Genomic DNA, 114,915 nt, shown 5'->3' with positions numbered 1-114,915 from the left:
CGCCGGCGGCCAGTCGAATCCCACCTTCAAGCTCGTCACGCCCACGCGCAGCTACGTGATGCGCGCGAAGCCGGGGCCGAAGGCGAAGCTGCTGCCTTCGGCGCACGCCATCGAACGTGAATATCGCGTGATGGATGCGCTCGGCGCCACCGATGTGCCCGTCGCGAAGATGCTCGCGCTGTGCGAAGACGAAGCCGTGATCGGCCGCGCGTTCTATGTGATGGAGTTCGTCGAGGGCCGCGTGCTCTGGAATCAGGCGCTGCCCGGCATGACGCGCGAAGAACGCGGCGCGATCTACGAGGAAATGAACCGCGTGATCGCCGCGCTTCACAACGTGAAGCCCGACGCCATCGGTCTCGCGGACTTCGGCAAGCCCGGCAATTATTTCGCACGCCAGATCGATCGCTGGAGCCGTCAATATCAGGCCTCGGAAACCGAGTCGATCGACGCGATGAATCGCCTGATCGAATGGCTGCCGCAGCATATGCCCGACGATCAGGGCTCGCGCGTGTCGGTCGTGCACGGCGACTTCCGCCTCGACAACCTCATCTTCCATCCGACCGAGCCGCGCGTGCTCGCCGTGCTCGACTGGGAACTCTCGACGCTCGGCGATCCGCTCGCCGACTTCTCGTATCACTGCATGGCGTGGCACGTCGAGCCTGGCCAGTTCCGCGGCATCGGCGGACTCGACTGGCAGGCGCTCGGCATTCCCGACGAGCAGCATTACGTGCAGCGGTATTGCGAGCGCACCGGCCTCGAAATCCGCGGCGACTGGAACTTCTATCTCGCCTACAACATGTTCCGCATCGCGGCCATCCTGCAAGGGATCATGAAACGCGTGGTCGACGGCACCGCCGCCAGCGCCCAGGCCGCCGACGCCGGACGCCGCGCGCGGCCGATGGCCGAACTCGCGTGGCACTACGCGCAAAAGGTGCGCTAGCCGCGCGCCGGATTTCCTGACTCATCATCGGCAAACCGATCAGCAAACCCATCGCACTCGAAACATATTCGGTGCTCTTTAGCGAGGTCCCAGATGAATTTCGATTACACCCCGAAAGTGCAGGCGCTGCGCGAGAAGCTGCTCGCGTTCTTCGACGAACACATCTATCCGAACGAGTCCGTCTATCACGAGGAAGTCGAGCGCAACCGCGCCGCCGGCAACGCGTGGGTGCCCACCGAAATCGTCGAGAAACTCAAGGTCAAGGCGCGCGAAGCCGGACTGTGGAATCTGTTCCTGCCGGAGTCGCATCGCGGCGCGGGCCTGACGAACCTCGAATACGCGCCACTGTGCGAGATCATGGGCCGCGTGATCTGGGCGCCCGAAGTGTTCAATTGCAGCGCGCCCGACACCGGCAACATGGAAACCATCGAGCGCTACGGCACCGAGGAACACAAGCGCCAGTGGCTCGATCCGCTGCTGCAGGGGCAGATTCGCTCGGCCTTCCTGATGACGGAGCCGGAAGTCGCTTCGTCGGATGCGACCAACATCCAGACGCGCATCGAGCGTGACGGCGACGACTACGTGATCAACGGCACGAAGTGGTGGTCGTCGGGTGCGGGCGATCCGCGCTGCGCGGTGTACATCGTGATGGGCAAGACCGATCCCGATGGTCCGCGCCACGCGCAGCAGTCGATGATCCTCGTGCCGTCCGACGCGGCGGGCATCACGGTCAAGCGCCCGCTCACGGTGTTCGGCTACGACGACGCGCCGCACGGCCACATGGAGATCAAGCTGGAAAATGTGCGCGTGCCGGCGTCGAACATCCTGCTCGGCGAAGGGCGCGGCTTCGAGATAGCGCAAGGCCGTCTCGGGCCGGGCCGCATCCATCACTGCATGCGGCTGATCGGACTGGCGGAACGCGCGATCGAATTCATGGCGAAGCGCGCGCTCTCGCGCGTCGCGTTCGGCAAGACCATCGCGCAGCAGACAGTCACGCAGGAACGTCTCGCCGAAGCGCGCTGCATGATCGAACAGGCGCGCCTGCTCACGCTGAAGACCGCGTACATGATGGACACGGTCGGCAACAAGGGCGCGCGCGGCGAGATCGCGATGATCAAGGTGGTCGCGCCGAGCATGGCCTGCCAGGTACTCGACTGGGCGATTCAGGTGCATGGCGGCGGCGGCGTGAGCGGCGACTTCCCGCTCGCTTACGCGTATGCGCAGGCACGCACGCTGCGTTTCGCCGACGGCCCGGACGAAGTGCACCGCAACGCCATCGCCAAGCTCGAACTCGCGCGTCATCTGGAGCCGGGCGCGGCGTCGCGCGTGGAAATGCCGGTCACGCGCTCGTAAGTTCGGCGTAGCACTCAGCGCAGCATCGTGCGGATGGAACTCCGCTCGATGCGTGCGCTCAGTCAGATCTCAGTTTGCGCTCGCGCGCTGCGCCGCGAGCGATCTGGCCACCGACGCCAGCGTTCTGCGCCGGATCCAGCCGCTGGCCGCACGGATCGCGAGCCAGTACGGCGTCATCAACATCCGGGTGGACCACGACGGGCAATGCACGAACGTCTCGGTCACGAGCCGCGACGCGCGCTCGCCCTCCTCCACGCGAAACCGCAGCACCAGCTTCGCGATATCGGTGCGCGCAAGCGCGAGAAAGGCCGCCGCATCCGCGACATCGACGAGCCCGAAATCCGGACGCCAGAAGCGCCCCGCCAGCCCGAACGACAACTCGCGCTCACCGCGATCAAGCGGCATGAACGTACTCAGGCCGAACGGCGCGCGCGCCTCGCCATGCAGGCGCTGCACCAGACGCGTCGGCGCTTCGCGCACGCGCATCAGCGTATCGATGACCCAATCGTCGCGCATGTCGAGCGCCACGAGCGCGTCGAGAATGCGCGCCGGCGACGTCTCGTCCACGGACGCCGCGTGTCGCTCATAGAACTGGTGACTCGGCAAAAAGCGCGTGTGTGCGGCAGCGGATGCAGTCATCGTCGACGGGTGCGCATGCGGGGGCAAAGCGCGAAAGTGGAACACTGCTCACCATGATGCCACCGCATTGCACCGCGGCGATCCCACGCTGACATTGAGGTCACTTTGCGGGCTTCTGCGCGGCGCGGCGAACTATGCTAATTTGCGCCAGTTCAGGCGCCGACGCCCATACCGTGGCGCCATCGTCCCCAGGAGCCACGATGATCGACGTCTACAGCTGGGCCACGCCCAACGGCCACAAAGTCCACATCATGCTCGAGGAAACGGGCCTCGAGTACCGCGCGCATCCGATCGATATCGGCGCGGGCGACCAGTTCAAGCCCGAGTTTCTCGAGATCAGCCCCAACAACAAGATTCCGGCGATCGTCGATTCCGAAGGCCCGACGCGCGCCGACGGCAAGCCGTTCTCGCTGTTCGAATCGGGCGCGATTCTGATTTATCTCGCGGCGAAAACCGGCAAGTTCATGCCCGACGATCTCGCCGCGCGCTACGACGTGCTGCAGTGGGTGATGTTCCAGATGGGCGGCCTCGGCCCGATGCTCGGCCAGGCGCACCACTTCCGCATCTACGCGCCCGAGAAGATCGAGTACGCGGTCAACCGCTACACGAACGAAGCGAAGCGTCTCTACAACGTGATGGAAACAAAGCTCGAAAAAAGCGAGTATCTGGCCGGCGACGACTACACGATCGCCGATATCGCCGCGTTCCCGTGGACGCGTTCCTGGCAGAACCAGGGCATCGATCTCGACGCGCTGCCGAACGTGAAGCGCTGGCATGAAACCATCGCCGCGCGACCGGCGGTCAAGCGCGGCGTGGAAGTGCTCGCGAACGCGCGCAAGCCGCTGATGGACGACAAGGCGAAGGAAATGCTGTTCGGCGCGACGCAGTACGCGAAGCACGGCGCGAAGGCGGCATGATTCGCCCGCAGACTCCGCGCCCGCGCTAAAAGAAAAGCGGCGTCCGGTTTGCACCGGATGCCGCTTTTTTCATGGATCGAGCGCGTGGCGCCCAAAGGCTCAGAAGCACCTCAAAAGCGCCTCAAAAGTAATGCCGCGTGATGAATTCGGCCACGCAGGCCGGACGCTCGCTGCCTTCGCATTCGATCGTCACGTCCCACACGACCTGCGCGCCGCCGCGTTCGACCTCGCTCACTTTCTTCACGCCGAAGCGCCCGCGCACGCGCGCATCCACCGGCACCGGCGACGTGAAGCGCACGCGGTTCATCCCATAGTTCACGCCCATGCGCTGACGCAGCGAAATCGTCGACTCCAGCAGCACCGGCACGAGCGACAGCGTGAGAAAGCCATGTGCGATCGGACCGCCGAACGGCGACTCGCGGCGCGCGCGCTCGGCGTCGAGGTGAATCCACTGATGATCGCCGGTGGCGTCGGCGAAACCCTGCACGCTCGCCGCGCTCACGGTGCGCCAGCCGCTCACGAACGGCTCGGCGCCCACGCGTGCGCGCAAGGCGTCGAGATCGGCGATTTCGATAACGGATGCTTCGCTCATTTCGCCTCTCCAGAATGACGCGCGCCGGGGTGGCGCAAACCGAACAACGCCTTCGAACTGACCGTCACCACGACTTCACCGTGCTGATTGCGCCCTTCCCAGCGCGTTTCGACGATACCGCGATCCGGCTTGCTCTCCGACACGCGCTTGCTGACGATGCTGTTGACCATCGTGAGCGTGTCGCCGACTCGCACCGGCTTGATCCAGCGGATTTCGTCGATGCCCGGCGAGCCCATCGACGTCGAACCGTCGAGGAAATTGCGCACGAGCATGCCCATCATGACCGAGCAGGTGTGCCAGCCGCTCGCGACGAGGCCGCGGAACATCGACGCCTCGCCGCCCGCCTCGCTCACATGGAACGGCTGCGGATCGTATTGCTGCGCGAACTGCACGATCTCGTCGCGCCCGAACGTGTGCGAGCCGACTTCATACGACTTGCCCACTTCGAGGTCTTCGTAACTCACGCCCATCGCTAACTCTCCGTTTTATGATGCCGCCGACGCTGGCGACGCTATCGACGCCGGCATCGGCGCGCGGCTCAGGCGGCCGCTTGTGCGAAGCCCGGCAGCGAGGCGAAGCGTTCGAGGTGGTAATCGACGTCGCCGAGCGTGGTTTCGATAATCGCGAGACGCTTGAACAGATGCGCCGCCGCGACTTCGTTGGTCACGCCCATGCCGCCATGCAGTTGCACGGCCTGCTGACCGACGTAGCGCGCCGCCTGGCCCACCCGCGCCTTCGCCGCCGAAATCGCGCGACGACGCTCGTCGGGCGACTCGCTACTGTAACGCGCGGCCGCGAGGTAGGTCAGCGAGCGCGCCTGTTCGCCGTGGATCAGCATCTCGGCCATGCGGTGCTGGAGCGCCTGGAAGCGCGCGATCGGCACGCCGAACTGCTGACGCGTCTTCGTATATTCGACCGTTGCGTGATTGAGCGCGTCGATGGCGCCGACCGCTTCCGCGCACAGCAGGAAGGTGGCGTAATCGGCGATGCGCTCCCACATGGCCGCGCCCGTTTTCGCGTCGCCCAGACGGCGGCCCTGCACGGCGTCGAACCGGATCGTGGCGGCGCGCTGGCCGTCGATCGTGCGGTAGTCGCTGAGCGTCACGCCCTTCGCGTCGCGCGCGACCACGAACAACGCGACTTCGCCCGCGAGGCGCGCCGGCACGATCCAGAAGTCCGCTTGCGCGCCGTGCTGCACGACCGACTTCGCGCCGCTGAGCGCGAAACCGTTGCCGGTTTCCTTCGCCGTGGTGGCAAGCGAGAACAGGTCGTAGCGCGCTTCCGGTTCGTGGAACGCGGGCGCGAGCTTGACCTCGCCGCTCGCGACGCGTTCGAGCAATTGCGCGTTTTCAGCGTTGTCCGCGCCAGCGAGCTTGAGCGCCTCGACGCCCACGACCGTCGCCCAGTACGGCTCGATCACGAGCGCGCGGCCCAGTTCCTGCATGACCACGAGCATGTCGAACGGCGTGCCGTCGAAACCGCCCTGCGCTTGCGGCACCGGCAACGCCGTGAGGCCGAGTTCGACGAACGCATTCCAGTGATCGGCCGAGACGCCCTCGGGCGTCTTCACGATCGACTGACGCGCTTCGAAGCCGTAGTTCTTGTCGAGATAGCGACGCAGCGCGTCGGCGAGTTGCTGTTGCTCTTCGGTGAAATTGAAGTCCATTGCGCCGCTCCTCAAATCCCCAGGATCATCTGCGAGATGATGTTCTTCTGGATTTCGTTCGACCCGCCGTAAATCGACGTCTTGCGATAGTTGAAGTAGTACGCCGCGAGCGGGGCCGCGTCGTCGTCGCCGCCTGCTGCGTGCGCGTGCTCGCCTTCGAGGAACGCCGGATCGAACGGCGCGGCCAGCGGACCGACCGCATCGACCATCAACTCGGTGAGCGCCTGCTGGATTTCGGTGCCCTTGATCTTCAGCATCGACGCTTCGGGACCGGGACCGCGACCGTTGCTGGTGCTCGCGATCACGCGCTCGGCGGTGACTTCGAGCGCCATCAGTTCGATTTCGACGGCGGCCACGCGCGCGGCGAACACCGGATCGAGCAGCAGCGGCTTGCCGTTCTTCTTCTGGTTCAGCGCGACGGTCTTGAGGAACGCGAGTTCGCGGTTCGAGGCGCCCACGCGCGCGATGCCCGTGCGCTCATGGCCGAGCAGATATTTCGCGTAAGTCCAGCCGCGATTCTCCTCGCCGACGAGGTTCTCGACCGGCACCTTCACGTCCTCGAAGAACACTTCGTTGACCTCATGGTCTTCGTCGAGCGTGATGATCGGACGCACGGTAATGCCCGGCGTCTTCATGTCGATCAGCAGGAACGAAATGCCTTCCTGCTTCTTCGCGGCGGGGTCGGTGCGCACGAGGCAGAACATCATGTCGGCGTGCTGGCCGAGCGTGGTCCAGGTCTTCTGGCCATTCACGACGTAATGGTCGCCCGCCGCGTCCTGGACACGAACGGCGCGCGTGCGCAGCGAAGCGAGATCGGAACCGGAACCGGGTTCGGAATAGCCCTGACACCACCAGTCTTCGCCCGAGCGGATGCGCGGCAGATAGCGGCGCTTCTGCGCTTCGTTGCCGTACTTCATGATGACGGGCGCGACCATCGACACGCCGAACGGCAGCACCGGCGGCGCGCCGATGCGCCCGCATTCCGCGTCCCAGATATGGCGTTGCGCTTCGGTCCAGCCGGGGCCGCCGAATTCGACGGGCCATGCGGGCACGGACCAGCCCTTCTGGCCGAGCAGCGCGTGCCAGCTGGCGATGTCGTCGCGCGAGAGGCGCTTGTGATTCAGGACTTTGTCGCGCATGGCCTGAGGCAAATTGGCCTCGAGCCAGGTGCGGACTTCGGCGCGGAATGCGTCGTCGGTGGGGGAGTAATCGAGATCCATGCGGGTTGTCTCCTGGCCGCGGCTGGTTGGGGACGATCCCCCCAGCCTCGACGAAGACCCGCATGGCTATTGCAGCGGACCCTTCAGCGCGGCCGGCACCGGCAGCGGCATCACATCGATGCCTTCTTCGACGAGAGCTTGCGCATCCTCCACGGAAGCGACTCCGCGAATGTTGCGCGACGGCGCTTCGTTGTAGTGAATGCGCCGCGCCTCCTCGGCGAAACGGTCGCCTACGTTCTCCGTCTTCTCCAGGACCTCGCGCATCACGCGCATCACCTGCGCCTGCCACTGCGCCGCCTGCTCAGCGTGTTCGCCCTGAGCGCGGGGCGGCGTGTCGGACGCTGCGCGCGCGCCCGACAAATTCAGCCGGGGCGCGGACGGCAGGCGCGTGACTTCGTTCGCGCCGCACATCGGACATTCGACCAGCTTGCGCTCGCGCTGCGACTCGAAGTCGTCTGCGGAAGCGAACCAGCCTTCAAACCGATGGCCGTCTGGGCACTGTAGATCGAGGACCTTCATGGGGAATCAAGGCTTGCGTTGAAGTGTAGCGTAAATCGAAAATTTGTGAACGACCGTTCGTAAATTTTTGGGGTGGGGTATTCACTGCCCTGCCCGCTTCGGTTGTGGCATCGATGCGCCGGGAATGCCGGTGATGGATTGTAGCGCCGCCCGATTTTGCGCGCTGATGCAGCCGGGCCGACAACCGCGTGCCAGAATGCACACGGCGGCCTCGCGGGCCGCCGTGTTTGCTGTACACCTCATGCGTGGGTGCCGCGCGGATTCGGGATCAGCCCTGCTCCGCCTTGCCGAGCGGCCACTCGCCCGACAGCGCCTTTTCGAGCCAGAACGTGCCGATCACCGTCTTCACGTCGGTGATCTTGCCGTCACGCACCCATTCGAGCAGTTCGGGCAGCGTGGCCGTGAAGGTTTCGAGGAATTCGCCTTCGTCGAGCTTCGACTCGCCCGCCGTGAGGCCACGCGCGAGATAGATGTCGATGAACTCGGTCGAGTACGAAATGACCGGGTGAATCTTCGTCAGATAAATGTATTCGCGCGCCGTGTAGCCGGTCTCTTCCTTCAATTCGCGGATCGCGCATGCGAGCGCGCCTTCCTGCGGATCGAGCTTGCCTGCCGGAAACTCGGTCATCACGCGCGACAGCGGATAGCGATACTGGCGCTCCATCAGCACGCGCCCGTCGTCGAACAGCGGAATCACCATGACCGCGCCGGGATGCTGCACGTATTCGCGCGTGGCGTGCTTGCCGTCCGGCAGCGCGACCGTATCGCATTTGAGCGTGAGAAATTTGCCCGCGTGGAGCGTCGTGCTTTCGACGCACGTCTCGGCGAGCGCCGGGTCGTGTTTCTGATCTTCAGCAGCCATGTTGAAACCTCGGAAAGACGCGTGATCGGGAAGGCGCGGGAAAGCCGCGAGAAACTGACAACGCGCGCCTCGTGCGGGACGAGGCGCGCGCATCACGCCTGACGGCGTTTGACGAGATATTGCCAGGCGAAGCCGGGAAACGCGAACACGACAAAAAGACTGAACGTGATGGCGTAGAACTGCCAGCCCTGGTCAAAGCGGTTACCGGCGCGCGCTTCCAGCAGGAAGCCGAACGCACCGACCACGAAATACAGCACGATCAGTTCGGCGATGCGGATCCACGCGCTCTTCTTCTGCGCGCGCACCGGCACCAGGCCGAACAACCGTTGATTGAAGAACGGCAGGTTGGCGCCTGCAAGCGCCAACAACACAATAAACCAGCCAGCAGACGACATTACAGCGGCAGCGTATGCGAAACGGCTTGCAGGCAGACGGACATCAGCGGACCCGGGATGATACCCAGTGCCAGCACGGCCACGCCGTTGAGCGTGAGCAGCGCGCGATTGCAGCTATGGCTTTCGATCGGCGTGGTGTCGGTCGGCGCGTCGAAGTACATCAGCTTGACGATACGCAGGTAGTAGAACGCACCGAACAGCGACGTGACGACGGCAAGGATCGCGAGCCACGTCAGGCCGGCGTTCATCGTCGCTTCGAGCACGGCGAGCTTCGCATAGAAGCCGACCGTCGGCGGAATGCCGGCGAGCGAGAACATCATGACCATCATGACCGCCGCGAACATCGGGCTGCGGTGATTCAGGCCCTTGAAGTCGTCGAGCGTTTCGGCTTCGAAGTCGCGACGCGACAGCAGCATCACGATACCGAACGCGCCGAGCGTGGTGATCAGGTAGACGATGCTGTAGAACATGGCCGAGCTGTATGCGCTGGCCGCGCCCGTCGCCTTGTTGTCGACGATGCCGGCGAGCAGGCCGAGCAGCACGAAGCCCATGTTCGAGATGGCCGAGTACGCGAGCATGCGCTTGACGTTGCGCTGGACGATACCCGTGATGTTGCCGACGATCATCGACAGCGCCGCCAGGATGATCAGCATTTGCTGCCAGTCCACGGCCAGCGGCAGCAGACCCATGACCAGGAAACGCACCGCCCAGGCGAACGCCGCGACCTTCGGGCCGCCGCCGGTCAGCAGCGACATGGCCGTGGGCGCGCCTTGATAGACGTCGGGCACCCACATGTGGAACGGCACCGCGCCCATCTTGAACGCCACGCCCGCCACGATGAACACCACGCCGAACAGCAGCACGATGTCGTTGATGTGGCCTGACGCAACCGCCTTGAACACTTCGCCGAGTTCGAGCGAACCGGTCGCGCCGTACAGCATCGAGATGCCGTAGAGCAGGAAGCCCGATGCGAGCGCGCCCAGCACGTAGTACTTCATGGCCGCTTCGTTCGACTGCGTCGCGTCACGGCGCAGCGCGATGACCGCGTACAGCGACAGCGACATCAGCTCGAGGCCGAGGTACAGCGTGAGGAAGTTGTTGCCCGAGATCATCACGAGCTGGCCGAGCAGCGAGAACATGCCAAGCAGGAAGAACTCGCCCCGGAACATGTCGCGGTCTTCGAGATACTTGCGCGAATAGACAATCGACACGGCGTAGCCGAGCGTGACGACCGCCTTCATGGCACTGGCGAACGCATCCACCACGTACATGCGCGTGAAGTAGTAGTACACGTGCGGGTCGAACGCGTTCACCGCAAACCAGATACCGGCGATGACCGTGGTCAGCAGCGCGATAAAGTAGGTCGTGCGCCGGCCCGAAGGACCGGAGAACGTGTCGTTGAGCCACGCGACGATGAGGCCGGTCATCACCAGCGCGTCGGGTAGCAGAGCGTTCATAGGGGCGTTTGGCATGATCTTTTGTTCCTCCGCTCGGTATTACTGTGACAGCGGCAGTTTCGACACTGCGACGTGGGAGAGGAGGTTTTCCACGGAGACGTGCATCACATCGGTAAAGGGCTTCGGGTAGATGCCCATGAAAAGCGTGAACAGCGCGAGCACCGCAAGAATGAAGTATTCGCGACCGTTGATGTCCTTCAGCTCGCGAACATGATCGTTCGAGATGGCGCCGAAGTACACCCGCTTGTACATCCACAACGTATAGGCCGCGCCCAGGATCAGCGTGAACGCCGCCCCGAATGCGATCCAGAAGTTGAACTTCACAGCCGCCAGAATCACCATGAATTCGCCGACGAACCCGGAGGTGCCCGGCAGGCCGCAGTTGGCCATGGCGAACAGCATGGCCAGCGCCGCGAACTTCGGCATCGTGTTGACGACGCCGCCGTAATCGGCGATCTGACGCGTATGCATGCGGTCGTACAGCACCCCGATGCACAGGAACATGGCGCCCGAGACGAAGCCGTGCGAAATCATCTGGATGATCGCGCCTTCAATCGCAAGCTGGCTCGACGGGCCGAACATAAAGAAGCCGAGCGTGACGAAGCCCATGTGGGCGATCGACGAATACGCGACCAGCTTCTTCATATCCGCCTGCACCATCGCCACGAGACCGATGTAGATGACAGCGATCAGCGAGAGCGTGATGATGACCGGCGCCAGGTAATGACTCGCGTCCGGCGTGACCGGCAACGAGAAACGCAGGAAACCGTATGCACCGAGCTTCAGCATGATGGCGGCCAGCACCACCGAGCCGCCCGTGGGCGCCTCGACGTGCGCGTCCGGCAGCCACGTATGAACCGGCCACATCGGCACCTTCACGGCGAACGCGAAGAAGAACGCGATGAACAGCAGAATCTGCGGCGTCATGGCGAGCTTGGCGTCCTGCCAGGTGGCGAGGTCGAACGTGTGCGTCACACGGTACATGTACAGCAACGCGACCAGCATCAGCAGCGAGCCGGCCAGCGTGTACAGAAAAAACTTGAAGGCCGCATACACGCGATTCGGGCCGCCCCAGATACCGATGATGATGTACATCGGGATCAGCGTGGCTTCGAAGAACACGTAGAACAGCAGACCGTCAGCCGCGCAGAACACGCCGATCATCAGACCCGACAGGACAAGGAAGGCGGCGAAATACTGCGCGACGTCTTCCTTGATGACCTGCCAGCCCGCGATCACGACGATCACGGTAATGAGCGCCGTCAGCACCACGAACCACATCGCGATGCCGTCGACGCCCAGGTGATAGGCGATGTTGAACCGGTCGATCCAGACCGCCTTCTCCTCGAACTGCAGCGCAGCCGTGGTGGTGTCGAAGCCCGAAACGAGCGGAAGCGTGACGAGGAAACTAAGCACTGAACCGATAAGCGCGAGCCAGCGGGCTCGGCCCGGGTTCCGGTCGGAACCCACTACTAGAACGACGACGCCGAATAAAATCGGCATCCAGATCGCAATACTGAGAATCGGAGTTGCGTGCATGCGTTTCCTCGCCTTATTTGCCGCTGAGCGTTACAAACAGGGTAAGGAGGCCAAGCATGCCAATGATCATGGCAAATGCGTAGTGGTAGATATAGCCGGATTGCAGGAATCGAATAACAGTCGCAAACCAGCCGATAAACTTGGCGCTCCCATTTACGACGCCGTCGATCACGACGACATCGCCCTCCTTCCACAGACCGCGACCGATTGCGACCGCTCCGCGAGCGAAGACGATTTCGTTGATCTTGTCGAGGTAATACGCGTTAGCCAGCAGCTTGTAGACCGGTGCGAACGTACGCTGCACGACGGCCGGCAGATCCGGGCGCTTCATGTAGAAGAACCACGCCACCACCACACCCGCCAGCGCGAGCCAAACCGGCAGACCCGAGAACGCATGCGCGCCCATCGCGGCCCAGCCCTGGAATTCCGAAGCCATTTCCGTGAGTGCTTCGTGGTTCTGACCGATGAAGATCACCTTGTCGAACGCCACGCCGTTCTGGAAGAACGAGCCGAACAGCAGCGGCTGGATCGCGTACGCACCGGCGATCACCGACGGAATCGCGAGCAGCACCAGCGGCACCCAGATCACCCACGGCGACTCGTGCGGCACGTGCACGTGATGCTCGTCGTGACCATGATCGCCGTGACCGTGGCCTTGCGCCGCCTCGATCGCCATCGGCGATTCCGGATGCTTCGGACCGCGGAAACGCTCCGGACCGTGGAACACGAGGAAGTACATGCGGAACGAGTACAGCGCGGTCACGAACACGCTCGCCACGACCGCGAAGTACGCGAAGCCCGAACCCGGCAGGTGCGAGAGCTTCACGGCGTCGATGATCGAGTCCTTCGAATAGAAGCCCGAGAAGAACGGCGTGCCGATCAGCGCGAGCGAACCGACCAGCGAGGTGATCCACGTGATGGGCATGTACTTGCGCAGGCCGCCCATGTTGCGCATGTCCTGGTCGTGGTGCATGCCGATGATGACCGAACCCGCGCCGAGGAACAGCAGCGCCTTGAAGAACGCGTGCGTCATCAGGTGGAAGATCGCGACCGGATACGCCGACACGCCGAGCGCGACCGTCATGTAACCGAGCTGCGAGAGCGTCGAGTAAGCAACCACGCGTTTGATGTCGTTCTGCACGACGCCGAGGAAGCCCATGAACAGCGCGGTGATCGCACCGATCACGACGATGAACGACAGCGCCGCTTCGGAAAGTTCGAATAGCGGCGACATGCGCGCGACCATGAAGATACCGGCCGTGACCATGGTTGCCGCGTGGATCAGTGCGGAGATCGGCGTCGGGCCTTCCATCGAGTCGGGCAGCCAGACGTGCAGCGGGAACTGCGCCGACTTACCCATCGCGCCGATGAACAGGCAGATACACGCGACCGTGAGCAGATTCCACGAGGTGCCCGGGAACGTCAGCGCCGCGATTTCGTGGCCCTTCGCGAACACGTCGTTGTAGTTCAGCGAGCCGCCGTAGGCGAGCAGCAGACCAATGCCCAGCAGGAAGCCGAAATCGCCCACGCGGTTCACGAGGAACGCCTTCATGTTCGCGTAGATGGCGCTTTCACGCTTGAAGTAGAAGCCGATCAGCAGGTACGAGACGAGGCCCACCGCTTCCCAGCCGAAGAACAGCTGCAGGAAGTTGTTGCTCATCACGAGCATCAGCATCGAGAAGGTGAACAGCGCGATGTACGAGAAGAAGCGCTGGTAGCCCTCTTCCTCGGCCATGTAGCCGATCGTGTAGATGTGCACCATCAGCGACACGAAAGTCACGACGATCATCATGAGCGCCGTCAACGAGTCGATCAGGAAGCCGACCTCGAACTTCAGGCCGCCGACCGACATCCATTCGTACACCGTGGCGTTGAAGCTCGCGCCGTTCAGCACGTCCAGGAACGTGATGCACGAGAGCACGAACGCGATCGCCACGCCGAGAATGGTCACCGTATGCGCGCCCGCGCGCCCGACCGTCTTGCCGAACAGACCGGCAATGAGGGAACCGGCGAGAGGCGCAAGCGGAATCGCCAGCAATAAGGATTCGTTGAGTGTTGTTGCCATAGCAGCCTGCCTTAGCCTTTGAGCTGATCGAGGTCCTCGACGTTGATCGTGTCGAGGCTGCGGAACAGAGTCACAAGAATAGCCAGACCAATCGCGGCTTCCGCGGCCGCAACAGTTAGCACGAAGAACACGAAAATCTGTCCGTGAACGTCACCGAGGTAATGCGAGAACGCGACGAAGTTCGTGTTCACCGCCAACAGCATCAGCTCAATCGCCATCAGGATGATGATGACGTTGCGCCGATTAAGAAAGATTCCGACGATCGAGATCGCGAAGAGGATCGCGCCAAGCACGAGGTAATGGGCCAGAGTCAACATGTTTCGCTCCTTCGCGCTTAGCTCTTCGTTGCCGGTGCGGCCGGGGCAGCGGGCGCCGCGCCGGCGGCAGGCGCCGCAGCTGCCGCGTCTTCCGGCGCCGGTTCCGGCTCCGGCACTTCCACGACGGCCTGCATCTTCACGAGACGCACGCGGTCTTCGCGACGCACGGCCACCTGCTTCGAGACGTTCTGGCGCTTGCTGTCCTTCGGCTCGCGCACGGTCAGGCTGATCGCGGCGACGATCGCCACCAGCAGCACGAGGCCCGCGACTTCGAACGCGAAGATGTAATCGGTGTAGATGATCTTGCCGATCAGGTGCGTGTTCGACAACGACGCCGCAGCGGCCGCCGAGGTATCCGGCACCGGCGCGCTCGTCGCGCCGTAGCCGTGCCACAGGATCAGCGCGGTTTCGACCACGATGATCGCGCCGACGATGGTCGCCACCGGGATGAAGCGCTTGAAGTCGCGGCTCAGCACGTCGATGTTGATGTCCAGCATCATCACCACGAACAGGAACAGCACCATCACCGCGCCCACGTAGACGAGCACCAGCAGGATTGCGAGGAATTCGGCCTCGAGCAGCATCCAGACCGCCGCCGCGTTGAAGAACGCGAGCACGAGAAAGAGCGCCGACGAGACGGGATTGCGCGAGGTGATCACCTTCAGCCCTGATAGCGTGAGCAGCAGCGCGAAGATGTAAAACAGGACGGTCGTGAATTCCATGATTACTGGTTCATCGTTGAGGCCATCGTGAGGCGGATTGCGCGGCGCGGACTGGCGGCCAGACCAGAGTGCGCCGCGGCGGCGGTCAGACTGCGGCGCGCGGCGTTTTGCGGCACGCGCGTTCCCCGCAGCCGGCCCGAACCGCGGGCCGATGCAGCGTCAAGCTTAAGATCAACGGTACGGTGCATCTGCTGCCTTGTTCGCCGCGATCTGCGCTTCGTAGCGGTCGCCGACGGCCAGCAGCATGTCCTTCGTGAAATACAGATCGCCGCGCTTCTCGCCGTGATACTCGAGAATGTGCGTTTCGACGATCGAGTCGACCGGGCAGCTCTCTTCGCAGAAACCGCAGAAGATGCACTTGGTCAGGTCGATGTCGTAGCGCGTCGTGCGGCGCGTATTGTCCTCGCGCACTTCCGATTCGATCGTGATCGCCATCGCGGGGCACACGGCCTCGCACAGCTTGCACGCGATGCAGCGCTCTTCGCCATTTTCATAGCGACGCAGCGCGTGCAGGCCACGGAAACGCGGCGACATCGGGGTCTTCTCTTCCGGGAACTGCACGGTGACCTTGCGCTTGAACGTATAACGGCCCGTCAGCGCCAGACCTTTGAGCAGCTCGGTCAGGAAGAACGTCTTGAAGAAGTTTTGAATCGCGTTCATGTTTCGTTCGCCCCTTATTTCCAGATGCTCAGCGGCGACATATACCAGAAGCCGACCACGATCAGCCACACCACGCAGACCGGAATGAAGACCTTCCAGCCCAGACGCATGATCTGGTCATAGCGGTAACGCGGGAACGTGGCACGTGCCCAGATGAACACCGACAGCAGGCAGAAGACCTTCAGCACGAGCCAGAACACGCCCGGGATGAAGTCGAGGAAGCCGAACGGCGCGCTCCAGCCGCCGAGGAACAGCACCGAAGCCAGCGCCGAGATCACGATCATGTTGATGTACTCGGCGAGGAAGAACAGCGCGAAGCCCATCCCCGAGTAGTCGACCATGTGACCCGCGACGATTTCCGACTCCCCTTCCACCACGTCGAACGGGTGGCGGTTCGTTTCGGCGATGCCCGAGATGAAGTAGACGACGAACATCGGCAGCAGCGGCAGCCAGTTCCACGAGAGGAACGTGATGCCCCAGCTCGCGAACATGCCGCGCATCTGACCCTGGACGATGTCCGAGAGGTTCAGGCTGCCCGACACCATCAGCACCACGACGAGCGCGAAGCCCATCGCGATTTCGTACGACACCATCTGCGCCGCGGCGCGCATCGCGCCGAGGAACGCGTACTTCGAGTTCGAGGCCCAGCCCGCGAGAATCACGCCGTAGACGCCGATCGACGAGATCGCCATCACGTAGAGCAGACCCGCGTTGATGTTGCCGAGCACCGCGCCCGCCTGGAACGGAATCACCGCCCAGACCGCGAAGGCCGGCACCACCACCATGATCGGCGCGATCATGTAGACCCAGCGGCTCGCCTGCGCGGGCTGAATGACTTCCTTGAGCAGCAGCTTCAGCACGTCGGCGATCGGCTGCAGCAGGCCGCCGGGACCGACGCGGTTCGGGCCGAGACGCACGTGCATCCAGCCGATCAGCTTGCGCTCCCAGAGGATCAGGTACGCCACGCACAGCAGGATCACCACCGCGACGACGAGAATGCGCACCAGCGCCCAGACCGTGGGCCAGGCCACGCCGAGCAGCTGGCTGCCGCCTGCATTGATCGTATCGAACAAGCTCATTTACGCCTTCTCCACCAGCAGTTCACCGAACAGGCTGCCGAGCTGCGCGCCGGCCGGCGTGGCCGCCGACACGCGCACCGTCGTCGGCGCAAGATTCGCATCGCGCGTTGCCGGCGCGGTCACCGACAGCTCGCCCTGGCGCACGCGCACGGCGTCGCCTTCCTTCATGCCGAGCTGATCGAACAGCGCTGCCGGCAGGCCGACCGTGTTCGCGACGCGCGCCGCCATCGTGAGTTGCAGGGCTTCGCCACGGCGCACGATCGGGTCGGCGCTGTAGATGGGCACGTCGGCGACGCGCTCGAAGCGCCCTTCCGCCGCCTTGGCGACGCTGCCGCGCGCGACCTGCGCCACGGCCTTGTTCGACAGACGCGTGTCGAAGCTGCCGTCGCCGAGCGCCTTGCGGCGCACTTCGTCGGCCGTTTCGTATTCGAAGCCGGGCAGCTTCATGAGCGTGCCCAGCACACGCAGGACCTTCCAGGCCGGACGCGTGTCGCCGAGCGGACGCACCACGCCGTTGAAGGTCTGCACCGTGCCTTCGGCGTTCACGAACGTACCCGAGGTTTCCGTGAACGGCGCGACCGGCAGCAGCACGTCCGCGTAGTCGAGGCCCGTCTTGTACGGCGAGAACACCGCGACCATTTCGGCCTGCGCTAGCGCGGCGCGCGCGGCGGCCGGATTGGCCGTGTCGAATTCCGGTTCGACGTTGAACAGCAGATAGCCCTTGCGCGGCTGCTCGAACGCTTCGCGTGCGTTCAGGCCGTCGCGGCCCGGCAGTGCGCCCACGAGGTGCGCGCCGACCGTGTTGGCCGCTTCCGTGAGGAAGCCAAGCGTCGCGCCCGTGTGTTCGGCGATGAACTGCGCTGCTGCGTGCAGCAGCGCAAAATCGGGATGCTGCACGACGGCGTTGCCGATCAGCACGAAGCGGCGTTCGCCCGTCGAGAGCGAAGCGGCAACCTGCTTCGCCGCATCGTTCGACTGCGTGCCCGCGAAGGCTTCCGGCAGCGCCACGCCCTTCGCTTCCGACACCGCGGCCGCGATCGTGGCGAGTTCGTCGAGCCATGCCGACGGCGCGGCGACGATGCGTTGCGCGTTCGGGATCAGCGAGCCGTCGCCCGTTGCGTTGAGCAGCGTGATCTGCGCGCCGCCCTTGGCAGCCTGACGCAGACGCGCGGCGAACAGCGCGTGGTCGCGGCGCAGGAACGAGCCGATCACGAGCGCCGAGTCGGCGAGCGAGAGTTCGGCGATCTTCGTGCCGAGCCACGGCGCGCCCGAAAGCGGCGCCGAGAAGTCGCTCTGACGCAGACGGAAGTCGACGTTCGGCGTGCCGATCGCGTCGGCCAGCTGCTTGACCAGATAGAGTTCTTCAGCCGTGCTGTGCGGGCTCGCGAGCATGGCGAGATGGCTCTCGCCGTGTTCGTCGCTGATGCCCTTGATGCCCTTCACCACGTAGTCGAGCGCGGTCTGCCAGTCGGTTTCCACCCACTCGCCGCCTTGCTTGATCATGGGGTGCGTGAGGCGATCTTCGCTGTTCAGACCTTCGTACGCGAAACGGTCCTTGTCCGAGATCCAGCATTCGTTGATGGCTTCGTTCTCGAACGGCAGCACGCGCATCACGCGGTTGTTCTTGACCTGCACGACGAGGTTCGCGCCCGTGCCGTCGTGCGGACTCACCGACTTGCGGCGCGACAGTTCCCACGTACGCGCCGAGAAGCGGAACGGCTTGCTCGTGAGCGCGCCCACCGGGCACAGATCGATCATGTTGCCCGACAGTTCCGAGTCGACGGTCTTGCCGAGGAACGTGCTGATTTCCGAATGCTGGCCGCGGCCGAGCATGCCGAGTTCCATCACGCCGGCGATCTCGTCGCCGAAGCGCACGCAGCGCGTGCAGTGAATGCAGCGCGACATCTCTTCCATCGAGATGAGCGGGCCCACGTTCTTGTGGAACACCACGCGCTTTTCTTCGCTGTAACGCGATGCCGATTTGCCGTAGCCCACCGCCAGATCCTGCAGCTGGCATTCGCCGCCCTGATCGCAGATCGGGCAGTCGAGCGGGTGGTTGATCAGCAGGAATTCCATCACGGCTTGCTGACCCTGCACGGCCTTGTCGGACGTCGTGCGCACGATCATGCCTTGCGACACCGGCGTGGCGCACGCAGGCACGGCCTTCGGCATCTTCTCGACATCGACGAGACACATCCGGCAGTTGGCCGCGATCGACAGCTTCTTGTGATAGCAGAAGTGCGGGATGTACGTGTCCACCCGCTGCGCGGCCTGGATCACCATGCTGCCCTCGGGCACCTGCACCTTCTTGCCGTCTATTTCAAGTTCAACCATGATGGTTAATCGTCCCTAACCTGTTACCGCTCAATTTCACAGCGGTCTACCCCGTTGCGTCGAGCCACGCGGCCCGCGCACAACGCGCTAACGCTTACGTCTGCCCGTACCCTCAGGCGGCCACCGATTCCGAGGCCGCGTGCGAGCCGGCATGTCCGCCGACGAGACAGCGCTTGTTGTGCACGTGATATTCGAATTCGTCCCAGTAATGCTTGAGCATGCCGCGCACCGGCATGGCCGCTGCGTCGCCCAGCGCGCAGATCGTGCGGCCCATGATGTTGCCCGCGACCGAGTTCAGCAGATCCAGGTCTTCCTGACGGCCGAGGCCGTGCTCGATGCGGTTCACCACGCGGTACAGCCAGCCCGTGCCTTCGCGGCACGGCGTGCACTGGCCGCACGACTCTTCGTAGTAGAAGTACGAGAGACGCAGCAGCGAGCGCACCATGCAGCGCGTTTCGTCCATGACGATGACCGCGCCCGAGCCGAGCATCGAGCCCTGCTTGGCGATCGAGTCGTAGTCCATGTCGGTCTGCATCATCAGGTCGCCCGGAATGACCGGCGCCGACGAGCCGCCCGGAATCACGGCCTTCAGTTTCTTGCCGCCACGCACGCCGCCGGCGAGTTCCATGAGCGTCGCGAACGGCGTGCCGAGCGGAATCTCATAGTTGCCCGGACGCTCGACGTCGCCCGAGATCGAGAAGATCTTGGTGCCGCCGTTGTTCGGCTTGCCCAGTTCCATGTAGGTCTGCGGACCGACGGTCAGCAGGAAGGGCACCGCCGCGAACGTTTCGGTGTTGTTGATCGTGGTCGGCTTGCCGTACACGCCGAAGCTCGCCGGGAACGGCGGCTTGAAGCGCGGCTGGCCTTTCTTGCCTTCGAGCGATTCGAGCAGCGCCGTTTCCTCGCCGCAGACATACGCGCCGTAACCGTGGTGCGCGTGCAGCTGGAACGTGAAGTCGGTGCCCAGAATGTTGTCGCCGAGGTAGCCCGCCTGGCGCGCTTCTTCCAGCGCGGCCTCGAAGCGGCGATAGACCTCGAAGATCTCACCGTGGATGTAGTTGTAGCCGACCGTGATGCCCATCGCGTACGCGCCGATCGCCATGCCTTCGATCACGGCATGCGGATTCCAGCGCAGGATGTCGCGGTCCTTGAACGTGCCCGGCTCGCCTTCGTCCGAGTTGCAGACGAGGTACTTCTGCCCCGGGAACTGACGCGGCATGAAGCTCCACTTCAGACCGGTCGGGAAGCCCGCGCCGCCGCGGCCGCGCAGACCGCCTGCCTTGACGTCGGCGATCACCTGCTCGGGCGGAATTTTCTCTTCGAGAATACGGCGCAGCTGCTTGTAGCCGCCGCGCGCGACGTAGTCCTCGAGATGCCAGTTCTCGCCGTTGAGGCCCGCGAGAATCAGCGGTTTGATGTGACGGTCGTGCAACGAAGTCATTTCGAAAGCTCCTCGAGCAGCTGGTCGATTTTCTCGCGGCTCATGAAGCTGCACATGCGGTGGTTGTTCACAAGCATCACCGGTGCGTCGCCGCACGCGCCCATGCACTCACCTTCTTTCAAGGTGAACTTGCCGTCGGACGTGGTTTCGCCGAAGTCGATACCGAGCTTCTGCTTCAGGTAGTCGGCGGCGCTCTCCGAGCCGCCATCGGGGCCGAGCTGGCACGGCAGATTCGTGCAGAGCGTGATCTTGTGCTTGCCGACGGGCTTCGTCTCGAACATCGTGTAGAACGTGGCGACTTCCTCGACGGCCACCGGCGGCATGCCGATGTAGTCGGCCACGAACTGCATGAGTTCGGGGGACAGCCAGCCATGCTCTTCCTGAGCAACGGCCAAAGCCGCCATCACGGCGGACTGTCGCTGATCGGCGGGGTACTTCGACAACGCGCGATCGATTTCTTTCAGGCCTTCAGCTGAGATCATTTTCTGTCACGGCTCGTTAATTCATTTCACACCAGACACAACCCTGCCGCGCGTGTAGCGCACTGCTCGCTGCGACAGACGTGGTATTCCCGGTATTCTCGCGCGGCGCGCCTCCTCTTGCTTCGGGGGCGCACCGGCTGTTGCTGCCTTAGCGGTCGATTTCGCCGAACACGATGTCCTGCGTGCCGATGATCGTGACCGCGTCGGCAATCATATGACCGCGCGCCATCTCGTCCAGCGCGGCCAGGTGGGCGTAACCCGGGGCGCGGATCTTCAGACGATACGGCTTGTTCGCGCCATCCGACACCAGGTAGATGCCGAATTCACCCTTCGGATGTTCCACTGCTGCGTAGGCTTCGCCTTCGGGCACGTGGAAGCCTTCCGTGAAGAGCTTGAAGTGGTGAATCAGCTCTTCCATGTTCGACTTCATGTTCACGCGCGACGGGGGCGCAACCTTGTGATTGTCGACCATCACGGGACCCGGATTCTTGCGCAACCACTCAATGCACTGTTTCGCGATGCGGGTCGATTGACGCATCTCCTCCACACGGACGAGATAGCGGTCGTAACAGTCGCCGTTCACGCCGACCGGAATGTCGAAATCGAGCTGGTCGTAGACTTCGTACGGCTGCTTCTTGCGCAGATCCCACTCGATGCCCGAACCCCGCAGCATCGCGCCCGACAGACCAAGCTGCATCGCACGCTCGGGGCTCACCACGCCGATGCCCACGAGACGCTGCTTCCAGATGCGGTTGTCGGTGAGCAGCGTTTCGTACTCGTCGACACAACCCGGGAAGCGCGTGAAGAAGTCGTCGATGAAATCGAGCAGCGAGCCCTGGCGCGCCTCGTTCATCTTGGCGAGCGCCTTTTCGTTGTGGATTTTCGACGCCTTGTATTGCGGCATCGCGTCGGGCAGATCGCGATAGACGCCGCCCGGACGGTAGTAGGCCGCGTGCATGCGCGCGCCCGACACCGCCTCGTAGACGTCCATCAGGTCTTCCCGCTCGCGGAACGCGTAGAGGAACACCGCCATCGCGCCCACGTCGAGACCATGCGAGCCGATCCACATCAGGTGGTTCAGCACGCGCGTGATTTCGTCGAACAGCACGCGGATGTATTTGGCGCGGATCGGCACTTCGATGCCGAGCAGCTTTTCGATGGCCATCACGTAGCCGTGCTCGTTGACCATCATCGACACGTAGTCGAGACGGTCCATGTACGGCACGGACTGCAGGAAGGTCTTGCTTTCGGCGAGCTTCTCGGTCGCGCGGTGCAGCAGACCGATGTGCGGATCGGCGCGCTGGATCACTTCGCCGTCGAGCTCGAGCACGAGGCGCAGCACACCGTGCGCTGCCGGATGCTGCGGGCCGAAGTTGAGCGTGTAGTTCTTGATCTCTGACATGCGACCCTCTTAGTGTTTCCTCAGACCGCCGTAACGATCCTCGCGGATCACGCGCGGCGTGATTTCGCGCGGCTCGATGGTGACCGGCTGGTAGACCACGCGCTTCTGCTCCGGGTCGTAACGCATTTCGACGTAGCCGGAGACGGGGAAGTCCTTGCGGAACGGATGGCCGATGAAACCGTAGTCGGTCAGGATGCGGCGCAGGTCGGGGTGGCCTTCGAAGACGATGCCGAACAGGTCGAACGCTTCACGTTCGTACCAGTTGGCCGAACTCCAGATTTCGACGAGCGAAGGCACGATGGGCACGTCGTCGTCCGGCGCGTAGACGCGCAGACGCAGACGCCAGTTGTTCGTGACGGAGAGCAGATGCGACACGGCCGCGAAGCGCGGGCCTTCCCACGCGCCGTCGCCGTAGGTTTGGTAGTCGACGCCGCACAGGTCCATCAACTGCTCGAAGCGGAGCGACGCATTGTCGCGGAGTTCCTGCGCTACGTTCAGGTAATCTACCGCCTTTATGACCAAGGTCAACTCACCGAGCTTTTCAGTGAGAGTGACGATGCGCGCACCAAGGGCCGCTTCGAGGTTCGCTTTCAGGGTCTCGAGTTTGCTTGCCATATTGTGGGGAGGCGCTTGGCCTTTATTGACGGGCGATGGTGCTGGTGCGGCGAATCTTCGCCTGCAACTGGATCACCCCGTAGACCAGAGCTTCCGCGGTGGGCGGGCAGCCTGGCACATAGACATCGACCGGCACGATGCGGTCACAACCGCGCACGACCGAATACGAATAATGATAGTAGCCGCCGCCGTTGGCGCACGACCCCATCGAGATCACCCAGCGCGGTTCGGCCATCTGGTCGTAGACCTTGCGCAGCGCGGGCGCCATCTTGTTGCAGAGCGTGCCGGCCACGATCATGACGTCGGACTGCCGCGGGCTCGGACGGAACACCACGCCGAAGCGGTCGAGGTCGTAGCGGGCCGCGCCCGCGTGCATCATCTCGACCGCGCAACACGCAAGCCCGAACGTCATCGGCCACAGGGAGCCGGTGCGCGTCCAGTTGATCAGCTTGTCAGCCGTGGTGGTGACAAACCCTTCCTTCAAGACCCCTTCGATACTCATGTGCTTTCCACTCCAGCGGACGGCCTGCAGTTGTCCCTACAGTGCCGCCCATGCTAACCGGCGATTAACCCCTCATTCCCAGTCGAGACCACCTTTCTTCCAGATGTAGGCAAAGCCCAGCAGGAATTCGAGCAGAAACACCATCATCGACAGAAAGCCCGGCCAGCCGATATCGCGCAGGGCTACGCCCCACGGAAACAGGAATGCCGTTTCGAGATCGAAGATGATGAAGAGAATGGCCACGAGGTAATACCGTACATCGAACTTCATGCGCGCGTCTTCGAACGCTTCGAAGCCGCACTCGTACGGAGAATTCTTTTCGCTGTCGGGCCGGTTGGGACCGAGGATCTTGCCGATTGATACCAGCGCTACGCCCAGACCAAGACCTACGAGAAGGAACAACAGGACGGGGTAATAGGTAGCGAGGTTCAAGGCTATCCTCTATCGGTTGGTTCTGAGGTTCCGCAGGAACACATCATGTCGCACTGCGGGAATCACTTTACGTACTTCGCGCTGCGAACGAAACAAACACGACGTATAAAGCAAAAATGCCAGCCGAAGCTGAAGCAAGCGGCTGGCATTTTGTAGATACATTTGGTGCCGACGGCGAGACTCGAACTCGCACAGCTTTCGCCACTACCCCCTCAAGATAGCGTGTCTACCAATTTCACCACGTCGGCACTGCATGCAATCCGGGACAACAATTTATTGAAACCCGCGAATCGCTTCAAGACTTAAATTCTAACTTGTTCCTGACGTTTGTTCAATGCACAAAAACAAGTTTTTTGAATTTATTTCGGTACGTCGTTGCCGCTGCTCGCTGCTGCCGAAGCCGCCGCCGGAGCGCTTGCGACAGGCGCTGCGGTAAGGCTTGCAGCGACCGGAGCCGAGGCCACGATCGGGGCAGGAGCCGAAGCACCCAACACACCCGCCGAAGGCTTCGCATGATACGACCCCAAGTAGGTTAGCGCAAGCGTCGACAGGAAAAAAACTGTTGCGAGAACTGCAGTAGTCCGCGACAGGAAGTTGGCCGAACCGCTCGCGCCGAACAGGCTGCCCGACGCGCCGCTGCCGAATGCCGCACCCATGTCCGCGCCCTTGCCATGCTGCAGCAAAACGAGGCCGATCACCCCGAGCGCCGACAGAAGCTGAACGACGATAATCAACGTTTTCAAATACAGCATCACACTCACCTGAGTCCTTGTTGAGCGCCTGCCTCCCCTGAGACACGCGCATATGCTGCCCGCGCCCGGCGCCCGCTAGAGCGCCGCACACCGGCCTGGCTTTACCTTCAGCCCGCGACGCTCGCGCCCGCCGCAGCGGCCGCGCAGATCGCGAGAAAATCCTGCGCCTTCAGCGCTGCGCCGCCGATCAGGCCGCCGTCGATGTCGGCCTGACGGAACAGCTCCGCGGCGTTGTCCGGCTTCACGCTGCCGCCGTAGAGCAGCGGCACGTCGGCCACTTGCGCGCCCTTCGCCGCGAGCTTCGCGCGCAGGAACGCGTGCACCTGCTGCGCCTGCTCCGAGCTTGCGCTCTTGCCCGTGCCAATGGCCCAGACCGGCTCGTACGCGACGACGATGCGCGCCGCCTCTTCCACCGACAACACCGCCAGCACCGCATCGAGCTGCGCGCCGACGACCTGCTCGGTCGCACCGCTCTCGCGCTGTTCCAGCGTTTCGCCCACGCAGACGATCGGCGTGATGCCGACCGCCAGCGCGCGCTGCGTCTTGACCGCGACGAGCTCCGAGCTTTCGCCGTGATAAGCGCGACGCTCCGAGTGACCAACGATCGCGAAACCCGCCTCGAAGTCGGCAATCATGCCGGCCGCGACTTCGCCCGTGTAGGCGCCCTGTTCGTGCGCCGACACGTCCTGCGCGCCCCACACGACCCGGCTGCCGCCGAGCAACGCCTGAGCCTGCGCAAGATAAGGGAACGGCACGCACACGCCGACGCGCACGTCGGCGGCCAGCGCCTGCGCGCCTTGCGCGACGCCTTCGAGCAGTGCCGCATTGGCCGCCAGGCGGCCATGCATCTTCCAGTTACCGACTACGAGCTTCGATCGTTGATTCGTCATTGTTTCGGTTGCTGTTAAAAGCGGACGCAAAACACACTATTTTACTGTGCGTAATCCGGACGGGTCAAACCGGCAGACACCCGATCGGCGAAAAAACGCGCCGAAAAAGCCTCGAAAAATCAAGCTCGAACCGGTTCGGGCGCTTTGACGACGGCGGTTTCAGCCGCATTCGCACTCCGCGCCGGCCGATTGTGCCGATCAAGACCAGTCGAGCACGATTTTGCCGATGTGCTCGCTGCTCTCCATGAGCGCATGGGCTTCGGCGGCCTGCGCGGCCGGAAACACCTTGAACACGACCGGCTTGATGCGACCCTCTTCAATCAGCGGCCACACATTCGCCTTCAGTTCCTGCGCGATCTGCGCCTTGAAATCGACCGAGCGCGCGCGCAACGTGGAGCCCGTGACCGTCAGACGGCGGCGCAGGATCTCGCCCATGTTGAGTTCGGACTTCGAGCCGCCGAGCGTCGCGATCAGCACGATACGGCCGCCGGTCGCGAGCGCCGACAGTTCGCGCGGCACGTAGCCGCCCGCCACCATGTCGAGAATCACGTCCACGCCGCGATCGTGCGTGAGCGACTTCACGACCTCGACGAAATCCTCGGTGCGATAGTTGATCGCCCGTTCCGCGCCGAGCGCCTCGCAGGCGCGGCACTTCTCGTCCGAGCCCGCGGTCGCGAACACGCGGAAACCGAGCGCGTGCGCGATCTGGATCGCCGTCACGCCGATGCCGCTCGAGCCGCCCTGCACCATCAGCGTTTCGTTCTCGCCACCCTCGCCTTTGCCGAGCTGCGCGCGCTGAAACACGTTGCTCCACACCGTGAAGAACGTTTCGGGCAGCGACGCCGCCTCGACGTCCGTCAGACCTTGCGGCACCGGCAGACACTGGCCGAGCGGCGCAACCACGTATTCGGCGTAACCGCCGCCCGCGATCAGCGCGCACACGCGGCCGCCGATCTTCAGGCCGAACGGATTGTGCTTCTCGTCGAGCGTGCCGCCGACGATCTCGCCCGCCACTTCGAGGCCAGGCAGATCCGAAATGCCCGGCGGCGGCGCATAGGACCCCTTGCGCTGAAACACGTCCGGACGATTCACGCCCGACGCGCTCACCTTGATCAGCACTTCGCCGGCCTTCGGCTCGGGGGTCGGGCGCTCGGTCAGCTTGAGCACGTCCGGCGTACCGAATTCGGTTATTTCAACGGCCTTCATCTCGGGTCTCCCAAGGGCTGCGCGCCCCGGTATGAACAATGTCGCGCCCGCAAGGCGGACGCACGGTAATCTCTTCCGACATTCTCATAAAAAAACGGCCGGCGCGCTCATCACGCTGCCGGCCGTTTCAGCTTGCCGCCTTACTGCTGCGGTTCGCCTTGCGGTGCATTGCCTTCGTTCAGCAGAGCCTTCGCCGACAGACGCACACGACCCTTCTCATCCGTCTGGATGACCTTGACCTTAACGATCTGACCTTCCTTCAGGTAGTCGTTGATGTCCTTGATGCGCTCGTTGGCGATTTCGGAGATGTGCAGCAGGCCATCCTTGCCCGGCAGCAGGTTCACGATCGCGCCGAAGTCCAGCAGCTTGAGGACCGCGCCTTCGTACACCTGGCCCACTTCGACTTCGGCCGTGATGTTCTCGATGCGCTTCTTCGCTTCGGCCATGCCTTCGCTCGAGGTCGAAGCAATCGTCACGACGCCGTCGTCCGAGATGTCGATCGTCGTGCCGGTTTCTTCCGTCAGCGCGCGGATCACCGAACCGCCCTTGCCGATCACGTCGCGGATCTTTTCCGGGTTGATCTTGATGGTGATCATGCGCGGAGCGTAAGCCGACAGCTCCGTGTTCACGCCCGACACCGCCGAGGTCATCTTGCCGAGGATGTGCAGACGCGCTTCGTGCGCTTGCGCGAGCGCGACCTGCATGATTTCCTTGGTGATGCCCTGGATCTTGATGTCCATCTGCAGCGCGGTCACGCCAGCTTCCGTACCCGCAACCTTGAAGTCCATGTCGCCGAGGTGATCTTCATCGCCGAGGATGTCGGTCAGCACCGCGAACTTGTTGTCTTCGAGGATCAGGCCCATCGCGATACCGGCGACGTGCGCCTTCATCGGCACGCCGGCGTCCATCAGTGCGAGGCAGCCGCCGCAGACCGAAGCCATCGACGACGAACCGTTCGACTCGGTGATTTCCGAGACGACGCGGATCGAGTAGCCGAATTCTTCAGCGCTCGGCAGGCACGCGACCAGCGCGCGCTTGGCCAGACGGCCGTGGCCGACTTCGCGGCGCTTGGGCGAACCAACACGGCCCGTTTCGCCGGTGGCGAACGGAGGCATGTTGTAGTGGAGCATGAAGCGGTCGCGGTACTCGCCTTCGAGCGCGTCGATGATCTGCTCGTCGCCCTTCGTGCCGAGCGTCGCGACGACCAGCGCCTGCGTTTCGCCACGCGTGAACAGTGCCGAACCGTGGGTGCGCGGCAGCACGCCGGTGCGGATTTCGATCGGGCGAACCGTGCGCGTGTCACGGCCGTCGATACGCGGCTCGCCGTTCAGGATCTGCGAACGGACGATCTTGGCTTCGATGTCGAACAGCATGTTGCCGACGGTCGCCTTGTCGGCCGCCGTCGTGCCGGCCGCAGCCGCATCTTCTTCGAGCTTCGCCGACGTTGCTGCGTAGACTTCCTTCAGCTTGGCCGAACGTTGTTGCTTGTCGCGCAGCTGGTACGCGGCGAGCAGGTCGCTGTGAGCGATTTCCGCGACGCGCGCGATCAGCGCTTCGTTCTTCGGGGCCGGCTGCCAGTCCCACTCGGGCTTGCCGCCGTCGCGAACCAGTTCGTGGATCGCGTCGATCGCCGTTTGCATCTGCTCGTGGCCGAACACGACCGCGCCGAGCATCACGTCTTCCGGCAGCTGGTCGGCTTCCGATTCCACCATCAGCACCGCGCGCTCCGTGCCGGCGACCACGAGGTCGAGGCGCGACTGCTTGCTTTGCGAACGCGTCGGGTTCAGGACGTATTCGTTGTTGATGTAGGCCACGCGTGCGGCGCCGACCGGGCCGTTGAACGGCAGACCCGAGATCGCCAGCGCAGCCGACGCGCCGATCAGCGCGGGGATGTCAGCCGGGACTTCCGGGTTGATCGACAGGACGTGGATCACGACCTGGACTTCGTTGTAGAAGCCTTCCGGGAACAGCGGGCGCAGCGGACGGTCGATCAGGCGCGAGATCAGCGTTTCGCCTTCCGACGGACGGCCTTCGCGGCGGAAGAAACCGCCCGGGATCTTGCCGGCCGAATAGGTCTTCTCGAGGTAATCGACGGTGAGCGGGAAGAAGTCTTGACCCGGCTTGGCGGTCTTCGCGCCGACGACGGTCGCGAGCACCACGGTGTCTTCGACGTCGACGATGACGGCGCCGCTCGCCTGACGGGCAATTTCACCGGTTTCGAGGCGCACATTGTGCTGGCCCCATTTGAATTCCTTCACGACTTTATTGAACATGGTCATGGTCACTCACTCCTTACTCATTTGTTATGCGGCGCCCGCACACGCGGACGTCACGGCAAGTCAAGGTTCCGGCACCGCGCGGGAAGAGGAGTGTTATGCCATTCCAGCGGAGCGCGCGGGTGCGTTGGGCGCGCCCTCGCGGCCAATGGCCGCGCACGATCTGCTGGAATGACACAAAGCTCTGCCCCGAAGTGCGGCCCTGGCTGCTTTGTGCTGCGGTACTGCGTTTTCCTGCGTTTGCCCTGCGTTTTCCTGCTACTGCCTTGTACTGCCAGCCGATACGCATCGCGAGAAGCGTACCGTTCAAAAACAAAATGCCTGTATCAGTGGAACTGACACAGGCATCTTTCTGGAAGACCTTCCGGTTACTTGCGCAGACCCAGCTTTTCGATCAGTGCGCGGTAACGATCAGCGTCCTTGCCCTTCAGGTAGTCGAGCAGCTTGCGACGGCGGCTCACCATGCGCAGCAGACCACGACGGCTGTGGTGATCCTTTGCGTGCGACTTGAAGTGGCCAGTCAGTTCGTTGATACGCGACGTCAGGAGTGCAACCTGAACTTCGGGCGAACCCGTGTCGCCGGTGCCGCGCGCGAATTGCGCGACGATGTCGGACTTCTTGATATCTGCTACGGACATTTGCTTTTCCTTTGAAACAAACAAGCGGTCACGGAAGAACGGCCGTGCCGTGGTTAGTTGCAACTACGAGGTTTTTACAGCGGCTTCTACTGCGCTTTTACTGCGATACAGCCTTGCCGAGATTTTCGACAAGGCGCGTATTGTAGCACAGCGACCATGCGCCGCGAACCCGCCTGTCACGACGCGTTCACGGACGCTTCATCTTGCAGACCGTCGAGGGCGCGGTACGCTCCGCCGGCAGCGCCAGCACGGTGCGAAAACCATAGCCGGAGCCCTCGTTGTCGAAGCGCACGCCCGGCGTACCCTGCTTGTCCATCTGCATGACGTAAAGGGGCTGGATCGCCTGATGATCGTCGGCGCGCATCAGGATCGGATGGAAGCCGTTGTCGAAACGCAGCCCTTCGAGCGCCTTCGCGACCGCCGCCGGATCGGCCGAGGCAGCCTTCGTCATCGCCTGGGCGAGCATCTCGACCATCATCGACATGCGCAGCACCGGGTAGTCGTCCTGCGCCGCCGGATAGCGCGCGCGGAATGCCTTGTACCACGCGTCGGAGGCCGCGCCGCCCGCGTTCGGGTGCCAGTCGGCCACGGCGATCACGTGCTTGACGCCCGCGTCGCCGAGCGCGGCCGGGGCGCCGAGGCTGTTGCCGTAGAAGGTGTAGAACTTCGCGTCGAGGCCCTGCTCGCGCGCCGCCTTCACCAGCAGCGTGAGGTCGTTGCCCCAGTTGCCCGTGACGACCGCGTCGGCGCCCGCCGCGCGGATCTTCGCGATATACGGCGCGAAATCCTTCACGCGGCCGATCGGGTGAAACTCGTCGCCGACGATCGCGATATCGGGCCGGTCCTTAGCCAGCGCCGAGCGCGCGAGCGTGCTCACGTCGTGGCCGAAGCTGTAGTCCTGATTGAGCAGGTAGACCTTCTTGACCGATTTGTCGGCGGCGATCACGTCCGCGAGCGCGTCCATACGCATGCCCGCGTGCGCGTCGAAGCGGAAGTGCCAGAAGCTGCAATTCGCGTTGGTGAGCGCGGGATCGTCGGCGGAATAGTTGAGGAACAGCTCGCGGTTATCGGGCTCGCGCGTGTTCTGACGGTCGATGGCCGTCACCAGCGCCGCCGCCACCGCCGAGCTGTTGCCCTGCATGACGAAGCCGATGTGGCGGTCCTGCGCCGCGCGCAGCTGCATCAGCGCGGCTTCGGTGCTGCCCTTGCTGTCGAGCACGACAAGTTCGAGCGGATGCCGCCCGTCGGGCAGCGCCACACCGCCCTGCGCGTTCACGCGCTCCACGCCGAAACGCAGGTTGCGCTCGACCGCCGCGCCCGCATCCGCGAACGGGCCGGACATGCCTTCGATCAGCGCGAGCGGGATCGGCTTGCCTGCCGCAACGCCGCTTGCCTCGGCGGCGTCCGCCGTACGCAGCGCGCCCGGGGCGGCCACGCTCAGGAGCGCCGCCGCCAGCGTCAACAGCGCCGGGGCGTGAGTGAAATACCGCGTGAATCGTGCCGTCATGCGCTCTGCCCTCTCGCTACGCAAACTCGAATAAAGCGCGGATCATAGGGCGCACCGGCGCACGCCCGCAAGCCCGCCGTGATCGCGACGTGTCAAAATAACGGCTCCATATTCGGCGCCGGTTCGCACGGCGCCCCGGGGAGCATTCATGTTCGACCGCCTTTCCTCCGCCATCGCCACGCTGCGCGGCTTCACGCGCGAGGCGCCGCGCGCGCCGCGCCGCGTCCTGCTCGCGGGCCTCGGCGCGCTCGCGCTCGCGGGCTGCGCGCAGCCCTGGCAGCAGTTCCACGCGGGCGACGACGCCCAGTCCGTGATCGCCCGCTTCGGCCCGCCGCGCGAAGTCTACGACCTGCCCGACGGCGGCAAGCGCCTGATGTGGCCCACGCAGCCGATGGGCGAAGTCACCACGGCCGCCGACATCGACAAGAACGGCAAGGTCGTCAACGTGCGCCAGGTCCTGCAGCCGAATGAGTTCTACAAGGCCGAGATCGGCAAATGGACGCGCGCCGATGTGCTCGTGAACTTCGGCCGCCCGGTCGATACGTCCTATTTCCCGCTGATGAAGAAGGAAGCATGGACTTATCGCTATCTGGAAGACGGCGTCTGGTACATGCTCTACAGCTTCTATTTCGACGATCAGGGCATCCTGCGCCTCACGCAGAAAACGCCCGATCCGCTGCACGATCCGGATCTGCGCGCCCGCTTCTGATCCGGACCGCGCCCGGCAAAACAAAACCCCCGCGCTCTCGCGAACGCGGGGGTTTTTCATTGGCGCGCCGCGCGAGGCGACGCACCGGCCAAACGCTTACGAAAGCTGCGGATTAAGCTTGTTCGTGTCCGACGAGTAGAGCTTGTTGAGCGCCGAGATGTATGCCTTGGCCGACGCCGCGACGATATCCGGATCGGTGCCCACGCCGTTCACGATGCGGCCGCCCTTCGACAGACGCACCGTCACTTCGCCCTGCGCCTGCGTGCCGGTCGTGATCGCGTTCACCGAGTACAGCAGCAGTTCCGAACCGCTGCCCACTTCGGTTTCGATCGCGTTGAAGGTTGCGTCGACCGGGCCGTTACCCGCGGCTTCGCCCGTCACTTCCGAGCCGTCCGCCGAGAACACGATGCGCGCATGCGGACGCTCGCCGGTTTCCGAACGCTGCGAGAGCGCGATGAACTTGTAGTGTTCCTTCTCTTGCTGCTCGGCCGATTCCTCGGTGACGATCGACATGATGTCTTCGTCGAAAATCTCCGACTTGCGGTCGGCGAGTTCCTTGAAGCGGGCGAACGCGCTGTTGAGTTCGGCTTCGCTTTCGAGCTGCACGCCGAGTTCCTGGAGACGCTGCTTGAACGCGTTGCGGCCCGAGAGCTTGCCGAGCACGATCTTGTTCGCGGTCCAGCCCACGTCTTCCGCGCGCATGATTTCGTAGGTGTCGCGTGCCTTGAGCACGCCGTCCTGGTGAATGCCCGACGCGTGCGCGAACGCGTTCGCGCCCACCACCGCCTTGTTCGGCTGCACGACGAAACCGGTGATCTGCGAAACGAGCTTCGAGGCCGGCACGATCTGCGTGGTGTCGATGCCGAGGTCGAGGCCGAAGTAGTCCTTGCGGGTCTTCACGGCCATGACGATTTCTTCGAGCGACGTATTGCCCGCGCGCTCGCCGAGACCGTTGATCGTGCACTCGACCTGACGCGCGCCGCCGATCTGCACGCCGGCCAGCGAGTTCGCCACGGCCATGCCGAGGTCGTTATGGCAGTGCACCGAGAACACAGCCTTGTCCGAGTTCGGAATGCGCTCGCGCAGCGTCTTCACGAGATTGCCGTAGAGTTCCGGCACGCCGTAGCCGACCGTATCGGCGATGTTGATCGTGGTCGCGCCTTCGTTGATGACGGCTTCGAGCACGCGGCACAGGAAGTCCATGTCCGAGCGGCTGCCGTCTTCGGGCGAGAACTCCACGTCGTTGGTGAACTTGCGCGCGAAACGCACCGCCAGCTTCGCCTGTTCGAGCACCTGCTCCGGCGACATGCGCAGCTTCTTCTCCATGTGCAGCGGCGACGTGGCGATGAAGGTGTGAATGCGGAAGTGGTCGGCGGGCTTGAGCGCGTCGGCGGCGCGCTGGATGTCCTTGTCGTTCGCGCGGGCGAGCGAGCAGATCGTGCTGTCCTTGATCATGCCGGCGATCGTGTGGATCGCGTCGAAGTCGCCGTTCGAGCTGGCCGCGAAGCCCGCTTCGATGATGTCGACCTTCATCCGCTCGAGCTGCTTCGCGATGCGGATTTTCTCTTCCTTCGTCATCGACGCACCGGGCGACTGCTCGCCGTCGCGCAACGTCGTATCGAAAATGATGAGCTTTTCTGCTGCCATTTTGGGTCTCCGGGGGGACTTGTTCAGTGTCTAAAAACGGATTTTGGGTGTTCGCGCCACCGATGGCGACGCTGACGATGAACGAGGCTTACGGAGGGCGAGCGAGATCAGCGCGGCAGGCGCGCTAGCGCTAGCGTGCTTAGCAGCGCGCCGGCTTGAAGGGAAAAGAGGGGGAACTGGATGGTGTCCATCGCCCGACTATAGCCGGAAACCGGCGATAGCGCAATCCGATAAGTCCTGCGGGCGCAAAGCGCCGCCCGGCGTTGCCGTGACGCGAAAAAAACAGGCGAAAAAGAAAAAGGGCCGCGCTCGCGCGTGGCCCTTTCATCGTATTCGCGACAGAAGTCGCCGCGCGCCCTAGCGCTCGCGCGGCGACGAACGCGCCGGATTGGCGCGCCCGCGCAGCCCCTGATACGCCCAGAAGACATAGCCCGAGAGGCCATAGAGCACGAACAGGCCGAACAGCATCAACGGCGGATCCGACGACACCAGCACGAACGCCACCACCACGAGCAGCGTGGCCGCGAACGGCACGCGATGCCGCACGTCGAGCGCCTTGCCGCTGTAGAACGGCGCGTTGGAGACCATCGTCACGCCCGCGTAGATCGTCAGCACGAAGGCGACCCACGGCAGCCAGGACAGCTTCACCGGCACGCGGTTATCGGTCGCGAGCCAGACGAAACCGGCGATCAGCGCGGCCGCGGCCGGGCTCGGCAGGCCCTGGAAGAAACGCTTGTCCACCGAACCGATGTTGGTGTTGAAGCGCGCGAGCCGCAGCGCCGCACCCGAGCAGTAGACGAAGGCCGCAAGCCAGCCCCAGCGCCCGAGATCCTTGAGCACCCACTCGTACATCACGAGCGCCGGCGCGACGCCGAACGACACCATGTCCGAAAGGCTGTCGAACTGCTCGCCGAACGCGCTCTGCGAGTGCGTCATGCGCGCGACGCGCCCGTCCATGCCGTCGAGCACCATCGCCACGAAAATGGCGATGGCCGCCACTTCGAAGCGCACGTTCATCGCCTGCACGACGGCGAAGAAACCGCAGAACAGCGCCGCGGTCGTGAACGCGTTCGGCAGCAGATAAATGCCGCGCTTCTTCAGGAAATCCTGGCGCGCGGCGCGACGGCTCGCCGCCACGCCGACCTGATCCTGCACCGCCTTGTTGCGGCGAAACGGACGCGGCAGCGGGCCGCCGGCGGGATTGCGGGGACGACGCGGTTTGAATCCGGCCATACCTGCCCTCCTTATGCCGATTGGGTCGGCAGCTCGGCGAGAATCGTCGACGAGGCGGACACCTTCTCGCCGATCGACACGCGCGGACGGCTACCCACTGGCAGATACACGTCGACGCGCGAGCCGAAGCGGATGAAGCCGTAGCGCTGGCCGCGCGAGAGCGGCTCGCCTGCGCGCACGTAGCAGAGAATCCGGCGCGCGATCAGGCCCGCGATCTGCACCGAGGTGACGGTCGTGCCGTCGGCCATCGTCAGCACGACAGCGTTGCGTTCGTTCTCGGTCGAGGCCTTGTCGATGGCGGCGTTCAGGTACGCGCCCGGGAAATATTCGACCTTCGCGACGGCGCCGTCGACGGGCGAACGCTGCGAGTGGACGTTGAAAACGTTCATGAACACGCTGATCTTCAGCGCTTCACGGTTGGCGTACGGGTCGTGCGCGGTTTCCACGGCGACGATGCGGCCGTCGGCGGGGCACAGGACGGCGTTGGCCTGGGTGGGAATCGGGCGCGGCGGATCGCGGAAGAACTGAACGACGAAGATCAGGATCAGCCAGAACGGCCATGCGAGTCCGAAGCCTGCGACCGCATGGATCAAGAGCGCCACGACGGCCGCAATGGCGATGAACGGCCAGCCTTCGCGCGCGATGATCGGATGAGGGTAATTCATGGTGGCTTCGCTGTTATTTTAAAAACCGTAGGATAGCAAAAGCCGCCCAGGCTTCGTCCCACCTGGGCGGCTTTTCTTGGCACTCACTGTCGCGAAGCAGTATAAAACCGCACGCGAGGTCGTACTCAGTCCGTCAGATTAGTTCTTCGACTGGTCGACGAGCTTGTTTGCAGCGATCCACGGCATCATCGCGCGGAGCTTCGCACCGACCACTTCGATCTGGTGCTCGGCGCCCAGGCGGCGGCGCGATTGCAGCGTCGGCGCGCCGGCCTTGTTTTCGAGAATGAAGCTCTTCGCGTATTCGCCGGTCTGGATGTCCTTCAGGACTTCCTTCATGACCTTCTTCGTTTCGGCCGTGATCACGCGCGGGCCCGTCACGTACTCGCCGTATTCGGCGTTGTTCGAGATCGAGTAGTTCATGTTCGCGATGCCGCCTTCGTAGATCAGGTCGACGATCAGCTTGAGTTCGTGCAGGCACTCGAAGTACGCCATTTCCGGCGCGTAACCTGCTTCGACCAGCGTTTCGAAGCCGGCCTTGATCAGGTCGACCGTACCGCCGCACAGCACGGCTTGTTCGCCGAACAGGTCGGTTTCGGTTTCTTCGCGGAAGTTCGTTTCGATGATGCCGGCACGGCCGCCGCCGTTCGCTGCCGCGTACGACAGGGCTATGTCACGTGCTGCGCCCGACTTGTCCTGGTGGACAGCGATCAGGTGGGGCACGCCGCCGCCTTGCGAGTAGGTGCCGCGAACCGTGTGGCCCGGCGCCTTCGGCGCGATCATGATGACGTCCAGATCCGCACGCGGGATCACCTGGCCGTAGTGAACGTTGAAGCCGTGCGCGAACGCGAGGGCTGCGCCGTTCTTGATGTTCGCGTGAACTTCCTTCGCGTACACGTCGGCGATCTGCTCGTCCGGCAGCAGCATCATGACGACGTCGGCGTTCTTCACCGCTTCGGCCACTTCCTTGACCTGGAGACCGGCGTTCTCAGCCTTGCTCCACGATGCGCCGTTCTTGCGCAGGCCAACCGTGACGTTCACGCCGCTTTCCTTCAGGTTCAGCGCGTGAGCATGGCCTTGCGAGCCGTAACCGATGATGGTGACCTGCTTGCCCTTGATGAGGGAGAGATCGGCATCCTTGTCGTAGAAAACTTTCATGTTGGTTCCTTGGCGAGAGTCTGGTGAATTTCGGTACTGCAATTAGCTAGTGCTGCGCCGGATGCGTCGTCGCTTGTCGCGGGCCGCGCATCCGGTCAAGTTCCGGTGCAAGATCGACTGAGTCGGGTCACACCTTCAGAATGCGCTCTCCGCGCCCGATGCCCGAGCCGCCCGTACGGACGGTTTCGAGAATCGCGGTGCTGTCGAGCGCCTCGATGAACGCGTCGAGCTTGTCGCTCGCACCCGTCAGTTCGATCGTGTAGGTCTTTTCGGTGACGTCGATGATGCGGCCACGGAAAATATCCGCCATCCGCTTCATCTCCTCACGTTCCTTGCCGACCGCCCTTACCTTGATCAGCATCAGCTCGCGCTCGATGTGGGCGCCCTCGGTAAGGTCGACCACTTTCACCACCTCGATCAGGCGGTTCAGATGCTTCGTGATCTGTTCGATCACGTCGTCCGAGCCAATGGAAACGATGGTCATGCGCGACAGCGAACGGTCTTCGGTCGGCGCCACCGTCAAGGTTTCAATGTTGTAGCCGCGTGCGGAGAAGAGGCCGACCACGCGCGACAGCGCGCCCGGCTCGTTTTCCAGCAGAACGGAAATGATATGTCTCATGATGTGATCCGCGATTTATCCAGTGAGCGTGGTTGCCGCCCTTCCCCGCGAACCCGCGCGCCCGTTGTGTGGACGCGCGCCGCGCGAGGTTGGAACGGCGCCGTGCAAAAACCGTTACAGGTCTTCCGAGCCGAGCAGCATCTCGGTGATGCCCTTGCCGGCCTGAACCATCGGCCAGACGTTTTCGGAAGGGTCGGTCTGGAAATCGAGGAACACCGTGCGGTCCTTCAGGCGCAGCGCTTCTTTGAGCGCCGGCTCCACATCGGCCGTCTTTTCGATCCGCATGCCGACGTGGCCATACGCTTCGGCGAGCTTCACGAAGTCAGGCAGCGCATCCATGTACGAATGCGAATAGCGCTTGCTGTATTCGATCTGCTGCCACTGGCGGACCATGCCGAGGTAGCGGTTGTTCAGCGAAATGATCTTCACGGGCGTGTCGTACTGCTTGCAGGTCGACAGCTCCTGAATGCACATCTGGATCGAGCCTTCGCCCGTGATGCACAGCACGTCGTCGTCGGGGTGGGCCATCTTCACGCCCATCGCCGCCGGCAGGCCGAAGCCCATCGTGCCGAGACCACCGGAGTTGATCCAGCGACGCGGCTGGTTGAAGCGGTAGAACTGCGCGGCCCACATCTGGTGCTGGCCGACGTCCGAACACACGAAAGCATTGCCGCCCGTGAGTTCCCACGCCTTTTCGACCACGAACTGCGGCTTGATGATGTCGCTCGAACGGTCGAACTTCAGGCAGTTCTTTTCACGCCAGCCTTCGATGTCCTTCCACCAGTCGGCGAGCGCGGCCGTGTCCGGACCGTGTTCGGCGTGCTGCAGTTGCTCGATGAGCTCCTTGAGCACTTCCTTGACGTCGCCGACGATGGGGATATCGACCTTCACGCGCTTCGAGATCGACGACGGGTCGATGTCGATGTGAATGATCTTGCGCGGACGCGACGCGAAGTGCGCCGGGTCGCCGATCACGCGGTCGTCGAAACGCGCGCCGATCGCGATCAGCACGTCGCAGTGCTGCATCGCCATGTTGGCTTCGTAGGTGCCGTGCATGCCGAGCATGCCGAGGAACTTGCGGTCGCTCGCGCGATAGCCGCCCAGACCCATCAGCGTGTTCGTGACCGGGTAGCCGAGCAGGTCGGCGAACTGGTTCAGTTCGCGCGACGCATCCGCGAGGATGATGCCGCCGCCGGTGTAGATGTACGGACGCCTGGCCGAGAGAAGCAGCGACACCGCCTTGCGGATCTGCCCCGAGTGGCCCTTGGTGACCGGGTTGTACGAGCGCAGCGAAACGCTCTTGACCGGTTCGTACGCGCACGGCGTCTTCGACACGTCCTTCGGAATGTCGATCAGCACGGGGCCGGGACGGCCGGTGCGCGCAATGTAGAAAGCTTTCTTGACGGTGGCGGCGAGGTCGCGCACGTCCTTCACGAGGAAGTTGTGCTTCACGCAGGGACGCGTGATGCCGACCGTATCGCACTCCTGGAACGCATCTTGACCGATGGCGGCAGTCGGCACCTGGCCGCTGATGATCACCATCGGGATCGAGTCCATGTAGGCCGTTGCGATGCCGGTCACCGCGTTGGTGACGCCAGGACCCGAGGTCACGAGACACACGCCGACGTTGCCGGTCGAGCGCGCATAGGCGTCGGCCGCGTGCACGGCTGCCTGTTCGTGGCGCACGAGAACGTGCTGGATTTTGTCCTGCTTGTACAGCTCGTCGTAAATGTAGAGCACCGAGCCGCCGGGATAGCCCCAGATGAATTCGACCTGCTCGTCGGCGAGCGCCTTCATCAGCACGGTTCCGCCGATGGAGTTTTGAGCTTGAGGGTCAGATTCTTGCGAGGGGGGGACCGACGTGGAGAATTCCGCGCTGGGCATGTTCATCATTCACCTTTCGAATTTTCGGCAAAAAATTGATCGGGTGCTCTCTGCCGGGCTTGTGGCTCGGGTTCAAGCGGCGCGTCCAGTTGACAGATGAGCTTCTTGGGCTCATCTCAATTGAGACAGTCACTTATGTTGCGAACCGTCGAAGATAGCGGCTCGAAAGCATTCGGTCAAGCGCTTATTGTCGATTCGTGGCGCATTTTCGAATCACAGGTACAAAGGTTGCGCAGGCGCCGGACATCGGCATGGGCCGGCGAGGCGGCGAAACGCGAGCGCAAGGGAGCAAAACGGAAGCGCAGCCAAAGCGAAAAAACGCAATTAAGGCGCTGTTAAGGCGCAGTCGCTTACTAATACGCTGCGCCGGCTTGCCAACAACCTTCAAACCGACTCCATCTGCGCATCCTGTGCGTTCACCCGCACCGGCGCGCCGCGGATCGGGTAAAGTGCGCGGCAGCGGCGCCGGACATGATCCGCGCCGCGCCCAAGCTGACGCGACACGGCTGCGTGGACGCCCGGATCACCCGCCGGCGCGAAAATTTGCTAGCATCCGCGAGTTTTACGACATTTTTCGAACGATTACGCGTACGCTGGTGGCGGCGCCCTGCAACGGATGGCATCAGACAAGGAACTCGCCGATTTCCTGGCGGGCGTCGAAAGACGCGCGTTCAAGCAGACGGTCTACGCCGTGCGCGACGACGACGCCTCGCTCGACATCGTGCAGGACGCGATGATCAAGCTCGCGGAAAAATACGGAGACCGCCCCCCCGCCGAGCTCCCGCTGCTCTTCCAGCGTATTCTGCAGAATACGATGCACGACTATTTTCGTCGGCAGAAAGTACGCAATACGTGGGTGAGCCTGTTCTCCTCGCTGAGCGGCGCCGACGACGAGGATTTCGACCCGCTCGAAACCTTCGAGGCCGAATCGGGCTCTCCCGGTGCGGAAAGCAGCGAACAGCAGATGGAGCGCGCCCAGGTCCTCCAGCTCATCGACGACGAAATCCAGAAATTGCCAGCACGTCAACGGGAGGCGTTTCTGATGCGTTACTGGGAAGATATGGATGTCGCCGAAACCGCCGCTGCCATGGGCTGTTCCGAGGGCAGTGTGAAAACGCACTGCTCGCGGGCCACGCATACGCTGGCTCAGGCGCTCAAGGCCAAAGGAATCACGCTATGAGCTCCGCTCTCGATAAACAAGAACTAGAGTTCGTGCAGGAGTTGCGCCGCGCGCTCGACGAGAGCGCCGCCAGCCTGCCCTCTGCCACCACTGTCCGATTGTCCGCCGCCCGCAAGGCCGCGCTCGCCCGCAAGAAGGCCGAGCCCGTGCTCGTGCGCGCGCCGGCGCTGGCCGCCGCGGGTGTCGGCGCCATCGGTGGTGTGCCGGGCGGCCTGCCGGCGCCGCGCCGCCGCTCCGCCCTCGCACGCTTCGCGCTCGCGTGGCCGCTCGCCGCGCTGGTGGCCGGCCTCTTCGCGATCGCGTACTTCGAAGATCAACAACGTACCGCGGAACTCGCCGATATCGACGCGGCCATGCTGAGCGACGACCTGCCGCTCACGGCCTATCTCGATCACGGCTTCAACGCGTACCTGTCGCGCTCGCATTAATACGGAAAACCGGGGGATTGACGGGGTGAGTTACAAGCGCGGCCTGGCCGTTGTCATTGGATCTGTGGTCGCGGCGCTGGTGTCGTATGCAGCGACCTACCCGCGCTTTCATCCCGAGCTCGCCGCGCCGGAAGCCGCCAACGCGGCCAATGCGCCCGCTCCGGGTTCCACCGCCACTGTCGCCGAGCCGGCGGCCACTGCACCGTTCGCGCAGCAACCCGGCAGCGGCAGCCCGCTGGCGTGGTCGCGCCTGAGCGACGCGCAACGTGTCGCGCTCGCGCCGTTCGCCAGCGAGTGGGACCGTTTCAGCGATGAACGCAAGCGCAAATGGCTGCGGATCGCCGCGCGTTATCCGAAGATGACGCCCGAAGCGCAAAAACGCTTACAAGAACGCATGGCCGAATGGGTGCGCATGACGCCCGAACAGCGCCGCGTTGCGCGCGAGAACTATCAGGTGTCGAAGGAACTGCCCGCACAGGCGCGTCAGCGTGCGTGGAAGGCGTACCAGGAACTCTCCGACGAGCAGAAGGCGAAGCTCGCCGCCAGCGAGCGCAAGCGCCGCACGGTGGTCAGCGCGCCACCGAGCGGCAACAAGAGCGAAATCCGCGACATCGAGCGTCTCGTCAACGAACGCGAGCATCGCGCCCGTGCACGCGCCGCCGGCAACGCGTCGGGTGTGAACGGCGTGCCCGCGCCCGTGGTGCCCGAGCAACCGGGCTCGACCGGCCAGAACAGCGGCACGGCCGCGGCGGCGGCCGCCAGCATTCCGGCGGCCGGCAGCTTCGAGCCCGCGGTTCCGGTGCCGGTGTCGCCCGCCGAAGCGCCTGCGGCATTCAAGGGCTCCTGAGCCCGGCGTGCGCCGCCGCTTCGCCTGGCGTTAAGCCTGGCATTAGCACGCGTTTCGCCCTGCTCCCGTTCGCGGTTATTCTTGCGGTGTCCCGCCCTCATTCCGACACCGCCGACACCGCGACGCCAACGTGAACGACCGCGCTTCCACTGCTCTGCCCGTTGCGGATTCCGCCGATCGCGCCGATCCCGCGATCGCCGCTTCACGCATCCCCGCCGCGCCCGCACCCGTCACCCTGCGACGCCGCCTCGCCTCGCTCGTCTACGAAAGCGTGCTGCTGTTCGGCGTGATCTTCATCGCCGGGCTCGCATTCAGCCTCGTCATGCAACAGCGCAACGGCTACACCTACCATCGGGCGATGTCCGCGTGGATCGTGCTGGTGGCCGGGCTCTACTTCGTCGGCTTCTGGCATCGCGGCGGCCAGACGCTGCCGATGAAAACCTGGCGCATGCGCGTCGTCGGCCCCGATGGCGCGCCGCCGACGCTAGGCCGCGCGACGCTGCGCTACCTGGCCGCGTGGCTCTGGTTCCTGCCGCCGCTCGTGCTGCATCCGCTGCTCGATCTCACGATTCCCCACACGCTTGCGCTCGAAGCCGTCTGGTTCGCGCTCTGGGCCGGCGCCGCGCGTTTGGACCGCGAGCGTCGCTTCCCGCACGATCGACTTGCGGGCACGCGCATCGTCGCCGTGCCGCGCTGAAAGCCGACAAACCACCGCATTCGGCGGAGCGAAATCATCCGGCTGAGCCGCCGCGTTGCCGCCAAACCACGTCATCGATATGTCATGGGGCGGTACGCGCGCGTCACCGTTCACGCGCGCCGCGACGCAACGCCAGGCCCCGCGCAGACTTGGCGCTCGCCCGCAAACGCAGCCGAGGGCGAGTAACAAGACCTTCTTGTGACTGTCACGGCGTCGTCATGGCCACATGGCGCAATGCGCACATTGCAACCTGCCGCGTGTGCCATGGCCCAAAAGACGACCGCGACCCCACTTTTCCGGCAGACTTCCGGCCCTGGCGCCGATCCCGCCGCCTTCCACCCCGGTCCGGGCGCCGCGTCGCTCACCCCCCCTCCGCTGCCCTTCCAGGGCGACACGTCGCCCGATGCTCACGACGACGATCACCCCGCCCCGACCCGCTACCGCACGATCTGGCTCTCCGACATCCATCTCGGCACCAACGGCTGTCAGGCGAACTATCTGCTCGACTTCCTGCGCCATAACGAGTCGGAGTACCTGTACCTCGTCGGCGACATCATCGACGGCTGGCAGTTGCGCAAGGGCTGGTTCTGGCCGCAGGCGCACAACGACGTCGTGCAGAAAGTGCTGCGCAAGGCGCGCAAGGGCACCCAGGTCGTCTACATCCCGGGCAATCACGACGAAGGCGCGCGCCAGTTCTGCAACCTCGCGTTCGGCGACATCCACGTGCGCGAGGAAGCGTTCCACACCACGCTCGCCGGCAAGCGCCTGTGGGTCGTGCACGGCGATCTGTTCGACGGCGTGATCCAGCACGCGAAGTGGCTCGCCTATCTCGGCGACTCGGCCTACACCGTGATCCTCGTGCTGAACCGCTGGTTCAACCGCATCCGCGCGAAGCTCGGCTTCCAGTACTGGTCGCTCTCGCAGTACCTCAAGCATCAAGTCAAGAACGCCGTGAACTTCATCTCGTCGTTCGAGCGCGTGATGACCGACGAAGCGCGCCGCCGCGGCTGCGACGGCGTGGTTTGCGGCCACATCCACAAGGCCGAGATCCGCGAAATCGACGGCGTGCTGTACTGCAACGACGGCGACTGGGTCGAGAGCCTGTCGGCGCTCGTGGAGACCTTCGAGGGCGAACTGCGCATCGTCTACTGGACGGTGATGCAGTCGCCGCAGGCGCAGACGGCGAGCCGCAAGGCGCGCGTGAGCGCGGCCTGAGCGGCGCGGCCGCCTCGCCGGATTCACACGGGCCCCGCTTGAACATGCGCCGTCTTTTATCCGCACGCACGCCGTGAACGCGCAGTAAACACATCGGGCACGGCGCCGGCCGCGCCCGTCCGACACGGCGCGCCGACGCCACACCAACCGCACCACCAGAGGGCCTCCGACCGATGAAGATCATGATCGTGACCGATGCATGGGAGCCGCAGGTCAACGGCGTAGTCCGCACGCTCAAGAACACCACGCGCGAGCTGATCGCGCTCGGCCATCAGGTCGAGCTGCTCACGCCGCTCGAATTCCGCACGATTCCGTGCCCGACCTATCCGGAAATCCGGCTCTCGCTGTTTGCGCGCCGCCATCTGCGCGAGCGCATCGACGCGCTCGGCCCCGACGCCATCCACATCGCGACCGAAGGCCCGCTCGGTCTCGCCGCGCGCCGCTACGCGATCGACCACGACCTGCCCTTCACGACCGCCTATCACACGCGCTTTCCGGAGTACGTGCAGGCGCGCTTCGGCATTCCGCTGTCGGCGACCTATCGCTTCCTCCGCTGGTTCCACAAGCCGTCGCTCGCGGTGATGGCGCCCACGCCCGTCGTGAAGGCCGACCTCGAAAAATTCGGCTTCACCAACGTCGTGCTGTGGACGCGCGGCGTCGATCTCGACATCTTCCATCCGATGGATTCGAAGGTGCTCAACACCGCGCGCCCGATCTTCCTCTACGTCGGCCGCGTGGCCGTGGAGAAGAACGTCGAGGCTTTTCTCAAGCTCGATCTGCCGGGCTCGAAGTGGGTGTGCGGCGAAGGGCCGGCGCTCGCCGAGCTGAAGTCCCGCTATCCGCAGGCGAACTATCTGGGCGTGCTGAGCCAGCCCGAGCTCGCGAAGGTTTACGCGGCTGCCGACGTGTTCGTGTTCCCGAGCCGCACCGACACCTTCGGCCTCGTGCTGCTCGAAGCGCTCGCCTGCGGCACGCCGGTGGCCGCGTATCCGGTGACGGGCCCGATCGACGTGCTCAGCGGCGGCGACGCCGGCGCGATGAACGAGGATCTGCGCGAAGCCTGTCTCGAAGCGCTCAAGATCGACCGCGCGACGGCGCGTGCGTGGGCCGAGCGCTTTTCGTGGCACGCGGCGTCCGAGCAGTTCGCCTCGCATCTGAAGCCGCGTCCGCGCGCCTCGATGCAGGAAAGCAGCGCGGCGGCCTGAGCAGGCCGCGCGACGCGGCACCCGCCAAAGACCGGAGCGAGCGATGAAGCGGCCCGACGCCTCGAACGCCCCCTGCGCCCCGGCGGCCACCGATCGCCCGAGCGCCGACGACGGCGTGCAGACGCTGCCCGACGACGCGCGGGCGGCGTCCGCCGGGCCGCGCGCCGCTCCGGCCGCATCCTCATACGTTTCCCGCGCAACCGGCCAACATGCGTGCGATACTGCGGCATCCACTCGCACTGATATGGCCCCTCGTCCCTCGTCCCCGCTCCCGCCGCAGCCGTCTCCCGCGCCTCGCGATCCGCAGGCGCCGTCCGCCGCCCAGCCGGGCAGCGCCGGCAGTTCGCCGTGGCGCGCCAGCGGCGCCGCGAATGCGCCGAGCGCCCAGCCGACTCAACCTCATCCGAAGCCCGGCATGCCGGCCGAGCCGCCCGAGCCCGCGCATCTGCACGAGCCGCTGAGTCCGGACGACCCGCTCGCGCCCGCGCCCTTCAATCCCTACAAGGGCAACCGCGGCGCCACGCGCGCCTTGAAGGCGCTCAAATATTCGATCAAGGGCTTTCGCGCGGCCATCCGCGAAGAAAGCGCGTTTCGTCAGGAACTGACGCTCGCGGCCATCCTCGTGCCGATCGGCATATTCGTGCCGGTCGATCCCGTCGAGCGCGTGCTGCTGCTCGGCTCGGTCATGCTGGTGCTGATCGTCGAGTTGCTCAATTCGAGTATCGAAAACGCCGTCGACCGGATCGGCCTCGAACGCAACGAACTCTCGGGCCGCGCCAAGGATCTGGGCAGCGCGGCGGTCACGGTCGCGCTCCTCACCTGCGTGATGACGTGGGGCTTGATCCTCGTGCCGCGCTTCGGTCCGTCGCTGCTGCACTGGCTGCAATCGCGCTGACTTCGGGGCCTGACTTCGGGCCGCTTTTGCGCTGACTGCACACGGACTTCGGGCCGCCTGCGCACCGACTCCGGACAGCCGCCGCACACGCCGGACGCCGCTCGCCCTTGCGCGACGCGCGCGCGGCCTCTACCCTCCATTCCTTGCGGGTGCGTTTTGCGCCCCAAGCGTCGGTTTATAATCGAACGACAGTCTTAAAAAAGACCAACCGCGACCGGGCACATTACGCGACGCATCAGCGGCAGCGCCACGCCCGGCGCCGCACATTCAGGGCCGGACATGGAAGCCAAACCTCCCCGCCGTACACGCGAACGGATTCTTGAGTTGTCGTTGAAACTGTTCAACGAGATCGGCGAGCCGAACGTCACCACGACGACCATCGCCGAGGAAATGGAGATCAGTCCAGGCAACCTGTACTACCACTTCCGCAACAAAGACGACATCATCAACAGCATCTTCAGCCAGTTCGAGCAGGAGATCGAAAAGCGTCTGCGTTTCCCCGACGACCACCGCGCCACCATCGACGAGATGTGGGCGTATTTGCAGTACATGGTCGATTTCACCTGGCGCTACCGTTTCCTGTATCGCGACCTGAACGATCTGCTCGCGCGCAACCGCACGCTGGAGATGCACTTCAAGCAGATCATCAGCCACAAGGTGCACTTCGCGAAGCAGTTCTGCGAGCAGCTCGTGGAAGATGGCGACATGGTCGCCACCGCCGCCGAAATCGCCGTGATCTCGACCAACATCGGCGTGATCGCCACCTACTGGCTCTCGTACCAGTTCGTGATGAACCCGCGCAAATACAACGACCAGGAAGCGATCCGCGACGAACTCCATCAGGTGAGCGTGCAGATCGTGTCGCTGATGGCGCCGTATCTGCGCGGCCGCGCGAAGCAGCTTTTCGACGATCTCGTCTCGGGCAAGCTGCCCAAGCGCGAGTTCTACGATTACCTGCCGCCGCGCGACGGCGCGGGCGCGCCCACCGGCAAGGACAGCAAGGAAACTCGCGAATGAAAGCAGTCTGTGTGTATTGCGGCTCCTCGAACGGAGCCGATCCGAAATATGGCGACGCGGCGCGCGCGTTCGGCCGCGCGCTCGTCGCGGCGGACCTCGGTCTCGTCTATGGCGGCGGCAAGGTCGGCCTGATGGGCGTGATCGCCGACACGGTGATGGCCGAGGGCGGCCGCGCGATCGGCGTGATCCCCGAGCTGCTGGTGGACAAGGAAGTGGGCCATAACGGCCTGACCGAGCTGCACGTCGTGCCGGACATGCACCACCGCAAGAAGATGATGGCCGATCTCTCCGACGGCTTCGTCGCGCTGCCCGGCGGCGTGGGCACGCTCGAAGAGCTGTTCGAGGTCTACACGTGGGCGCAGCTCGGCTATCACCACAAGCCGGTCGGCGTGCTCAACATCGACGGCTTCTACGATCCGCTCGTCGCGCTGCTTCAGCACACCGTGCGCGAAGGTTTCATGCGCGAGACCTACCTCGATCTGCTGCAGTTCGACAGCGATCCCACCGCGCTGATCGGCAAGCTCCAGCGCTATCACGCGCCCGCGAAGGACAAGTGGGCCGATCTGCGCGAGAACGTTTGAGGCGCGATTAATGCGCGGTTAGTGCGCCATTAATGCGCACTTGATGCACCACGGCGCGCGCCGCGCGCCTTCCCGAAGGAGACATACCGATGGGCAAGGTCGTCCTGATCACGGGTGCGAGCCGCGGCATCGGCCGTGCGTGCGCGCGGTTGCTGGGCGCGCGCGGCTGGACCGTGGGCGTCAACTATCTGCACAACGAACCCGCCGCCGAGGAAACCGCCGCCGAAGTGGGCCGCGCGGGCGGCCACGCGCGTCTCGTGCGCGGCGACGTGGCGAACGAAGCCGACGTCATCGCCATGTTCGACACGCTCGAACAAGCCTACGGGCGCATCGACGCGCTCGTGAACAACGCGGGCATCGTCGCGCCGTCGAGCCAGGTGGCCGACATGGACGCCGCGCGTCTGAAACGCATGTTCGACGTGAACGTCTACGGCGCGTTTCTGTGCGCGCGCGAGGCGGCGCGGCGCATGTCGAAAGACCGCGGCGGCGACGGCGGCGCGATCGTGAACGTGTCGTCGGCGGCGGCGCGGCTCGGATCGCCGAACGAATACGTCGATTACGCGGCCTCGAAAGGCGCCGTCGATACGATGACGCTCGGGCTCGCGAAAGAACTCGGACCGCAAGGCGTGCGCGTGAACGCGGTGCGGCCCGGCCTCATCGACACGGAGATCCACGCGAGCGGCGGCCGTCCGGACCGCGCCGCCGTGCTCGGCGCGCAAACGCCGCTCGGCCGTCCCGGGAGCGCCGACGAAGTCGCGGAAACGATTGTCTGGCTGATGAGCGATGCCGCGTCCTACGTCACTGGCGCGCTGATCGACGTGAGCGGCGGACGCTGATTTTTCGCCGTGGTGACGGTTTAGAACGACGAGCCGGGTTCACTCAGGAACGCGGTCTCGTTCTCGCTCGACGCGCGGCCCAGCACCGCATTGCGATGCGGAAACCGCCCGAAGCGTTCGATCACGTTCGCGTGCTTCAGCGCGTAATCGTAGTAATCCCCGCCTTCCCCGCCCTTCGCCAGTTCACCGAACAACCGCACCGACTCGCGCTGCGCCTCGGCGTTTTCCGCATGCTCGAACGGCAGATACGCGAACGCGCGATGCTGCGCCGTCGGCAGCTTGAGGTCGTCGCCGCGCGCCACCATCGCGCGCGCGATGCGCAGCGCGTGCGCGTCGGCGGCGAACGCGCGCGGCGTGCCCCGATGGCAGTTACGCGAGAACTGGTCGAGCACGACGATCAGCGCGAGTGCGCCTTCGGGCGTCGCGCACCAGGCGTCGAGTTCGCCCGCGCACGCCGCGTCGAGCAGCGCGCCGAAGCGCTCGCGCAACTGCGCGTCGAACGCCTCGCGTTTGCGAAACCAGATCTTGCGCGCGCGGCCGAAATCCTCCGAATCCGGCGCGCCGAACCAGAAGTCCAGCACCTCGCGCGCACGCGGATCGAGCGACATCATTCGACGAGTTCCAGCACGAGGCGGCGCGTGCGCGCACTTTTCTTTTCGAGCTTCGCCACGCGCAGCGCGCCGATTTCCTGCGTGTTGCGCACATGCGTGCCGCCGCACGGCTGAAGATCGACGCTCTCGATGCGCAGCAGGCGCACGCGCCCGAGGCCCATCGGCGGCTTCACGCTCATCGTGCGCACGAGTTCGGGGCGCTGCGCCATCGCTTCGTCGGTGATCCATTCGGTCGCCACCGCATGCGCGCCCGCGACGAGTTGCGCGAGCCGCGCCTCGACGTGCTCGCGCTCGATCGGCTCCACGGTCGCGAAATCGAGCCGCGCGTACTCGCTCGTGATGCTGCAGCCGTCCACGGCGTACGGCAGCACCGCGCACATCAGATGGCTCGCCGTATGCAGCCGCATATGCCGATGGCGGCGCGCCCAGTCGATCTCGGCGCGTACACGCATGCCCGCCGCGAGCCGCGCGAGCGCGGCGTCCTGGCCGGGCGCGGGAAGATGAAGCGCGTCGTCGGCCGTCGCGCCTTCGAATTTGGCCTTGCGGGTGTCGGCGATCGCGATGCGCGTGCCGTCTTCGAGCACCAGCGCGCCGGTGTCGCCGGCCTGGCCGCCGCCGAGCGGATAGAACACGGTCTGGTCGAGCCGCACGCCGTCCTCGCCCACGGCCAGCACGGTGGCGTCGCAGTGCGTGAGATAGGCGTCGTCGCGAAAGAGCGCGCGCGTGGCGGCCGTGGCCGACGTGGCGGAAATCGTTGTCATGGGGAAGCGTCTCCTCGTCGTTCTGCGGGAGCCTCCATTATGGCGATGCGCGCGCACTCGCAAAATACGCCTCGCACGCTCCTGCACCGGACTGTATCGGCGCTCGCACCGGGCCAGCCGGGGAGCGCCGCAAGCGCGACTCAACCCGGACGGTTGCGCATCCAGTCGGCGGTGTCGAAGAACGAATGCAGCAGGCGCTCGCGCAGCGGTTCGGCGAGGCCGATGTCCTGCATCGCCCACGCCATGCAGCGCAGCCACTGGTCGCGCTCCGACGACGCGATCGCGAACGGCAGATGGCGCGCGCGCAGACGCGGATGGCCGAAGCGCGAGACGTAGTGGTCCGGGCCGCCCATCCAGCCGCACAGGAACCAGAAGGTCTTGTCGCGCGAGCCGTCGAGCGACTGCGGATGGAGCGCGCGGATGCCCGCGAATTCGGGCTCCAGGTCCATCAGGTCATAGAAACGGTCGACGAGTTCGCGCACGCGCGCCTCGCCGCCGACGAGTTCGAAGGCCGTGGGTTGCTGCGGCGCTTCGTCGGCTGGATCGGTCATACGGTTGATTCGGGTGGAGTCGAGGCGTTTCGATACGTTTCGATACGAAAACGGGGACGGCAAGGCGCACGCGCGCCCGCCGGAGACGCCGATTTTCGCATAGCGAAGCGTACGAGGCCGGGCGACGCTCAGTGCGACGCTCGGTGCGACACTCCGGACGCACTCGCCCAGACGCGGTTCGTCTCGTCGATGCTCAGCGCCACGCTCGTGCCGCGCGCGAGCGGCGCGTCGGCGCGCGCGATCACGAACGCGCCCGCCGCGGTGCGCACGGTCGCGAGATGCACGTCGCCCGTTCCCTGCGCGCCCACGCGATGGCGCACCACCGTGCTCTCCTCCACGACGCCATGCGGCGCGGCCTCGCTCGCCCAATCGGCGGCGCCGCAATGCGGACACCGATAACGCGCGGGAAACAGCGCCTGCGCGCAGACGCGGCAGCGTTCGATATGCAGCACCGTCGTCATGCGTTCTCCTTGTCGAGCACGACCGCATTCGCGCACATGCCGTATCGATACTGCACCATGCCGTAGCCGCTTGCGAGCGCGAGACGCGCGCCCGCCACCTGACGCGCGCCCGCGAGCCCCTGCAACTGGCGGATCGTTTCGACGAGCCCGTGCATGCCGCCCGCCGCGCCCGCCTGCCCCGCCGAAAGCTGTCCGCCCGACGTATTCACCGCCAGTTCGCGCGACGCGATACGCGCGATCAGCGCACGCAGATCGCCGTCGGGCGCGAAACCGAGATCGGCGAGCTGGATCAGGCTCATCACGGGATAGTCGTCGTAGACCGAGATCACGTCGATGTCAGCGGGCCTGGCGTTCGCCTGCTGCCAGAGCGTGTCGGCGAGCGCGGCGAGGCCGGTCTGCAAACCATCGGCCGCCTGATGATCCGTGTTGTAGCGGCATTGCAGCGCGCGCACGCGCAGCGGCGCAGGCGCGCCCGCTTGCGCGCGCCGCGCCGCGAGATCCGCGCGCGCCACCACCACGGCGTTCGCGCCGCACACGACCGGCACGCAATCGAAACGCCCGAGCGGGTCCGCGACGCGCGGCGCGTTCAGATAATCGTCGAACGTGAGCGGCGTGCGATACACCGCGCCCGGATTGAGCGCCGCCCATGCGCGCTGCGCCACGCACAGCGCGCCGTAATCGCGCGCGTCGAGCCCGTGCTTGCGCGCATGACGCTGCGTGAGCATCGCAAAGAGGCTGTTCGGGCCGCCGTTTTCGAGCGGGCGCAGATACGTGCGCGTCGTGAGGTTGTAGTGCTCGACGAGCTGACGAAAATCGGCGGCCTCGAAGCGGTCGCCCGAGAGCAGCACGATCACGCTCGCGTCGCCGTGCTGGATCGCGCGGATCGCGTGCTGTAGCAGATCGATCGCGCTCGCGCCGCCATGACAGTCGTCCATGCACCAGCGCGGGCTCAGGCCGAGCCGCCACGCCATGTCGATCGCGTGATCGGGCGCGAGCGTGAACGACGCCACGCCCAGCCCATCCACCTCGCGCGCCGAAAAGCCCGACTGCGCGAGCGCCGCGTCGAACGCCTGCGCGAGCAGATCGCCCGTGCTGTGCTCCGGCGCCTGCCGCCGGTACGGCACTTCCACGCCGCAGACGAGCGCCACGCCTTCGAAATCCGCCTCCATCGATCCTCCTGTTTTGGCCCCGGTCGCGTTCGTCTTGACAGCCGGTTTTTTTCATTATCCAATAAAACACATGAATTTTCATATTTTCGAATCTAAAGGGTTTACGCCTAATCGCGCCGACCCGGGCATCGAAAACCGGAATTTCGCCGACAAAAAACTCGCCGCCTCTCGCGGCGGGCAGGAGACGCCCCATGACACGCAGTCCGTTCCCACGACGCGCCGCCGCGCAAGGAGCCTCGACATGAGCGCCGCGCCCCTCCCTCAGGATGCCGAATTACTCGACGTCATCGTCGAAGCCGTCGAGCCGCTCACCGGGCACGTCACCGCGTTCCGCCTGCGCGCCGCCAACGGCCACGCGCTGCCTGCGTATCGCGCGGGCGCGCATCTGCGCGTGCAGGTGCAGGCGCGCAACGGCACCGCCTGGAACGCCTATTCGCTGATCGATTTCGAACCCGCCGCCGCGCCTGCGCATTACCTGATTGCCGTGCGCCGCGAAGACCACGGCGCGGGCGGCTCGCTTTGGATGCACACGCAGGTCCGTGCGGGCGACACGCTGCGCATCGCCGCGCCCGTCAACGCCTTCGCGCTCGACAGCGCGCCCGAAGGCTGCGCCGACGCCGTGCTGATCGCGGGCGGTATCGGCATTACGCCGATCGCGTCGATGGCCACGGAACTCGCGTCGCGCGGGCATCGCTACGCGCTGCACTACACGGGCCGCTCGATCGCGCAACTCGCCTTCGTCGACGCGCTGCGCACGCTCGCGGGCGACGCACTGCATCTCTACGGCGACGACGCCGGCGACGCCGCGCAGCGCTTCGATCTCGCCCGCCTGCTCGCCTCGCTCACGCCGGGCCAGCCGCTCTACGTGTGCGGCCCGCAAGGTCTGATCGACGCCACGATCGCGCAGGCGACGGCGCGAGGCTGGCCGCGCGAGCGCATCCGCTCCGAGCTGTTCGCCGCCGCCGCGCCGAAGTCCGGCGACGCGGGTTTCGAAGTCGAGTTGCGCCAGTCGGGCATGACGCTGAGCGTCGCGCCCGCGCAATCGATCCTCGACGCGATGCTCGACGCCGGACTCGATCCGCTCTACGACTGCAAGCGCGGCGAATGCGGCGTCTGCCAGGTCGGCGTGATCGAAGGCGAGGTCGATCACCGCGACTACTGCCTGAGCGACGCCGAGAAACGCGCGGGCAAGGTCATGCACATCTGCGTCTCGCGCGCCTGCGCGGCGCGCCTCGTCATCGACGCCTGAAACCCGTCTCGTCACCGCCCACGCCAAGGAACCCCGCATGCCACGCTATCGCGAAGACGCCGCAGCGCTCGCCGCGCTCGTCGAACCCGATCAGGTTCATCGCGACGTCTATCTGGACCAGGAAGTCTTCGACCTCGAAATGGAGCGGCTCTTCAGCCGCACGTGGGTCTATCTCGGCCACACGAGCCAGGTGCCCAATGCGGGCGACTACGTGAGCGTCGACATCGCGCGCCAGCCGCTCGTCATGGTGCGCGAGGCCAACGGCGGCGTGCGCGTGCTGATGAACCGCTGCGCGCACAAGGGCGCGAAACTCGTCAGCGCGCCGAGCGGCAACACGGGCAAATTCTTCCGCTGCCCCTATCACGCGTGGACCTATAAAACCGATGGCAAGCCGCTCGCGATTCCGCTGAAGAACGGCTACGAAGGCACGCGGCTTTCCGAATGTCCCTCGGGACAAGGTCTCCAGGCGGTGACGAACGTCGAGATCTATCGCGGCTTCGTGTTCGTGCGTCTCGCCGACGAAGGCCCGACGTTCAGCGAGTATTTCGGCGCGTCGCTGTCGTCGATCGATAACATGGCCGACCGCTCGCCCGAAGGCGAACTCGAAATCGCGGGCGGCTGCCTGCGCTACGTGCACAACTGCAACTGGAAGATGTTCGTCGAGAACCTGAACGACACGATGCATCCGATGGTGGCGCACGAGTCGTCGGCGGGCACGGCGAAGAAACTCTGGGAAGGCAAATCCGCCGACGAACCCAAGCCGATGGCGATCGAACAGTTCGTGCCTTTCGTCTCCGATTACGGTTTTTTCGACGGCATGGGCGTGCGCGTGTTCGAGCACGGCCACAGCTACACCGGCGTGAACTTCTCGATTCATTCGAGCTACGCCGCCGTGCCCGAATACGAGCAGCAACTGATCGCCGCGTGGGGCGAAGAGAAGGCGAAACAGGTGCTCGGCACCGCGCGCCACAACACGGTCTATTACCCGAGCCTCACGATCAAGGGCGCGATTCAGGCGATCCGCGTCGTGCGCCCGATCGCGCCCGACAAGACGGTGATCGAGTCGTGGACCTTTCGCCTCAAGGGCGCGCCCGACGCGCTGCTGCAACGCACGCTCACCTATTCGCGGCTGATCAATTCGCCGATGTCGGTCGTGGGCCACGACGATCTGCATGCGTATCGCGCGATTCAGGAAGGGCTCGCGGCCAACGGCAACGATTGGGTGAGTCTGCATCGCGACTATCGCGCGGACGAAGCGCACGCCGCCGATCTCACCGTGAACGGCACGAGCGAAATTTCGATGCGCAACCAGTTCCGCGCCTGGGCGCGGCATATGGCGCCGCAAACCCAGCAGCAACACCAGCACGAAACCGGAACCGCGCGATGACCCACGCCCACGATCCCGCCCTGCGCGACACGCTCGCCGACTTCGTCTATCGCGAGGCGCGCCTCATCGACGACAAGCAGTTCGACGCCTGGTACACGCTGTTCGCCGACGACGGCCTCTACTGGATACCGCTTGCGCACGGCCAGCACGACGGCCTCAATCACGCCTCGCTGATGTACGAGGACCGGCTGCTGCTCAAGCTGCGCATCGAACGCCTCAAGCAGCCGCGCGCGTTTTCGCAGCAGCCCGAGAGCCGTTGCCAGCACGTCATGCAGCGCCCCGAAATCGAATCCGCCGACGCCGGCGGCTATCGCCTGCGCACGCCGTTCTTCTACGCCGAGGCGCGCGGCGACGAGCAACTGGTGTTCACCGGCATCGTGCGCCATCACGTCGTCGAGCAGGACGGCGCGCTACGCATCCGCGAAAAGCGCATCGATCTGCTCAACTGCGACGCGGCGCTGCCGTCCGTGCAACTGTTCCTGTGAGGCGCGCGATGCTTTCAGCCGATACGCCCCATCACGCCAAGTCCGACGCCAACACCAGCGTCTACGCGGCCTTCGCCGCCAGCGCCGCACGTTGGCCCGATCACGACTTCCTCGTCGTGCTGCCCGAAACCGCCGCGATCTACGGCATCGACGCGCACACGCTGCGCTACGGCGAAGCGCTCGCACGCGTCGATGCGCTCGCCGCGCGCTATCGCGAAGCCGGTTTTGGCAGCGGACATCGCGCGGGTCTGATGCTCGAAAACCGGCCCGCATTTTTCCTGCACTGGTTCGCGCTCAATGCGCTCGGCGTCTCGGTCGTGCCGCTCTCGACCGAGTTGCGCGCCGCCGAACTCGACTACATCGCAGGCCATAGCGAACTCGATCTCGCCGTCGCGCCCGCCGCGCGTCATGCCGATCTGCACGCAGCGGCGCGCGCCGCGCAACGCAGCGTCTCGATCTGCGACGCCGACGGCATGACGGACGGCGCGACGCTCCAGCACGCCGCCACGCCCGCCCGCGCCGACACGCCCGACGCCGACACCGAATGCGCCCTGCTCTACACCTCGGGCACGACGGGTCGCCCGAAAGCCTGCGTGCTGCCCAACGCGTATTTCCTGCGCGCGGGCGAGTGGTACAACCGCATCGGCGGCTTGTGCGCGCTGCGTCCCGGCGTCGAGCGCCTCGTCACGCCGCTGCCGATGACGCACATGAACGCGATGGCCTACTCGACCATGGCGATGATCCTCGCGGGCGGCGCGATCGTCGCGCTCGACCGCTTTCATCCGCGCACCTGGTGGGCCAGCGTGCGCGCCGCGCGCGCGAGCGTCGTCCACTATCTCGGCGTGATGCCCGCGATGCTGCTCGGCGCGCCCGCCAGCGCGCAGGATCGCGAGCATTCGGTGCGCTTCGGCTTCGGCGCGGGCGTCGATAAAACGCTGCACGCGCCGTTCGAAACGCGCTTCGGCATGCCCTTGCTCGAAGCCTGGGCGATGACCGAAACCGGCGCGGGCGCCGTGGTGATCGCCAATCGCGAGCCGCGTCAGGTCGGCCAGTCGTGCTTCGGCCAGCCCGAAGCGTCGCTCGACGTGCGCATCGTCGGCGACGATGGACGCGACGTCGGCATCGACACGCCCGGCGAACTGCTCGTGCGCGCGCGCGGCGAGCATCCGCGTCGTGGCTTCTTCCGCGAATATCTCAAGGATCCCGAAGCCACCGCCGCCGCGTGGGAAGGCGGCTGGTTCCATACCGGCGACATCGTCAGGCAGGACGCGCAAGGCCGGCTCTATTTCGTCGATCGCAAGAAGAACGTGATCCGGCGCAGCGGCGAGAACATCTCGGCCGTCGAAGTCGAAAGCGTGCTGCGCAAGCATCCGTGCGTGGCGGATGTCGCCGTGGCCGCGACGCCCGATGCCGTGCGCGGCGACGAAGTGCTCGCCTGCATCATCGCGCGCGAACCGCTCGCCGATGCCGCCGCCGCGCCGCTCGCCGCCGAACTCGCGCAACTGTGTCTCGCGCAACTCGCCTATTTCAAGGCGCCCGGTTACGTCGCGTTCGTCGACGCACTGCCGCTCACCGGCACGCAGAAGGTGCAACGCGCCGCGCTCAAGGAACTCGCGCGCACGTTGCCCGGCACCGCGCGCTGCATCGACACGCGCGCCCTGAAAAAACGCCAGGACTGATATGACCGACTCCACCCGCCAGCCATCCGCCGCGCCGCGCACCGCCCTCGTCACCGGGGGCAACGCGGGCATTGGCCGCGCCATCGTCGAGCATCTGCTCGAAGCGAACTACGAAGTGATCTCGCTCGATCTGCGCGCCGACGCGCCGGGCCACGCGCGCCTGCACACCCTCGAAGTCGATCTCTGCGACGCCGCCGCCACGCGCGCCGCCGCTGCCGAGGTCGTCGCGCGCCATGCGCCCACGACGCTCGTGCACAACGCGGGCGTGATCCGCGCGGCGCTGCTGCCCGACGTCACGCACGACGACGTGATCGCGCTCGCGAATCTGCATCTCGACGCGCCCATCGCGCTCGCCCAGGCGATGTTGCCCGCGATGCGCGCGCAGCATTTCGGGCGGCTCGTGCTGATCTCGTCGCGCGCGGCGCTCGGGCTCGCCACGCGCACCGCGTATTCGGCGACCAAGGCGGGCATGCTCGGTCTCGTGCGCACGTGGGCACTCGAACTCGGGCCGCTCGGCGTGACCGCGAACGCCATCGCGCCCGGCCCCGTGCAGACCGACATGTTCCATGCGGTCGTGCCCGCCGACAGCCCCAAGGTCGCGCAGATTGCGGCGGGCATTCCGGTCGGCCGCCTCGGCCAGCCCGACGACATCGCGCGCGCCGCGATGTTCTTCGCGGCGCCGGAAAACGGCTTCGTCACGGGACAAACGCTTTATGTGTGCGGCGGGACGAGCACGGGCAGTCTCGCGCTTTAACCGCGCTTGCCGTGAAACTGCGGGAAAGTGCGGGGAAAGTGCGTTACTTCGCGTGCTGCTCGATCAGTTGACGCAGCATCTCGACGAACAGCTTCGCCGACTCGGGCGGAAACGGCAGCAGCACCGACGCCTCGTGCTCCAGCGCCAGCGCGATCAACTCCGCCGCGAGCGCGCGGCCCTGCGGCGTGAGCGCGACGAGCGTGCGGCGGCGGCTCTGCGGATCGTCCTGACGCGCGACCATGCCCGCCGCTTCCATGCGATCGATCAGCTTGCTCACGGTCGGCTGCTTGGCGAGGATCAGGCGGCCGAGATCGCCCATCGGCAACGGACCGTCGGACAGACAGGCGAGCACGCGCCATTGCAGCGCAGGAATCTTCTTGCGCGCGAGCGTGGCGTGGAATTCGTCGGAGATGAGCGCGCTCGCGCGCGCGAGCAGCGCGGCGAGATAGGTGTCGAGAAAGCGCATTGGCGTGGCTTTCTCAGTCGATGCGCTTGATTCTGTCGAGTCGGTGGTCATGGTGTCGGTGTGAGCAGCACCGGCATCCTATAACGGAATGCGCGCGCACGACACCCGCGTGAGGCAAGCACCGCCGCGCGCATCCGCATCACGGTTCGAACGTCAAGCGTCACGCAACGATTGCAACGCGGGCCGCGCCAGCACGTGACGCAGACTGACCCAGCCGCCCACGCCCGCGCACACCACGCCCGCCGCGATGCCCGCGGGCACGAGCCACGGATCGAAGGCGAGATAGAAGTCGAACACGCGCGTGGCCAGCACGTAGCCGACAGCCTGCGCGCCGAGCGCCGCCATCAACCCGGCGAGCGCGCCCACGGCGACAAACTCCGCAATCTGCACCGACCTCACCTGCCGATGCGACGCGCCCAGCGCGCGCAGCAGCGCCGACTCGCGCATGCGTTCGTCGCGCGTGCCGGCGAGCGCCGCGTACAACACGAGCACACCCGCCGCGAGCGTGAAAATAAAGAGAAACTGCACCGCGCCGATCACCTGCTCCAGCACGCGCTGGATCTGCGCGAGGATCGGCCCGACGTCGATGGCCGTCACGTTCGGATACTTCGCAACCAGCCCGTCGACGACATTACGCTGCGCGTCGGGCAGATGGAAACTCGTGATGAACGTGGCCGGAAAATCGTGCAGCAGCGCGGGCGGCATCAGCACGAAGAAGTTGACCTTGAACGAGCCCCAGTCGAGCTTGCGCAGACTCGTCACGGGCGCGGTCACTTCGAGGCCGGTCACGTCGAAGGTCAGCACGTCGCCGGGCTTCACGTTGAGGATTTTCGCGAGTCCCTGCTCGATCGACAGTTGCGGTGTGCTCGTCTCGCCGTACCACTGGCCGGCTTCGATGCGGTTGTCGTCGGGCAGCTGCGTCGTGTACGAGAGATTGAATTCGCGGTCGACGAGACGGCGCGCATCCTCGCTCTTGTACTGCTCGGGATCGACCGGCTTGCCGTTGATGCTGATGAGGCGGCCGCGCACCATCGGCGCCAGATCGGGGCTCGCGATGCCGTGCTGCGAGAGCCAGGCGGCCACCGCATCGCGCTGGTCGGGCTGGATGTCGATCAGGAATTCGTTGGGCGCGTCGGGCGGCGTCGACTTGCGCCAGCCTTCGATCAGGTCGTTGCGCGTCATGGCGATCAGCAGCAGACACATCAGCCCGATGGCGAGCGAGGTGATCTGCAGTGCGCTCGCGCCGGGCCGCCGTTCGAGCGACGCCAGCGCATAGCGCCAGCCCACGCCCGCGCGCGCCTCCAAACCATTGCGCTGACTGCGCGCGAGACGCGCCGCGCCCCATAGCGCGAGACGCGCGAGCCCCGCGAACACGAGCAGGCCGAGCGCGAACCCGCCCGCGACGATGCCGCCGAGCTTCAGTTCGCCCGCCGCGATCACGAGCAGGCCCGCGAACAGCGCGATGCCCACGGCGTACGCAGCCCACGCCGTGCGGCTTTCCTCGCCCCATTCGCGGCGCAGCACGCGCACCGGCGGCACGCGCGTGAGCGGCAACAGCGGCGGCAGCGCGAAACCGAGCAGCAGCACCAGTCCGGCGGCGACGCCTTCGAGCGCGGGCAGCGGCCCCGGATACGGCAGCGCGACATCGATCAAGGTGCCGAGCCACGCGAGCAGCGCGAGATGGCCCGCATAACCAAGCGCGACGCCAATCGCGCCGCCCACCAGCCCAAGGCCCGCGAATTCGAGCACGAACAGCGTGCGCAGCGTGCGCTGGCTCGCGCCGAGGCAGCGCATGGCCGCGCAGCCGTCGAGATGGCGGCGCGTGTAACGGTGCGCGGCCATCGCGATCGCCACGGCCGCGAGCAAAGCGGTCAGCAGCGAGACGAGCGTGAGGAAATGGCGCGCGCGGTCGAGCGTCTGCCGCACTTGCGGCTGGCCGTCCTGCAGCGATTCGAGGCCGACGCCGCGCATCCTGCCGCCGTCGACGCGCGCGTGCGCGAATTGCGCGAACTGCGCCACGGCCGGATCGGCGCCCGCCACCAGCAGGCGATACGTCACGCGGCTGCCGTAGCCCGTGAGGCCGGTCGAGGCGAGATCGGCCTCGTTGAGCATCAGGCGCGGCGAGAAGTTGACGAACGAGAAGCCGCGGTCGAGTTCGCGCGTGATGAGCGCGCCGATCGTGAACGTGCGCGTGCCCACGCGCACCTGGCTGCCGACGTGGACCTTGAGCGCGTCGAGCAGTTGATCGTCGACCCAGACGGTGCCGGACGGCGGAATGCCCTGCGCCGCGTGATCGGGCGCGCCGGGGCCGCTCGATATACGCAGCGCGCCGCGCAGCGGATAGGCCGCCGACACCGACTTGACCGCCGCGAGCCGCGTGGGCGTCTGCGCGCCGTCGGCATCGCCGGCCGCGCTGACCATGCTCGGGAAAATCGCCGTATTCGCGGTTTGCAGCTTGAGCGCCTGTGCCTCGCGCGCGAACGCCGGATCGACGGGATGATCGGCGCGCACGATGAAATCGGCGGCGATCATGCGGCGCGCGTCGCGCTCCAGTCCGCGTTGCAGACGATCAGCGAGAAAACCCACGCTCGCGAGCGCGGCCACCGCGAGCACGAGGGCGAGCAGCAGCATCGTCAGTTCGCCCGCGCGCCAGTCGCGCGCGGTCATGCGGGCGGCGAGGCGCACGAGGTCGCCCCAGCCGGGGGCGGCGCGCGTGGATCGAGAAGAAACGGGGTTAGAAGATGGCGTAGACGGAGGCGAGGACAGATTCGGCGGGTTCAATCGTGACGGCTCCGCAGCGAGAAACGCGAGACCATATGCGTCGCCATGCCGCGAAAGCCGCCCTGCACGCCGCGCCACAGACGCGGCAGCGCCCACGTCGCCACCAGCAGGAACGCGGCGAGCATGACGAGGAACAGCAGCGGCACGAACAGCGCGAGCAGCACGCCGACGAAGGTCATGCCGTCCTCGGCGCTCGACGTGACCACGTTCGAGACCGGTTCCGGCGACAGATTGATGAGCGCCCGCGTGCCCGCCTTCGCCAGATGCGCGGTGCCCGCGAGCGTGCCGCCCGCGAGCGCGGCGATCGTCAGCACCGCCGGATCGGCGTGGCCGAGCGCGCCCGCCGCCAGCACGGCGCCGGCGGGAATGCGGATGAAGGTGTGCAGCGCGTCCCACAGCGAATCGAACGCGGGGACTTTGTCGGCGAGGAATTCGAGGACCGTGAGCGCGGCGGCGATGCCGATCACCCAGGGCGAAGCAAGCACCGCGAGCGTGTCGGGCAGATGGATGAGGCCGAGGCGCTGAAGCACGCCGGCCATGAGGACCGTGAGGTAGAGGCGCAGGCCGCTGCCCCAGGACAGGCCCGCGGCAAGCGAAATCGGTTCGAGCATGACTGCCTCCTCGCGCGAGGCTCGCGCGGCGCCGTCCCCCACGAATCTGGCGCAAACGCAGCGCGCCCGCTTCGCCGGACACGGCGCCATCGGGCAGCGGCGCTCGCGTTATCCGCGGCGCGGAGTGTTATCGGTTGATGACCATTCCATTATAGCCACGCTCGCTGCACCGCCGCAGCGGTGTTGCGCATGCGCGCCACGCAAAAACCCGCGATTTTTGCCGAAAATGTGGGGAAAATGCGCGCCGCATCGCCGCACGGCGCGTGGAAGGTCTCGCCGATCCGGAACCGGATCAGGCCGCCGAACTGAGCTTCAGCCCGATGATGCCGAGCACGATCAGCGCCGCACTCGCCACCCGCGCGGCGCTCACGGCCTCGCCCATCATCACGATGCCGAACACGAACGCGCCCACCGCGCCGATGCCCGTCCACACGGCGTAGGCCGTGCCGAGCGGCAACTGACGCATGGCGATCGAGAGCAGCACGAAACTGCCGAGCGCGGTCACGATCGTGAACACGGAGGGCCAGAAACGCGTGAAACCTTCGGAGGACTTGAGACCGGCCGCCCAGGCGACTTCGAGCAGGCCAGCAATGAGAAGAATGAACCAGGGCATCCGGGACGCTCCACTTGAAAAAATGGGGCCGTCCCCGAAGAAAGACGTGCAAGGTCGTCCTTACACGCCTGTAAGTATAGCACCAGTCTGGTGCGCGGGCCGCGCGTCACCGAACCGCCTTGCCGCCCTACTCGCGACGCGGCTGCTTCACCTGCGTCACTGCACGCCCACGAGGCGATAGCCCACGCCCGTCTCGGTGACGATGTGCTCGGGCTGCGCCGGATCGCGCTCCAGTTTCTGCCGCAGATGCGCCATGTAGATGCGCAGATAGTGGCTGCTTTCCACGTGCGACGGCCCCCACACCTCGCGCAGCAACTGGCGATGCGTGAGCACGCGGCCCGCGTCGCGCACGAGCGTGGCGAGCAGGCGATATTCGATCGGCGTGAGATGCACGGGCGCGCCCTCGCGCGTCACCTGGCGCATGCCCAGATCGACGGTCACCGCGCCGAAGCTCACCTGCGGCGCCTCGTTCGCGCCGCCGCGGTTGCGCCGCCGCAGATGCGCGCGAATCCGCGCCAGCAGTTCGGAGACGCCGAAGGGCTTGGTCAGATAGTCGTCGGCGCCTGCATCGAGCGCGGCGACTTTTTCGCTTTCCTGCGTGCGCGCGGACAGCACGATCACCGGCAAATCGCTCCAGCCGCGCAGCTCGCGGATCACATCGAGACCGTCCGTGTCGGGCAGCCCCAGATCGACGATCACGAGGTCGGGCTTGCGCGTGGCCGCCTCGACGAGCCCCTGCTTGCCGGTTTCGGCGTCGTAGACCGTGATGCCCTCGCCCTCCAGCGAAGCGCGCACGAAGCGGCGGATCTGTTTTTCGTCTTCGATCAGGACAACGGCAAGACTCGGATCACTCATGGTCGGGATGCGGGTTCGAATGCGATGCAGGTTTCAGATCGAAGGTTGAAGGCGCCGAAGCGCCGTCGCGCGCTTCATGCGTCTCGTCATGCGCGTCGTCATGCGCATCGAGCGCGTCATGAAGGCCGTGTTCCGCGTCGGCTGCATCGGCCTCTTCGGACTCGGCGACGTCGCTCGGCAACGGCGGCGGCGCCTCCACGGGCAGCGCGAACCAGAACGACGCGCCTTCCGTCTGGCCGTCGGCATCGACGCGATTGGCCGCGCCGATTGTACCGCCGTGCGCTTCCACAATCGCGCGGCAGATCGCGAGCCCGAGCCCGATGCCCGGTTTCGCCGACTCTTTCTCGCCGCGCGTGAACTTCTCGAAGATGCGCTCGTTCATGCCAGGCGGCAGGCCCGGCCCGCGATCGTCGATGCTCACGCGCACGAAAGGCTGGCCGTGCTCCTCGATGCGGCGCGCGGCGATCGTCAGCGGCGTGTCGGGCGGCGTGTATTTCGCCGCGTTTTCCAGCAGATTCGAAAAGAGCCGCTCCATCAGCACGGCGTCGAGCTGCAGCAACGGCAAGCCCGCCTCCAGCTTCACCTGCACCGGATGGCGCGCGAGCACGCGGCGGCACGCGGCGAGCGCCGCGCCCACGGTTTCCTCCAGCAGCGTCCACTGCCGGTTGAGCTTGAGGCTGCCCGCCTGCAGACGCGCCATGTCGAGCAGATTCGTGACGATGCCGGTCATGCGCAGCGCCTCGTCGTGTATCGCCTCGATCAGCTCGCCGGTGCGCGCGCTGTGCGTGTCGTCAGGCGCGCCGGGCTCGTGCGTCTGCGCCAGCATCGACGAAAAGCCGACGATGGTCGTGAGCGGCGTGCGCAGATCGTGCGAAATCGCGGAAAGCAGCGAGTTGCGCAGCCGTTCGGACTCCATGTTGACGAGCGCGTCGCGCGCGATCTCGACGTAGTGCACGCGTTCGAGCGCGAGCGCGATCTGCGCGGCGAAGGCGTCGAGCATGCGCTGCTGCTCGGGCACCTGCAATTCGCGCGCGTCGCGCGTGACCACGGCCAGCACGCCGCGCGTGCGCATCGGCGCCTTGAGCGGCAGATAGCGCGCGGCGGCGGCGGGCAAGGTGTCGGTGCCGTGACCCGCCGGTTTCTGCTGGTCGTAGACCCACTGGCCGACGTCGAGATCGAGGCTCGCGGCGTCGAGCATGATCTGCGGATCGGGGTCCTCGATCTTCTGCTGCACCTTGTCGGCGCTATCGGGCAACAGAATGCCGACGCGCGCGTTGAACACCTCGCTCACATGGCGGCTGCCGATCGCGACGATCTGCTCGGTCGCAAGCGCGGCGGCGAGTTCGCGCGCCATCGCATACATCGCGCCGGTGCGCTGTTCGCGGCGCTGCGCGACGCTCGCCTCGCGGCGCAGGCTCGACGTGAGATGGCTGATGACGAGCGAGGTCAGCAACATGCCCACGAAGGTCAGCAGATACTGCGTGTCGCTGACCGAGAACGACAGGCGCGGCGGCACGAAGAAAAAGTCGTAGGCGGCCACGCTCGCGAACGAGAGCATGACGCCCGGCCCGCGCCCGAGCTTCGTGGCCGCGAAGATCACGCCGAGCAGATACAGCATCACGAGATTGGCGAGCGCGATGCGGTCGTTCAACTGGTTGGCGAGCAGCGTGATGCCCGCGCAGATCGCCAGCGCCGCCGCATACGCGCGCGGCGGCGAGCGATGCGCGGCGCCCTCGGCGATGGCTGCGCGCCACGCGTTGGCGGCGCGCGCGGCGGCCGAGCCCGCGTCGCGACCATCGCCCCCGCTGCGGCCGATCAAACGGTCGACGTCGTTGCCGCTCGCGCGCACCAGCGTCAGGTCGACGTCGCCGGATTGTTCCGCGAGCCGCTCGCCGAACGGCCTGCGCCACCAGCGCGAGAAGCCGCTGCGCAGCGACGCGCCCGCGACCAGCTTCGAGACGTTGCGCAGCCGCGCGTAACCCGCGAGCGTGACGGCGGCGTCCTCGCCCGCGAGCGTCGAGGTTTCCGCGCCCAGTTCGGAGGCCAGCTTGAGCGCGCCGAGCGTGCGTTCGCGGATCGCGTCGGGCAGGCGCTGGAGCTTCGGCGTTTCGACGTAGACGGCAATCCAGTCGGCCTTGAGACTCGCGGCGAGGCGCGCCGCCGCGCGCACCAGCGCAGGCGCTTCCGGCCCCGGCCCGACGCACACGAGCAGCCGCTCGCGCGCCTGCCAGACGTGCTGGATCGAACGGTCGGCGCGATATTCGTGCATCTGCGCATCGACGCGGTCGGCCGTGCGGCGCAGCGCCAGTTCGCGCAGCGCGATCAGATTGCCCTTGCGGAAGAAGTTGCGCACCGCGCGCTCGGCCTGCGCGGGCAGATACACCTTGCCGTCGCGCATGCGGTCGAGCAGTTCCTCGGCGGGCAGGTCGACCAGCGTGACTTCGTCGGCGCCGTCGAACACGCGGTCGGGCACCGTCTCCCAGACGCGGATGCCGGTGATCTGCCCGACCACGTCGTTGAGGCTTTCGAGGTGCTGCACGTTGACGGTCGTATAAACGTCGATGCCCGCGTCGAGCAGTTCGTAGACGTCCTGCCAGCGCTTCAGATGGCGCGCGCCCGGCACGTTCGAATGCGCGAGTTCGTCGACCAGCACGAGTTGCGGCTTGCGCGCGAGCGCGGCGTCGAGATCGAATTCGTCGAGCATGCGGCCGCGATACGCGAGGCGCTGGCGCGGCATCACGTCGAGGCCGTTCGTAAGCGCGGCGGTTTCGCTGCGCCCATGCGTTTCGACGATGCCGACCACCACGTCCACGCCTTCGTCGGCGCGGCGGCGCGCGGCTTGCAGCATCGCGTAAGTCTTGCCGACGCCTGCCGACGCGCCGAAGAAAATCTTCAGCTTGCCGCGGCGGCGTTTTTCTTCATCGCGTTGCAGCCGGTCGAGGAGTTCGTCGGGATCGGGACGGTTCATGCGGATTTCGCGTTATGTGTTTCGCGTGTTGTGCGCAGTGTGGTGATTCGCACCCGGCGCGGGTCGGCAAGCGCCGGAACGCCATCGCCGATCGTCTCACCGTGGCGCCGAAATGGCAAACCGCACGCCGCGCGAAAGGCGGCGTGCGGTGGCCATCCAGCCTGCGAGGCTTACCCCGTCAGCGGATTCAGCTCACTTCCTTGCCGTCGAGCGCGAGGTTCAGCTCCAGCACGTTCACGCGCGGCTCGCCGAGCAGGCCGAACTGGCGGCCCTGGGTGTAGCGGTCCACGAGCGCCTGCACGTCGCCGGCGCTCAGATGACGCGCCTTCGCCACGCGTGCGACCTGGTACGCGGCGGCGGCGGGCGAGATCTCCGGATCGAGACCGCTCGCCGACGAGGTCACCAGGTCGGCGGGAATCGGCTGCGAGACGTCGGTGCCCGCGGCCTTGAGCGCGTCGATGCGGCCTTTGACTTCATCGGCGAGCGCCGGGTTGGTCGGGCCGAAGTTCGAGCCGCCCGAGCCCTGCGCGTTGTACGGCATCGGCGCGGTCGCCGAGAGGCGGCCCCAGAAGTACTGCGGCGCGTCGAACTGCTGGCCGATCAGCGCGCTGCCCACCACCTTACCGTCGACTTCGACGAGGCTGCCGTTGACCTGGCGGTGGAACACGGCCTGCCCGAACGCGGTCATCACGGCCGGATAGACGAGCCCGGTGATCGCCGCGAGCACGGCGAAGATCACGATCAGAGGACGAAACTGCGATTTCATTTTGGCTTCCTGTTCATTTGCGAGGCGCATTTGCGAAGCGCATCTGCAAGGCGCATGTGTGAGGCGCGCACCTCAAACCCAACCGAACGCCGCGAGCACCATGTCGATCAGCTTGATGCCGACGAACGGCACCAGAATCCCGCCGAGCCCGTAGACCAGCAGATTGCGGCGCAGCAGGATCGCCGCGCCGAGCGGCCGGTACTTCACGCCCTTGAGCGCGAGCGGAATCAGCAGCACGATGATCAGCGCGTTGAAGATCACCGCCGAGAGAATCGCGGACGCCGGCGTCGCGAGATGCATCACGTTGAGCGCGTTCAGTTGCGGATACGTGGTGGCGAACGCGGCCGGAATGATCGCGAAGTACTTGGCGACGTCGTTGGCGATCGAGAAGGTCGTGAGCGAGCCGCGCGTCATCAGCATCTGCTTGCCGATCTCGACGATCTCGATGAGCTTGGTCGGATTCGAATCCAGATCGACCATGTTGCCCGCTTCCTTCGCGGCCTGCGTGCCGGTGTTCATCGCCACGGCGACGTCGGCCTGCGCGAGCGCCGGCGCGTCGTTGGTGCCGTCGCCGGTCATCGCCACGAGCTTGCCCTGCGCCTGATGCTCGCGAATCGTCGCGAGCTTGGTTTCCGGCGTGGCTTGCGCGAGGAAGTCGTCGACACCGGCTTCGGCGGCGATCGCGGCGGCGGTCAGGCGGTTGTCGCCCGTCACCATCACGGTCTTGATGCCCATCTTGCGCAGCTCGGCGAAGCGCTCCTTGATGCCGCCCTTCACCACGTCCTTCAGCTCGATCACGCCCAGCACGCGCGCATCGTCGCCGTGACGCTCGGCCACGACGAGCGGCGTGCTGCCGCGCCGCGCGACTTCGTCCACGGCCGTGTTCACTTCCGACGGGAAGCGGCCGCCGTGCTGCTCGACGTAGTTCTTCACCGCGTCGGCGGCGCCCTTGCGGATCTCGCGCCCCGGCAGGTCCACGCCGCTCATGCGCGTCTGCGCGCTGAACGCGAGAAACACAGCCTGGAGCGCATGCATGTCGCGCTGGCGAATGTTGAAGCGCTGCTTCGCGAGCACGACGATGCTGCGGCCCTCGGGCGTTTCGTCGGCGAGCGAGGCCAGTTGCGCGGCGTCCGCGAGCGCTTCTTCGTTCACGCCCGGCGCGGCCACGAAAGCCGACGCCTGACGGTTGCCGAGCGTGATCGTGCCGGTCTTGTCGAGCAGCAGCACGTCGACGTCGCCCGCCGCTTCCACGGCGCGGCCCGAAGTGGCGATCACGTTGGCCTGCATCATGCGGCTCATGCCCGCCACGCCGATCGCCGAGAGCAGCCCGCCGATGGTCGTCGGAATCAGGCAGACGAGCAGCGCGGTCAGCGCCGTGATCGTCACCACGTGGCCCATCTTCGCGGCTTCGACCGAGAACATCGAGAACGGCAGCAGCGTTGCGGTGGCGAGCAGCAGCACGAGCGTCAGCGCGACCAGCAGGATCGTCAGCGCGATTTCGTTCGGCGTTTTCTGGCGCTTCGCGCCCTCGACCATCGCGATCATGCGGTCGAGAAACGCCTCGCCCGGATTCGCCGTGACGCGCACGACGATCCAGTCGGACAGCACGCGCGTGCCGCCCGTGACCGACGAAAAGTCGCCGCCCGACTCGCGGATCACCGGCGCGGATTCGCCCGTGATCGCCGATTCGTCGACCGAGGCCACGCCTTCGATCACCTCGCCGTCGGCGGGAATCGTGTCGCCGGTTTCGACCAGCACCACGTCGCCCTTGCGCAGATCGGTGGCGGTCGTGATGCGGATCGGCGCCTTCGGATGCGGCTCGTTGAGCTTCTTCGCCATCACGTCGCGCTTGGCCTGGCGCAGCGAGGCGGCCTGCGCCTTCGAGCGGCCTTCGGCGAGCGCTTCGGCGAAGTTCGCGAACAGCACCGTGAACCAGAGCCACAGCGCGACCGCGAGAATGAAGCCCGCGGGCGCTTCGGCCTGCCCCATCAGCGCCGCGATCCAGAGGATCGTCGTGAGCACGCTGCCCACGTAGACGCAGAACATCACCGGGTTGCGCAACTGGGTGCGCGGATTGAGTTTCCTGAACGAGTCCACGATGGCCGGGCGCACGAGCGCCGGATCGAACATGGACCGTGTTGCACTATGTTGTGTCATTTCGAAAGATCCCCGTTCAATGCACGCCGAGCATGATCAGATGCTCGACACCCGGACCGAGCGCGAGCGCCGGCACGTAGGTGAGCGCGCCCACCAGCAGCACGCAGCCGAGCAGCAGCACGACGAACAGCGGGCCATGCGTGGGCAGCGTGCCGCCCGTCACGGCGATGCGCTTCTTGCTCGCGAGCGAACCCGCGATCGCCAGCACCGGCACGATGGTGCCGAAACGGCCAAACCACATCGCAATGCCGAGCAGCCAGTTGTAGAACGGCGTGCTGACGGTCAGGCCCGCGAACGCGCTGCCGTTGTTGTTCGCGGCAGAGCTGAACGCGTAGAGGATTTCGGAGAAACCGTGCGCGCCCGGATTGGCGATGCCGGCCTTGCCCGCGGCGGTGAGCACGGCGATCGAGGTGCCGAGCAGCACCAGCAGCGGCGTGAGCAGAATCACGATCGACACCATCTTCATCTCGAACGATTCGATCTTCTTGCCCACGTATTCGGGCGTGCGGCCGATCATCAGGCCCGCCACGAACACCGCGAGCAATGCGAACACGAGCATGCCGTAGAGGCCCGAGCCCACGCCGCCGAAGATCACTTCGCCGAGTTGAATGAAGAGCATCGGCACGAGGCCGCCGATCGGCGTGAGCGAATCGTGCATCGCGTTGACCGCGCCGCACGACGCCGCCGTGGTGGTCACGACGAAAATGCCCGTCTGCGCGATACCAAAGCGCGTTTCCTTGCCTTCCATGTTGCCGCCGGCCTGCAGCGCACTCGCGTGCTGATCGACGTTGAGCGACGTGAACATCGGGTTGCCGCTTTGTTCCGCGGACAATTCGACGCCCACCGCCACGGCGAACGCGATCGTCATCACCGCGAGCACCGCCACGCCCTGCCGGCGGTCGCCGACCATGTTGCCAAACACGAGACAGAGCGCGGCCGGAATGATCAGGATCGCCAACATTTCGACGAAGTTCGAAAACGGCGTCGGGTTTTCGTACGGATGCGCGGAATTGGCGTTGAAGAAACCGCCGCCGTTGGTGCCGAGCATCTTGATCGCTTCCTGCGAGGCGACCGGACCCATCGCGAGCGTCTGCGTCGTCACCTTGGTATCGACGGTGACGGCGTTGCCCTTCTCGTCCTTGACCGGATTGCCCTGCGCATCGAGCTTCGGCGCGGCATAGGTCGTGGTTTGCAGCGTCGGCACGTCCTGATACGACTTGAAGTTCTGGATCATGCCCTGGCTCATCAGCAGCGCCGTGACGAGCGCCGCCATCGGCACGAGGATGTAGAGCGTCGTGCGCGTGAGGTCGACCCAGAAGTTGCCGATGGTCTGCGCCGAATGGCGTGCGAAACCGCGAATCAGCGCGACCACCACGACGATGCCGGTGGCCGCCGAAAGGAAGTTCTGCACCGTGAGACCGAGCATCTGCGTGAGATAGCTCACGGTCTGTTCGGGCGAATAGTCCTGCCAGTTCGTGTTGGTGACGAAGCTGACCGCCGTGTTGAACGCGCCGTCCACGGTCATCGCGCCGAAGGTCTGCGGATTGCCCGGCAGCCAGCCTTGAATGCGCAGCAGCAGGTAGAGGAAACCCACGCCCAGCACGTTGAACGAGATGGTGACGAACGCATAGCGCTTCCAGTTCATCTCGGCGTTGACGTCCACGCCCGCGAGGCGATAGAGCAGATTCTCCACCGGCGCGAACAGGCGCACGACGCGCGAACGGCCGTCGAGCACGCGCGTGATATAGCCCGCGACGGGCACCGCGAGCGCCAGCAGCACGGCGATGAACAGCCCGGTTTGCAGCAGATTGTTGGCGTTCATTCGATGTCCTCCGCGCGCAGCAGCGCATGGACGAGATAGACGAACAGCAACAGCGTCGCCGCCCCCGACAACCAGAAAATCCAGGTCATGAGCGCGCTCCCTTGACACCCTGATCGGCGCGGCGGTACTGCATGAGCTTCTCGCAGCCGGCGATCAACGCATAAGTGAGCGCGGCGAAGACCGCCAGCCCCCCGATATACAGCACATCCATTGTCGTGTTCTCCATTGATGGATGGCGGTAAGGTAAGGTTTATCGCGTTAAATCCGGATCAAAGCTTGGGGCATGCGTATAAAAAACGCGTAAACGCGGACGGCATCGGTATGCGCATGCGCGCGCGCCGCCTTGTCGGACAAGGCGCGGCGGCGCGCGAAAGCAAACGGGCGGAAAGTAAAAGACAAACAAAGGACAAACAAAAAGGCGCGCATGGCTGACATGCGCGCCTTTTTTATCGGCTGGAAACGCCGTGAGCGAAACCGCGTGTTTACGGCAGCAGGATCGTCGAACCCGTGGTGCGGCGCGCTTCGAGATCGGTGTGCGCCTGGCCCACGTCCTGGAGCGCGTAACGCTGATTGATCGACGTCTTCACCTTGCCCGAAGCCACCGCCTCGAACAGCTCGGCGGCCATCGCTTCGTAGTCGGCGCGTTTGGCGATATAGGTGAACAAGGTCGGGCGCGTGAAGAACAGCGAGCCGCGTCCCGCGAACTCCGACGAATCGATCGGCGGCAGCGGCCCCGACGCATTGCCGAAGCTCACGAACATGCCCAGCGGCGCGAGGCAGTCGAGCGACTTCGTGTACGTGTCCTTGCCGATCGAGTCGTACACCACGGGCACGCCCGCGCCGTTCGTGATCTCGCGCACGCGCGCCGTGAAGTCCTCGCGCGTGTAGACGATCGGGTGATCGCAGCCGTGCGCCTTCGCGATCTCGGCCTTTTCGTCCGAGCCCACGGTGCCGATCACGGTCGCGCCCAGCGCCTTCGCCCACTGGCAGACGATCAGGCCCACGCCGCCCGCCGCCGCCGAAATCAGGATCGTGTCGCCGGCCTTCACGCGATAGGTGCGGCGCAGCAGATATTGCGCGGTCAGGCCTTGCAGCATGAGCGAGGCGGCCTGCTCGTCGCTGATCGAATCGGGCACGCGGATCACCTGGTCGGCGCGCAGCACGCGCTCCTGCGCATACGCGCCCGGCGGACGCGCGACGTAGGCGATGCGCTCGCCCACCTTCACGCTCGTCACGCCCGCGCCGACCGCCGTCACCTCGCCGGCCGCTTCCATGCCCAGACCCGCGGGCAGCGCCTGCGGATAGAGGCCGGTGCGGAAATACACGTCGATGTAATTCAGACCGCAGGCGGTCTGCTTCACGCGGATCTCGCCCTCGCCCGGCTCGCCCACTTCGACGTCCACCCACTTCATGACGTCGGGGCCGCCGGTCTTGTCGTATCGGATTGCCTTGCTCATCTCATGTCTCCTTGAGTCGTGCCAATGCGTGCAAAAGTCGGAGTCAATCTGTCTCGCTGCGTTTCGATGTGTCTCGATGCGGCTTACACCACGTCCTTCATACGCTGCGTGAGCACGTCGAGAATCATGCGCGCCGTCGAGATGTTGGTCGCGCACGGCACGTCGTGCACGTCGCAGGCGCGCACGAGTGCGTTGATGTCGGGTTCGTGCGGCTGCGGGGTCATCGGATCGCGCAGGAAAATCACCACGTCGACCTTGCCCTCGGCCAGTTGCGCGCCGATCTGCAAATCGCCGCCGTGCGGGCCGGACAGCATGCGCTCGACGTTCAGGCCGTGCGCCGCCTCGATGCGCCCGCCGGTCGTGCCCGTGGCGAGCAGCGCGCAGCGGCGCAACGTGTCGACGTATTCGCCGGTCAGCCGGACGATGTCGTCTTTTTTATGGTCGTGCGCGATCAGCGCGACGCGGGTGGGCATGGCCTTCTGCTCCTTGGGTATGTCGGGTGTCGATGAAAGAATCGCGGCGTGCCGGCCGGATGACCGGACGCCGTCGTGCGCACTATGCCCGCTCAGAAGGTGCCCGGATAGGCGCCGCCGTCGATGAGCCAGTTCTGTCCAGTGATATAGCCCGCGTGCACGCTGCACAGGAACGCACAGGCGCGGCCGAATTCGTCGGGCGTGCCGAAGCGGCCGACCGGAATCGACTTCACGCGGCGCGCGCGCACTTCGTCGAGCGAAAGATTCTGCTTCTGCGCCTGAGCGACGATGGTCGAGCGGATGCGGTCGGTGTCGAACGCGCCCGGCAGCAGGTTGTTGATCGTCACGCCCGTGCTCGCGACCTGGCGCGCGACGCCCGCGACGAAACCCGTGAGTCCCGAGCGCGCGCCGTTCGACAGGCCCAGCACGTCGATCGGCGCCTTCACCGACGAACTCGTGATGTTGACGATGCGCCCGAAACCGCGCGCGGTCATGCCGTCGATGGTCGCCTGGATCAGCGCGATCGGCGTGAGCATGTTGCCTTCGAGCGCGGCGATCCACTGCTCGTGCGTGAAGCTGCGGAAATCGCCCGGCGGCGGACCGCCCGCATTGTTCACGAGGATGTCCGGCGACGGGCACGCGGCCAGCGCGGCGGCGCGGCCCGCTTCGGTGGTGATGTCGCAGGCCACGGCCTTGACCTCGACGCCGGTCGCGGCGCGGATCTGCGCGGCGGTTTCCTCGAGCGTCTGCTCCGTGCGCGCGACGATCGTCACGTTCACGCCCTCGGCGGCGAGCGCCTCGGCGCAGCCGCGCCCCAGTCCCTTGCTTGCGGCGCACACCAGCGCGCTGCGTCCTGCGATGCCCATGTCCATCTTGTTGCGTCCTCTTTCTGTGCCTGCGTGAACCTGCATGAACGAAGCGTGACGGCGGCGTGGCGATCCGGCGATCCGGCGATCCGGCGATCCGGCGGTCCGGCGATCCGGCACCCACGTCCGCGTCCGATTTTTGCGATTCTAGAAGAATCGCGCCGCACGCGTGGGACGCCGCTGCCGATCCTGGTCGATCCGCACGCCAATCCGCACGCCGATCCCACGCCACGGCCGCGTCGTTCGCCCGCCGTTCCCGTATACTTGAGTCCGTCACGCGGACCGGCCCGTTTTCGGGCCCCGTCCAGCGCCCCCGATATCTCTAGCAGCCTTGTGCGCCCCGTCATGAAACAGGACAGCCGTTTTCCAAATCTCTTCATCCTCAATCACCCGCTGATCCAGCACAAGCTCACCCACATGCGCGACAAGGACACGTCCACGCGCACGTTCCGCGAGCTGCTGCGCGAGATCACGCTGCTGATGGGCTATGAAATCACGCGCGACCTGCCGGTCGCGTCGCGCCGCGTGCAGACGCCGCTCGTCGAAGTCGACGCCCCGGTGATCGCCGGCAAGAAGCTCGCGATCGTGCCGGTGCTGCGCGCGGGCGTGGGCATGTCCGACGGCCTGCTCGAACTGGTGCCGTCGGCGCGCGTGGGCCATATCGGCGTCTATCGCGCCGACGACCACCGTCCGGTCGAATACCTCGTGCGCCTGCCGGATCTGGAAGACCGCACCTTCATCCTCTGCGATCCGATGGTCGCCACGGGCTACTCGGCCGCGCACGCCATCGACGTGCTCAAGCGCCGCGGCGTGCCCGGCGATCGCATTCTGTTCCTCGCGCTGGTGGCCGCGCCCGAGGGCGTCGAGGTGTTCCAGAAGGCGCACCCGGACGTGAAGCTCTACGTGGCCTCGCTCGATTCGCACCTCGACAGCCACGCGTACATCATTCCGGGTCTCGGCGACGCCGGCGACCGCCTGTTCGGCACCAAGAACTAAGACAGGCGGGCGTCGTGGGACGTGGGCGCGCGTTTGTGCCCACGCCCGCGCCGGCTCCGCACGGACTGTCTGCCGCGTGTCGCGCGTGTCGCGCTTGTCGCGCTTGTCGCGCCTGGCTTTGCGCAGCGTATTGCGCCACAGCCAGCGTTCGCGGCCCCTGCTCGCGCCCCGTTTACGGCGCCCCGCCGCGCCAGAGCGGCTCGCCACACGAATCGTCCGGCCACGCGCGGACAACCCCGCCGCCGTCCGGCCCGAACCCGCACGCCGCGCGCAATCGCAGCGACGGGGCGAAGCCGACGGGTCCCGGCGTGATAAAATTCAGATCCACCTGACGGCCGCTGTGGTCCGAAGCACGGCCGGTCCCGCGCGCGGCGCAACCCGCCCGGAACCGATGCAAGGCCGATGCGCCCGGGCGCGCGCACCGGAAACCGGTCCCGCTCGCGTGCGCCGTACACGCCGGACGCCTCGAATGCGTTGAACCATTCGCGTGCGCCGGGCGTTTCGGCCGCATGCAGCGACCGGCAACGATCGGGAAGGATCGGCGCCTGAGCGGCAGCCACCCAGGGCGGACAAGACACTCAAGGGCACACCGGCCTCGCCGCTCGACAGCGCGCGAGCGCGTCCGGCAATCGTATTGAGCACGGTATTGAGCACTGCGGCATCGACACTGCAGCAACGACAACTGCACTAGCACCATGCACGCGCGGAGCGTGCGACGGAGAAAGGTATGGCGGGTCATTCGAAATGGGCCAACATCAAACACAAGAAAGCTGCGGCTGACGCCAAGCGCGGCAAGGTCTGGACGCGGCTCATCAAGGAAATCCAGGTGGCGGCGCGCATGGGCGGGGGTGAAATCGACTCGAACCCGCGTCTGCGTCTGGCCGTCGACAAGGCCTATGACGCCAACATGCCCAAGGACAACATCAACCGCGCGATCCAGCGCGGCGTGGGCGGCGTCGATGGCGCGAACTACGAAGAAATCCGCTACGAAGGCTACGGCATCGGCGGCGCGGCGGTCATCGTCGACACCATGACCGACAACCGCACCCGCACGGTCGCGGAAGTGCGCCACGCGTTCTCGAAGTTCGGCGGCAACATGGGCACGGACGGCTCGGTGTCGTTCATGTTCGATCACATCGGCCAGTTCGTGTTCGCGCCGGGCACGCCCGAAGACAAGCTGATGGACGCCGCGCTCGAAGCGGGCGCCGACGACGTCGTGACGAACGAAGACGGCAGCATCGAAGTGGTCTGCCCGCCGAACGACTTCCAGAAGGTCAAGGACGCGCTGGAAGCCGCGGGCTTCAAGGCCGAAGTGGCCGAAGTCACGATGAAGCCGCAGACCGAAGTCGAGTTCACCGGCGACGACGCCGTGAAGATGCAGAAGCTGCTCGACGCGCTCGAAAACCTGGACGACGTCCAGGAGGTGTACACCAACGCGTCGATCGCCGACGAATAACGGCATCGGCGCGGGCGCGGGCAGCCCCGCGCCCGCACGCGCATTCCACGGCTGGCGCAGGTCGCGCCGGCCGCAACTGTTTCTGGTTCTGGTCTTTCGGGGATTTACATGAAGTTACTCGTCGTCGGTTCTGGCGGCCGCGAACATGCGCTGGCGTGGAAACTCGCCCAGTCGCCGCGCGTGCAGCTCGTCTACGTCGCACCGGGCAACGGCGGCACCGCGCAGGACGAGCGGCTCGCCAATGTCGACATCACGGACATCAACGAGCTTGCCGATTTCGCCGAGCGCGAACAGGTGGCGCTCACCGTGGTCGGCCCGGAAGCACCGCTCGCCGCGGGCATCGTCAACGTGTTCCGCGCGCGCGGTCTGAAGGTCTTCGGCCCGAGCAAGGAAGCTGCGCAGCTCGAAAGCTCGAAGGACTTCGCCAAGGCGTTCATGAAGCGCCACAACATCCCGACCGCCGCCTACGAGACCTTCGCCGACGCGACGGCCGCGCACGCCTACGTCGATCAGCAGGGCGCGCCCATCGTCATCAAGGCCGACGGCCTCGCCGCGGGCAAGGGCGTGGTCGTGGCGATGTCGCTGGAAGAAGCGCATCAGGCGATCGATTCGATGCTCGCCGACAACAAGCTCGGCGACGCCGGCGCGCGCGTCGTGATCGAGGAATTCCTCGCGGGCGAGGAAGCGAGCTTCATCGTCATGGTCGACGGCAAGCACGTGCTGGCGCTGGCGTCGAGCCAGGACCACAAGCGTCTGCAGGACGGCGACCAGGGCCCGAACACGGGCGGCATGGGCGCCTACTCGCCCGCGCCCATCGTCACGCCGCAGCTGCACGCGCGCGTGATGCGCGAAATCATCCTGCCGACCGTGGCGGGCATGGAGAAGGAAGGCATCCGCTACACGGGCTTCCTGTACGCCGGTCTGATGATCGACGCGCAAGGCAACCCGAAGACGCTCGAATTCAACTGCCGCATGGGCGATCCGGAAACGCAGCCGATCATGGCGCGCCTGAAGGGCGACTTCTCGAAGGTCGTCGAGCATGCCATCGCCGGCACGCTCAACCAGGTCGAGCTGGAATGGGACCGCCGTACCGCGCTGGGCGTGGTGCTGGCCGCGTACAACTACCCGGAAACGCCGCGCAAGGGCGATCGCATCAGCGAAATTCCGGCGGAAACCGACGACTCGGTCACCTTCCACGCGGGCACGCAGCTCGTCGACGGCAAGCTGGTGACGGCGGGCGGCCGGGTGCTGTGCGTGGTCGGCCTCGCCGACTCGGTGCGCAGCGCGCAGAACGTGGCCTACGAAACCGTGAACCGCATCTCGTTCGACGGCATGCAGTATCGCCACGATATCGGCTATCGCGCCGCCGGGCGCAAGCAGTAAGACAGCGGCACGCGGCGCGCGGACCACGGTGTGCGCGCCGCCTGTCGACACAGCATCTCGACGACGGGCGCCATGCGGCGCCCGCGCGTCATCTGGCCCCTTCGTCCGACCGCCTGTCCGCGCAGGCTCGAAGCCAGGCCGATGCGGCGCTACACTGCCGCGTAGTGACACATAGCGGCGTTCGGAACGCCGTCCCGACCTCCGCGCAAACCGGCACAAGCCGGCGCGGCACCGTTCGGCCCGAGGCCGACAACCCCTTCAGCACCGATGAACGAACCGATTCAGACTGGCCAGACCGGCGCCACGCCCGATAGCGCGGCAGTACGCGCCTGGCTCGCGGGCCTGCAGACGCAGATCGCCGACACACTCGGCGCTTTCGACGGCACGCCCTTCGCGACCGACGCCTGGCAACGCGCGCCCGGCGAAAAGCTGCGCGGCGGCGGCTGCACGCGCATCCTCGAAAACGGCCAGTTCTTCGAGCGTGGCGGCATCGGCTTTTCGGACGTGCAGGGCGACGCCCTGCCGCCCTCGGCCACGGCGGCGCGCTCGCAACTCGCCGGACGCGGTTTCGAGGCGATGGGCGTCTCGCTCGTGCTGCATCCGCGCAATCCGTACTGCCCGACCGTGCACATGAACGTGCGCCTGCTGATGGCCACCAAGCCCGGCGAAGCGCCCGTATTCTGGTTCGGCGGCGGCATGGATCTGACACCGTATTACGGCTTCGAGGAAGACGCGCAGCATTTCCACCGCGTCTGCCGCGACGCCCTCGCGCCCTACGGCGCGGATCTGTACCCGCGCTTCAAGCAATGGTGCGACGAGTATTTCTTCCTCAAGCACCGCAACGAGGCGCGCGGGGTGGGCGGCATCTTCTTCGACGACTACGCCGAAGGCGGCTTCGAGCAGGCGTTCGCGATGCTCAAGAGCGTCGGCGAAGGCTTCCTGAAGGCGTATGTGCCGATCATCGAAAAACGCCGCGCCCTGCCGTACGGCGAGGCCGAGCGCGACTTCCAGGCGTACCGGCGCGGCCGCTACGTGGAATTCAACCTCGTCTGGGACCGCGGCACGCACTTCGGCCTGCAAAGCGGCGGCCGCACCGAATCGATCCTGATGTCGATGCCGCCGGGCGCAAGCTGGCGCTACGACTGGGAGCCGGAAGCGGGCACGCCGGAAGCGCGCCTCTACACCGACTTCCTGCCCGTACGCGACTGGATCTGACACCGTGACGCAAGCGTTCATCGCCCCGGCTCACGCGCTCGCACGGCGCGTCGGCCTGCTCGGCGGCACTTTCGACCCGATCCACGAGGGCCATCTGGCGCTCGCGCGGCATTTCGCGCGCGTGCTCGCCCTGACGGAGCTGATCCTGCTGCCGGCCGGTCAGCCGTGGCAGAAGCCCGGCGTGACGCCCGCCGCGCACCGCCTCGCGATGACGCGCGCGGCCGCCGCCACGCTGGCGCTGCCGGGCGTGACGGTCACGGTCGACACCGACGAGATCGAGCACGACGGCCCAACCTACACGGTCGAAACGCTGCGCCGCTGGCGTGCGAAGTCCGACGCGCACGGCCGGCCCAACACCGACGCCGCGCTCACCATGCTGATGGGCGCGGATCAACTGCTGCATCTGGATTCGTGGCACGAATGGCGCGAGCTGTTTGCACTCGCGCATCTGGGTGTGGCGAGCCGCCCCGGTTTCGATTTTGCGGCGCTGCCCGCCGCCGTCGCCGCCGAAGCGGCCGCGCGGCGCGCCGATGCAGCCACGCTCGCGAGCACGCCGAACGGCCATCTGCTGATCGACGACACGCTCGCACTCGACGTCTCGGCGACCGAAATCCGGCGCGATATCGCCGCCTGCGTGGCGGCGCGGCAACGCGCCGGCGACATCGCCGAAAAAATTCCCGCGCCAGTGTGGGACTATATTCTTCAACATCATTTGTACAGGCACCACGGGTAAATATGGACATCCGCAAACTTCAACGCACCATCGTCGACGCTCTCGAAGACGTCAAGGCACAGGACATCCGCGTCTTCAACACGAGCCATCTGACCGAGCTGTTCGATCGCGTGGTCGTGGCGAGCGGCACGTCGAACCGTCAGACCAAGGCACTCGCTTCGAGCGTGCGCGAAAAGGTCAAGGAAGCCGGCGGCGACATCGTCAGCACGGAAGGCGAAGAGACCGGCGAATGGGTGCTCGTGGATTGCGGCGACGCGATCGTCCACATCCTGCAACCGGCGCTGCGCCAGTACTACAACCTCGAAGAAATCTGGGGCGACAAGCCGGTGCGTCTGAAGCTCGCGGAAAACACGGGCTTCGTGGGCGCGCGTCCGAGCGAACCGATGGACGACGAGGACGAAGTCGACGCACCGGTCGCCGCGAAGAAGACCGCGCGCAAGACGCCGGCGCGCAAGAGCGCGAAGTAAGCGCGCGCGTCGCATTGCGCACGTCGAGTTACGCACGATGAAACTGCATATCGTCGCCGTCGGCCACAAGATGCCGGACTGGATCGCCGAGGGCTTCGAGGAATACACGAAGCGCATGCCGCCCGAGCTGCGCATCGAGCTGCGCGAAGTGAAGCCCGAGCAGCGCTCGTCGGGCCGCTCCGCCGAAAGCGTGATGGCCGCCGAGCGCACGCGCATCGAGGCGGCGCTGCCGAAGAACGCGCGCCTTGTCGCGCTCGACGAACGCGGCAAGGACTGGACCACGATGCAGCTCGCCCAGGCGCTGCCCGGCTGGCAGCAGGACGGCCGCGACGTGGCCTTCCTGATCGGCGGCGCGGACGGGCTCGATCCGCAGCTCAAGGCGCGCGCCGACACGCTGCTGCGCCTGTCCTCCCTCACCCTGCCGCACGCGATGGTGCGCGTGCTGCTCGCCGAGCAGCTTTACCGCGCGTGGACCATCACGCAGAATCACCCCTATCATCGCGTTTGATATCCGTTTGATATCCGTTTGAAGCTGGATTGATGCCGGATTGATGTCCGCTCGAGCGCCCGCCACGATGACCGCCTTCGGCCATCGTCGCAGGCTCTAAGCGGCTTCGAAGCGGCTTCGCTGCAGCCTCAAAGCGGCCGGCGCGTGCCGCCGTGCGCGCATCATGCCGGACGCATCGACGCCGCAACGCCGCTCCCCCCGAACTCCGCCCGTGAAGACGCCCCGATGACCACCACCGCGACTTATCCGTTCGTCTATCTCGCCTCGCAGAGCCCACGCCGCCAGGAGCTACTGCAACAGCTCGGCGTGCGTTTCGAACTCCTGCTGCCGCGTCCCGACGAAGACGCCGAAGCGCTCGAAGCCGTGCTGCCCGGCGAAAGCGCCGCCGTCTACGTCGAGCGCGTGTGCGCCGCGAAAGCCGACGCCGCGCGCGCCCGGCTCGTGGCGGGCGCGCATGCGCACGCGCCGATCCTGACCGCCGACACGACCGTGAGCATCGACGGCCACATCCTTGGCAAGCCGCACGACGCCGCCGAGGCCTTCGCGATGCTCGAACGCCTCGCGGGCCGCGAGCACGAAGTGCTCACCGCCGTGGCCGTGGTGAATGCGGAAGGCGTGTGCCTGCCCGTCGCGGTCTCGCGTTCGCACGTGCGTTTCGCCGCCGCCCTGCCCGCCGCGATCGCCCACTATGTGGCGAGCGGCGAGCCGTTCGGCAAGGCCGGCGCGTACGGCATTCAGGGCCGCGCGGCGGAATTCATCGAGCGAATCGACGGGTCCTATTCGGGTATCATGGGTTTGCCTCTGTTCGAAACGGCCGCTCTCCTGCGCGCCGCGAGCATCGACTTCTAAACAACAATCATGAACGAAGAAATCCTGATCAACATTACGCCACAGGAGACGCGCGTCGCGCTGGTCCAGCAGGGCGCAGTACAGGAGCTTCACGTCGAGCGCACGCTGTCGCGCGGGCGCGTCGGCAATGTGTATCTCGGCAAGGTCGTGCGTGTGCTGCCCGGCATGCAGTCGGCTTTTATCGACATCGGTCTGGAGCGTGCCGCGTTTCTGCACGTCGCCGACATCTGGCATCCGCGCATCGCCGGCGAAACGCATTCGAGCGCGCATCATCAGCCGATCGAAAAGACCGTGTTCGAAGGCCAGACGCTGATGGTGCAGGTCGTGAAGGATCCGATCGGCACCAAGGGCGCGCGCCTGTCCACGCAGGTGAGCATCGCGGGCCGCACGCTCGTCTATCTGCCGCAGGAGCCGCATATCGGCATCTCGCAGAAGATCGAAAGCGAAGCCGAACGCGAAGCCGTGCGCGCGCGCCTCACGGCCGTGCTGCCCGCCGACGAGAAAGGCGGCTACATCGTGCGCACGATCGCCGAAGACGCGACCAGCGAAGAACTGGCCGCCGACGTCGCCTATCTGCGCAAGACCTGGGCGACCATCCTCGCGCAGGGGCAGCGCCTGCCCGCGACGAGCCTGCTCTATCAGGACCTGAATCTCGGCCAGCGCGTGCTGCGCGATTTCGTCAACGACGAGACCACGCGCATCCAGGTGGATTCGCGCGAGACCTTCCAGAAGCTCAGCGAATTCGCGGGCGAGTTCACGCCGGCCGTGCTGCCGAAGCTGCATCACTACACCGGCGAGCGTCCGCTGTTCGACCTCTACAACATCGAGGCCGAAATCCAGCGCGCGCTGTCGCGCCGCGTCGACCTCAAGTCGGGCGGCTACCTCGTGATCGACCAGACCGAGGCGATGACGACGATCGACGTGAACACGGGCGGCTACGTGGGCGCGCGCAACTTCGACGACACGATCTTCAAGACCAATCTCGAAGCGGCGCACACGATCGCGCGGCAATTGCGTCTGCGCAATCTGGGCGGCGTGATCATCATCGACTTCATCGACATGGAGAACCTCGAGCATCGCGACCAGGTGCTCGGCGAACTCAAGAAGGCGCTCGCGCGCGACCGCACGCGCGTGACCGTGAACGGTTTCTCGCAGCTCGGTCTCGTGGAAATGACGCGCAAGCGCACGCGCGAATCGCTCGCGCACGTGCTCTGCGAGCCGTGCCCGACGTGTCTCGGCAAAGGTCAGGTGAAAACCTCGCGCACGGTCTGTTACGACGTGCTGCGCGAAATCCTGCGCGAGTCGCGCCAGTTCAATCCGCGCGAATTCCGCGTGGTGGCGTCGCAGCAGGTGATCGATCTGTTCCTCGAGGAAGAGTCGCAGCATCTCGCGATGCTGATCGATTTCATCGGCAAGCCGGTGTCGTTGCAGGTGGAGTCGAATCTGAGTCAGGAACAGTATGACATCGTGCTGATGTAAGCCATCGCCGCACGCAGGTCATCGCTTCACCGGAGTACCGCAGTTGAATCACCAGCGCGTCACCCTTGCCCAGCTCGGCGAATTCGAAGAAGTTATCGACGTCCGCACACCGCTCGAATTCGCCGAGGACCACATGCCGGGCGCGATCAATGCGCCCGTGCTCAGCAACGAGGAGCGCGTGATCGTCGGCACGCTGTACAGGCAGTCGCCGTTCGACGCCACGCGTCTGGGTGCCGCGCTCGCCGCGCGCAACATCGCGCATCATCTCGACACCACGTTCGCCGAGCGTCCGCGCAACTGGCGCCCGCTCATTTACTGCTGGCGCGGCGGCAAGCGCTCCGCTTCGATGACGGCCATGTTCAACATGATCGGCTGGCGCGCGCGGCAGCTCGAAGGCGGCTACAAGTCGTATCGGCATAGCGTGCTCGAGACGCTCGACGCCCTGCCCGCCCAATTCCGCTACCTCGTGCTCACCGGCCCGACCGGCAGCGGCAAGACGCGTCTGTTGCAGGCGCTAGGCCGTGCCGGCGCGCAGATTCTCGATCTGGAAGCGCTCGCGGCGCATCGCGGTTCGCTGCTCGGCGCGTTGCCCAGGCGCACGCAGCCTTCGCAGAAGTGGTTCGACACCACGCTCGCGCAGACGCTGCGCGGCTTCGACGCCGCGCAGCCGGTGTTCGTGGAAGCGGAGAGCCGGCGCATCGGCGCGATCACGCTGCCGCTTTCGCTCGTCGATACGATGCACGGCGCGCCGTGCGTCGTCGTGGACGTGACGCACGCGGAGCGCGTCGCGCTGCTGCTCGAGGAATACGGGCATCTGCTCGACGAGCGCGAGTACTTCAGGGAACAGTTGGTGAGGCTCACGCCGCTGCATGGGCGCGAACGTATCGAATCGTGGTGCAAACTGCTCGACGAGGACAACCGCCTGGCGTTGTCGGAAGCGCTCGTGACCGAACACTACGATCCGGCCTATGCGCGCAGCACGCGCAAGCATTTTCCGACGCTGGCGCGTTCGCCGCGTTTTGCCTTTCATCCGATGTCGGGGAATCCGCTCGACGAGGCGCATTCGTTGCTCGCGCAACTGCGCGGCGAAGACCTCATCGGCGAGATGCCGGGGGGCTAGCCTCGCGGTGATGGCGCCGGCCGCTCCCGGGGAAAAAGCGCCCGGGCACCCATCCGTGCCCGGGCTAAACCATCGGCATGACCGATGGTGGAGGTTGCTTACGATGCCGGCGGCGCCTTCACAGGGCGTGGGCGCCGGACCCGCATCGTCGCGTCAGCTCATGCTGTGCCGCCCTCCTGCGGCGTGACGCGTATTCTGTACTGCCTTACACGTGTTTCGCTTGCTGGCGCTTAGCGCGAGTACATCGCGTTCCAGTCTTGCTGCGAAACGGTGGCGGCACGCACACCCGATTGCGATGCGTTCGCGACGCCGCCGTAGGCGCTTTGGCCATTCAGCGCGGCGACCTTCGCTTCGGCGGCCTGGATGGCTTGCGGATAGTGAGCCTGATCGCCGTCGCCGACGTGGTAACCGACCTGCTGGAGCTGGGCGAGTTCGGCGCGCACCTGGGCGCGGGTGACGGGGGCTTGCTGCGCAAACGAAGCAACGGGGACGACGAGAGCGGCGGCAACAGCAACGGCTTGAATCAGGGACTTCATGATACGACCTCCAGTTTGGACTAGACGGCCGACGTGCGACGGTATGTGCATGCGACCGATGTACACATCCTAGTCCTGTAGAAGACCAGGGTTAACCCCGTCCCTCTCAGAAGACCGTTCCAGATTCAGGAAATATCGCGGAAAGCCCCGTCACACGGGCGGTTGCGCGACGCGACACGCAGTCGCGCCGCACCCGGACACGCCACTATCGTGGGGAAACGATGTCCGTTGCGAGGGCGAGAAGCGCGTCCACGTGCGCGGGCACGCTGGCGTCGTAGAGGATGGCGTCGCGCGGGGTCGCATCGAGTCGCGGCGCGCGCGCGGCCACGGCCGACTCGATGATGCGGCGCAGTCCGGCGGCGTCGCCGGGCGCGAAAAGCTGTTTGGCGGACCCGGCGATGGCGTCGGCGCAACCGATGTTCGTCGAGAAGATCACCGGCGTGCCGCACATCACCGACTCGATGCCGACGAGCCCGAACGGCTCGTAGGTCGAGGCGAGGATCGAATAGTCGGCGGCGCGATAGGCGTTTTCGAGATCCTTCACGTAGCCGATGTAGCGCACGCGCGTGCTCGTGCGCTCCGGCGGCCGCCCCGCCACCGCCACCACGACCGGCAGATCGAGCGCCTCGACCACCGACTGGATCAGCGGCAGACCCTTGCGCGTGTGGCTGCTCGACGGAAACAGCAGGACCGTTTCGTTGTCCGCGAAACCGTATTGCTTGCGCAGCGCGGCGCGCGTGGCGGCGTCCACCGGCGAAAACCGCTCGCCGTCGACCGGCGGGCAAAGCACGCGGATCTTGCTGTCGTCGACGCCGTAGAGTTCGCGCAGTTCGTCGCGCATCAGTTCCGAGTGCGCGACGACGACTCGCGATTGCGCATATTGACGGCTCTCCAGCGCGATCTGACGCCGATCGGAGGCGCGCAGCGGCCGCCCGGTCGCACGCAGAAAACCGCGATGCGTGCCGCCGCAAATGGCGATTTCCGACGAATCGACCCGGTTGCAGCCGATCAGCACGTCCACGCGCGCGCGACGGCGCAGCGCGGCGAGCCGCCACGAGAACCAGGCGTCGCGCAGCTTGCCCGGCAACAAGGACACGTTGATGCGATGCCGCTCGACGAGCGCGCATTCGGGCACCGAGACATCGAACTTGCGCGCGAAGAACGCGGGCCGCATGCCGCGCGCGGCGAGACCGCGCACGAGATCCATCGCATAGCGTTCGAGACCGCCACTGTGCTTGAGCGCGTTGCTGGAAATTCCGACCTTCATGACCCGTCCGACGTGATTTTTTGTGCAATCTGGTGCCGACGATTATATAGCGGGCGCTTCGCGCCCTACCGGAGTGCAGGGACTTGCCCCGAACTGCGTAGCCAAAAGTGCCTCCGGTATAATCGACCGGCTTTTTGGGCATCACGTGTCCATCCTTGGGCGTGCCGGGCGCGAGGTCACTCGGGCGCGGCCATAGCGACATAACAATCGACTGCCCGACCGATTTGCGCCGGCCGCCATGAATCAAGATACGACGACATACCCACGCCGCCTGGCTCCAATCGCTTCCCTGCTTCTCGTGCTCGCACCGGCCGTCAATCTGGTCTGGCGCGGCGGAACGGGTTACGGCTTCTTCCTGCTGCTCGCTTTTTCGCTCTACAGCGCCTGGGCCTGGCGGCACGACCGCAGCTACTTCGCCCCGTGGCGCGAATACGGCTGGTACACCGCCGCAATGATCGTGCCGCTTTGCGTCGTCATCGTGCAGCAAGCCCTGTTCGGCTACTGGGCGCCGCACCAGTTCGACCCGCTCTCGCGCTTCGCGCTCGCGCTGCCGCTCTTTTTGCTGCTGTGCCGCCTGCCTTCGCGCTATCTGACGGTGGTCGGCTGGGGCTGCGCGCTCGGCGCGCTCGCCGCCAGCGCATGGATCGTCGTCGACCGTCCCGCGGGTGGCTGGAACGTCGCGGACCGTCTCACGAACTCGTACACGAACGCCATTCCGTTCGGCGATACCGCCCTGCTGCTCGCCTTCCTCGCCGTGTTCACATTCGGCTGGGACACGAAGGCGCGTCCGCTCGCCCTGGTCGTGAAACTCGCGGCGCTCGTCGCGGGCGGCTTCGCCTCCTACTTCTCGGGCACGCGCGGCGGCTGGATCGCGATTCCCGTCTTCGTGCTGCTGCTCGGCTTGCAATACGGCTGGTTCTCGCACTGGAAGCGCGTGCTTATCAGCGTCGTGCTGCTGGCCGCCGCCGCGGGCGTGCTGCTGTCGACGGGCAACATCCGCGAGCGCGTGGCCGCAGCCGGATCGGACGTCACCCTGATGCAGCGCGGCGACAAGGACACCTCGGTCGGCCTGCGCCTGCAGTTGTGGAGCGCGTCGATCACGCTGTTCGAACGCCATCCGTTCTATGGCGTGGGCAAGGGGCATCTGGAACGCGCGCTCGGCGACCTCGCGCAGCATGGCGAGGCGAGCACGCAGATCGTCAACGAACGCGCGCACAGCGACTTCTTCTCGGCCATCGCGGAAATGGGCGCGATGGGCGTGGCGACGCTGCTGCTGTTCTATGTCGGCACCTCGGTGCACTTCTGGCGCGCGCGCCGCTCGGACGACGCCGTGATCCGCACGGCGGCCTGTGGCGGGCTCGCGATTTCGTTCAGCACGATCCTGTTCGGACTGACGATCGACGTGCTGGTGCCCATTCAGGTGACCGTGCTGGTCTCGCTGCTCACCGCCACTTTCCTCGCGATCATCGTGTCGCGCCGGCGCGAACTCGCCGCAGACGCGCCGCGCGTCTGATGCGCTGAACAAGCGCCGGGCGGCCGTGCGCGACTCGCGCGCACGCCTTCGCTCCGTTGCGTGCACAACGGAAAAGCCTTTCCCTTCGGATATCGCTCAAGAAATGAAAACGGGCCGCATTGCGCGGCCCGTTTTGCGTTGTCGGGGCAGTGTGCGCCAAAGGCACGCGACGCCCGCGTGGCTTCAGGCATAGTCCGCGACGATACGCGACGATACGCGACGTTACGCGGCGTGCTGCTGGAACTGGATCTTGTGCAGATGCGCGTACAAACCGCGCTGCTCCAGCAACTGCTGATGCGAACCGCGCTCGACGATACGGCCCGCTTCCATCACGAGGATGCGGTCCGCGCGCTCGATGGTCGACAGACGGTGGGCGATCACGAGCGTCGTGCGGCCCTTCATCAGCGTTTCGAGCGCCGCCTGCACGTGGCGTTCCGATTCCGAATCGAGCGCCGAGGTGGCTTCGTCGAGAATCAGGATCGGCGCGTCCTTGTAGATCGCGCGTGCGATCGCGAGACGCTGACGTTGGCCGCCCGAGAGCTTCATGCCGTTGTCGCCCACGAGCGTGGCCGCGCCTTCGGGCAGCGCGGCAATCGTGTCCCACAGATTGGCGGCGCGCAGCGCGTGCTCGACGCGCTCCGGGTCGGCCGTCTGGCCATACGCGACGTTGTTGGCGACCGTGTCGTTGAACAGCGTGACGTCCTGGCTCACCATCGCGATCTGGCTGCGCAGCGCGTGAATGTCGTACTCCGGCAGCGGCACGCCGTCGACCAGAATCTGGCCGCCGCTCGGATCGAAGAAGCGCGGCAGCAGGTTCACGAGCGTGGTCTTGCCACTGCCCGACGGCCCCGCCAGCGCGATCATCTCGCCCGGCGCGGCGCTGAAATGCACGCTTTCGAGAATCGGACGCCCTTCCGGCCCATACGCAAACGACACATCGCGGAACTCGATCTCGCCGCGCGCGCGTTCGAGCGGCTTGCCGCCGCCTTCCGGTTCCGCCGGCTCGTCGATCAGACCGAAGATCAGCTCGGCCGCCGTCATGCCGCGCTGCAGCGGCTGGTTCACGTCGATCAGATGCTTGAGCGGCGAGATCACGAGCAGCATCGACGTGACGAACGCGACGAAGCCGCCGACCGTGGTCTGGTCGTGCGACGCCTGCACCACGGCGATGGTCACCACGATGGCGAGCGCGATCGACGCGAGGAACTGCGTGAGCGGCTGAGCCAGACCGCCCGACACCGTCATGCGCATCTGGTAGCCGCGCAGACGGCGGCTCATCTCGCCGAAACGGCTCATTTCGTACTGCTCGCCGTTGTGCACCTTGACGACCTTGTACCCGCCCACCGTCTCTTCGACGATGTAGGACAGTTCGTTGGTCAGCAACTGATGCTCGCGGTTCAGGCGGCGCAGGCGGCGGTTGATCTTGCTGACCAGCCAGCCGATGGCGGGCAGCAGCACCGCCACGATCAGCGTCAGGCGCCAGTTGAGAATGAACAGATAGCCGAGCAGGAAGAACACCGTGAGCGAGTCGCGCACGGACGTGACGAGCACGCCCATCAGCACGCTCAGGATCTGGTTGACCTCGAACACGATCGCGTTGATGACCGTGCTGGCCGTCTCGCGCTGGAAGAAGCCGACGCTCGCGTGAATCATCCGCTCGAACATCTTCAGACGCAGTTCCAGCAGGATGCGGTTCGACACGTACTGCAGCAGATAGCCCGACGCGTATTGCGCCAGACCGCGCACCAGCGCGAGCCCGATGATGGCGACCGGCACGATCCACATCGCGCTCGGGCTGCCCTTGGTGCCGAAGCCGTGGTCGAGCAGCGGCTTGAGCAGCGCCGGAATGCCGGCCTCGGTCGCGGCCACCAGCGCCAGCGTGAGGATGGCGGCGATCGAGACCCAGATGAGCGGCTTAAGATAGGGCCACAACCGGCGGCCAACCGATGCCGGATTCGAAGCCGCACCGTTACCGATCGGCTTGCTGAGGGTGGATTGTTTTGGCTTCTCGCTCAAGGAATCCTCTGGAAAGGCGGATGCTGAAAATATGGTCTCGTCTCGCGCCGCGCGCGGGGCTTTTGCCCGGCCGCGACAGCAAGGTACCGCATTGTATACGCTAGGCGCGGCGGCTCGCCTCGCGAGTCGGGCCAGTGTGGCGCGGCGTCCGCAGGGCGCGCACAGGACGTGCCGGCCGCCCGCCCCCTGGCCGTCGGCGGGACATGGACTAGAATACGCACCTCTGCGCGCCGGGCCGCCACCGGCAGGCGCGCCGCATTCGACACATTTCCAGAACAGGCGTCATCTTCATGTCCGAAGGACTTTCCCCGAACCGCGCGGGCCGCGAGGCCAGCAGCCGCACGCCGCGCGCCACGCTCTCCGTGATCGTGGTCGCGATGAACGAGGCGCACGACATTCGCGACTGCCTCGAATCCGTGCGCGGACTCGCCCTGGAAACCATCGTGTTCGATTCCGGCAGCACGGACGGCACGCCCGATATCTGCCGCGCGCTGGGCGCGCGCGTGTTCGAAACCGACTGGCCCGGCGACGGTCCGCAAAAAAACCGTGCGCTCGCCGAAGCACGCGGCGACTGGGTGATCTGCCTCGACGCCGACGAACGCCTGAGCCCCGAGCTGCGCGCCGAAATCGAAACACTGCTCGCGCAAGGCAGCCCGCATGCGGCCTTCAGCACGCCGCGCCGTTCGAGCTTCTGCGGCCGGTTCATGAAGCATTCGGGCTGGTGGCCCGACCGCATCGTGCGCCTGTTCCGCCGCGGCGGCGCGCGCTTCACCGATGTGCGCACGCACACGCATCTGGAAATCGACGGCACGACCGGACGTTTCGACGGCCCGTTCATCCATATTTCGATGCCCGATCTGCACGAAGCGCTCGACAAGACCAACGTCTATTCGTCGGAGGGCGCGCTGACGATGGCCGAGAACGGCAAGCGCTCGTCGCTCGCGAAGGCGCTGGGCAAGGGTTTCTGGGCATTCTTCCGCACGTGGGTGATACGCGCGGGCTTTCTGGACGGTGCCGAAGGCCTGATGCTGGCGATCAATAACGCCGAAACGACGTACTACCGCTACGCGAAACTCGCGCTGCTCACGCGCGACGGCAAGGTGGCGAAAAAGCGCTGAGGTTTGCGACCGGGGCTTGCAACCGGCGCTTGCAACCCGCACCCGCGATTCAGCGCGATACGCCGAAATGCACGGCGCGGCGACGATGAAACATCGCGCGCCGCATCCCACATCCGGCTGAATCGTCAGTAGACGATTTCGACCGAGCTGTCCGCGAATTCGCCGCGCAACGCGACGAGCAGGTCGTCGGTGGGCTTCACGCGCCAGGCGTCGCCAAGCCGCACTTCCCCTTCCGCGCGTTCGTTGCGATAGACAATCTGCACCGCGAGCCCATTCGGAATCACGGCCTGCGCACGGTCGCGATCGCGGCCGCCGCCATATCCACCACCGCCACCACCGCCACCATCGCGCCCGCCACGGCCGCGCGCCTGCTCGACCGGCGCGGGCAGCGAGTCGTCGGGTTTCGCGCGATGCGCTTCGAGCACCGCGCGCAGCGCGCCCGCATTCGCGTTGCCGTTCATCTGCACCTTCACGGCCTGGGCGTAGCGGCTGCGCGCGCGCTCCAGATCCATCACGGTATCCACGGTAAAGCGGATGCCGCCCGTGAACGCGTCGTTACGCGCGCCGCCCTGCACGACCAGCAGTTCGTCTTCCTTGAACAGCGCCTTGTGCGCCTCGAACTGCTCGTTGAACACCGTCACTTCGCACTGGCCGGTGCCGTCGTCGAGCAGCGCGATCAGCATCTTGCCGCGCTGGGTCATCTGCGTACGCAGCGAGGCGATCACGCCCGCCACCAGCTTGTCGCGGCCTTCCTTGAGTTCGCCGATCTTCTGGCGCACGAAGCGGCGCACTTCGTCCTTGTAGGCGTCGAACAGGTGGCCCGACAGATAGAAGCCGAGCGCGCCCTTCTCTTCCTGGAGCTTGCGCTTTTCGCCCCAAGCCGGTTCGTCGACGAGTTCGTGCGCGGCCAGCGGCGCGTCGCCCATGTCGAACAGACCGGCCTGCATGGCGTTGGCGCTCGCCTGCTCGGCGGCCTCCATCGCCATGGGCACCGACGCGAGCAACTGCGCACGGTTCGCATGAATCGTGTCGAACGCGCCCGCGCGAATCATGGCTTCGATCGTGCGGCGGTTCACGAGACGGCGGTCGATACGCTCGCAGAAGTCGAACAGATCCTTGAACGGACCGCCTTCCTCGCGCGCACGCAGAATTTCTTCGATGGCGTTCTGGCCGCTGCCCTTGATCGCACCCAGACCGTAGCGGATCGTGCGCGAGCGTTTGCCTTCGGCCACGTGAGCATCGGCCACCGGCTCGAAGCGATACGCCGACGCGTTCACGTCCGGCGGCAGCACGACCATCTTGTTCGTCAGGCAGTCCTCGAAGAGGATCTTGACCTTGTCGGTGTCGTCCATGGCGAGCGACATATTGGCCGCCATGAATTCCGCCGGATGGTGCGCCTTCAGCCAAGCCGTGTGATACGCGAGCAGCGCGTAAGCGGCCGCGTGCGACTTGTTGAAGCCGTAGCCCGCGAACTTCTCCATCAAGTCGAAGGTTTCGTCCGCCTTCTCGCGCGTGAGGCCGTTCTTCGCCGCGCCTTCCGCGAAGATCTCGCGGTGCTTGGCCATTTCCTCGGGCTTCTTCTTACCCATCGCGCGGCGCAGCAAGTCGGCGCCGCCGAGCGAGTAGCCGCCGATGATCTGCGCCATCTGCATCACCTGCTCCTGATAGACCATGATGCCGTAGGTCTCTTTCAGAACAGGTTCGACGCGCGGGTCCGGATACTCCACCACTTCGCGGCCGTGCTTACGCGCGCAGAAGCTCGGGATCAGGTCCATCGGGCCCGGACGGTACAAGGCCACGAGCGCGATGATGTCCTCGAAGCGGTCGGGCTGCGCGTCTTTGAGCATGCCCTGCATGCCGCGGCTTTCCAGCTGGAACACGGCGACCGTATTCGCTTTCTTGAGGATCTGGAACGACGGCGCGTCGTCGAGCGGCACCTGGGCGAGCGACCAGTCTTTCTTCGACGGATCGAGCATGCGGATGTAGCGCTCGGCCCAGTCGAGAATCGTGAGCGTGGTCAGACCCAGAAAGTCGAACTTGACGAGGCCGACGGCTTCCACGTCGTCCTTGTCGTACTGGCTCACGACGCCGCTTTCGTCGCCCTGGGTGTAGAGCGGGCAGAAGTCGGTGAGCTTGCCGGGCGCGATCAGCACGCCGCCCGCGTGCATGCCCACGTTACGCGTGAGCCCTTCCACGAGCTGCGCGAGGTCGAGCAGCTGATGGACTTCGTCTTCGTTGTCGTAGCGCTCCTGGAGCTGCGGCTCTTCCTTCATCGCGTCGGCGATGGTGACGTGCTTGCCCGGCTTGAACGGGATGAGCTTGGCCACGCCGTCGGTGAAGTTGTAGCCGAGGTCGAGCACGCGGCCGATGTCGCGCACCGCCGCCTTTGCCGCCATCGTGCCGAACGTGGCGATCTGCGACACCGCGTCCGCGCCGTACTTGTCCTTCACGTACTGAATGACGCGGTCGCGCCCGTGCTGGCAGAAGTCGATGTCGAAGTCGGGCATCGAGACGCGTTCCGGATTCAGGAAACGCTCGAACAGCAGGTTGTAGCGCAGCGGGTCGAGGTCGGTAATGCCGAGCGCGTAGGCGACCAGCGAGCCCGCGCCCGAGCCCCGGCCCGGACCGACCGGCACGCCGTTGTTCTTCGCCCAGTTGATGAAGTCCGCCACGATCAGGAAGTAGCCCGGGAAGCCCATCTTGATGATGGTCCCGCACTCGAAATCCAGACGCTCGTAGTAATGCGCGCGCTCTTTTTCGCGTTCGGCTTCGTCCGGATACAGCTGCACGAGGCGCGTTTCCAGACCTTCCTTAGAAAGCTGCACGAGGTAGTCGTCGAGCGACAGGCCGTCCGGCGTGGGGAACAGCGGCAGCTTGGGCTTGCCGAGTTCGAGCGTCAGATTGCAGCGCTTGGCGATCTCGATGGTGTTCGCGATGGCCGAGGGAATGTCCGCGAACAGCGCGACCATTTCGTCCTGGGTGCGAAAACGCTGATCGGTCGTAAAGCGCTTCTGGCGGCGCGGATTCGCGAGCATGTCGCCTTCGGAAATACACACGCGCGCTTCGTGCGCGGTGAATTCCTCGTCGGTCATGAACTGCATGGGGTGCGTGGCGACCACCGGTAGTTGCAGCTCGGCCGCGATGCCCACCGCCTGCTCGACGTACTGTTCGCCGCCCGGCTGGCCGCAACGTTGCAGTTCGATGTAATACGCGTTCGGGAACAGCTTCGCCCAGCGCTGCGCATGACGCTTCGCGCTTTCGACGTTGCCCGCCGCGAGTGCGAGGCCCACGTCGCCCTGCTGCGCGCCCGAAATGGCCAGCAGCCCTTCGCCGAGACCCGCTTCGAGCCATGCGACGTCGACTTCCGCGCGGCCGCGATACTGGTTCGTGAGCCACGCCTTGGAGAGCAGCTCGCAGAGATTCAGGTAGCCGCGCTTGTCCTTCACGAGCAGCAGCAGGCGCGAAGGTTTGTCGCGGTCGTCGGGATTCATGATCCAGACGTCGCAGCCGGCAATGGGTTTGACCCCTTTGCCGCGGGCTTCCTGGTAGAAACGGACGAGGCCGAATGCGTTGCTGAGGTCGGTGAGCGCGAGCGCGCCCTGACCGTCTTTGGCCGCCGCCTTGACGAGGTCGTCGAGGCGCACGATGCCGTCGGCAATCGAGAATTCGGAGTGGACGCGAAGATGGACGAAGCGGGGATCTGACATGGACGTGATTGTACCTCTACGGTCGCGCGATTTTTGCCGCGCCGGGCGGCGTCGGGACCACGTTGGCCAAACGGACAAGGCTTTGCGCGAGGTCACGCCGACGCCGTAACGGCCCCGGCGCATGCGTGCACCGGACGGGCAGCGCATCGCGCGATTGAGGGATAATAGCGGATTGCGCCCGCCGCGCCCGACGCCTCGCGAGACCCGGTATTTTCAGCCGATCTCGCCCCGATTTCACCGTTTTGCGCCCTCGTCTTTCCTCGACGAAACCGCCCGAATCGCAGGAATCGCCCCAATCCGCGTCGAGGCAGCCCGCCGGGCCCGTCCGATCCCGCTTTTACCGTTTGGCCATGCGTATTCTCAATCTCTCTACGTATCAGTTCGCGACGCTCGACAAGACCGAGCAATGGCGCCCGTTCGTGCTCGAACGCTGCAAGCAGCTCGACCTGCGCGGCACCATTCTGCTCGCGCCCGAAGGCATCAATCTGTTCGTCGCCGGCGACGAGCCGAACGTGCGCGCCTTCATGGATTACATCAACAACGATCCGCTGTTCGAAGGCAAGTTCGCGACGCTGCCGTTCAAGGAGAGCTTCTCGGAAACGCGCCCCTTCAACCGCATGCTCGTGCGCCTCAAGCGCGAGATCATCACGATGAAGAAGCCGGCCATCCGTCCCGAGGAAGGTCGCGCGCCGTCGGTCGCCCCGGTCGTGCTCAAGCAATGGCTCGACCGCGGCTTCGACGACGAAGGCCGTCCGGTCGTCATGCTCGACACGCGCAATGCGTTCGAAATCGACGTCGGCACCTTCGACAACGCGCTCGATTACCGCATCGACAAGTTCAGCGAATTCCCCGAGGTGATCGCCGCGAACCGCGCCGACCTCGAAGGCAAGACCGTGGTGTCGTTCTGCACGGGCGGCATCCGCTGCGAAAAGGCCGCGATCCACATGAAGGAAGTGGGTATCGACCACGTTTATCAGCTCGAAGGCGGCATCCTGAAGTACTTCGAGGAAGTGGGCGGCGCACATTACACCGGCGACTGCTTCGTGTTCGACCAGCGCACCGCGCTCAATCCGCAACTCGAACCCACCGACACCGTGCAGTGCTTCGCCTGCCGCGCCGTGGTCACGCCCGCCGAGCAGGCTTCGCCGCTCTACGAAGCGGGCAAGAGCTGCCCGGCGTGCCATCCGCAGCGCGCGGCCAGCGTGCAAGCCGCGTAAGGTGCGCGAGCGCGTGAGCGCGTCGCCGCACGGGTATCGCGGGCGTTTCGCGCCGTCGCCCACCGGTCCGCTGCATGTCGGCTCGCTCGTGTCCGCGCTCGCGAGCTGGCTCGACGCGCGCGCGCACGGCGGCGCGTGGCTCGTGCGCATCGAGGACATCGACGGGCCGCGCACGGTGCCGGGCGCGGCCGAAGACATTCTGGCAACACTCGAACGTTTCGGCTTTCACGCCGACGAACCGCCCGAGTGGCAAAGCCGCCGCATTGCGCTCTATCGCGCGGCGCTCGACGCGCTAATCGCGTCCGGCCACGTCTATCCGTGCGGCTGCACGCGCAAGGAAATCGCCGATTCGCAACTGCACGCGCATCGGCGCAACACCACGCTGATCTATCCCGGCACCTGCCGCGACGGGCTGCACGGCAAGCCCGCGCGCGCGTGGCGGCTGCGCGTGCCCGACGAACTCGCCGACGAACCCACCGACGCCGGCGATCCGCGCACTCATCCCGCCCTGATCCGCTTCGACGATCGCTGGCAAGGTCCGCAGCAGCAGGATCTCGCGACCGAGGTCGGCGACTTCGTGCTGCTGCGCGCCGACGGCCAGTGGGCGTATCAGCTCGCGGTCGTCGTGGACGACGCCGATCAACGCATCACGCACATCGTGCGCGGCGCGGATCTGCTCGATTCCACAGCGCGCCAGATCTGGCTCCAGCAGTGCCTCGGCGTGCCGACGCCCGCGTATCTGCACGTGCCGGTCGTCACCAACGCGGACGGCGACAAGCTCTCGAAGCAGACCGGCGCGCTGGCGCTCGACGCCGCGCGTCCGATCGATGCGCTGGTGGGCGCCGCGCGCCATCTCGGGCTCGACCTGCACGACGGCGCGCCGACCACGCTCGAAGCGTTTCAGGCCGACGCCATCGACGCCTGGAAGCGGCGGCTCGCGTCATTGCCCGCACCATCGGCATCGGAATAAAACAGCCGCACAAACAAAAACGGCATGTCGTTCACCACGACATGCCGTTTTTTTACGCGCCGATCCAGCGCGAGGCGAAGCTTACGAAGACGACGACGAAGTCGGCTTGTTGCGCCAGCCCGCGCCCAGACCGCCGAGCAGCGCGGCGAGCGGCTGCTTCGACTGCTTCTGCGGCGCGCTGTCCGGCACGGCCTTGTCTTCGGCCTTGCTGCGCGCGGATGCCGGCGCTTCGTACGGCTTCAGGAAGAAGTCGTCGACCGGCTGCGCCGAACGGTGATGATGCGTGCGCTCGTGCGCGCCCGGACGGCGGTGGCCGACGCGCTCGCCACGACCTTCGCGACCCTCGCGGCTTTCGCGGCTTTCACGACCCTCGCGACCTTCATGACCGTCGCGCTCGCGGCGGCGGCTGCCGCCTTCGTGGTGCGCCACCGGCGTATCGACCGCGAGATGCTCGACGGTCAGCGGACGCTTGATGAGCTTTTCGATATCGGCGAGCTGCTTTTTCTCGTTCGGCGAGCACAGCGACAGCGCGTCGCCGGTCGCGCCCGCGCGGCCCGTACGGCCGATACGGTGCACGTAGTCTTCCGCGTTGAACGGCAGGTCGAAGTTGATGACGGCCGGCAGTTCGGCGATGTCGAGACCGCGCGCGGCCACGTCGGTGGCCACCAGCGCCTCGATCTCGCCGCGCTTGAAGGCGTCGAGCGCCTGCATGCGCTCGCTCTGCGTGCGGTCGCCGTGAATCGCGGCGGCCACGATGCCCTGCTTCTCGATCTGGCGCGCGAGACGGCTCGCGCCGATCTTGCTGTTGCAGAACACGATCACCTGCTTGAGGCCGCGATCGCGGATCAGTTGCACGACCGCGCCCGTCTTGTCGCCTTCGGCGACTTCATAGACGATCTGCGTGACGTTGGCGTTCGTGGAGTTGCTGCGCGCGACTTCGATGGTCTGCGGCGTGCGCAGGTAGGTCGCCGCCAGCTTCTTGATTTCCGCCGAGAACGTGGCCGAGAACAGCAGCGTCTGACGCTCCTTCGGCAGCAGGTTCAGGATGCGCTGGAGGTCGGGCAGGAAGCCCATGTCGAGCATGCGGTCGGCTTCGTCGAGCACGAGCATCTGCACCTGGCCGAGGTTCGTGGTCTTCTGCTGGACGTGGTCGAGCAGACGGCCCGGCGTCGCGATCAGGATTTCCACGCCGCGGCGCAATTCGTCCGATTGCGGATTCATGTCGACGCCGCCGAACACCACCGCGCTGCGCAGCGGCGTGTGCTGCGCGTAGGTGCGCACGTTGTTGGCGACCTGGTCGGCCAGCTCGCGCGTGGGCGTGAGGATCAGCGCGCGCACCGGGTGGCGCGCGGGCGATGCGCTCGTGCTCGCGAGCGGCAGGAGACGCTGGAGGATCGGCAGCGAGAAGCTCGCGGTCTTGCCGGTGCCGGTTTGCGCGGCGCCCATCACGTCGCGGCCCGTGAGGACCACGGGGATGGCCTGCGCCTGGATCGGCGTGGGCGTCGTGTAGCCCTGCTCCTGGATCGCTCTGAGGATCTCGGGCGCGAGGCCGAACTGATCGAAGGTCTCAGTGCTGGGCGTGACGGCTGTGTCGGACATGGTGGCTTTCGCTATAAAGGCGCTATGCGCGCGAGGCGCGGCGCGCCTCAAATAATCACTGCGGATGTTGCTGGGTACGCCTGGTGTCGCTGGGTACGCCCGGTGGGCCGCGTGTCGCGAGGCCCTGCCTGACGCCGGGCCGGCGGTGACGCAACCCGACACCGGGACGGACGCTCGGGCGTGGGCCGTCCGGCGGACGGCTCGCGGCGCAGAGCGCGGCGGCGTGCTGAACGGCAACGGCGGCGATGGCGACGGGGTGCGCTGGCGCTCCGACCGCGCTCGACCCGCTTCATCCGGTCCAACCGATGCCTTCACGCGAGCGGGGCAGCCCCCTTGCGCTCGAGCGTTTGCTCGTACCCTCTTTCCGGCTGCGCGCTCGGGCGCGGCCGCTTCAGTCGATGCCGGCGCTTGCGCCGGCGTATCCGGGCGCGCAGACCTGCGCCGCCACGGGTTTTTGCCATGTCGCCCCCGCAAAGGGTGCAGGCGCAATACGGCGAAAGGCCGGTATTGTAGCACCTTGGCATAAATCCCTATGGCCGCAGGGGCGGCCTTCTGTCAATGGTGCTTACTTTTACCTGACGGCGCCGGGCCATTTGCCTCGGCGCGCCCGAAGTGCGGACCGAGGCGTCAGGCATCGACATCCGGCCCCTCACGCGGATGCCGCGCCTCCCTCAGCCCTGCCACGTTTCGCGCATCACCATCAGCCGCAACTCGGTCATGTCCTCGATCGCGTAGCGCACGCCCTCGCGCCCGAGCCCCGAGTCCTTCACGCCGCCATACGGCATGTTATCGACGCGAAATGACGGAATATCGTTGATCACCACGCCGCCCACATCGAGCCCGTCCCACGCGCGATGCGCGTTGGCGAGCGAGTCGGTGAACACACCCGCCTGAAGACCGAAGTCGCTGTCGTTGACGATATCGAGCGCCTGGCCGAAATCCTTGAAACGTTCGAGGATCGCCACCGGCCCGAAGGCTTCCTTGCGATACAGATCGGTGCCGCGCCCCACGTCTTCGAGCAGCGTGGCCTCGAACATCGCGCCGTCGACCTGGCCGCCCGCGAGGATCTTCGCGCCCGCCAGCACCGCCTGCTCCATCCAGCCCGCGAGACGCTTCGCCTCCGACTCCGAGATCATCGGCCCGACGAAAGTCTTTTCGTCCTTCGGATCGCCCATCTTGAGCGTCTTGACCTTGGCGATCAGCTTGTCGCGCAGCGCGTCGTAGAGCGAGGCGTGCACGAGAATGCGCTGCACGCCGATGCAGCTCTGCCCCGACTGGTAATACGCGCCGAACGCCAGCCGGTCCACGACATAATCGAGCTTCGCGCCCTGATCCGCGTCGACCACGGCCGCCGCGTTGCCGCCCAGTTCCAGCACCACCTTTTTCTTGCCCGCCTTCTTCTTGAGATCCCAGCCGACGCCCGGCGAGCCCGTGAACGAGAGCAGCTTGAAGCGCTCGTCGGTCGTGAACAGATCGGCGCCGTCGCGGTGCGCGGGCAGAATCGAGAAGGCGCCCTTCGGCAGATCGGTTTCCGCCAGCACCTCGCCGATGATCAGCGCGCCCACCGGCGTGCGGCTCGCGGGCTTGAGCACGAACGGCACGCCCGCCGCCAGCGCGGGCGCGACCTTGTGCGCGGCCAGATTGAGCGGAAAGTTGAACGGCGAGATGAACGAGCACGGCCCGATCGGCACGCGTTTGACGTAGCCGTGATAGCCCTTCGCGCGCGGCGAAATCTCCAGATTCACGATTTCGCCGTCGATGCGCACGCTCTCCTCGGCCGCCACGCGGAAGGTGTCGATCAGGCGCGTGACTTCGCCGCGCGCATCGTTGATCGGCTTGCCAGCCTCGATGCAGAGCGCCATCGCCAGCTCGTCGAATCGCTCGCGAAAGCGCGCCACGCAATGGTCGATCACCGCCTGGCGCTTGAACGGCGGGAACGCGCGCATGGCGGGCATGGCGGCTTCGGCGGCGGCGATGGCCTCGTCGATCGCCTTCGCGTCGGCAAGCGCGACGCGCGTGGCGACTTCGCCGCTGTATTTGTCGGTGACCTCGAGATCGGTGTTGGCGGCGACGGCCTGATTCGCCAGATAGTACGGATAAGTCGGCTTGAGCATGGCGTGTTCTCCGGGGAAGCGCGGTCCGTCGGGTCGCGTCGGATCAGCCGCGCCTGCACTGCGCCTGAAGTCAGGCAATGCGGGACGGCGCGCAAGGCGCGCGCCCGCGCGAATGGCTCAACGAATGACTCAACGAATGGCTCAAAGCTGCGCGCTCAGACGCTTGATCTCGCGATTGAGCACGCGCTCGTTGTCCGAGTAGTCGATCGGCACGTCGATCACGTGCACGCCCGGCTGCGCGAAACATTGCTCCAGCAGCGGCTTGAGCTGATCGGCTTCCGTCACGCGATGACCGTGCGCACCGTAGCTGCGCGCGTAATCGACGAAATCCGGGTTTTGCAGCGTCATGCCGTAGTCGGGGAAATTCATGTTTTCCTGCTTCCAGCGAATCATGCCGAAGGCGTCGTCGCGCAGGATCAGCACGACGAGATCGAGCTTCATGCGCACCGCCGTCTCCAGCTCCTGCGAATTCATCATGAAGCCGCCGTCGCCGCACACGGCCACGACCTTGCGCTCGGGATGCACGATGCGCGTCGCGATCGCCGAGGGCAGCCCAGCGCCCATCGACGCGAGCGCGTTGTCGAGCAACACCGAATTCGGCTCGCGGGCGCGGTAGTAGCGCGCGAACCAGATCTTGTACATGCCGTTGTCGAGACAGAGGATGCCGTCCTCGGGCATCGCGCCGTAGACGTCGTGCACGAGGCGCACCGGGTACATCGGAAAGCGCGCGTCGTGCTGGCCCTTGGCGAGATGCGCGTCGAAGTGGCGCTTGATCTCCTCGAAGCGCGAGAAATCCCACGCGTGCTCGCGCGGCTTGAGACTTTCCTTGAGCTGCCACACCGCATTGGCGATGTCGCCCACGACCTCGATCTGCGGGAAATAGACCGGATCGACTTCCGCGCCCAGGAAGTTCACGTGGATCACGGTCTTTTCCTCGGCGCTGCGCATGAAGAACGGCGGCTTTTCGATCACGTCGTGGCCGACGTTGATGATGCAGTCGGCGTGCTCGATCGCGCGGTGCACGAAATCGCCATCGGACAGCGTGGCGTTGCCGAGCCAGAGCGGATGCGATTCGTCGATCACGCCCTTGCCCATCTGCGTGGTGAAGAACGGGATGCCGGTCTGGTCGACGAATTCGCGCAGCACGTTGCGCGTGGTCTTGCGGTTGCCGCCCGCGCCGATCATCAGCAGCGGATGACGCGCCGCGCAGATCGCCGACACCGCGTGCGCGACGGCCTTTTCCTCGGCGACCGGACGGCGGCTGAAGCTCTTGGGAATGGGCTTGCCGTCGCCTTCCTCGTCGGCGACGTCCTCGGGCAGTTCGAGATGCACGGCGCCCGGTCGCTCCTGCTCGGCCTGGCGGAACGCCTCGCGCACGAGCGCCGGAATATTGCCGATCGACACGATCTGGCGCGCGTATTTGGTGAGCGGCTCCATCATGCGCACCACGTCGACGATCTGGAAATGGCCCTGCTTGCTGGACTTGATCGGCTTCTGGCCGGTGACCATCAGCATCGGCATGCCGCCGAGCTGCGCGTAGGCCGCGGCGGTCACGAAGTTGGTCGCGCCGGGGCCGAGCGTCGACAGACAGACGCCGGTGCGCCCCGTCAGCCGTCCGTACGTGGCGGCCATGAAACCGGCAGCCTGTTCGTGACGCGTGACGATCAGGCGGATCTTCGAGCGCCGCAGCGATTCGAGCAGATCGAGATTTTCCTCGCCGGGGATGCCGAACACGTATTCGACGCCCTCCGCCTCCAGCGCTTTCACGAACAGATCGGATGCTTTCATCGGCTACCTCGCTACGCTTCGTTTCGCTGCAATCGGCGCGAAATCCGCTCGAATTTCGCCCGGAATTCGCATCCGGCGCGCGCGCCGGCCCGCGCCCGGTTTCACGCACGACAGAGTACTACCGGGGACGAGAACGCGTCGGCGAAACGGGCAAATGCGCGGGCAAATGTGCGGGCAAAAGGCGCGGCAAAGGCGTAAGCGCGAGGCGGCGGCCTCAGCGCATGATGGTCGCGCAGCCGCTCAGCAGCGGCTTGGGGCTCGCTTCGGACATGGCGTCGTAGAGATCGGCGCCCGGCCCCTTGGTCCACCACGTATAGCGGTCGGCCACATACTTCACGCCCGACGCCGCAATCACGCCGACGAACAGCAGCCTGCGGCCGTCGACGGGCACGAGCGCGAAACTCTGGCCGTTCGTGCCGTTGATATAGGTGACCTTAAAGGTCTTGCCGTCCGCGCAGGTGTAGCTGAAGGTGTGGCGCGCCTGAGTCTGGATTTCGCGCACTTCGAGCGGCGCCGCGCTCGCGTGCAAGGCGGCGCAGGCGAGGCCGAGCCCGAGCGCCGCGCGCCACGGAGAGGAAAGAAAAGAAGGCAACTTCGAACGAAGCGCTGCACCAACGGCTGTCATTGCGGATTCTCCGGCGGTTTTCGCGAAGCGCGGCCCGCGCGCCGGGAATCGGGCGCGCGGCGGCGTCACGGATCGATCACGTCCGCGCAGGCGTCGGTGGGCGCCGCCGCCAGATGCCCGACGACCGGCACGATCTTGAGTCCCGCCGACGCCACGCGGCACGGCGCGGCCACGGCGCCGCAACCCGCCAGCGCGACGCCACAGACCGTCAGCATCACCAGCACGGTTGCGCGGCGAACGACCCCGCTTCGTGCACCACGGCTACGTGCTCCACGTTCACCCAGCATCGACTTCATGTTCCGACCTCTACGCGCTTGCCCGACACGATAACCCGGGCCGCGTTGCGCCGCCCGCCGGATGTCCCGCGCGCCGCAGCAACCATCATGCGACGCCGCGCCACGCGCTGGACCGGCGATTATGGGACGTCCCGCGCGCGGCGGGCTTACCCTCGATCAATGCCGGCACGCGCAAGCGCAGGCCACACCGATTCGCCGCTCAGCCCTTGACCGGACGCACCGCCGCCGCCGCCGCGCGAGCGCGCGCACGCGCCTCTTCGAGATCCGCGCCGGTTGCGAGCGCCACGCCCATGCGGCGCTTCGTGAAGCTTTCCGGCTTGCCGAACAGGCGCAGGTCCGCGCCCGGCACGGCCAGCGCGTCCGCGACACCCTCGAACGCGATGCCGCGCTCGTCCATGCCGCCATAGATCACCGCCGACGCCGACGGGCCGCGCGCCGTCGTATCGACGGGCAGGCCGAGAATCGCGCGCGCATGGAGTTCGAATTCCGAGAAACGCTGCGACGCGAGCGTGACGAGCCCCGTGTCGTGCGGACGCGGGCTCACTTCCGAGAACCACACCTCGTCGCCGCGCACGAACAGCTCGACGCCGAACAGGCCGCGCCCGCCCAGCGCCTCGGTCACCTTGTGCGCGATTTCGCGCGAGCGTTCGAGCGCCTTCGGGCTCATCGGCTGCGGCTGCCACGATTCCACGTAGTCGCCGTCGACCTGCCGGTGGCCGATCGGATCGCAGAAATACGTCTGCACCTCGCCGCTCGACGGATCGGTGGCGCGCACGGTCAGTTGCGTGATCTCATATTCGAAGTCGATGAAACCCTCGACGATCACGCGGCCATGGTTCACGCGCCCGCCCGCGAGCGCGTATTGCCACGCGGCCTCGACGTCGGCGTCGCTGCGCAGCACCGACTGGCCCTTGCCCGACGACGACATCACCGGCTTCACGACACACGGATAACCGACCTTGGCGATGCCCGCCTTGAGTTCGTCGAGCGAGTCGGCGAACGCGTACGGCGAGGTCGCGAGACCCAGTTCCTCGGCGGCGAGACGGCGGATGCCCTCGCGGTTCATGGTGAGCTGCGCGGCGCGCGCGGTCGGGATCACCTCGGCGACACGCTCGGCTTCGACGGCCGCGAGCGCGTCGGTGGCGATGGCCTCGATTTCCGGCACGATCAGATGCGGACGCTCGGCGTCGATCAGTGCGCGCAGCGCCTTGGGATCGGCCATGTCGATGACGTGCGCGCGATGCGCGACCTGGTGGCCGGGCGCGTTCTCGTAGCGGTCGACGGCGATCACTTCCACGCCCAGGCGTTGCAGCGCGATGATCACTTCTTTGCCGAGCTCGCCTGCGCCCAGCAGCATGACGCGGGTGGCGGAAGCGGAAAGCGGCGTGCCGATGCGGGGGCCGGTCTGCATGATGTCTCCAGAGAATGACGGTGGGCGGTACGCACGGGACCCGGCGCGCGCCACGGGTGATGCACGAATGCGAGAGAGCGCCGATGTTAACACGCGCGCGCATGCCGCCTGGAGACTTCGCGGATACATCTGGACACAGTTAGATAGCGCGCCGCCGAGCCGTTTGCACTCGCTTGTGCGGGGCGGGTGCGTTACGCTTACGCCTTCTCGCCGCTTACCAGGAATTTCGCGATGCTCAAACGATCGAGCCACCGCCTTGCCGGACGCTCCACGGCGCGCCAGACTCGCGCCTCGCGCGCTTCGCTCATGTCGCTCGTTTCACGCACGGCGCCGCTCGCGGCCGCCACGGCCGCCGCGCTGCTGCTGGCCGCCTGCAAGCTGCCGGTGCATCAGGACACGTCCGCGCCGCCGCCCGATCCGTTCAATCCGGCCGCCACGCAGTTGCTCGACAATTCGCACTGGCAGCTCGTCGAGTGGAAGAACGCCGACGGTTCGCTGCGCTCGCTGCCGGGCGCCGCCGCGTCGGGCGCCGCCGCGGCCGCGCCCGGCGCGCGTCCGGTCACGCTCGATCTGTCGACCGCCACCGGCCAGCGCCGCGCGAGCGGTTTCTCGGGCTGCAACCGCTACACCGGCGCTTACGTGCTCAAGAACGGCCTGCTCTCGTTCGGCCAGCTCGCCGGCACGCGCATGGCGTGCATCGGCGCGGGCGGCGAGATCGAAAGCGCCTATCTCGACGCGCTCTCGCACATCGCGCGCAGCGGCGTGCAGATGCGCGATCCGCAGGCGCTCCTGCTCGTCCTGGAAAACGGCGACCGCCTGACTTTCGCGAGCACGGTCGCCGCGGCGGCCCCGCCGGCCTCGGGTGCGCAGCCCGCGAAGCAAGGCGAGTGACGTTCCGCTGACGATCCGCACCGACTTGCAGCCGCGCCCTCGTCCGGCGCGGCTCTTTTTTGCGGCACAGGCCGCCGCCAGCGCGCGCACTCGTGCGCGCCGCCAGGCGTACTAAACAGCGCAGTGCAAAGCACACTGCGGCGCGGCGACAACGCGCGTTGCGGCGCGCGGGGTCCTTGCGGTTACACTCGAACACTCGTCACGTTGCACCTTTTTTAATCACTGATCTCTGGCATGCACACGGTAGTTCCTGGCTGGTTCGGCTTGTCGGCCGTCTGGTTCATCCCCCTGATCTGGCGTCTCGTGAAGTCGGTGCTGCCCGGCGGCGCGGGACTGCGCGGTCCCGGCACGATCCGGCTCTGGCTCGGCTTTTTCTGCGTGTTCGTTTCGAGTTGCGTGCTCGAAGCGTCGCTGATGCACATCGTGGGTTTCGATGCGTTCGGACACGCGCTCGCCGACGGGCTCGGCAAGCTGATCGGCCACGTCGCGACCCCGCTCGTCATGACGGCGCTGTTTTTCGTGAGCCTGCCCTGGCTCATCGACTTCCGCTGGCGCGACTTCTTCGTGTGGGCCGACATCTCGCTCGGCCTCGGCCTGAACATCCGCCCCGCGCGCGACGACGACGGCGGCGAACGCCGCTCGCGCCGCAGCCGCCGCGAATCGAACGCGGACCTCGCGCAGCCGGGCCTGTCTGCGAGTCTGGGCGGCGGTAGCGCAACGGGCGCGGGCATGGGCGCTGGACTCGGCTCAGGACTGGGCCAGGCCTTCGGCCAAGGACCGGGCGCAGGACTCGGCGGCGGCCTCGCCGCGGGCACGGGACCAAACATCGGCTCGGGCACCGGCGACGCCGCGCCGCTCGACGGCACGCGCCGCAAGCGTCCGACCATCTGGCGTCCGCCGATGCCGGGCAAGCGCGCCGCGCACGCTTCGGCGGCGGCAGCGGCGGCCGAAGTCGCGCGGGCGAGCGCCGCGAATCCGTGGCGCGTCGAGCCGGATTTCGCCTCGCCGGAACCGTCGCCCGCCGCCGCGTGGGCGCGTACCGAACCGACCGTGCCGACAGGCTGGCTGCGTGACGGCCAGAACGCCCCGCGCGCGCCGCAAGCACAAAACACGCCGCCGATGCCGGGCGACACGCGTCGCGCACCGGCTGCATCCGGCGCGGCTGTCGCGGCACCCGCCGCTGCGGCCAACGGCGCGAACGGCGCCTCATTCGCCGCCGATCCGCGTCGTCAGCCGATCAACACGAACGCGATGGGCGCCGCCCCGATGAACGGCACCATGCCCGCGATGTCGGCGACCGCCGCACAAACAGCGTCGCGCATGGCCACCGGTGCGCCGCAGACCGGCGCATCCGCGAATCCGACGCCGTGGCGCGCGCCCGCGCCGCGTCCGGCCTCGCAGGCGCAGACCCCCGCGCAAGCGGGCACGGCGTTTGGCGTGGCGTCGTCCGCATCGGCGGCGGCCGCCAGCGCACAGGCCGCGCAAGCCGCCCGCGCCGCCGTGGCCGCCACCCAGGTCACCCACGCGTCGTACGCCGTCCCCACCGTTCCGGCGGCAGCGACGGCCGCCGCCGCTGCCGCCGCGCGCGCAGCCGTCGCCGATCCGCTCACCTCGCCTTTCGCGCAGCCCGCGCCTGTGCGCCGCAGCGCGCCGCCGCCCGTCGCGGGCAGCACGGCCGCGCGCGCCTCGGCCGCCGCCGCCGCGACGCAGCCGCGTCCGGCCAAGCCGCCGCGCCCGTTCGTCTGGCCGACCCGCACCACGCCCGCCGCCGCGCGCCCGCTGGCCGCGAGCCAGGGCATGGCGCAGGGCGGCGCGCGCATCGGCGCTCCCGTCAGCGCGCCGATCGCCGACGCCAACGCCGTGACGCCCGCCTACTCGCGTCCGGCCACGGCCACACAGCCCGCGCCGCAAGCGCCGCTCTCGACGAGCGTGCTGGAAACACTGCGCTCGATCGAGGAAAACGCCGCGCGCTGGACCTCGCTTGCGGGCGCAAGCCTCGCGCGCCGCATTCAGTCCGATGACGACACGCCGGGCACGGCCGATGTCGATGTCGCGCACGCAGCGCCCTACCCCGCCGCCGAGGCGATCGAAACGATCCCGGCGCACGCTGTCGAAGCGGTTGAAGAAACCGTCGCGCCGGTTGCCGCGCCTGTCGAGATCGATACGGCGGAAGCCTTCGCATCCGACTCTGAGCACGCCGTCGAAGACGAAACGCGCGCGCATTTCCCGCTCGCCGCGCCTCAGATCGCCCTCACCGAGGCCACGCAGGCCGAGGAAGTGGCCGATCGCGTGGATCACGTGGATCACGTCGGCACGACCGAATCGCAAGACGAAACACTGCCGTCGTTCCTGATCGCCGACGACCACGCCCACGACAGCCACGACGACGAAGCGATCGCGCTGCCGAATTTCGTTGCGCCCGCCGCGCGCGCCGAAGTCAGCAGCGACGCGTTCAACACGCAGTACGTCGAAGCCGAACACGCGGAACCGGTGGCGGAACCGGCAAAGGCCGAAGCAATCGCCACGGAAACGCCCGCGTCCACGACAACTTCAACGGTCTGGCCGACGTTCGACAACGGGATGCCCTGGGTCCTGCTCGACGACGACGAACCGGAAGCCGAAGCGCAGCCCGAAACCGCACACGAAGCCGCACACGAAGCCGCGAGCGAAGCGGTCAGCCACGAAACCGATAGCGTCATGCACTTCCCGCGTCTCGCGCCGGAAGCCGCGCAGACGCCTGAGGTCGAACCGGCCGCCGAAGCATGGCCCGCGGACGACCCCGTTCACGCGGCGGCACACGCCATCGCCGCAGAAGAACCCGTCGCGCAGCAAGCGGAACAGGCCGTTGCACACGCAACCAACTCGCTTGCGCCCGCCGACGCGTTCGCGCAATCGTTCGCGGCGGCGCTGGCGCGTTTCGCGGAACCGGCTGACGAAGAAGCAAACACGGACGCTGAAACCGCCGAGACGCACGTCGTCAGCGCTGAAACCGAACCGGCATCGCACGTAAGCGAAGCGCCTGTGGTCGTCGCGGCTAGCGATGCCGCGGAAACACCCGCTGCGCTGGTTCAGTCGACTACGCCAGCAACACAGCCTGAGCATCTGCCGGAAACCGAACCGCTGCCCGCACCCGTTCCGGCTTTCGCGGCGGAGGCCGAAGCAGAGCCCGAGCCCATCACTTCGTCCACGATTACGCCGTCGGACAGCGCGCAAGTCAGCGCGCCGCAGCACGTAGAAGCACCGGCAGCGCCGATCATCCCGCCGCTGCCCGCGCTCGCCGACGCGCCGTACATCGCGCCGATTCCTGCGCCGATTCCTGCACCGATTCCCGCGCCGTTCGCGGATATCCCGCCGTGGGAAGCCGCGCCGCTGGTGTTCGCGCCGGAGCCGCCCGCGCCGTTCGTCCCGTCGATCGATCTCGCGCCGCCCGCACCGTGGTCCCCCGCCGTAGCGGCGCCGTCGCCGGAACCCGCGCAAGCACCGGCAACACCGGCGCCTGTAGCCGCACCGCCCGCCGCCGAACCCGCCGCGCGCCAGCCCGTGCGCGGTCATGCGCCGACGGCGTTCGAGTTCCAGCCGCTGTCCGCCTCGTCGGTCGAGTTGCCGGGCTTCGAGCTGCTCGAACGCTCGTCGACCGAAATCGAATACGTCTCCGAGGAAAAGCTCGCCGAAACCAGCCAGCTCATCGAGCAGCGCCTGCAGGAATTCAAGGTGCCGGTGACGGTGGTCGGCGCCTCGGCGGGCCCGGTCATCACGCGCTTCGAAGTCGAGCCCGCGCTCGGCGTGCGCGGCAGCCAGATCGTCGGGCTGATGAAGGATCTGTCGCGCGGCCTCGGCCTCACGTCGATCCGCGTGGTCGAGACGATTCCCGGCAAGACCTGCATGGGCCTCGAACTGCCCAATGCAAAACGCCAGATGATCCGCCTCTCGGAGATCCTCGAATCGACGCCTTATCAGCGCTCGCAGTCGAAGCTCACGATCGCGATGGGCAAGGACATCGTCGGGCTGCCGGTCGTCACCGATCTCGCCAAGGCGCCGCACATGCTCGTCGCGGGCACGACGGGTTCGGGCAAGTCGGTCGCCATCAACGCGATGATCCTCTCGCTGCTCTACAAGGCGACGCCCGAGGACGTGCGGCTCATCATGATCGACCCGAAGATGCTGGAGCTTTCCGTCTACGAAGGCATTCCGCATCTGCTCGCGCCGGTCGTGACCGACATGAAGCTCGCGGCCAACGCGCTGAACTGGTGCGTCGGCGAGATGGAGAAGCGCTACCGGCTGATGTCGGCCGTGGGCGTGCGCAATCTCGCGGGCTTCAACCAGAAGATCCGCGACGCCGAGGCGAACGAGAAGAAGATCGGCAATCCGTTCTCGCTCACGCCCGAGGCGCCCGAGCCGCTCTCGCCGCTGCCGATGATCGTCGTGGTGATCGACGAACTCGCCGACCTCATGATGGTCGCGGGCAAGAAGATCGAAGAGCTGATCGCGCGTCTCGCGCAGAAGGCGCGCGCGGCGGGCATCCACCTGATTCTCGCGACGCAGCGGCCTTCGGTGGACGTCATCACGGGTCTCATCAAGGCGAACATTCCGACGCGTGTGGCGTTCCAGGTGTCGTCGAAGATCGACTCGCGCACGATTCTCGACCAGATGGGCGCCGAGTCGCTGCTCGGTCAGGGCGACATGCTGTTCCTGCCGCCGGGCACCGGCTATCCGCAGCGCGTGCACGGGGCGTTCGTCGCCGACGAGGAAGTGCATGCGGTGGTCGAGTATCTGAAGCAGTTCGGCGAGCCGGAGTACGTCGAGGGCATTCTCGACGGTCCGACCAGCGAAGGCGCGCCGCAGGACCTGTTCGGCGAGTCGCCCGAGGCGGAAGCCGATCCGCTGTACGACGAAGCGGTCTCGTTCGTCGTGCGCACGCGGCGCGCGTCGATCTCGTCGGTGCAGCGGCAGTTGCGCATCGGCTACAACCGCGCCGCGCGCCTCGTCGAGCAGATGGAAGCCGCCGGTCTGGTCTCGCCGATGGGCATCAACGGCAGCCGCGAAGTGCTCGTGCCGGGTCAGGCCGAATAAGCGATTCGCACCGCTCGCCCGCTCGCGCAACACTGAACGCGGGCAGCAACGAAAAACGCCGCGCCGGACGAATCCGGCGCGGCGTTTTTGTTTGCGCGTGCGCTTAGTGCGCTAAACGCGCTTACTGCGCGACGAACTTGAAGTCGACCGGCGAACCGATCTCGATCTTCTTCGGGTTCGCTTCGAGCAGACCCGTCTCCTGATCGCGACGGAACACGTAAGCCGTGTCGCTGTTCTGGTTGCCGACGATCAGCCACTGGCCGCTCGGATCGATCGCGAACTCGCGCGGCGACTTGCCGAGGCTCGCCTGGCGGCCGACGCGCTTGAGCTTGCCGCTCGTCTGATCGACGGCGAAGATCGAGATGTCGTTGGCGTCGCCGCGATTCGACACGTAAAGGAACTTGCCGTCCGGCGACAGATGCAGCGCCGCTGCGCCCACCGCGCCCTTGAAGCCCGGCTCGGCGAGTTTCTCGACCTGTTCGAGCTTCAGATGGCCGTCGTCGTAGTTGAACACGCTCACGGTGCCCGCGAGTTCGCTCGTCAGATACGCATGGCGGCCGTCGTTGCCGAACACGAGGTGACGCGGGCCGGTGCCGGCCTTCACGTCGGTGTAGCGCCATTCGGCCGGGCTCACGAGACCGCGCGAACCGTCCGGCGTGTAGCGGTAGGTCCAGAGCTTGTCGGTGCCGAGATCCTGCGTGAAGAGATAGCGGCCGTCGGGCGAGAACACTGTCGAGTGCACGTGCGCGTTGTCCTGGCGGCCCTTCACCGGACCGCCGCCTTCGTGATGCACGGTCAGCACCGACTGGCCGAGCTTGCCGTCCTGCTCGATCGGCAGCACCGCGAAGCTGCCGCCCGGGTCGGCCGCCACCGAGTAGTTGGCGACGAACAGATACTTGCCGTCCGGCGACAGGCTTAGATAGCACGGGTCGTTGCCTTGTGCCGACACCTTGTCGAGGAACGTGAGCTGGCCGCTCGCGGCGTCGAAGCCGAACGCGCTGACGTCGCCGCGCACGCTGGCCGGGCCGTTGTCGCCGGGCAGTTCGTTGACGGCGTAGACGTGGCGCTTGTCCTTGCTGACCACGAGATACGACGGGTTCACCGTCTTCGCGACGCTCACCTGCTGCGCGTCGCCGGTCTTCGAATCGAAGCGATAGACGTAGAGGCCTTCGCTCTTGCCGCCCGTGTAGGTGCCGACGATCAGGTTGTAGACGCCATTCGCCGAAGCCTCGGCGGGCGCCGCACCCGTGCTGCCTTGTGCGAATGCGGTCGTGGCGGCGGCAACGCTGGCCATGATGGCGATACCTTTGATGATCTGACGAATGAGCCCGCGCGGCGCGGTGCGCGATTGTGCGTGCGAATCTGCTGGCGATTGCGCGTTCGATTGTGCGTGCGTACGCGCAGGCATGCGCGAGACGGGCACGCCGATTGCGGCTCCGTGGCCTTGAAACATGTCGACCTCCTTTCTTCTTGTCGAACCTGGATGGAGCTGATCGGCAGCGCGCGACGCGTGGCGGGCGGAACCCGGAAAGCGTTGCGCGAGCACGATTGTTATGAGGGTTAGACCAGTATAAGTGAGGATGCGCGCGCCTGATGGCCAGACGTTCATTAGACGCCGGATGCGCGAGCCTCGACATCGGTATCACCCGGATCGCGCTGCATGCGCGTCCGATTTGAGTCCCCCCGCGCCCCGCTCAAAGGAGTGAATATGAACATCCATGTCGCCATCGGCCCGCTCGTCGCGCTCATCGCCGGCATTCTGATTCTCGTCGTGCCGCGTCTGCTCAACTACATCGTTGCGCTCTACCTCATCATCATCGGGATCATCGGATTGTTCGGCACGAACGGGCATTTCTGACGCCCTGCCGACACGAAATCGCCCTGGCCGAAAGTTCCCGCACCAGCTTGTTGCGCGCCGTGCATGTCGAAACGCGTTGCGCGAGCGGGCCTGCACCCACTACTCTTGTGCGTGCATGCGCCTTATCGACCGTTTTGACCGTTTTTTCGCGTAACGCTGTCAATCTGCTTACCATGCCTGCACTTATCGAAGACTATGCCTTGATCGGCGACGGCCACACGGCCGCGCTCGTGTCCCGAGAGGGTTCCATCGACTGGCTCTGCTGGCCGCGCTTCGACTCCGGCGCGTGCTTCGCCGCGCTGCTCGGCACCGAAGCCAACGGCCGCTGGCTGATCGCCCCCGCGCCCGCCGCCGACGGCTCGCGCGCCGACATCAAGATCACGCGCCGTTATCGCGGCGACACGCTGATCCTCGAAACCGATTTCGAAACGCCCGACGGCGCCGTCACGCTGATCGACTTCATGCCGCCCGGCAACGGCTGGAGCGAACTGGTGCGCATCGTCGTGGGACGCCGCGGCACGGTGCCCATGCGGTGCGAACTCGTGATGCGCTTCGACTACGGCTTTTCGGTGCCGTGGGTGAGCCGCCTCACCTACGAGAGCGGCATCAAGGCCACCGTCGGCCCGGACACCGTCGTGCTGCGCACGCCCGTCGATCTACAGGGCGAAAACATGCACACGGTCGCCGAGTTCGAGGTCAAGGAAGGCGAGCGCGTGCCGTTTTCGATGGCTTACGCGGCCTCGCATCTGCGTCTGCCGCCGCCGCGCGATCCGTTCACGGCGCTCGCGCGCACCGAGAACTACTGGGCCGAATGGGCCGCGCGCGGCACCGTCGAAGGACGCTGGGCCGAGCCGATCCGCCGCTCGCTCATCACGCTCAAGGCGCTGGCCTACGAGCCGACGGGCGGCATCGTCGCCGCGCCCACGACCTCGCTGCCCGAGCAGCTCGGCGGCACGCGCAACTGGGACTACCGCTACTGCTGGCTGCGCGACGCCACCATCACGCTGCTCGCCATGATGCGCGGCGGCTATTACGACGAAGCGCGCGCCTGGCGCGCGTGGCTCGGCCGCGTGATGGCGGGTTCGCCCTCGCAGTTGCAGATCATGTACGGCATCGCGGGCGAGCGCCGCCTGCCCGAGTTCGAACTCGACTGGCTGCCCGGCTACGAAGGCGCGAAGCCGGTGCGCGTCGGCAATAACGCGGTCGGGCAGTTGCAGCTCGACGTCTACGGCGAAGTGATGAACGCGCTGCATCTCGCGCGCGTGGGCGGCCTGCAAGCCGACGAAACCGCGTGGTCGATCCAGTGCGCGATGCTCGAACATCTGGAAACGATCTGGACCGAGCCCGACGAAGGCATCTGGGAAACGCGCGGCGGCCGCCAGCACTTCACGTTCTCGAAGGTCATGGCGTGGGTGGCGTTCGACCGCTGCGTGCGCTCGGCGGAGCAGTTCGACCTGCCCGGCCCGGTCGATCACTGGCGCGAGCTGCGCGACACCATCCACGCGACCATCTGCGAGCGCAGCTTCAATACGGAGCTGAACTCCTTCACGCAGATCTACGGCGGCACCGACCTCGACGCGAGCCTGCTGCTGATGCCGCTGGTCGGCTTCCTGCCCGCGAAGGACCCCCGCATCGCGGGCACGGTGAAGGCCATCGAGCGCGACCTCATGTGCGAAGGCTTCGTGATGCGCTACCGCACCACCGACTTCAACGACGGCCTGCCGCCCGGCGAAGGCACCTTCCTCGCGTGCAGCTTCTGGATGGTCGACAACCTCGCGCTCCAGGGCCGCATGGACGACGCGCGCAAGATGTACGAAAGGCTGCTCGCGCTCGCCAACGACGTCGGCCTGCTCGCCGAGGAATACGATCCGATCGCCGGCCGTCTTGTGGGAAATTTCCCACAAGCTTTCTCGCATGTGGCGCTTGTGCACACCGGGCTGAATCTGATGCGGCACGAGCAGGAAATGGCCAGCGAGACGGGCCACCCGACCACGCCGGAAACGGCCATGGAGGCGGACCTTGCGGACAGATCGGCGACAGCCGCATCGTAATTGTTCGAAAGCGTGGGCGAAAGCGCCGATCGCTTTGCGCGAGGTGGGTTACACTGGGATGCTGCATTGCACAACATTCTGGGGTCCGATATGATCGACCGCGTATTCGAGCAGGCTGTCGTCCACGGTATCCCGTCCCTGCGGGGCACGCCGCGCGGGCAATCCGGGCCGCATGCGCGCGCGATCCGCGCGAAAGCCACGCATGCGCCTCAAGCGGCGCCATCCCAGGCCGATAAACTGCCTGACCGACCCACTCTCCCAGCCCGCCGCCGCCCACCCGCGCAGCGGCGCGGGGGCGAACCACCCCTGATGCCGGAGCATCCATGCTCTACCAAATTCGTGAATACCAGCGCGCCTTGCTGAGCCCGCTTACCGCGTGGGCCCAGGCGGCGTCCAAGTCGTTTTCGAACCCGTCGAGCCCGTTCTCGCTGATCCCGGGCGCCACGCGTCTCGCGGCCGGCTACGAACTGCTGTATCGACTCGGCAAGGACTACGAAAAGCCTGAATTCGACATCCGCCAGATCGAGAAAGACGGTTTTCACATTCCGATCGTCGAGCAGACCATCGTCGAGAAGCCGTTCTGCCGTCTGCTGCGTTTCAAGCGCTACGCCGACGACTCCGGCGCCGTCGCCGCGCTCAAGGACGAGCCCTCGGTGCTGGTATGCGCGCCGCTCTCGGGCCACCACGCCACGCTGCTGCGCGACACGGTGCGCACGCTGCTGCAGGACCACAAGGTCTACATCACCGACTGGATCGACGCGCGCATGGTGCCGCTCGACGCCGGTCCGTTCCATCTCGACGACTACATCGCGTACATCCAGGAATTCATCCGTCATATCGGCGCGAAGAACCTGCACGTGATGTCGGTGTGCCAGCCCACGGTGCCGGTGCTCGCGGCCATTTCGCTGATGGCCTCGCGCGGCGAAGCCACGCCGCTCACCATGACGATGATGGGCGGCCCGATCGACGCGCGCCGCAGCCCCACGGCGGTCAACTCGCTGGCCACCGAGCACTCGCTGGAGTGGTTTGCGAACAACGTCATCCACACGGTGCCGGCCAACTATCCGGGCGAAGGCCGCGAGGTCTATCCGGGCTTCCTCCAGCATGCGGGCTTCGTGGCGATGAATCCGGGCCGCCACACCACCGCGCATTGGGACTTCTACAAGAGCCTGCTGCGCGGCGACGAAGAGGATGCCGAAGCACATCGCCGTTTCTACGACGAATATAACGCGGTGCTCGACATGGCCGCCGAGTATTACCTCGAGACCATCCAGACCGTGTTCCAGGACTTCCGCCTGGCCGAAGGCACGTGGGATGTCGCGGGCGAGCGCGTACGGCCGCAGGACATTCGCGAAACGGCGCTCTTCACGATCGAAGGCGAACTCGACGACATTTCGGGCTCGGGCCAGACGCATGCCGCTCACGATCTGTGCACGAGCATTCCCGAAGCGAACCGCCATCGCCTGACCGCGGAAAAGTGCGGCCACT

At 66.1% G+C, this 114,915-nt stretch carries 103 protein-coding genes and 1 tRNA gene (2 of these 104 cut by a window edge); 39 read left to right on the top strand and 65 right to left on the bottom strand.

The features are described from left to right. Together SB764_RS16195 and SB764_RS16190 are read left to right on the top strand one after the other, a co-directional pair. Positions 1-940 carry the 3' portion of a phosphotransferase gene (locus tag SB764_RS16195; RefSeq protein WP_110327628.1) on the top strand. It extends 176 nt beyond the left edge of the window, so the window shows 940 of its 1,116 coding nt (coding positions 177-1,116); its start codon lies beyond the left edge, outside the window; its stop codon occupies positions 938-940. 93 nt (positions 941-1,033) lie between these two features. After that, the gene (locus SB764_RS16190) at positions 1,034-2,293 is read left to right on the top strand and encodes an acyl-CoA dehydrogenase family protein (protein ID WP_322004596.1); all 1,260 of its coding nucleotides are present in this window, start codon (positions 1,034-1,036) and stop codon (positions 2,291-2,293) included. A 69-nt stretch (positions 2,294-2,362) separates the two neighbouring features. On the opposite strand, the gene SB764_RS16185 is transcribed toward SB764_RS16190, so the two are convergent. Continuing rightward, positions 2,363-2,932, bottom strand: coding sequence for a hypothetical protein (locus SB764_RS16185; protein WP_410864052.1), 570 nt, complete (start codon positions 2,930-2,932; stop codon positions 2,363-2,365). A gap of 200 nt (positions 2,933-3,132) precedes the next feature. Between SB764_RS16185 and SB764_RS16180 the strand changes: the two genes are divergently transcribed. Next, a complete protein-coding gene (locus SB764_RS16180) occupies positions 3,133-3,849 on the top strand; it encodes a glutathione binding-like protein (RefSeq protein ID WP_065064608.1) in 717 nt (238 codons plus the stop codon). Between the two features lie 121 nt (positions 3,850-3,970). Here the strand turns inward: SB764_RS16180 and SB764_RS16175 are convergent, their stop codons facing one another. From SB764_RS16175 to SB764_RS16040, 28 genes are all read right to left on the bottom strand, one after another. Next, positions 3,971-4,441 carry a MaoC family dehydratase gene (locus SB764_RS16175; RefSeq protein ID WP_410864050.1) on the bottom strand — a complete coding sequence of 157 codons (471 nt, stop codon included), beginning with the start codon at positions 4,439-4,441 and terminating at the stop codon, positions 3,971-3,973. After that, positions 4,438-4,911 (bottom strand): MaoC family dehydratase, encoded by a 474-nt coding sequence (locus SB764_RS16170; protein ID WP_065064604.1) that lies wholly within the window; start codon positions 4,909-4,911, stop codon positions 4,438-4,440. The genes SB764_RS16175 and SB764_RS16170 overlap by 4 nt, the downstream gene beginning before the upstream one ends. Positions 4,912-4,979: 68 nt before the next feature. Next, entirely contained in the window at positions 4,980-6,107 is a 1,128-nt protein-coding gene (locus SB764_RS16165; RefSeq protein ID WP_065064602.1) for an acyl-CoA dehydrogenase family protein, read from the bottom strand. Between the two features lie 11 nt (positions 6,108-6,118). Beyond that, positions 6,119-7,327 carry an acyl-CoA dehydrogenase family protein gene (locus SB764_RS16160; protein WP_065064600.1) on the bottom strand — a complete coding sequence of 403 codons (1,209 nt, stop codon included), beginning with the start codon at positions 7,325-7,327 and terminating at the stop codon, positions 6,119-6,121. Between the two features lie 66 nt (positions 7,328-7,393). Beyond that, positions 7,394-7,846 (bottom strand): DUF1178 family protein, encoded by a 453-nt coding sequence (locus SB764_RS16155; protein ID WP_065064599.1) that lies wholly within the window; start codon positions 7,844-7,846, stop codon positions 7,394-7,396. A gap of 268 nt (positions 7,847-8,114) precedes the next feature. Further along, the gene (locus SB764_RS16150; RefSeq protein ID WP_065064597.1) at positions 8,115-8,708 is read right to left on the bottom strand and encodes an NUDIX domain-containing protein; all 594 of its coding nucleotides are present in this window, start codon (positions 8,706-8,708) and stop codon (positions 8,115-8,117) included. 92 nt (positions 8,709-8,800) lie between these two features. Next, positions 8,801-9,103, bottom strand: coding sequence for a DUF2818 family protein (locus SB764_RS16145; RefSeq protein ID WP_065064595.1), 303 nt, complete (start codon positions 9,101-9,103; stop codon positions 8,801-8,803). Next, positions 9,103-10,575, bottom strand: coding sequence for an NADH-quinone oxidoreductase subunit NuoN (gene nuoN / locus SB764_RS16140; protein WP_065064593.1), 1,473 nt, complete (start codon positions 10,573-10,575; stop codon positions 9,103-9,105). The genes SB764_RS16145 and nuoN overlap by 1 nt, the downstream gene beginning before the upstream one ends. A gap of 24 nt (positions 10,576-10,599) precedes the next feature. Then, on the bottom strand, positions 10,600-12,099 hold the full coding sequence (locus tag SB764_RS16135; protein ID WP_065064591.1) for an NADH-quinone oxidoreductase subunit M: 1,500 nt from the start codon (positions 12,097-12,099) through the stop codon (positions 10,600-10,602). 13 nt (positions 12,100-12,112) lie between these two features. After that, positions 12,113-14,164: an NADH-quinone oxidoreductase subunit L gene (gene nuoL / locus SB764_RS16130; protein WP_074984824.1), complete on the bottom strand. Its 2,052-nt coding sequence runs from the start codon at positions 14,162-14,164 to the stop codon at positions 12,113-12,115. Between the two features lie 11 nt (positions 14,165-14,175). Continuing rightward, positions 14,176-14,481, bottom strand: a complete 306-nt coding sequence (nuoK, locus tag SB764_RS16125; protein WP_006052894.1) for an NADH-quinone oxidoreductase subunit NuoK — start codon at positions 14,479-14,481, stop codon at positions 14,176-14,178. 17 nt (positions 14,482-14,498) lie between these two features. Then, complete coding sequence (locus SB764_RS16120) at positions 14,499-15,203, bottom strand: NADH-quinone oxidoreductase subunit J (RefSeq protein WP_074984823.1); 705 nt, start codon at positions 15,201-15,203, stop codon at positions 14,499-14,501. A 171-nt stretch (positions 15,204-15,374) separates the two neighbouring features. Continuing rightward, complete coding sequence (gene nuoI / locus SB764_RS16115) at positions 15,375-15,863, bottom strand: NADH-quinone oxidoreductase subunit NuoI (RefSeq protein ID WP_065064585.1); 489 nt, start codon at positions 15,861-15,863, stop codon at positions 15,375-15,377. 14 nt (positions 15,864-15,877) lie between these two features. Beyond that, the gene (gene nuoH, locus SB764_RS16110; protein WP_065064583.1) at positions 15,878-16,942 is read right to left on the bottom strand and encodes an NADH-quinone oxidoreductase subunit NuoH; all 1,065 of its coding nucleotides are present in this window, start codon (positions 16,940-16,942) and stop codon (positions 15,878-15,880) included. Next, entirely contained in the window at positions 16,943-19,276 is a 2,334-nt protein-coding gene (gene nuoG, locus SB764_RS16105; protein ID WP_410864045.1) for an NADH-quinone oxidoreductase subunit NuoG, read from the bottom strand. Between the two features lie 112 nt (positions 19,277-19,388). After that, positions 19,389-20,717 (bottom strand): NADH-quinone oxidoreductase subunit NuoF, encoded by a 1,329-nt coding sequence (gene nuoF / locus SB764_RS16100; protein WP_065064579.1) that lies wholly within the window; start codon positions 20,715-20,717, stop codon positions 19,389-19,391. Then, positions 20,714-21,199 carry an NADH-quinone oxidoreductase subunit NuoE gene (nuoE, locus tag SB764_RS16095; protein ID WP_065064576.1) on the bottom strand — a complete coding sequence of 162 codons (486 nt, stop codon included), beginning with the start codon at positions 21,197-21,199 and terminating at the stop codon, positions 20,714-20,716. The genes nuoF and nuoE overlap by 4 nt, the downstream gene beginning before the upstream one ends. A 148-nt stretch (positions 21,200-21,347) precedes the next feature. Then, entirely contained in the window at positions 21,348-22,601 is a 1,254-nt protein-coding gene (locus SB764_RS16090; RefSeq protein WP_065064574.1) for an NADH-quinone oxidoreductase subunit D, read from the bottom strand. 9 nt (positions 22,602-22,610) lie between these two features. After that, positions 22,611-23,216, bottom strand: coding sequence for an NADH-quinone oxidoreductase subunit C (locus SB764_RS16085; RefSeq protein ID WP_065064572.1), 606 nt, complete (start codon positions 23,214-23,216; stop codon positions 22,611-22,613). 22 nt (positions 23,217-23,238) lie between these two features. After that, entirely contained in the window at positions 23,239-23,718 is a 480-nt protein-coding gene (locus tag SB764_RS16080; protein WP_027819582.1) for a NuoB/complex I 20 kDa subunit family protein, read from the bottom strand. 72 nt (positions 23,719-23,790) lie between these two features. Continuing rightward, the gene (locus tag SB764_RS16075; protein ID WP_065064571.1) at positions 23,791-24,150 is read right to left on the bottom strand and encodes an NADH-quinone oxidoreductase subunit A; all 360 of its coding nucleotides are present in this window, start codon (positions 24,148-24,150) and stop codon (positions 23,791-23,793) included. 163 nt (positions 24,151-24,313) lie between these two features. Beyond that, a tRNA-Leu gene (locus SB764_RS16070) sits at positions 24,314-24,398 on the bottom strand. Between the two features lie 111 nt (positions 24,399-24,509). Next, the gene (secG, locus tag SB764_RS16065) at positions 24,510-24,902 is read right to left on the bottom strand and encodes a preprotein translocase subunit SecG (RefSeq protein WP_410864042.1); all 393 of its coding nucleotides are present in this window, start codon (positions 24,900-24,902) and stop codon (positions 24,510-24,512) included. Positions 24,903-25,009: 107 nt separating this feature from the next. Further along, positions 25,010-25,792 (bottom strand): triose-phosphate isomerase, encoded by a 783-nt coding sequence (gene tpiA / locus SB764_RS16060; protein WP_065064567.1) that lies wholly within the window; start codon positions 25,790-25,792, stop codon positions 25,010-25,012. A gap of 198 nt (positions 25,793-25,990) precedes the next feature. Beyond that, positions 25,991-26,998 carry an NAD(P)H-quinone oxidoreductase gene (locus SB764_RS16055; RefSeq protein ID WP_074984819.1) on the bottom strand — a complete coding sequence of 336 codons (1,008 nt, stop codon included), beginning with the start codon at positions 26,996-26,998 and terminating at the stop codon, positions 25,991-25,993. A 140-nt stretch (positions 26,999-27,138) separates the two neighbouring features. After that, a complete protein-coding gene (pnp, locus tag SB764_RS16050; RefSeq protein ID WP_074984817.1) occupies positions 27,139-29,277 on the bottom strand; it encodes a polyribonucleotide nucleotidyltransferase in 2,139 nt (712 codons plus the stop codon). 365 nt (positions 29,278-29,642) lie between these two features. Further along, the gene (gene rpsO / locus SB764_RS16045) at positions 29,643-29,912 is read right to left on the bottom strand and encodes a 30S ribosomal protein S15 (protein WP_027795476.1); all 270 of its coding nucleotides are present in this window, start codon (positions 29,910-29,912) and stop codon (positions 29,643-29,645) included. Positions 29,913-30,099: 187 nt separating this feature from the next. Continuing rightward, positions 30,100-31,419, bottom strand: a complete 1,320-nt coding sequence (locus SB764_RS16040) for a branched-chain amino acid ABC transporter substrate-binding protein (RefSeq protein WP_336751945.1) — start codon at positions 31,417-31,419, stop codon at positions 30,100-30,102. 148 nt (positions 31,420-31,567) lie between these two features. Here SB764_RS16040 and SB764_RS16035 point away from each other — a divergent pair, with 148 nt between their 5' ends. Then, entirely contained in the window at positions 31,568-32,128 is a 561-nt protein-coding gene (locus SB764_RS16035) for a hypothetical protein (protein ID WP_080180698.1), read from the top strand. Between the two features lie 96 nt (positions 32,129-32,224). On the opposite strand, the gene SB764_RS16030 is transcribed toward SB764_RS16035, so the two are convergent. From SB764_RS16030 to SB764_RS16005, 6 genes are all read right to left on the bottom strand, one after another. Beyond that, positions 32,225-33,775: a 2-isopropylmalate synthase gene (locus tag SB764_RS16030; protein WP_074984814.1), complete on the bottom strand. Its 1,551-nt coding sequence runs from the start codon at positions 33,773-33,775 to the stop codon at positions 32,225-32,227. Between the two features lie 357 nt (positions 33,776-34,132). After that, positions 34,133-35,008: a CDP-diacylglycerol--serine O-phosphatidyltransferase gene (gene pssA / locus SB764_RS16025; RefSeq protein ID WP_065064555.1), complete on the bottom strand. Its 876-nt coding sequence runs from the start codon at positions 35,006-35,008 to the stop codon at positions 34,133-34,135. Between the two features lie 11 nt (positions 35,009-35,019). Beyond that, positions 35,020-35,673, bottom strand: coding sequence for a phosphatidylserine decarboxylase (locus SB764_RS16020; protein WP_035534386.1), 654 nt, complete (start codon positions 35,671-35,673; stop codon positions 35,020-35,022). A 138-nt stretch (positions 35,674-35,811) separates the two neighbouring features. Then, a complete protein-coding gene (gene ilvC, locus SB764_RS16015) occupies positions 35,812-36,828 on the bottom strand; it encodes a ketol-acid reductoisomerase (protein WP_065064553.1) in 1,017 nt (338 codons plus the stop codon). 127 nt (positions 36,829-36,955) lie between these two features. Next, on the bottom strand, positions 36,956-37,447 hold the full coding sequence (gene ilvN / locus SB764_RS16010) for an acetolactate synthase small subunit (RefSeq protein WP_065064551.1): 492 nt from the start codon (positions 37,445-37,447) through the stop codon (positions 36,956-36,958). Between the two features lie 114 nt (positions 37,448-37,561). Then, a complete protein-coding gene (locus tag SB764_RS16005) occupies positions 37,562-39,337 on the bottom strand; it encodes an acetolactate synthase 3 catalytic subunit (RefSeq protein WP_110327650.1) in 1,776 nt (591 codons plus the stop codon). 610 nt (positions 39,338-39,947) lie between these two features. Between SB764_RS16005 and SB764_RS16000 the strand changes: the two genes are divergently transcribed. The 10 genes from SB764_RS16000 (at position 39,948) to SB764_RS15955 (ending at position 48,232) form a co-directional block, all read left to right on the top strand. Then, positions 39,948-40,511, top strand: a complete 564-nt coding sequence (locus SB764_RS16000) for an RNA polymerase sigma factor (protein ID WP_065064549.1) — start codon at positions 39,948-39,950, stop codon at positions 40,509-40,511. Then, positions 40,508-40,939 (top strand): DUF3619 family protein, encoded by a 432-nt coding sequence (locus tag SB764_RS15995; protein WP_065064547.1) that lies wholly within the window; start codon positions 40,508-40,510, stop codon positions 40,937-40,939. The genes SB764_RS16000 and SB764_RS15995 overlap by 4 nt, the downstream gene beginning before the upstream one ends. Before the next feature lie 25 nt (positions 40,940-40,964). Then, the gene (locus SB764_RS15990; protein ID WP_074984813.1) at positions 40,965-41,786 is read left to right on the top strand and encodes a DUF3106 domain-containing protein; all 822 of its coding nucleotides are present in this window, start codon (positions 40,965-40,967) and stop codon (positions 41,784-41,786) included. A 193-nt stretch (positions 41,787-41,979) separates the two neighbouring features. Beyond that, complete coding sequence (locus SB764_RS15985) at positions 41,980-42,483, top strand: RDD family protein (protein ID WP_110327649.1); 504 nt, start codon at positions 41,980-41,982, stop codon at positions 42,481-42,483. Between the two features lie 264 nt (positions 42,484-42,747). Then, positions 42,748-43,698, top strand: a complete 951-nt coding sequence (locus SB764_RS15980; protein ID WP_410864036.1) for a UDP-2,3-diacylglucosamine diphosphatase — start codon at positions 42,748-42,750, stop codon at positions 43,696-43,698. A gap of 173 nt (positions 43,699-43,871) precedes the next feature. Further along, entirely contained in the window at positions 43,872-44,903 is a 1,032-nt protein-coding gene (locus SB764_RS15975) for a glycosyltransferase family 4 protein (RefSeq protein WP_074984810.1), read from the top strand. Positions 44,904-45,147: 244 nt separating this feature from the next. After that, positions 45,148-45,798, top strand: coding sequence for a diacylglycerol kinase (locus SB764_RS15970; RefSeq protein ID WP_080180700.1), 651 nt, complete (start codon positions 45,148-45,150; stop codon positions 45,796-45,798). Between the two features lie 279 nt (positions 45,799-46,077). Then, positions 46,078-46,815, top strand: a complete 738-nt coding sequence (locus SB764_RS15965; RefSeq protein WP_065064536.1) for a TetR/AcrR family transcriptional regulator — start codon at positions 46,078-46,080, stop codon at positions 46,813-46,815. Beyond that, positions 46,812-47,396: a TIGR00730 family Rossman fold protein gene (locus SB764_RS15960; protein WP_065064534.1), complete on the top strand. Its 585-nt coding sequence runs from the start codon at positions 46,812-46,814 to the stop codon at positions 47,394-47,396. Before SB764_RS15965 ends, SB764_RS15960 begins: the two co-directional genes overlap by 4 nt. A gap of 89 nt (positions 47,397-47,485) precedes the next feature. Then, on the top strand, positions 47,486-48,232 hold the full coding sequence (locus SB764_RS15955; RefSeq protein WP_065064532.1) for an SDR family oxidoreductase: 747 nt from the start codon (positions 47,486-47,488) through the stop codon (positions 48,230-48,232). A 20-nt stretch (positions 48,233-48,252) separates the two neighbouring features. Here SB764_RS15955 and SB764_RS15950 read toward each other — a convergent pair whose 3' ends face one another. The 5 genes from SB764_RS15950 to SB764_RS15930 form a co-directional block, all read right to left on the bottom strand. Beyond that, positions 48,253-48,843: a DUF924 family protein gene (locus tag SB764_RS15950; RefSeq protein WP_176080510.1), complete on the bottom strand. Its 591-nt coding sequence runs from the start codon at positions 48,841-48,843 to the stop codon at positions 48,253-48,255. Continuing rightward, positions 48,840-49,604: an alanyl-tRNA editing protein gene (locus SB764_RS15945; RefSeq protein ID WP_410864033.1), complete on the bottom strand. Its 765-nt coding sequence runs from the start codon at positions 49,602-49,604 to the stop codon at positions 48,840-48,842. Before SB764_RS15945 ends, SB764_RS15950 begins: the two co-directional genes overlap by 4 nt. Before the next feature lie 140 nt (positions 49,605-49,744). Then, on the bottom strand, positions 49,745-50,155 hold the full coding sequence (locus SB764_RS15940; RefSeq protein ID WP_065064526.1) for a group II truncated hemoglobin: 411 nt from the start codon (positions 50,153-50,155) through the stop codon (positions 49,745-49,747). Positions 50,156-50,283: 128 nt separating this feature from the next. Further along, on the bottom strand, positions 50,284-50,616 hold the full coding sequence (locus SB764_RS15935) for a zinc ribbon domain-containing protein (RefSeq protein WP_065064524.1): 333 nt from the start codon (positions 50,614-50,616) through the stop codon (positions 50,284-50,286). Then, the gene (locus SB764_RS15930; protein ID WP_065064522.1) at positions 50,613-51,785 is read right to left on the bottom strand and encodes a thiolase family protein; all 1,173 of its coding nucleotides are present in this window, start codon (positions 51,783-51,785) and stop codon (positions 50,613-50,615) included. The genes SB764_RS15935 and SB764_RS15930 overlap by 4 nt, the downstream gene beginning before the upstream one ends. 241 nt (positions 51,786-52,026) lie before the next feature. Here SB764_RS15930 and SB764_RS15925 point away from each other — a divergent pair, with 241 nt between their 5' ends. Genes SB764_RS15925 through SB764_RS15905 form a run of 5 tightly spaced genes read left to right on the top strand, consistent with a single transcriptional unit; the run spans position 52,027 to position 57,339 of the window. Then, positions 52,027-53,034 (top strand): PDR/VanB family oxidoreductase, encoded by a 1,008-nt coding sequence (locus tag SB764_RS15925; RefSeq protein ID WP_410864030.1) that lies wholly within the window; start codon positions 52,027-52,029, stop codon positions 53,032-53,034. 37 nt (positions 53,035-53,071) lie between these two features. Next, positions 53,072-54,421 (top strand): aromatic ring-hydroxylating dioxygenase subunit alpha, encoded by a 1,350-nt coding sequence (locus SB764_RS15920; RefSeq protein ID WP_410864028.1) that lies wholly within the window; start codon positions 53,072-53,074, stop codon positions 54,419-54,421. Then, positions 54,418-54,906 carry an aromatic-ring-hydroxylating dioxygenase subunit beta gene (locus SB764_RS15915; RefSeq protein ID WP_074984798.1) on the top strand — a complete coding sequence of 163 codons (489 nt, stop codon included), beginning with the start codon at positions 54,418-54,420 and terminating at the stop codon, positions 54,904-54,906. The genes SB764_RS15920 and SB764_RS15915 overlap by 4 nt, the downstream gene beginning before the upstream one ends. 8 nt (positions 54,907-54,914) lie before the next feature. After that, the gene (locus SB764_RS15910; RefSeq protein ID WP_410864026.1) at positions 54,915-56,585 is read left to right on the top strand and encodes an AMP-binding protein; all 1,671 of its coding nucleotides are present in this window, start codon (positions 54,915-54,917) and stop codon (positions 56,583-56,585) included. A 1-nt stretch (position 56,586) separates the two neighbouring features. Next, positions 56,587-57,339, top strand: coding sequence for an SDR family NAD(P)-dependent oxidoreductase (locus tag SB764_RS15905; protein WP_074984794.1), 753 nt, complete (start codon positions 56,587-56,589; stop codon positions 57,337-57,339). A gap of 43 nt (positions 57,340-57,382) precedes the next feature. Here SB764_RS15905 and SB764_RS15900 read toward each other — a convergent pair whose 3' ends face one another. From SB764_RS15900 to SB764_RS15850, 11 genes are all read right to left on the bottom strand, one after another. Further along, entirely contained in the window at positions 57,383-57,856 is a 474-nt protein-coding gene (locus tag SB764_RS15900; RefSeq protein WP_065064512.1) for a MarR family winged helix-turn-helix transcriptional regulator, read from the bottom strand. A 102-nt stretch (positions 57,857-57,958) separates the two neighbouring features. Then, complete coding sequence (locus SB764_RS15895; protein WP_410864070.1) at positions 57,959-60,472, bottom strand: ABC transporter permease; 2,514 nt, start codon at positions 60,470-60,472, stop codon at positions 57,959-57,961. A gap of 110 nt (positions 60,473-60,582) precedes the next feature. Then, complete coding sequence (locus tag SB764_RS15890) at positions 60,583-61,197, bottom strand: DUF4126 domain-containing protein (protein ID WP_110327613.1); 615 nt, start codon at positions 61,195-61,197, stop codon at positions 60,583-60,585. Positions 61,198-61,489: 292 nt separating this feature from the next. Further along, positions 61,490-61,810 carry a quaternary ammonium compound efflux SMR transporter SugE gene (sugE, locus tag SB764_RS15885; protein ID WP_065064508.1) on the bottom strand — a complete coding sequence of 107 codons (321 nt, stop codon included), beginning with the start codon at positions 61,808-61,810 and terminating at the stop codon, positions 61,490-61,492. 156 nt (positions 61,811-61,966) lie between these two features. Then, positions 61,967-62,665: a two-component system response regulator KdpE gene (kdpE, locus tag SB764_RS15880; RefSeq protein ID WP_065064506.1), complete on the bottom strand. Its 699-nt coding sequence runs from the start codon at positions 62,663-62,665 to the stop codon at positions 61,967-61,969. Beyond that, a complete protein-coding gene (locus SB764_RS15875; protein WP_410864023.1) occupies positions 62,658-65,633 on the bottom strand; it encodes a DUF4118 domain-containing protein in 2,976 nt (991 codons plus the stop codon). The genes kdpE and SB764_RS15875 overlap by 8 nt, the downstream gene beginning before the upstream one ends. 187 nt (positions 65,634-65,820) lie before the next feature. Next, a complete protein-coding gene (kdpC, locus tag SB764_RS15870; protein WP_065064638.1) occupies positions 65,821-66,399 on the bottom strand; it encodes a potassium-transporting ATPase subunit KdpC in 579 nt (192 codons plus the stop codon). A 72-nt stretch (positions 66,400-66,471) separates the two neighbouring features. Beyond that, a complete protein-coding gene (kdpB, locus tag SB764_RS15865) occupies positions 66,472-68,556 on the bottom strand; it encodes a potassium-transporting ATPase subunit KdpB (RefSeq protein WP_065064504.1) in 2,085 nt (694 codons plus the stop codon). 16 nt (positions 68,557-68,572) lie between these two features. Next, positions 68,573-70,378, bottom strand: coding sequence for a potassium-transporting ATPase subunit KdpA (gene kdpA, locus SB764_RS15860; RefSeq protein WP_065064502.1), 1,806 nt, complete (start codon positions 70,376-70,378; stop codon positions 68,573-68,575). Next, the gene (gene kdpF, locus SB764_RS15855; protein ID WP_027819619.1) at positions 70,375-70,467 is read right to left on the bottom strand and encodes a K(+)-transporting ATPase subunit F; all 93 of its coding nucleotides are present in this window, start codon (positions 70,465-70,467) and stop codon (positions 70,375-70,377) included. The genes kdpA and kdpF overlap by 4 nt, the downstream gene beginning before the upstream one ends. Further along, positions 70,464-70,589 (bottom strand): potassium ABC transporter ATPase, encoded by a 126-nt coding sequence (locus SB764_RS15850; protein WP_065064636.1) that lies wholly within the window; start codon positions 70,587-70,589, stop codon positions 70,464-70,466. The genes kdpF and SB764_RS15850 overlap by 4 nt, the downstream gene beginning before the upstream one ends. A 17-nt stretch (positions 70,590-70,606) precedes the next feature. Here SB764_RS15850 and SB764_RS15845 point away from each other — a divergent pair, with 17 nt between their 5' ends. Beyond that, positions 70,607-70,810 carry a hypothetical protein gene (locus tag SB764_RS15845; RefSeq protein ID WP_321869183.1) on the top strand — a complete coding sequence of 68 codons (204 nt, stop codon included), beginning with the start codon at positions 70,607-70,609 and terminating at the stop codon, positions 70,808-70,810. Between the two features lie 50 nt (positions 70,811-70,860). On the opposite strand, the gene SB764_RS15840 is transcribed toward SB764_RS15845, so the two are convergent. The 3 genes from SB764_RS15840 to SB764_RS15830 all read right to left on the bottom strand — a co-directional run bounded on the left by SB764_RS15840 (position 70,861) and on the right by SB764_RS15830 (position 73,180). Next, a complete protein-coding gene (locus SB764_RS15840) occupies positions 70,861-71,835 on the bottom strand; it encodes a quinone oxidoreductase family protein (protein WP_074984787.1) in 975 nt (324 codons plus the stop codon). Between the two features lie 83 nt (positions 71,836-71,918). Beyond that, positions 71,919-72,308, bottom strand: coding sequence for a methylglyoxal synthase (locus tag SB764_RS15835; protein WP_065064498.1), 390 nt, complete (start codon positions 72,306-72,308; stop codon positions 71,919-71,921). A 92-nt stretch (positions 72,309-72,400) separates the two neighbouring features. Continuing rightward, on the bottom strand, positions 72,401-73,180 hold the full coding sequence (locus tag SB764_RS15830) for an SDR family oxidoreductase (protein WP_065064496.1): 780 nt from the start codon (positions 73,178-73,180) through the stop codon (positions 72,401-72,403). A gap of 339 nt (positions 73,181-73,519) precedes the next feature. On the opposite strand from SB764_RS15830, the gene upp reads away from it, so the two are divergent. The 10 genes from upp (at position 73,520) to mnmH (ending at position 83,380) form a co-directional block, all read left to right on the top strand. Continuing rightward, positions 73,520-74,170 (top strand): uracil phosphoribosyltransferase, encoded by a 651-nt coding sequence (gene upp, locus SB764_RS15825; RefSeq protein ID WP_065064494.1) that lies wholly within the window; start codon positions 73,520-73,522, stop codon positions 74,168-74,170. Positions 74,171-74,897: 727 nt separating this feature from the next. Next, positions 74,898-75,626, top strand: coding sequence for a YebC/PmpR family DNA-binding transcriptional regulator (locus SB764_RS15820; RefSeq protein ID WP_065064492.1), 729 nt, complete (start codon positions 74,898-74,900; stop codon positions 75,624-75,626). A 108-nt stretch (positions 75,627-75,734) separates the two neighbouring features. Continuing rightward, positions 75,735-77,009, top strand: coding sequence for a phosphoribosylamine--glycine ligase (gene purD / locus SB764_RS15815; protein WP_065064490.1), 1,275 nt, complete (start codon positions 75,735-75,737; stop codon positions 77,007-77,009). A 267-nt stretch (positions 77,010-77,276) separates the two neighbouring features. Then, positions 77,277-78,224, top strand: a complete 948-nt coding sequence (hemF, locus tag SB764_RS15810) for an oxygen-dependent coproporphyrinogen oxidase (protein WP_065064488.1) — start codon at positions 77,277-77,279, stop codon at positions 78,222-78,224. Between the two features lie 4 nt (positions 78,225-78,228). Next, positions 78,229-78,957, top strand: coding sequence for a nicotinate-nucleotide adenylyltransferase (locus tag SB764_RS15805; protein ID WP_410864018.1), 729 nt, complete (start codon positions 78,229-78,231; stop codon positions 78,955-78,957). A 2-nt stretch (positions 78,958-78,959) separates the two neighbouring features. Then, positions 78,960-79,424 carry a ribosome silencing factor gene (gene rsfS, locus SB764_RS15800; protein ID WP_074984781.1) on the top strand — a complete coding sequence of 155 codons (465 nt, stop codon included), beginning with the start codon at positions 78,960-78,962 and terminating at the stop codon, positions 79,422-79,424. A gap of 37 nt (positions 79,425-79,461) precedes the next feature. Continuing rightward, complete coding sequence (rlmH, locus tag SB764_RS15795; RefSeq protein WP_065064482.1) at positions 79,462-79,932, top strand: 23S rRNA (pseudouridine(1915)-N(3))-methyltransferase RlmH; 471 nt, start codon at positions 79,462-79,464, stop codon at positions 79,930-79,932. A 225-nt stretch (positions 79,933-80,157) separates the two neighbouring features. Beyond that, positions 80,158-80,781 carry a Maf family protein gene (locus tag SB764_RS15790; RefSeq protein ID WP_065064634.1) on the top strand — a complete coding sequence of 208 codons (624 nt, stop codon included), beginning with the start codon at positions 80,158-80,160 and terminating at the stop codon, positions 80,779-80,781. A 9-nt stretch (positions 80,782-80,790) separates the two neighbouring features. Continuing rightward, positions 80,791-82,260, top strand: coding sequence for a ribonuclease G (gene rng / locus SB764_RS15785; RefSeq protein ID WP_065064480.1), 1,470 nt, complete (start codon positions 80,791-80,793; stop codon positions 82,258-82,260). A gap of 43 nt (positions 82,261-82,303) precedes the next feature. After that, positions 82,304-83,380: a tRNA 2-selenouridine(34) synthase MnmH gene (gene mnmH, locus SB764_RS15780; protein ID WP_110327609.1), complete on the top strand. Its 1,077-nt coding sequence runs from the start codon at positions 82,304-82,306 to the stop codon at positions 83,378-83,380. Positions 83,381-83,610: 230 nt separating this feature from the next. Here the strand turns inward: mnmH and SB764_RS15775 are convergent, their stop codons facing one another. After that, on the bottom strand, positions 83,611-83,916 hold the full coding sequence (locus tag SB764_RS15775) for a DUF4148 domain-containing protein (protein ID WP_065064476.1): 306 nt from the start codon (positions 83,914-83,916) through the stop codon (positions 83,611-83,613). Positions 83,917-84,121: 205 nt separating this feature from the next. Next, entirely contained in the window at positions 84,122-85,183 is a 1,062-nt protein-coding gene (locus SB764_RS15770; RefSeq protein ID WP_065064474.1) for a glycosyltransferase family 4 protein, read from the bottom strand. A gap of 298 nt (positions 85,184-85,481) precedes the next feature. Between SB764_RS15770 and SB764_RS15765 the strand changes: the two genes are divergently transcribed. Next, positions 85,482-86,696 carry an O-antigen ligase family protein gene (locus SB764_RS15765; protein WP_313903841.1) on the top strand — a complete coding sequence of 405 codons (1,215 nt, stop codon included), beginning with the start codon at positions 85,482-85,484 and terminating at the stop codon, positions 86,694-86,696. Positions 86,697-86,918: 222 nt separating this feature from the next. Here the strand turns inward: SB764_RS15765 and msbA are convergent, their stop codons facing one another. Next, positions 86,919-88,712, bottom strand: a complete 1,794-nt coding sequence (gene msbA / locus SB764_RS15760) for a lipid A export permease/ATP-binding protein MsbA (RefSeq protein WP_074984774.1) — start codon at positions 88,710-88,712, stop codon at positions 86,919-86,921. A gap of 290 nt (positions 88,713-89,002) precedes the next feature. Here msbA and SB764_RS15755 point away from each other — a divergent pair, with 290 nt between their 5' ends. Further along, entirely contained in the window at positions 89,003-89,830 is an 828-nt protein-coding gene (locus SB764_RS15755) for a glycosyltransferase family 2 protein (protein WP_410864014.1), read from the top strand. A gap of 125 nt (positions 89,831-89,955) precedes the next feature. Here the strand turns inward: SB764_RS15755 and dnaE are convergent, their stop codons facing one another. Beyond that, positions 89,956-93,546, bottom strand: coding sequence for a DNA polymerase III subunit alpha (gene dnaE / locus SB764_RS15750; protein ID WP_321901511.1), 3,591 nt, complete (start codon positions 93,544-93,546; stop codon positions 89,956-89,958). 341 nt (positions 93,547-93,887) lie between these two features. On the opposite strand from dnaE, the gene SB764_RS15745 reads away from it, so the two are divergent. Together SB764_RS15745 and gluQRS are read left to right on the top strand one after the other, a co-directional pair. Beyond that, the gene (locus tag SB764_RS15745) at positions 93,888-94,754 is read left to right on the top strand and encodes a sulfurtransferase (RefSeq protein ID WP_176080497.1); all 867 of its coding nucleotides are present in this window, start codon (positions 93,888-93,890) and stop codon (positions 94,752-94,754) included. Between the two features lie 13 nt (positions 94,755-94,767). Further along, complete coding sequence (gene gluQRS, locus SB764_RS15740) at positions 94,768-95,724, top strand: tRNA glutamyl-Q(34) synthetase GluQRS (RefSeq protein WP_321891646.1); 957 nt, start codon at positions 94,768-94,770, stop codon at positions 95,722-95,724. Positions 95,725-95,805: 81 nt separating this feature from the next. Here gluQRS and SB764_RS15735 read toward each other — a convergent pair whose 3' ends face one another. The 6 genes from SB764_RS15735 to purT form a co-directional block, all read right to left on the bottom strand. Next, entirely contained in the window at positions 95,806-97,323 is a 1,518-nt protein-coding gene (locus SB764_RS15735) for a DEAD/DEAH box helicase (RefSeq protein ID WP_110327606.1), read from the bottom strand. Between the two features lie 671 nt (positions 97,324-97,994). Beyond that, positions 97,995-99,437, bottom strand: a complete 1,443-nt coding sequence (locus SB764_RS15730) for an aldehyde dehydrogenase family protein (RefSeq protein ID WP_074984771.1) — start codon at positions 99,435-99,437, stop codon at positions 97,995-97,997. A gap of 141 nt (positions 99,438-99,578) precedes the next feature. Beyond that, the gene (locus SB764_RS15725) at positions 99,579-101,225 is read right to left on the bottom strand and encodes an acetolactate synthase large subunit (RefSeq protein WP_124261143.1); all 1,647 of its coding nucleotides are present in this window, start codon (positions 101,223-101,225) and stop codon (positions 99,579-99,581) included. 214 nt (positions 101,226-101,439) lie between these two features. Further along, complete coding sequence (locus SB764_RS15720; RefSeq protein ID WP_080180702.1) at positions 101,440-101,850, bottom strand: MliC family protein; 411 nt, start codon at positions 101,848-101,850, stop codon at positions 101,440-101,442. A 65-nt stretch (positions 101,851-101,915) separates the two neighbouring features. Continuing rightward, positions 101,916-102,065 (bottom strand): DUF6726 family protein, encoded by a 150-nt coding sequence (locus SB764_RS15715; RefSeq protein WP_173816893.1) that lies wholly within the window; start codon positions 102,063-102,065, stop codon positions 101,916-101,918. Positions 102,066-102,345: 280 nt separating this feature from the next. Next, positions 102,346-103,557: a formate-dependent phosphoribosylglycinamide formyltransferase gene (purT, locus tag SB764_RS15710; protein WP_065063637.1), complete on the bottom strand. Its 1,212-nt coding sequence runs from the start codon at positions 103,555-103,557 to the stop codon at positions 102,346-102,348. 231 nt (positions 103,558-103,788) lie between these two features. Here purT and SB764_RS15705 point away from each other — a divergent pair, with 231 nt between their 5' ends. Together SB764_RS15705 and SB764_RS15700 are read left to right on the top strand one after the other, a co-directional pair. After that, positions 103,789-104,448 carry an META domain-containing protein gene (locus SB764_RS15705; RefSeq protein WP_183038659.1) on the top strand — a complete coding sequence of 220 codons (660 nt, stop codon included), beginning with the start codon at positions 103,789-103,791 and terminating at the stop codon, positions 104,446-104,448. Between the two features lie 234 nt (positions 104,449-104,682). Continuing rightward, complete coding sequence (locus SB764_RS15700) at positions 104,683-109,518, top strand: DNA translocase FtsK (protein ID WP_410864010.1); 4,836 nt, start codon at positions 104,683-104,685, stop codon at positions 109,516-109,518. Between the two features lie 121 nt (positions 109,519-109,639). Here the strand turns inward: SB764_RS15700 and SB764_RS15695 are convergent, their stop codons facing one another. Then, positions 109,640-110,812 carry a lactonase family protein gene (locus SB764_RS15695; RefSeq protein WP_065063775.1) on the bottom strand — a complete coding sequence of 391 codons (1,173 nt, stop codon included), beginning with the start codon at positions 110,810-110,812 and terminating at the stop codon, positions 109,640-109,642. A 414-nt stretch (positions 110,813-111,226) separates the two neighbouring features. On the opposite strand from SB764_RS15695, the gene SB764_RS15690 reads away from it, so the two are divergent. The 3 genes from SB764_RS15690 to SB764_RS15680 form a co-directional block, all read left to right on the top strand. Continuing rightward, positions 111,227-111,376, top strand: coding sequence for a DUF3096 domain-containing protein (locus tag SB764_RS15690; RefSeq protein ID WP_074984768.1), 150 nt, complete (start codon positions 111,227-111,229; stop codon positions 111,374-111,376). Between the two features lie 173 nt (positions 111,377-111,549). Continuing rightward, positions 111,550-113,427, top strand: a complete 1,878-nt coding sequence (locus tag SB764_RS15685) for a glycoside hydrolase family 15 protein (protein ID WP_065063644.1) — start codon at positions 111,550-111,552, stop codon at positions 113,425-113,427. 323 nt (positions 113,428-113,750) lie between these two features. Beyond that, positions 113,751-114,915, top strand: the 5' portion of a protein-coding gene (locus SB764_RS15680) for a polyhydroxyalkanoate depolymerase (protein ID WP_074984766.1). It continues 113 nt past the right edge of the window; 1,165 of the gene's 1,278 nt are visible here — the first part of the coding sequence; the start codon lies at positions 113,751-113,753; the stop codon falls past the right edge of the window.

Source organism: Paraburkholderia sp. SIMBA_027, assembly GCF_046535315.1.
Lineage (GTDB): Bacteria > Pseudomonadota > Gammaproteobacteria > Burkholderiales > Burkholderiaceae > Paraburkholderia > Paraburkholderia tropica.
This window is presented reverse-complemented; position numbering and strand designations above follow the sequence as displayed.

Bases quoted from the DNA above. Each gene is read 5' to 3' on its own strand.
- SB764_RS16190 (WP_322004596.1), top strand. From the start codon at position 1,034: ATGAATTTCGATTACACCCCGAAAGTGCAGGCGCTGCGCGAGAAGCTG.
- SB764_RS16185 (WP_410864052.1), bottom strand. From the start codon at position 2,932: ATGACTGCATCCGCTGCCGCACACACGCGCTTTTTGCCGAGTCACCAG.
- SB764_RS16180 (WP_065064608.1), top strand. From the start codon at position 3,133: ATGATCGACGTCTACAGCTGGGCCACGCCCAACGGCCACAAAGTCCAC.
- SB764_RS16175 (WP_410864050.1), bottom strand. From the start codon at position 4,441: ATGAGCGAAGCATCCGTTATCGAAATCGCCGATCTCGACGCCTTGCGC.
- SB764_RS16170 (WP_065064604.1), bottom strand. From the start codon at position 4,911: ATGGGCGTGAGTTACGAAGACCTCGAAGTGGGCAAGTCGTATGAAGTC.
- SB764_RS16165 (WP_065064602.1), bottom strand. From the start codon at position 6,107: ATGGACTTCAATTTCACCGAAGAGCAACAGCAACTCGCCGACGCGCTG.
- SB764_RS16160 (WP_065064600.1), bottom strand. From the start codon at position 7,327: ATGGATCTCGATTACTCCCCCACCGACGACGCATTCCGCGCCGAAGTC.
- SB764_RS16155 (WP_065064599.1), bottom strand. From the start codon at position 7,846: ATGAAGGTCCTCGATCTACAGTGCCCAGACGGCCATCGGTTTGAAGGC.
- SB764_RS16150 (WP_065064597.1), bottom strand. From the start codon at position 8,708: ATGGCTGCTGAAGATCAGAAACACGACCCGGCGCTCGCCGAGACGTGC.
- SB764_RS16145 (WP_065064595.1), bottom strand. From the start codon at position 9,103: ATGTCGTCTGCTGGCTGGTTTATTGTGTTGTTGGCGCTTGCAGGCGCC.
- nuoN (WP_065064593.1), bottom strand. From the start codon at position 10,575: ATGCCAAACGCCCCTATGAACGCTCTGCTACCCGACGCGCTGGTGATG.
- SB764_RS16135 (WP_065064591.1), bottom strand. From the start codon at position 12,099: ATGCACGCAACTCCGATTCTCAGTATTGCGATCTGGATGCCGATTTTA.
- nuoL (WP_074984824.1), bottom strand. From the start codon at position 14,164: ATGGCAACAACACTCAACGAATCCTTATTGCTGGCGATTCCGCTTGCG.
- nuoK (WP_006052894.1), bottom strand. From the start codon at position 14,481: ATGTTGACTCTGGCCCATTACCTCGTGCTTGGCGCGATCCTCTTCGCG.
- SB764_RS16120 (WP_074984823.1), bottom strand. From the start codon at position 15,203: ATGGAATTCACGACCGTCCTGTTTTACATCTTCGCGCTGCTGCTCACG.
- nuoI (WP_065064585.1), bottom strand. From the start codon at position 15,863: ATGAACGCGATTCAAAACTTCTTCAAGACGTTCTTCCTGACCGAGCTG.
- nuoH (WP_065064583.1), bottom strand. From the start codon at position 16,942: ATGAGCTTGTTCGATACGATCAATGCAGGCGGCAGCCAGCTGCTCGGC.
- nuoG (WP_410864045.1), bottom strand. From the start codon at position 19,276: ATGGTTGAACTTGAAATAGACGGCAAGAAGGTGCAGGTGCCCGAGGGC.
- nuoF (WP_065064579.1), bottom strand. From the start codon at position 20,717: ATGACTTCGTTGCACGACCGTCACATCAAACCGCTGATTCTCGCGGGC.
- nuoE (WP_065064576.1), bottom strand. From the start codon at position 21,199: ATGATCTCAGCTGAAGGCCTGAAAGAAATCGATCGCGCGTTGTCGAAG.
- SB764_RS16090 (WP_065064574.1), bottom strand. From the start codon at position 22,601: ATGTCAGAGATCAAGAACTACACGCTCAACTTCGGCCCGCAGCATCCG.
- SB764_RS16085 (WP_065064572.1), bottom strand. From the start codon at position 23,216: ATGGCAAGCAAACTCGAGACCCTGAAAGCGAACCTCGAAGCGGCCCTT.
- SB764_RS16080 (WP_027819582.1), bottom strand. From the start codon at position 23,718: ATGAGTATCGAAGGGGTCTTGAAGGAAGGGTTTGTCACCACCACGGCT.
- secG (WP_410864042.1), bottom strand. From the start codon at position 24,902: ATGCTGTATTTGAAAACGTTGATTATCGTCGTTCAGCTTCTGTCGGCG.
- tpiA (WP_065064567.1), bottom strand. From the start codon at position 25,792: ATGACGAATCAACGATCGAAGCTCGTAGTCGGTAACTGGAAGATGCAT.
- SB764_RS16055 (WP_074984819.1), bottom strand. From the start codon at position 26,998: ATGAAGGCCGTTGAAATAACCGAATTCGGTACGCCGGACGTGCTCAAG.
- pnp (WP_074984817.1), bottom strand. From the start codon at position 29,277: ATGACCATGTTCAATAAAGTCGTGAAGGAATTCAAATGGGGCCAGCAC.
- rpsO (WP_027795476.1), bottom strand. From the start codon at position 29,912: ATGTCCGTAGCAGATATCAAGAAGTCCGACATCGTCGCGCAATTCGCG.
- SB764_RS16040 (WP_336751945.1), bottom strand. From the start codon at position 31,419: ATGACGGCACGATTCACGCGGTATTTCACTCACGCCCCGGCGCTGTTG.
- SB764_RS16035 (WP_080180698.1), top strand. From the start codon at position 31,568: ATGTTCGACCGCCTTTCCTCCGCCATCGCCACGCTGCGCGGCTTCACG.
- SB764_RS16030 (WP_074984814.1), bottom strand. From the start codon at position 33,775: ATGGCAGCAGAAAAGCTCATCATTTTCGATACGACGTTGCGCGACGGC.
- pssA (WP_065064555.1), bottom strand. From the start codon at position 35,008: ATGGCCGGATTCAAACCGCGTCGTCCCCGCAATCCCGCCGGCGGCCCG.
- SB764_RS16020 (WP_035534386.1), bottom strand. From the start codon at position 35,673: ATGAATTACCCTCATCCGATCATCGCGCGCGAAGGCTGGCCGTTCATC.
- ilvC (WP_065064553.1), bottom strand. From the start codon at position 36,828: ATGAAAGTTTTCTACGACAAGGATGCCGATCTCTCCCTCATCAAGGGC.
- ilvN (WP_065064551.1), bottom strand. From the start codon at position 37,447: ATGAGACATATCATTTCCGTTCTGCTGGAAAACGAGCCGGGCGCGCTG.
- SB764_RS16005 (WP_110327650.1), bottom strand. From the start codon at position 39,337: ATGAACATGCCCAGCGCGGAATTCTCCACGTCGGTCCCCCCCTCGCAA.
- SB764_RS16000 (WP_065064549.1), top strand. From the start codon at position 39,948: ATGGCATCAGACAAGGAACTCGCCGATTTCCTGGCGGGCGTCGAAAGA.
- SB764_RS15995 (WP_065064547.1), top strand. From the start codon at position 40,508: ATGAGCTCCGCTCTCGATAAACAAGAACTAGAGTTCGTGCAGGAGTTG.
- SB764_RS15980 (WP_410864036.1), top strand. From the start codon at position 42,748: ATGGCCCAAAAGACGACCGCGACCCCACTTTTCCGGCAGACTTCCGGC.
- SB764_RS15975 (WP_074984810.1), top strand. From the start codon at position 43,872: ATGAAGATCATGATCGTGACCGATGCATGGGAGCCGCAGGTCAACGGC.
- SB764_RS15970 (WP_080180700.1), top strand. From the start codon at position 45,148: ATGGCCCCTCGTCCCTCGTCCCCGCTCCCGCCGCAGCCGTCTCCCGCG.
- SB764_RS15965 (WP_065064536.1), top strand. From the start codon at position 46,078: ATGGAAGCCAAACCTCCCCGCCGTACACGCGAACGGATTCTTGAGTTG.
- SB764_RS15960 (WP_065064534.1), top strand. From the start codon at position 46,812: ATGAAAGCAGTCTGTGTGTATTGCGGCTCCTCGAACGGAGCCGATCCG.
- SB764_RS15955 (WP_065064532.1), top strand. From the start codon at position 47,486: ATGGGCAAGGTCGTCCTGATCACGGGTGCGAGCCGCGGCATCGGCCGT.
- SB764_RS15950 (WP_176080510.1), bottom strand. From the start codon at position 48,843: ATGATGTCGCTCGATCCGCGTGCGCGCGAGGTGCTGGACTTCTGGTTC.
- SB764_RS15945 (WP_410864033.1), bottom strand. From the start codon at position 49,604: ATGACAACGATTTCCGCCACGTCGGCCACGGCCGCCACGCGCGCGCTC.
- SB764_RS15940 (WP_065064526.1), bottom strand. From the start codon at position 50,155: ATGACCGATCCAGCCGACGAAGCGCCGCAGCAACCCACGGCCTTCGAA.
- SB764_RS15935 (WP_065064524.1), bottom strand. From the start codon at position 50,616: ATGACGACGGTGCTGCATATCGAACGCTGCCGCGTCTGCGCGCAGGCG.
- SB764_RS15930 (WP_065064522.1), bottom strand. From the start codon at position 51,785: ATGGAGGCGGATTTCGAAGGCGTGGCGCTCGTCTGCGGCGTGGAAGTG.
- SB764_RS15925 (WP_410864030.1), top strand. From the start codon at position 52,027: ATGAGCGCCGCGCCCCTCCCTCAGGATGCCGAATTACTCGACGTCATC.
- SB764_RS15920 (WP_410864028.1), top strand. From the start codon at position 53,072: ATGCCACGCTATCGCGAAGACGCCGCAGCGCTCGCCGCGCTCGTCGAA.
- SB764_RS15915 (WP_074984798.1), top strand. From the start codon at position 54,418: ATGACCCACGCCCACGATCCCGCCCTGCGCGACACGCTCGCCGACTTC.
- SB764_RS15910 (WP_410864026.1), top strand. From the start codon at position 54,915: ATGCTTTCAGCCGATACGCCCCATCACGCCAAGTCCGACGCCAACACC.
- SB764_RS15905 (WP_074984794.1), top strand. From the start codon at position 56,587: ATGACCGACTCCACCCGCCAGCCATCCGCCGCGCCGCGCACCGCCCTC.
- SB764_RS15900 (WP_065064512.1), bottom strand. From the start codon at position 57,856: ATGACCACCGACTCGACAGAATCAAGCGCATCGACTGAGAAAGCCACG.
- SB764_RS15895 (WP_410864070.1), bottom strand. From the start codon at position 60,472: ATGACCGCGCGCGACTGGCGCGCGGGCGAACTGACGATGCTGCTGCTC.
- SB764_RS15890 (WP_110327613.1), bottom strand. From the start codon at position 61,197: ATGCTCGAACCGATTTCGCTTGCCGCGGGCCTGTCCTGGGGCAGCGGC.
- sugE (WP_065064508.1), bottom strand. From the start codon at position 61,810: ATGCCCTGGTTCATTCTTCTCATTGCTGGCCTGCTCGAAGTCGCCTGG.
- kdpE (WP_065064506.1), bottom strand. From the start codon at position 62,665: ATGAGTGATCCGAGTCTTGCCGTTGTCCTGATCGAAGACGAAAAACAG.
- SB764_RS15875 (WP_410864023.1), bottom strand. From the start codon at position 65,633: ATGAACCGTCCCGATCCCGACGAACTCCTCGACCGGCTGCAACGCGAT.
- kdpC (WP_065064638.1), bottom strand. From the start codon at position 66,399: ATGAAATCGCAGTTTCGTCCTCTGATCGTGATCTTCGCCGTGCTCGCG.
- kdpB (WP_065064504.1), bottom strand. From the start codon at position 68,556: ATGACACAACATAGTGCAACACGGTCCATGTTCGATCCGGCGCTCGTG.
- kdpA (WP_065064502.1), bottom strand. From the start codon at position 70,378: ATGAACGCCAACAATCTGCTGCAAACCGGGCTGTTCATCGCCGTGCTG.
- kdpF (WP_027819619.1), bottom strand. From the start codon at position 70,467: ATGACCTGGATTTTCTGGTTGTCGGGGGCGGCGACGCTGTTGCTGTTC.
- SB764_RS15850 (WP_065064636.1), bottom strand. From the start codon at position 70,589: ATGGATGTGCTGTATATCGGGGGGCTGGCGGTCTTCGCCGCGCTCACT.
- SB764_RS15845 (WP_321869183.1), top strand. From the start codon at position 70,607: ATGGATGGCGGTAAGGTAAGGTTTATCGCGTTAAATCCGGATCAAAGC.
- SB764_RS15840 (WP_074984787.1), bottom strand. From the start codon at position 71,835: ATGAGCAAGGCAATCCGATACGACAAGACCGGCGGCCCCGACGTCATG.
- SB764_RS15835 (WP_065064498.1), bottom strand. From the start codon at position 72,308: ATGCCCACCCGCGTCGCGCTGATCGCGCACGACCATAAAAAAGACGAC.
- SB764_RS15830 (WP_065064496.1), bottom strand. From the start codon at position 73,180: ATGGACATGGGCATCGCAGGACGCAGCGCGCTGGTGTGCGCCGCAAGC.
- upp (WP_065064494.1), top strand. From the start codon at position 73,520: ATGAAACAGGACAGCCGTTTTCCAAATCTCTTCATCCTCAATCACCCG.
- SB764_RS15820 (WP_065064492.1), top strand. From the start codon at position 74,898: ATGGCGGGTCATTCGAAATGGGCCAACATCAAACACAAGAAAGCTGCG.
- purD (WP_065064490.1), top strand. From the start codon at position 75,735: ATGAAGTTACTCGTCGTCGGTTCTGGCGGCCGCGAACATGCGCTGGCG.
- hemF (WP_065064488.1), top strand. From the start codon at position 77,277: ATGAACGAACCGATTCAGACTGGCCAGACCGGCGCCACGCCCGATAGC.
- rsfS (WP_074984781.1), top strand. From the start codon at position 78,960: ATGGACATCCGCAAACTTCAACGCACCATCGTCGACGCTCTCGAAGAC.
- rlmH (WP_065064482.1), top strand. From the start codon at position 79,462: ATGAAACTGCATATCGTCGCCGTCGGCCACAAGATGCCGGACTGGATC.
- SB764_RS15790 (WP_065064634.1), top strand. From the start codon at position 80,158: ATGACCACCACCGCGACTTATCCGTTCGTCTATCTCGCCTCGCAGAGC.
- rng (WP_065064480.1), top strand. From the start codon at position 80,791: ATGAACGAAGAAATCCTGATCAACATTACGCCACAGGAGACGCGCGTC.
- SB764_RS15775 (WP_065064476.1), bottom strand. From the start codon at position 83,916: ATGAAGTCCCTGATTCAAGCCGTTGCTGTTGCCGCCGCTCTCGTCGTC.
- SB764_RS15770 (WP_065064474.1), bottom strand. From the start codon at position 85,183: ATGAAGGTCGGAATTTCCAGCAACGCGCTCAAGCACAGTGGCGGTCTC.
- SB764_RS15755 (WP_410864014.1), top strand. From the start codon at position 89,003: ATGTCCGAAGGACTTTCCCCGAACCGCGCGGGCCGCGAGGCCAGCAGC.
- SB764_RS15745 (WP_176080497.1), top strand. From the start codon at position 93,888: ATGCGTATTCTCAATCTCTCTACGTATCAGTTCGCGACGCTCGACAAG.
- SB764_RS15735 (WP_110327606.1), bottom strand. From the start codon at position 97,323: ATGTCCGACACAGCCGTCACGCCCAGCACTGAGACCTTCGATCAGTTC.
- SB764_RS15730 (WP_074984771.1), bottom strand. From the start codon at position 99,437: ATGCTCAAGCCGACTTATCCGTACTATCTGGCGAATCAGGCCGTCGCC.
- SB764_RS15725 (WP_124261143.1), bottom strand. From the start codon at position 101,225: ATGAAAGCATCCGATCTGTTCGTGAAAGCGCTGGAGGCGGAGGGCGTC.
- SB764_RS15720 (WP_080180702.1), bottom strand. From the start codon at position 101,850: ATGACAGCCGTTGGTGCAGCGCTTCGTTCGAAGTTGCCTTCTTTTCTT.
- SB764_RS15715 (WP_173816893.1), bottom strand. From the start codon at position 102,065: ATGCTGACGGTCTGTGGCGTCGCGCTGGCGGGTTGCGGCGCCGTGGCC.
- purT (WP_065063637.1), bottom strand. From the start codon at position 103,557: ATGCAGACCGGCCCCCGCATCGGCACGCCGCTTTCCGCTTCCGCCACC.
- SB764_RS15705 (WP_183038659.1), top strand. From the start codon at position 103,789: ATGCTCAAACGATCGAGCCACCGCCTTGCCGGACGCTCCACGGCGCGC.
- SB764_RS15700 (WP_410864010.1), top strand. From the start codon at position 104,683: ATGCACACGGTAGTTCCTGGCTGGTTCGGCTTGTCGGCCGTCTGGTTC.
- SB764_RS15695 (WP_065063775.1), bottom strand. From the start codon at position 110,812: ATGGCCAGCGTTGCCGCCGCCACGACCGCATTCGCACAAGGCAGCACG.
- SB764_RS15690 (WP_074984768.1), top strand. From the start codon at position 111,227: ATGAACATCCATGTCGCCATCGGCCCGCTCGTCGCGCTCATCGCCGGC.
- SB764_RS15685 (WP_065063644.1), top strand. From the start codon at position 111,550: ATGCCTGCACTTATCGAAGACTATGCCTTGATCGGCGACGGCCACACG.